Source organism: Nonomuraea sp. NPDC050540 (genome assembly GCF_044457485.1).
Lineage (GTDB): Bacteria > Actinomycetota > Actinomycetes > Streptosporangiales > Streptosporangiaceae > Nonomuraea.
Genome location: NZ_JBITHA010000015.1, coordinates 1 through 110,025 on the forward strand (window position 1 = coordinate 1; position 110,025 = coordinate 110,025).

The 110,025-nt window shown below is 70.8% G+C and carries 106 protein-coding genes and 1 riboswitch (1 of these 107 only partly in view); of the genes, 58 read left to right on the top strand and 48 right to left on the bottom strand.

Annotated features, from left to right (window positions below):
* Positions 1-294 precede the first annotated feature (294 nt).
* Positions 295-2,343 carry a S9 family peptidase gene (locus ACIBI5_RS38685; RefSeq protein ID WP_397254299.1) on the top strand — a complete coding sequence of 683 codons (2,049 nt, stop codon included), beginning with the start codon at positions 295-297 and terminating at the stop codon, positions 2,341-2,343.
* Positions 2,340-3,323, top strand: coding sequence for an L-glyceraldehyde 3-phosphate reductase (mgrA, locus tag ACIBI5_RS38690; RefSeq protein ID WP_397254301.1), 984 nt, complete (start codon positions 2,340-2,342; stop codon positions 3,321-3,323). The genes ACIBI5_RS38685 and mgrA overlap by 4 nt, the downstream gene beginning before the upstream one ends.
* Here the strand turns inward: mgrA and ACIBI5_RS38695 are convergent.
* A complete protein-coding gene (locus ACIBI5_RS38695; protein WP_397254303.1) occupies positions 3,320-5,725 on the bottom strand; it encodes a flippase-like domain-containing protein in 2,406 nt (801 codons plus the stop codon). The genes mgrA and ACIBI5_RS38695 overlap by 4 nt on opposite strands.
* Before the next feature lie 415 nt (positions 5,726-6,140).
* On the opposite strand from ACIBI5_RS38695, the gene ACIBI5_RS38700 reads away from it, so the two are divergent.
* The 3 genes from ACIBI5_RS38700 to ACIBI5_RS38710 all read left to right on the top strand — a co-directional run bounded on the left by ACIBI5_RS38700 (position 6,141) and on the right by ACIBI5_RS38710 (position 10,922).
* The gene (locus ACIBI5_RS38700) at positions 6,141-7,229 is read left to right on the top strand and encodes a M28 family peptidase (protein ID WP_397254305.1); all 1,089 of its coding nucleotides are present in this window, start codon (positions 6,141-6,143) and stop codon (positions 7,227-7,229) included.
* Between the two features lie 91 nt (positions 7,230-7,320).
* Complete coding sequence (locus ACIBI5_RS38705) at positions 7,321-8,874, top strand: M28 family peptidase (RefSeq protein ID WP_397254306.1); 1,554 nt, start codon at positions 7,321-7,323, stop codon at positions 8,872-8,874.
* Positions 8,875-8,930: 56 nt separating this feature from the next.
* Positions 8,931-10,922 (top strand): molybdopterin-dependent oxidoreductase, encoded by a 1,992-nt coding sequence (locus tag ACIBI5_RS38710; protein WP_397254307.1) that lies wholly within the window; start codon positions 8,931-8,933, stop codon positions 10,920-10,922.
* Here the strand turns inward: ACIBI5_RS38710 and ACIBI5_RS38715 are convergent.
* A complete protein-coding gene (locus ACIBI5_RS38715; protein ID WP_397254309.1) occupies positions 10,909-11,838 on the bottom strand; it encodes a GNAT family N-acetyltransferase in 930 nt (309 codons plus the stop codon). The genes ACIBI5_RS38710 and ACIBI5_RS38715 overlap by 14 nt on opposite strands.
* A 75-nt stretch (positions 11,839-11,913) precedes the next feature.
* Between ACIBI5_RS38715 and ACIBI5_RS38720 the strand changes: the two genes are divergently transcribed.
* Positions 11,914-12,354 (top strand): hypothetical protein, encoded by a 441-nt coding sequence (locus ACIBI5_RS38720; RefSeq protein ID WP_379613964.1) that lies wholly within the window; start codon positions 11,914-11,916, stop codon positions 12,352-12,354.
* Here ACIBI5_RS38720 and ACIBI5_RS38725 read toward each other — a convergent pair.
* The 5 genes from ACIBI5_RS38725 to ACIBI5_RS38745 form a co-directional block, all read right to left on the bottom strand.
* Positions 12,323-13,237: an NADPH:quinone oxidoreductase family protein gene (locus ACIBI5_RS38725; RefSeq protein WP_397254310.1), complete on the bottom strand. Its 915-nt coding sequence runs from the start codon at positions 13,235-13,237 to the stop codon at positions 12,323-12,325. The genes ACIBI5_RS38720 and ACIBI5_RS38725 overlap by 32 nt on opposite strands.
* Positions 13,234-13,701, bottom strand: coding sequence for an SRPBCC family protein (locus ACIBI5_RS38730; protein ID WP_397254312.1), 468 nt, complete (start codon positions 13,699-13,701; stop codon positions 13,234-13,236). The genes ACIBI5_RS38725 and ACIBI5_RS38730 overlap by 4 nt, the downstream gene beginning before the upstream one ends.
* A 24-nt stretch (positions 13,702-13,725) precedes the next feature.
* Complete coding sequence (locus tag ACIBI5_RS38735) at positions 13,726-14,109, bottom strand: VOC family protein (RefSeq protein WP_379613970.1); 384 nt, start codon at positions 14,107-14,109, stop codon at positions 13,726-13,728.
* Between the two features lie 95 nt (positions 14,110-14,204).
* Positions 14,205-14,531, bottom strand: coding sequence for a DMT family transporter (locus ACIBI5_RS38740; RefSeq protein WP_379613972.1), 327 nt, complete (start codon positions 14,529-14,531; stop codon positions 14,205-14,207).
* Between the two features lie 35 nt (positions 14,532-14,566).
* Positions 14,567-14,626, bottom strand: a riboswitch (guanidine-III (ykkC-III) riboswitch).
* Between the two features lie 4 nt (positions 14,627-14,630).
* Complete coding sequence (locus ACIBI5_RS38745; RefSeq protein ID WP_397254313.1) at positions 14,631-15,449, bottom strand: class I SAM-dependent methyltransferase; 819 nt, start codon at positions 15,447-15,449, stop codon at positions 14,631-14,633.
* 103 nt (positions 15,450-15,552) lie between these two features.
* Between ACIBI5_RS38745 and ACIBI5_RS38750 the strand changes: the two genes are divergently transcribed.
* Genes ACIBI5_RS38750 through ACIBI5_RS38760 form a run of 3 tightly spaced genes read left to right on the top strand, consistent with a single transcriptional unit; the run spans position 15,553 to position 18,637 of the window.
* The gene (locus ACIBI5_RS38750; RefSeq protein WP_397254314.1) at positions 15,553-17,358 is read left to right on the top strand and encodes an acyl-CoA dehydrogenase; all 1,806 of its coding nucleotides are present in this window, start codon (positions 15,553-15,555) and stop codon (positions 17,356-17,358) included.
* A gap of 55 nt (positions 17,359-17,413) precedes the next feature.
* Complete coding sequence (locus tag ACIBI5_RS38755) at positions 17,414-18,352, top strand: MBL fold metallo-hydrolase (RefSeq protein WP_397254316.1); 939 nt, start codon at positions 17,414-17,416, stop codon at positions 18,350-18,352.
* 60 nt (positions 18,353-18,412) lie between these two features.
* Complete coding sequence (locus tag ACIBI5_RS38760; protein ID WP_184970254.1) at positions 18,413-18,637, top strand: hypothetical protein; 225 nt, start codon at positions 18,413-18,415, stop codon at positions 18,635-18,637.
* Here the strand turns inward: ACIBI5_RS38760 and ACIBI5_RS38765 are convergent.
* The 5 genes from ACIBI5_RS38765 to pdhA form a co-directional block, all read right to left on the bottom strand.
* On the bottom strand, positions 18,634-18,927 hold the full coding sequence (locus ACIBI5_RS38765; RefSeq protein ID WP_397105504.1) for a Dabb family protein: 294 nt from the start codon (positions 18,925-18,927) through the stop codon (positions 18,634-18,636). The two genes, ACIBI5_RS38760 and ACIBI5_RS38765, sit on opposite strands and share 4 nt — an antisense overlap.
* 10 nt (positions 18,928-18,937) lie before the next feature.
* Complete coding sequence (locus ACIBI5_RS38770) at positions 18,938-22,477, bottom strand: glycosyl hydrolase 2 galactose-binding domain-containing protein (protein WP_397254318.1); 3,540 nt, start codon at positions 22,475-22,477, stop codon at positions 18,938-18,940.
* Between the two features lie 133 nt (positions 22,478-22,610).
* The gene (locus tag ACIBI5_RS38775) at positions 22,611-24,023 is read right to left on the bottom strand and encodes a dihydrolipoamide acetyltransferase family protein (protein ID WP_397254319.1); all 1,413 of its coding nucleotides are present in this window, start codon (positions 24,021-24,023) and stop codon (positions 22,611-22,613) included.
* Positions 24,024-24,037: 14 nt separating this feature from the next.
* Positions 24,038-25,018: an alpha-ketoacid dehydrogenase subunit beta gene (locus tag ACIBI5_RS38780; protein WP_397254320.1), complete on the bottom strand. Its 981-nt coding sequence runs from the start codon at positions 25,016-25,018 to the stop codon at positions 24,038-24,040.
* The gene (pdhA, locus tag ACIBI5_RS38785; protein ID WP_397254321.1) at positions 25,015-26,106 is read right to left on the bottom strand and encodes a pyruvate dehydrogenase (acetyl-transferring) E1 component subunit alpha; all 1,092 of its coding nucleotides are present in this window, start codon (positions 26,104-26,106) and stop codon (positions 25,015-25,017) included. Before pdhA ends, ACIBI5_RS38780 begins: the two co-directional genes overlap by 4 nt.
* 228 nt (positions 26,107-26,334) lie before the next feature.
* Here pdhA and ACIBI5_RS38790 point away from each other — a divergent pair, with 228 nt between their 5' ends.
* The 6 genes from ACIBI5_RS38790 (at position 26,335) to purL (ending at position 32,932) form a co-directional block, all read left to right on the top strand.
* Positions 26,335-27,780, top strand: coding sequence for a hypothetical protein (locus ACIBI5_RS38790; protein ID WP_397254322.1), 1,446 nt, complete (start codon positions 26,335-26,337; stop codon positions 27,778-27,780).
* Positions 27,716-29,053: a hypothetical protein gene (locus ACIBI5_RS38795; protein WP_397254813.1), complete on the top strand. Its 1,338-nt coding sequence runs from the start codon at positions 27,716-27,718 to the stop codon at positions 29,051-29,053. The genes ACIBI5_RS38790 and ACIBI5_RS38795 overlap by 65 nt, the downstream gene beginning before the upstream one ends.
* Positions 28,971-29,216, top strand: coding sequence for a phosphoribosylformylglycinamidine synthase subunit PurS (gene purS, locus ACIBI5_RS38800; RefSeq protein WP_379613994.1), 246 nt, complete (start codon positions 28,971-28,973; stop codon positions 29,214-29,216). Before ACIBI5_RS38795 ends, purS begins: the two co-directional genes overlap by 83 nt.
* 221 nt (positions 29,217-29,437) lie before the next feature.
* On the top strand, positions 29,438-29,821 hold the full coding sequence (locus tag ACIBI5_RS38805) for an ATP-binding protein (protein WP_184970239.1): 384 nt from the start codon (positions 29,438-29,440) through the stop codon (positions 29,819-29,821).
* A 178-nt stretch (positions 29,822-29,999) separates the two neighbouring features.
* Positions 30,000-30,680 carry a phosphoribosylformylglycinamidine synthase subunit PurQ gene (gene purQ / locus ACIBI5_RS38810; RefSeq protein ID WP_397254324.1) on the top strand — a complete coding sequence of 227 codons (681 nt, stop codon included), beginning with the start codon at positions 30,000-30,002 and terminating at the stop codon, positions 30,678-30,680.
* Entirely contained in the window at positions 30,677-32,932 is a 2,256-nt protein-coding gene (purL, locus tag ACIBI5_RS38815; RefSeq protein WP_397254326.1) for a phosphoribosylformylglycinamidine synthase subunit PurL, read from the top strand. The genes purQ and purL overlap by 4 nt, the downstream gene beginning before the upstream one ends.
* Before the next feature lie 50 nt (positions 32,933-32,982).
* Here the strand turns inward: purL and ACIBI5_RS38820 are convergent, their stop codons facing one another.
* Positions 32,983-33,861 (bottom strand): hypothetical protein, encoded by an 879-nt coding sequence (locus ACIBI5_RS38820; RefSeq protein ID WP_397254328.1) that lies wholly within the window; start codon positions 33,859-33,861, stop codon positions 32,983-32,985.
* A 226-nt stretch (positions 33,862-34,087) separates the two neighbouring features.
* On the opposite strand from ACIBI5_RS38820, the gene ACIBI5_RS38825 reads away from it, so the two are divergent.
* Genes ACIBI5_RS38825 through ACIBI5_RS38845 form a run of 5 tightly spaced genes read left to right on the top strand, consistent with a single transcriptional unit; the run spans position 34,088 to position 38,837 of the window.
* The gene (locus ACIBI5_RS38825; protein WP_397254330.1) at positions 34,088-36,097 is read left to right on the top strand and encodes an adenylate/guanylate cyclase domain-containing protein; all 2,010 of its coding nucleotides are present in this window, start codon (positions 34,088-34,090) and stop codon (positions 36,095-36,097) included.
* 33 nt (positions 36,098-36,130) lie between these two features.
* The gene (locus tag ACIBI5_RS38830) at positions 36,131-36,793 is read left to right on the top strand and encodes a Crp/Fnr family transcriptional regulator (RefSeq protein WP_397254332.1); all 663 of its coding nucleotides are present in this window, start codon (positions 36,131-36,133) and stop codon (positions 36,791-36,793) included.
* Positions 36,794-36,827: 34 nt separating this feature from the next.
* The gene (locus ACIBI5_RS38835) at positions 36,828-38,270 is read left to right on the top strand and encodes an MFS transporter (RefSeq protein WP_397254334.1); all 1,443 of its coding nucleotides are present in this window, start codon (positions 36,828-36,830) and stop codon (positions 38,268-38,270) included.
* A 25-nt stretch (positions 38,271-38,295) separates the two neighbouring features.
* Entirely contained in the window at positions 38,296-38,520 is a 225-nt protein-coding gene (locus tag ACIBI5_RS38840; protein WP_397254336.1) for a hypothetical protein, read from the top strand.
* Positions 38,517-38,837 carry a type II toxin-antitoxin system PemK/MazF family toxin gene (locus tag ACIBI5_RS38845; protein WP_397254337.1) on the top strand — a complete coding sequence of 107 codons (321 nt, stop codon included), beginning with the start codon at positions 38,517-38,519 and terminating at the stop codon, positions 38,835-38,837. Before ACIBI5_RS38840 ends, ACIBI5_RS38845 begins: the two co-directional genes overlap by 4 nt.
* Here ACIBI5_RS38845 and ACIBI5_RS38850 read toward each other — a convergent pair.
* Both ACIBI5_RS38850 and ACIBI5_RS38855 read right to left on the bottom strand, forming a co-directional pair.
* On the bottom strand, positions 38,830-39,579 hold the full coding sequence (locus ACIBI5_RS38850; protein WP_397254339.1) for a methylenetetrahydrofolate reductase: 750 nt from the start codon (positions 39,577-39,579) through the stop codon (positions 38,830-38,832). The two genes, ACIBI5_RS38845 and ACIBI5_RS38850, sit on opposite strands and share 8 nt — an antisense overlap.
* On the bottom strand, positions 39,576-40,232 hold the full coding sequence (locus tag ACIBI5_RS38855; protein WP_397254815.1) for a TetR/AcrR family transcriptional regulator: 657 nt from the start codon (positions 40,230-40,232) through the stop codon (positions 39,576-39,578). Before ACIBI5_RS38855 ends, ACIBI5_RS38850 begins: the two co-directional genes overlap by 4 nt.
* A 73-nt stretch (positions 40,233-40,305) precedes the next feature.
* Between ACIBI5_RS38855 and ACIBI5_RS38860 the strand changes: the two genes are divergently transcribed.
* Positions 40,306-41,715, top strand: a complete 1,410-nt coding sequence (locus ACIBI5_RS38860) for an MFS transporter (protein ID WP_397254341.1) — start codon at positions 40,306-40,308, stop codon at positions 41,713-41,715.
* Here the strand turns inward: ACIBI5_RS38860 and ACIBI5_RS38865 are convergent.
* Together ACIBI5_RS38865 and ACIBI5_RS38870 are read right to left on the bottom strand one after the other, a co-directional pair.
* Positions 41,679-43,559 carry an ABC transporter ATP-binding protein gene (locus tag ACIBI5_RS38865; RefSeq protein WP_397254343.1) on the bottom strand — a complete coding sequence of 627 codons (1,881 nt, stop codon included), beginning with the start codon at positions 43,557-43,559 and terminating at the stop codon, positions 41,679-41,681. The genes ACIBI5_RS38860 and ACIBI5_RS38865 overlap by 37 nt on opposite strands.
* Before the next feature lie 45 nt (positions 43,560-43,604).
* On the bottom strand, positions 43,605-45,563 hold the full coding sequence (locus ACIBI5_RS38870; protein WP_397254817.1) for a PhoX family protein: 1,959 nt from the start codon (positions 45,561-45,563) through the stop codon (positions 43,605-43,607).
* 193 nt (positions 45,564-45,756) lie between these two features.
* Here ACIBI5_RS38870 and ACIBI5_RS38875 point away from each other — a divergent pair, with 193 nt between their 5' ends.
* Complete coding sequence (locus tag ACIBI5_RS38875; RefSeq protein WP_397254344.1) at positions 45,757-46,194, top strand: sterol carrier family protein; 438 nt, start codon at positions 45,757-45,759, stop codon at positions 46,192-46,194.
* 2 nt (positions 46,195-46,196) lie between these two features.
* Here the strand turns inward: ACIBI5_RS38875 and ACIBI5_RS38880 are convergent, their stop codons facing one another.
* Positions 46,197-47,783, bottom strand: coding sequence for a hypothetical protein (locus tag ACIBI5_RS38880; protein WP_397254345.1), 1,587 nt, complete (start codon positions 47,781-47,783; stop codon positions 46,197-46,199).
* A 144-nt stretch (positions 47,784-47,927) separates the two neighbouring features.
* Here ACIBI5_RS38880 and ACIBI5_RS38885 point away from each other — a divergent pair, with 144 nt between their 5' ends.
* Genes ACIBI5_RS38885 through purM form a run of 4 tightly spaced genes read left to right on the top strand, consistent with a single transcriptional unit; the run spans position 47,928 to position 51,671 of the window.
* Positions 47,928-48,377: a MarR family winged helix-turn-helix transcriptional regulator gene (locus ACIBI5_RS38885; RefSeq protein WP_397254347.1), complete on the top strand. Its 450-nt coding sequence runs from the start codon at positions 47,928-47,930 to the stop codon at positions 48,375-48,377.
* 40 nt (positions 48,378-48,417) lie between these two features.
* Positions 48,418-49,161 (top strand): SDR family NAD(P)-dependent oxidoreductase, encoded by a 744-nt coding sequence (locus ACIBI5_RS38890; RefSeq protein WP_397254348.1) that lies wholly within the window; start codon positions 48,418-48,420, stop codon positions 49,159-49,161.
* A gap of 51 nt (positions 49,162-49,212) precedes the next feature.
* Complete coding sequence (gene purF / locus ACIBI5_RS38895) at positions 49,213-50,649, top strand: amidophosphoribosyltransferase (RefSeq protein WP_379614022.1); 1,437 nt, start codon at positions 49,213-49,215, stop codon at positions 50,647-50,649.
* Positions 50,646-51,671 (top strand): phosphoribosylformylglycinamidine cyclo-ligase, encoded by a 1,026-nt coding sequence (gene purM / locus ACIBI5_RS38900; RefSeq protein WP_397254351.1) that lies wholly within the window; start codon positions 50,646-50,648, stop codon positions 51,669-51,671. Before purF ends, purM begins: the two co-directional genes overlap by 4 nt.
* Here the strand turns inward: purM and ACIBI5_RS38905 are convergent.
* Positions 51,668-52,489 carry an SAM-dependent methyltransferase gene (locus ACIBI5_RS38905; protein ID WP_397254353.1) on the bottom strand — a complete coding sequence of 274 codons (822 nt, stop codon included), beginning with the start codon at positions 52,487-52,489 and terminating at the stop codon, positions 51,668-51,670. The genes purM and ACIBI5_RS38905 overlap by 4 nt on opposite strands.
* Positions 52,490-52,622: 133 nt before the next feature.
* Between ACIBI5_RS38905 and ACIBI5_RS38910 the strand changes: the two genes are divergently transcribed.
* From ACIBI5_RS38910 to ACIBI5_RS38930, 5 genes are read left to right on the top strand one after another with little or no spacing between them, the layout of a single operon-like run.
* Positions 52,623-53,507 carry an ATP-binding cassette domain-containing protein gene (locus ACIBI5_RS38910; protein WP_397254355.1) on the top strand — a complete coding sequence of 295 codons (885 nt, stop codon included), beginning with the start codon at positions 52,623-52,625 and terminating at the stop codon, positions 53,505-53,507.
* On the top strand, positions 53,507-54,232 hold the full coding sequence (locus ACIBI5_RS38915) for an ABC transporter permease (RefSeq protein ID WP_397254357.1): 726 nt from the start codon (positions 53,507-53,509) through the stop codon (positions 54,230-54,232). The genes ACIBI5_RS38910 and ACIBI5_RS38915 overlap by 1 nt, the downstream gene beginning before the upstream one ends.
* Positions 54,229-55,443, top strand: coding sequence for a sensor histidine kinase (locus ACIBI5_RS38920; RefSeq protein ID WP_397254359.1), 1,215 nt, complete (start codon positions 54,229-54,231; stop codon positions 55,441-55,443). Before ACIBI5_RS38915 ends, ACIBI5_RS38920 begins: the two co-directional genes overlap by 4 nt.
* On the top strand, positions 55,440-56,033 hold the full coding sequence (locus tag ACIBI5_RS38925; RefSeq protein WP_397254361.1) for a DNA-binding response regulator: 594 nt from the start codon (positions 55,440-55,442) through the stop codon (positions 56,031-56,033). The genes ACIBI5_RS38920 and ACIBI5_RS38925 overlap by 4 nt, the downstream gene beginning before the upstream one ends.
* Before the next feature lie 16 nt (positions 56,034-56,049).
* Complete coding sequence (locus ACIBI5_RS38930; RefSeq protein WP_397254362.1) at positions 56,050-56,652, top strand: GNAT family N-acetyltransferase; 603 nt, start codon at positions 56,050-56,052, stop codon at positions 56,650-56,652.
* Here the strand turns inward: ACIBI5_RS38930 and ACIBI5_RS38935 are convergent.
* On the bottom strand, positions 56,649-56,999 hold the full coding sequence (locus ACIBI5_RS38935; protein WP_397254364.1) for a DoxX family protein: 351 nt from the start codon (positions 56,997-56,999) through the stop codon (positions 56,649-56,651). The genes ACIBI5_RS38930 and ACIBI5_RS38935 overlap by 4 nt on opposite strands.
* Positions 57,000-57,086: 87 nt before the next feature.
* Between ACIBI5_RS38935 and ACIBI5_RS38940 the strand changes: the two genes are divergently transcribed.
* On the top strand, positions 57,087-57,977 hold the full coding sequence (locus ACIBI5_RS38940) for a LysR family transcriptional regulator (protein WP_397254366.1): 891 nt from the start codon (positions 57,087-57,089) through the stop codon (positions 57,975-57,977).
* A 58-nt stretch (positions 57,978-58,035) separates the two neighbouring features.
* Here the strand turns inward: ACIBI5_RS38940 and ACIBI5_RS38945 are convergent, their stop codons facing one another.
* Positions 58,036-58,521 carry a MarR family transcriptional regulator gene (locus ACIBI5_RS38945; RefSeq protein ID WP_397254368.1) on the bottom strand — a complete coding sequence of 162 codons (486 nt, stop codon included), beginning with the start codon at positions 58,519-58,521 and terminating at the stop codon, positions 58,036-58,038.
* A gap of 37 nt (positions 58,522-58,558) precedes the next feature.
* Here ACIBI5_RS38945 and ACIBI5_RS38950 point away from each other — a divergent pair, with 37 nt between their 5' ends.
* Positions 58,559-59,443 (top strand): NAD(P)H-binding protein, encoded by an 885-nt coding sequence (locus ACIBI5_RS38950; protein WP_397254370.1) that lies wholly within the window; start codon positions 58,559-58,561, stop codon positions 59,441-59,443.
* Positions 59,444-59,631: 188 nt separating this feature from the next.
* Here the strand turns inward: ACIBI5_RS38950 and ACIBI5_RS38955 are convergent, their stop codons facing one another.
* Entirely contained in the window at positions 59,632-61,686 is a 2,055-nt protein-coding gene (locus ACIBI5_RS38955) for a BTAD domain-containing putative transcriptional regulator (RefSeq protein WP_397254372.1), read from the bottom strand.
* Between the two features lie 59 nt (positions 61,687-61,745).
* Here ACIBI5_RS38955 and ACIBI5_RS38960 point away from each other — a divergent pair, with 59 nt between their 5' ends.
* Complete coding sequence (locus ACIBI5_RS38960) at positions 61,746-63,224, top strand: MFS transporter (RefSeq protein WP_397254374.1); 1,479 nt, start codon at positions 61,746-61,748, stop codon at positions 63,222-63,224.
* Here the strand turns inward: ACIBI5_RS38960 and ACIBI5_RS38965 are convergent.
* Entirely contained in the window at positions 63,204-64,190 is a 987-nt protein-coding gene (locus ACIBI5_RS38965; protein WP_397254376.1) for a sigma-70 family RNA polymerase sigma factor, read from the bottom strand. The two genes, ACIBI5_RS38960 and ACIBI5_RS38965, sit on opposite strands and share 21 nt — an antisense overlap.
* 59 nt (positions 64,191-64,249) lie before the next feature.
* On the opposite strand from ACIBI5_RS38965, the gene ACIBI5_RS38970 reads away from it, so the two are divergent.
* Positions 64,250-64,870: a maleylpyruvate isomerase family mycothiol-dependent enzyme gene (locus ACIBI5_RS38970; protein ID WP_397254378.1), complete on the top strand. Its 621-nt coding sequence runs from the start codon at positions 64,250-64,252 to the stop codon at positions 64,868-64,870.
* A gap of 67 nt (positions 64,871-64,937) precedes the next feature.
* Positions 64,938-65,474: a dihydrofolate reductase family protein gene (locus ACIBI5_RS38975; RefSeq protein ID WP_397254380.1), complete on the top strand. Its 537-nt coding sequence runs from the start codon at positions 64,938-64,940 to the stop codon at positions 65,472-65,474.
* Here ACIBI5_RS38975 and ACIBI5_RS38980 read toward each other — a convergent pair whose 3' ends face one another.
* The 3 genes from ACIBI5_RS38980 to ACIBI5_RS38990 form a co-directional block, all read right to left on the bottom strand.
* Positions 65,475-65,882, bottom strand: coding sequence for a PPOX class F420-dependent oxidoreductase (locus ACIBI5_RS38980; protein ID WP_397254382.1), 408 nt, complete (start codon positions 65,880-65,882; stop codon positions 65,475-65,477).
* Positions 65,883-65,961: 79 nt separating this feature from the next.
* Positions 65,962-66,195, bottom strand: a complete 234-nt coding sequence (locus ACIBI5_RS38985; RefSeq protein ID WP_379614054.1) for a DUF3073 domain-containing protein — start codon at positions 66,193-66,195, stop codon at positions 65,962-65,964.
* A 150-nt stretch (positions 66,196-66,345) separates the two neighbouring features.
* Positions 66,346-67,425 (bottom strand): Leu/Phe/Val dehydrogenase, encoded by a 1,080-nt coding sequence (locus ACIBI5_RS38990; protein ID WP_397254384.1) that lies wholly within the window; start codon positions 67,423-67,425, stop codon positions 66,346-66,348.
* 108 nt (positions 67,426-67,533) lie between these two features.
* Between ACIBI5_RS38990 and ACIBI5_RS38995 the strand changes: the two genes are divergently transcribed.
* Both ACIBI5_RS38995 and bldC read left to right on the top strand, forming a co-directional pair.
* Positions 67,534-68,400 (top strand): hypothetical protein, encoded by an 867-nt coding sequence (locus tag ACIBI5_RS38995; protein WP_397254819.1) that lies wholly within the window; start codon positions 67,534-67,536, stop codon positions 68,398-68,400.
* Positions 68,401-68,735: 335 nt separating this feature from the next.
* Positions 68,736-68,939, top strand: coding sequence for a developmental transcriptional regulator BldC (gene bldC / locus ACIBI5_RS39000; protein ID WP_013133571.1), 204 nt, complete (start codon positions 68,736-68,738; stop codon positions 68,937-68,939).
* Between the two features lie 197 nt (positions 68,940-69,136).
* Here bldC and ACIBI5_RS39005 read toward each other — a convergent pair whose 3' ends face one another.
* A complete protein-coding gene (locus ACIBI5_RS39005; protein WP_397105581.1) occupies positions 69,137-69,808 on the bottom strand; it encodes a TetR/AcrR family transcriptional regulator in 672 nt (223 codons plus the stop codon).
* A 145-nt stretch (positions 69,809-69,953) separates the two neighbouring features.
* Here ACIBI5_RS39005 and ACIBI5_RS39010 point away from each other — a divergent pair, with 145 nt between their 5' ends.
* The 4 genes from ACIBI5_RS39010 to ACIBI5_RS39025 all read left to right on the top strand — a co-directional run bounded on the left by ACIBI5_RS39010 (position 69,954) and on the right by ACIBI5_RS39025 (position 73,773).
* Entirely contained in the window at positions 69,954-70,991 is a 1,038-nt protein-coding gene (locus ACIBI5_RS39010) for a LacI family DNA-binding transcriptional regulator (RefSeq protein ID WP_397254386.1), read from the top strand.
* A gap of 94 nt (positions 70,992-71,085) precedes the next feature.
* Positions 71,086-71,334 carry a hypothetical protein gene (locus ACIBI5_RS39015; RefSeq protein WP_379614062.1) on the top strand — a complete coding sequence of 83 codons (249 nt, stop codon included), beginning with the start codon at positions 71,086-71,088 and terminating at the stop codon, positions 71,332-71,334.
* Between the two features lie 28 nt (positions 71,335-71,362).
* Positions 71,363-72,178 carry an N-acetylmuramoyl-L-alanine amidase gene (locus ACIBI5_RS39020; protein WP_397254388.1) on the top strand — a complete coding sequence of 272 codons (816 nt, stop codon included), beginning with the start codon at positions 71,363-71,365 and terminating at the stop codon, positions 72,176-72,178.
* Positions 72,175-73,773 carry a beta-N-acetylhexosaminidase gene (locus ACIBI5_RS39025; protein ID WP_397254390.1) on the top strand — a complete coding sequence of 533 codons (1,599 nt, stop codon included), beginning with the start codon at positions 72,175-72,177 and terminating at the stop codon, positions 73,771-73,773. The genes ACIBI5_RS39020 and ACIBI5_RS39025 overlap by 4 nt, the downstream gene beginning before the upstream one ends.
* A 1-nt stretch (position 73,774) precedes the next feature.
* Here ACIBI5_RS39025 and ACIBI5_RS39030 read toward each other — a convergent pair whose 3' ends face one another.
* Both ACIBI5_RS39030 and ACIBI5_RS39035 read right to left on the bottom strand, forming a co-directional pair.
* The gene (locus tag ACIBI5_RS39030; RefSeq protein WP_397254392.1) at positions 73,775-73,969 is read right to left on the bottom strand and encodes a heavy-metal-associated domain-containing protein; all 195 of its coding nucleotides are present in this window, start codon (positions 73,967-73,969) and stop codon (positions 73,775-73,777) included.
* Positions 73,970-74,022: 53 nt separating this feature from the next.
* Positions 74,023-75,465, bottom strand: a complete 1,443-nt coding sequence (locus tag ACIBI5_RS39035) for a DHA2 family efflux MFS transporter permease subunit (RefSeq protein WP_397254394.1) — start codon at positions 75,463-75,465, stop codon at positions 74,023-74,025.
* A 112-nt stretch (positions 75,466-75,577) separates the two neighbouring features.
* Between ACIBI5_RS39035 and ACIBI5_RS39040 the strand changes: the two genes are divergently transcribed.
* Positions 75,578-76,288, top strand: coding sequence for a TetR/AcrR family transcriptional regulator (locus ACIBI5_RS39040; protein ID WP_397254396.1), 711 nt, complete (start codon positions 75,578-75,580; stop codon positions 76,286-76,288).
* A gap of 68 nt (positions 76,289-76,356) precedes the next feature.
* Positions 76,357-76,794 carry a DUF1772 domain-containing protein gene (locus ACIBI5_RS39045; protein WP_397105595.1) on the top strand — a complete coding sequence of 146 codons (438 nt, stop codon included), beginning with the start codon at positions 76,357-76,359 and terminating at the stop codon, positions 76,792-76,794.
* Between the two features lie 4 nt (positions 76,795-76,798).
* Here ACIBI5_RS39045 and lpdA read toward each other — a convergent pair whose 3' ends face one another.
* A complete protein-coding gene (gene lpdA, locus ACIBI5_RS39050) occupies positions 76,799-78,178 on the bottom strand; it encodes a dihydrolipoyl dehydrogenase (RefSeq protein ID WP_379614076.1) in 1,380 nt (459 codons plus the stop codon).
* Positions 78,179-78,245: 67 nt separating this feature from the next.
* Between lpdA and ACIBI5_RS39055 the strand changes: the two genes are divergently transcribed.
* Together ACIBI5_RS39055 and ACIBI5_RS39060 are read left to right on the top strand one after the other, a co-directional pair.
* Positions 78,246-78,896 (top strand): response regulator, encoded by a 651-nt coding sequence (locus tag ACIBI5_RS39055; RefSeq protein WP_397254398.1) that lies wholly within the window; start codon positions 78,246-78,248, stop codon positions 78,894-78,896.
* A gap of 6 nt (positions 78,897-78,902) precedes the next feature.
* Positions 78,903-79,955, top strand: coding sequence for a quinone-dependent dihydroorotate dehydrogenase (locus ACIBI5_RS39060; RefSeq protein ID WP_397254400.1), 1,053 nt, complete (start codon positions 78,903-78,905; stop codon positions 79,953-79,955).
* 81 nt (positions 79,956-80,036) lie between these two features.
* On the opposite strand, the gene ACIBI5_RS39065 is transcribed toward ACIBI5_RS39060, so the two are convergent.
* The 4 genes from ACIBI5_RS39065 to ACIBI5_RS39080 are packed head-to-tail and all read right to left on the bottom strand — an operon-like array spanning position 80,037 to position 83,417.
* Positions 80,037-81,215 (bottom strand): ABC transporter permease, encoded by a 1,179-nt coding sequence (locus tag ACIBI5_RS39065; RefSeq protein WP_397254402.1) that lies wholly within the window; start codon positions 81,213-81,215, stop codon positions 80,037-80,039.
* A complete protein-coding gene (locus tag ACIBI5_RS39070; RefSeq protein WP_397254404.1) occupies positions 81,212-81,868 on the bottom strand; it encodes an ABC transporter ATP-binding protein in 657 nt (218 codons plus the stop codon). The genes ACIBI5_RS39065 and ACIBI5_RS39070 overlap by 4 nt, the downstream gene beginning before the upstream one ends.
* On the bottom strand, positions 81,865-82,920 hold the full coding sequence (locus tag ACIBI5_RS39075; protein WP_397254406.1) for an efflux RND transporter periplasmic adaptor subunit: 1,056 nt from the start codon (positions 82,918-82,920) through the stop codon (positions 81,865-81,867). The genes ACIBI5_RS39070 and ACIBI5_RS39075 overlap by 4 nt, the downstream gene beginning before the upstream one ends.
* A complete protein-coding gene (locus tag ACIBI5_RS39080; protein ID WP_397254408.1) occupies positions 82,917-83,417 on the bottom strand; it encodes a hypothetical protein in 501 nt (166 codons plus the stop codon). Before ACIBI5_RS39080 ends, ACIBI5_RS39075 begins: the two co-directional genes overlap by 4 nt.
* Before the next feature lie 89 nt (positions 83,418-83,506).
* On the opposite strand from ACIBI5_RS39080, the gene ACIBI5_RS39085 reads away from it, so the two are divergent.
* Complete coding sequence (locus ACIBI5_RS39085) at positions 83,507-84,151, top strand: response regulator transcription factor (RefSeq protein ID WP_397254410.1); 645 nt, start codon at positions 83,507-83,509, stop codon at positions 84,149-84,151.
* Complete coding sequence (locus ACIBI5_RS39090; RefSeq protein ID WP_397254412.1) at positions 84,148-85,284, top strand: sensor histidine kinase; 1,137 nt, start codon at positions 84,148-84,150, stop codon at positions 85,282-85,284. The genes ACIBI5_RS39085 and ACIBI5_RS39090 overlap by 4 nt, the downstream gene beginning before the upstream one ends.
* 3 nt (positions 85,285-85,287) lie before the next feature.
* Here ACIBI5_RS39090 and ACIBI5_RS39095 read toward each other — a convergent pair whose 3' ends face one another.
* From ACIBI5_RS39095 to ACIBI5_RS39125, 7 genes are all read right to left on the bottom strand, one after another.
* A complete protein-coding gene (locus ACIBI5_RS39095; protein WP_397254414.1) occupies positions 85,288-86,043 on the bottom strand; it encodes a putative protein N(5)-glutamine methyltransferase in 756 nt (251 codons plus the stop codon).
* 128 nt (positions 86,044-86,171) lie between these two features.
* The gene (locus ACIBI5_RS39100; RefSeq protein WP_397254416.1) at positions 86,172-86,879 is read right to left on the bottom strand and encodes an NAD-dependent epimerase/dehydratase family protein; all 708 of its coding nucleotides are present in this window, start codon (positions 86,877-86,879) and stop codon (positions 86,172-86,174) included.
* A complete protein-coding gene (locus ACIBI5_RS39105) occupies positions 86,876-87,625 on the bottom strand; it encodes a creatininase family protein (protein ID WP_379614098.1) in 750 nt (249 codons plus the stop codon). The genes ACIBI5_RS39100 and ACIBI5_RS39105 overlap by 4 nt, the downstream gene beginning before the upstream one ends.
* The gene (locus ACIBI5_RS39110; RefSeq protein ID WP_397254418.1) at positions 87,622-88,626 is read right to left on the bottom strand and encodes a Gfo/Idh/MocA family protein; all 1,005 of its coding nucleotides are present in this window, start codon (positions 88,624-88,626) and stop codon (positions 87,622-87,624) included. Before ACIBI5_RS39110 ends, ACIBI5_RS39105 begins: the two co-directional genes overlap by 4 nt.
* Positions 88,623-89,384, bottom strand: coding sequence for an amidohydrolase family protein (locus tag ACIBI5_RS39115; protein WP_397254420.1), 762 nt, complete (start codon positions 89,382-89,384; stop codon positions 88,623-88,625). Before ACIBI5_RS39115 ends, ACIBI5_RS39110 begins: the two co-directional genes overlap by 4 nt.
* Complete coding sequence (locus ACIBI5_RS39120; protein WP_397254422.1) at positions 89,381-90,223, bottom strand: NAD(P)-dependent oxidoreductase; 843 nt, start codon at positions 90,221-90,223, stop codon at positions 89,381-89,383. Before ACIBI5_RS39120 ends, ACIBI5_RS39115 begins: the two co-directional genes overlap by 4 nt.
* Before the next feature lie 51 nt (positions 90,224-90,274).
* Positions 90,275-91,453, bottom strand: a complete 1,179-nt coding sequence (locus ACIBI5_RS39125; RefSeq protein ID WP_397254423.1) for an enolase C-terminal domain-like protein — start codon at positions 91,451-91,453, stop codon at positions 90,275-90,277.
* A gap of 36 nt (positions 91,454-91,489) precedes the next feature.
* Between ACIBI5_RS39125 and ACIBI5_RS39130 the strand changes: the two genes are divergently transcribed.
* The gene (locus tag ACIBI5_RS39130; RefSeq protein WP_397254425.1) at positions 91,490-92,215 is read left to right on the top strand and encodes an alpha/beta hydrolase; all 726 of its coding nucleotides are present in this window, start codon (positions 91,490-91,492) and stop codon (positions 92,213-92,215) included.
* Here the strand turns inward: ACIBI5_RS39130 and ACIBI5_RS39135 are convergent.
* Positions 92,190-93,029, bottom strand: coding sequence for a Gfo/Idh/MocA family oxidoreductase (locus tag ACIBI5_RS39135; protein WP_397254427.1), 840 nt, complete (start codon positions 93,027-93,029; stop codon positions 92,190-92,192). The genes ACIBI5_RS39130 and ACIBI5_RS39135 overlap by 26 nt on opposite strands.
* Before the next feature lie 94 nt (positions 93,030-93,123).
* On the opposite strand from ACIBI5_RS39135, the gene ACIBI5_RS39140 reads away from it, so the two are divergent.
* Complete coding sequence (locus ACIBI5_RS39140) at positions 93,124-94,116, top strand: Gfo/Idh/MocA family protein (protein WP_397254429.1); 993 nt, start codon at positions 93,124-93,126, stop codon at positions 94,114-94,116.
* Positions 94,117-94,290: 174 nt separating this feature from the next.
* Here ACIBI5_RS39140 and ACIBI5_RS39145 read toward each other — a convergent pair whose 3' ends face one another.
* Positions 94,291-95,217, bottom strand: coding sequence for a hypothetical protein (locus tag ACIBI5_RS39145; RefSeq protein ID WP_397254431.1), 927 nt, complete (start codon positions 95,215-95,217; stop codon positions 94,291-94,293).
* The gene (locus ACIBI5_RS39150) at positions 95,217-96,719 is read right to left on the bottom strand and encodes a right-handed parallel beta-helix repeat-containing protein (RefSeq protein ID WP_397254433.1); all 1,503 of its coding nucleotides are present in this window, start codon (positions 96,717-96,719) and stop codon (positions 95,217-95,219) included. Before ACIBI5_RS39150 ends, ACIBI5_RS39145 begins: the two co-directional genes overlap by 1 nt.
* Before the next feature lie 159 nt (positions 96,720-96,878).
* Between ACIBI5_RS39150 and ACIBI5_RS39155 the strand changes: the two genes are divergently transcribed.
* The 5 genes from ACIBI5_RS39155 to ACIBI5_RS39175 are packed head-to-tail and all read left to right on the top strand — an operon-like array spanning position 96,879 to position 103,534.
* The gene (locus ACIBI5_RS39155) at positions 96,879-98,144 is read left to right on the top strand and encodes an ABC transporter substrate-binding protein (RefSeq protein WP_397254435.1); all 1,266 of its coding nucleotides are present in this window, start codon (positions 96,879-96,881) and stop codon (positions 98,142-98,144) included.
* Positions 98,141-99,091, top strand: coding sequence for a carbohydrate ABC transporter permease (locus ACIBI5_RS39160; protein ID WP_397254437.1), 951 nt, complete (start codon positions 98,141-98,143; stop codon positions 99,089-99,091). The genes ACIBI5_RS39155 and ACIBI5_RS39160 overlap by 4 nt, the downstream gene beginning before the upstream one ends.
* A gap of 14 nt (positions 99,092-99,105) precedes the next feature.
* The gene (locus ACIBI5_RS39165; protein ID WP_397254439.1) at positions 99,106-99,915 is read left to right on the top strand and encodes a carbohydrate ABC transporter permease; all 810 of its coding nucleotides are present in this window, start codon (positions 99,106-99,108) and stop codon (positions 99,913-99,915) included.
* Between the two features lie 2 nt (positions 99,916-99,917).
* Positions 99,918-102,278 (top strand): DUF4838 domain-containing protein, encoded by a 2,361-nt coding sequence (locus ACIBI5_RS39170; protein WP_397254441.1) that lies wholly within the window; start codon positions 99,918-99,920, stop codon positions 102,276-102,278.
* Positions 102,275-103,534, top strand: a complete 1,260-nt coding sequence (locus ACIBI5_RS39175) for a mandelate racemase/muconate lactonizing enzyme family protein (RefSeq protein WP_397254443.1) — start codon at positions 102,275-102,277, stop codon at positions 103,532-103,534. Before ACIBI5_RS39170 ends, ACIBI5_RS39175 begins: the two co-directional genes overlap by 4 nt.
* Before the next feature lie 80 nt (positions 103,535-103,614).
* Here the strand turns inward: ACIBI5_RS39175 and ACIBI5_RS39180 are convergent, their stop codons facing one another.
* Positions 103,615-104,331, bottom strand: a complete 717-nt coding sequence (locus ACIBI5_RS39180) for a FadR/GntR family transcriptional regulator (protein ID WP_397254445.1) — start codon at positions 104,329-104,331, stop codon at positions 103,615-103,617.
* Between the two features lie 153 nt (positions 104,332-104,484).
* Here ACIBI5_RS39180 and ACIBI5_RS39185 point away from each other — a divergent pair, with 153 nt between their 5' ends.
* Together ACIBI5_RS39185 and ACIBI5_RS39190 are read left to right on the top strand one after the other, a co-directional pair.
* Positions 104,485-105,660 carry a mandelate racemase/muconate lactonizing enzyme family protein gene (locus ACIBI5_RS39185; protein ID WP_379614131.1) on the top strand — a complete coding sequence of 392 codons (1,176 nt, stop codon included), beginning with the start codon at positions 104,485-104,487 and terminating at the stop codon, positions 105,658-105,660.
* Positions 105,657-106,529: a dihydrodipicolinate synthase family protein gene (locus ACIBI5_RS39190; RefSeq protein ID WP_397254447.1), complete on the top strand. Its 873-nt coding sequence runs from the start codon at positions 105,657-105,659 to the stop codon at positions 106,527-106,529. The genes ACIBI5_RS39185 and ACIBI5_RS39190 overlap by 4 nt, the downstream gene beginning before the upstream one ends.
* A 5-nt stretch (positions 106,530-106,534) precedes the next feature.
* Here ACIBI5_RS39190 and ACIBI5_RS39195 read toward each other — a convergent pair whose 3' ends face one another.
* The gene (locus tag ACIBI5_RS39195) at positions 106,535-107,434 is read right to left on the bottom strand and encodes an alpha/beta fold hydrolase (RefSeq protein WP_397254449.1); all 900 of its coding nucleotides are present in this window, start codon (positions 107,432-107,434) and stop codon (positions 106,535-106,537) included.
* A gap of 73 nt (positions 107,435-107,507) precedes the next feature.
* Complete coding sequence (locus ACIBI5_RS39200; protein WP_397254451.1) at positions 107,508-108,557, bottom strand: glucose 1-dehydrogenase; 1,050 nt, start codon at positions 108,555-108,557, stop codon at positions 107,508-107,510.
* 124 nt (positions 108,558-108,681) lie between these two features.
* Between ACIBI5_RS39200 and ACIBI5_RS39205 the strand changes: the two genes are divergently transcribed.
* Positions 108,682-109,266 carry a TetR/AcrR family transcriptional regulator gene (locus tag ACIBI5_RS39205; protein WP_397254453.1) on the top strand — a complete coding sequence of 195 codons (585 nt, stop codon included), beginning with the start codon at positions 108,682-108,684 and terminating at the stop codon, positions 109,264-109,266.
* A 7-nt stretch (positions 109,267-109,273) separates the two neighbouring features.
* Here the strand turns inward: ACIBI5_RS39205 and ACIBI5_RS39210 are convergent, their stop codons facing one another.
* A protein-coding gene (locus ACIBI5_RS39210) for a serine hydrolase domain-containing protein (RefSeq protein WP_397254455.1) crosses the window boundary here: on the bottom strand, positions 109,274-110,025 show its 3' portion. It continues 397 nt past the right edge of the window; 752 of the gene's 1,149 nt are visible here — the last part of the coding sequence; the start codon falls outside the window, past its right edge; it ends in the stop codon at positions 109,274-109,276.

The window sequence follows — 110,025 nt, forward strand, 5'->3', positions numbered from 1 at the left end:
TTCAGCCGGTCCGCTTGGTGTCAAATTGACACTCGCGGGCTGACCTGCGGGAATTTCGACCACCCCGTCTCCGGGGCAACCCCTCTAACTTACTCGCTCCGAGACCGACAAGCAAATCGATCATCAGAACCAGCGCGTCGCAAGGGGATACCGACTCAGCACACGCCAGAGCCACCCGAGAGAGGTGGTTGGTTGCGCCGCACTGCGTCGGCTTTAGTAGATTAGCAGCGCCCCAGACCACTCGGGACACCTTCCGCAACACAGAACGATCACAGCCGAACATAGACTCCCCCCGTGAGCAGGAACACGCCGCCGACGGCGAAGAGGATCCCGACTGAGCGTCTCCATCACGGCGACACCGTGATCGACGAATACGCGTGGCTGACCGACAAGGAAGATCCCGACACGGTCTCCTATCTGGAAGCCGAGAACGCGTATCTCAAACAGGAGACCGCTCACCTGGCCGACCTCCAGGAGCAGGTTTTCCAAGAGATCAAGGGCAGGACCCAGGAAACCGACCTGTCCGTGCCCAGTCGTAAGGGCGCGTGGTGGTATTTCACCCGTACCGAGGAGGGCAAGCAATACGCCGTCTCCTCCCGGGTCCCCGCCACCGGCGACGAACCTCCGGAGATCCAGCCGGGCAAGGTTCTCGACCACGAGCAGGTGCTGCTGGACGGCAACGCGCTGGCCGGCGACAGCCCGTTCTTCTCGGTCGGCACCAGCGCGGTCTCCCCCGACGGCACGATGCTGGCCTACTCCACCGACTACAAGGGCGCCGAGCGCTTCACCCTGCGCTTCAAGAACCTGACCACCGGCGAGACGCTCCCCGACGAGATCGAGGACATCTTCTACGGCGGCGCCTGGTCCGCCGACGGCTCGACGTTCTTCTACACCCGGGTCGACGACGCCTGGCGCCCCCACCAGGTCTACCGCCACACCCTCGGCACCCATGACGACGTCCTGGTGTACGAGGAGTCCGACGAGCGGTTCTGGGTCGGCATCGGCCTGACCCGCAGCGAGCGCTACCTGGTCCTGGGCGCCGGCAGCAAGATCACCAGCGAGGTGCGCCTCCTGGCCGCCGACGACCCTTCCGGCGAGTTCCAGCTGGTACGCCCCCGCGAGACCGGCGTCGAATACGGCGTCGAGCACGCCGGAGACTTCTTCTACGTGCTGCACAACAAGGCCGCCGAGAACTTCGAGATCGCCACCGCCCCCCTCGGCTCCCCCGGCGACTGGACGCCGCTGATCGAGCACCGCGAGGACACCCGCCTGCTGGAGATCGACGCCTTCGAGAACCACGCCGTGGTGCACTTCCGCCGCGAAGGTCTCACCGGCCTGCGGATCCTGCCCAAGGACGCGGACGCGTACGAGATCGACTTCCCCGAGCCCCTCTACGACGTCGGGCCCGCGGGCAACCCCGAGTTCTCCACCGGCAGGCTCCGGCTGGCCTACACCAGCATGATCACGCCGCCCAGCATCTACGACTACGACCTGGCCACGCACGAGCTGATCCTGCTCAAGCAGCGTCCGGTGCTCGGCGGCTACGACCCGGGCGACTACGAGCAGGTCCGGGAGTGGGCCACGGCCGAGGACGGCACCCGCGTCCCGATCTCGATCGTCAAGCGCAAGGACGCCGCCAAGCCCGCCCCCACCGTCCTGTACGGCTACGGCAGCTACGAGACCTCCATCGACCCAAGCTTCTCCGTGGCCAGGCTGTCCCTGCTCGACCGCGGGTTCGTCTTCGCCATCGCGCACGTGCGCGGCGGCGGCGAGATGGGCCGCCGCTGGTACGAAGAGGGCAAGATGACCCGCAAGAAGAACACCTTCACCGACTTCGTGGCCACCGCGAAGCACCTGAAGGCGGCGGGCTGGAGCGAGCGGGTGGTCGCCAGGGGCGGTTCGGCCGGCGGCCTGCTGATGGGCGCGGTCGCGAACCTGGCTCCGGAGGAGTTCGCGGGCGTGGTGGCCGAGGTGCCGTTCGTGGACGCGCTGAACACGATCCTCGATCCGTCGCTCCCGCTGACCGTGATTGAGTGGGACGAGTGGGGCGATCCGCTGCACAACCCCGATGTCTACGCCTACATGAAGAGCTACACGCCTTACGAGAACGTGGACGGCCGGCCGTACCCGCCGATCCTCGCGATCACGAGCCTGAACGACACGCGCGTCCTCTACCACGAGCCGGCGAAGTGGATCGCCAGGCTGCGGGCGGTCGCGAACGGCGGGCCGTTCCTGCTGAAGACGGAGATGGGCGCCGGGCACGGCGGCCGCAGCGGACGTTACGACGCGTGGCGCGAGGAGGCGTTCGCGCTCTCCTGGATCATCGAGAGGGGCATCGCATGACCTACCAGGCCGACGAGGGCCGGTATCAGGACCGCATGCCGTACAACCGGAGCGGGCGCAGCGGGCTCAAGCTGCCCGCGGTCTCGCTGGGGTTGTGGCACAACTTCGGCGACGACCGTCCGCTGGAGAACTCGCGCTCGATCCTGCGGCGGGCCTTCGACCTGGGCGTGACGCACTTCGACCTGGCCAACAATTACGGCGTGCCGTACGGCTCGGCGGAGCGCAACTTCGGGACGATCTTCGCCCAGGACTTCGCGCGATACCGGGACGAGCTGATCATCTCGACGAAGGCCGGCTACGACATGTGGCCAGGGCCGTATGGGGAGTGGGGCTCGCGCAAGTACGTGCTGGCCAGCCTCGACCAGTCGCTCACCCGCATGGGGCTTGACCATGTCGACGTCTTCTACAGCCACCGGCCCGATCCGGAGACGCCGTTCGAGGAGACGATGGGCGCGCTGGACCACGCGGTGCGGTCGGGGAAGGCGCTGTACGCGGGCATCTCCAACTACTCGGCCGAGCAGACCGCGCAGGCGGCCAGGATCATGCGCGAGCTGGGCACGCCGCTGCTGATCCACCAGCCGTCCTACTCGATGATCAACCGGTGGATCGAGGACGGGCTGCTGGACGCTCTGGAGGACGCGGGGATGGGCTGCATCGTCTACTCGCCGCTGGCCCAGGGGCTGCTGACCGACCGCTACCTGAAGGACGTGCCGGCGGACTCGCGGGCGGCGACCAGCAGGTTCCTGTCGGCCGAGCGGGCGGAGCGCGATCGCGAGCTGGCCCGTGGTCTCAACGGCATCGCCGAGCAGCGCGGCCAGACGCTCGCCCAGATGGCCCTGTCCTGGGCCATGCGCGACCCCCGGGTCACCAGCGTGCTGATCGGCGCGAGCAGCGTGAAGCAGTTGGAGGACAACGTGGCCTGCGTGAACGGCCCAGCCTTCACCGAGGACGAACTGGCCCGGATCGACAAGCTTGTTTAGAGGGCCTCGTGCTTCTGCAGCCACGTGAAGGCCGCCCAGCCGGGGAGGACGGGGAGCCAGAACGTGAGCAGGCGGTAGAGCAGGACGGCGGAGGTGGCCACGGCGCTGTCGACGCCGGCCACCGTGAGGCCGCCCGCGAGCGCGAGTTCGACCGCGCCCAGACCACCCGGTGTGGGCGCGGCCGAGCCGATCGCGTTGGCGGTCAGGAAGACCACGGCGACGGCTGTGAAGGAGATGTCGCCGCCGAACGCGGAGACGCAGGCGTCGAGGCAGGTCACGAACGCGATCGTGATCATCACGGTCCCGGCGAAGCCCTCGAACATCTTCCGAGGCGACTGCAGCACGTCCAGCAGGCGCGGCAGCACGTTCGAGAAGAGTGAGCGCAGCCGCTTGGTGAGCATCCTGCGCAGCGGCGGCACGCCGAGCACGGCCACGATCAGCACCGCGACGGCCAGCATCACCAGGACCAGCCCGCGCGTGGGCGTGAACGAGGTGGCGGTGTTGGACCCGGTGATGTAGGCGAACAGCAGCAGCAGGCTGATGTGCGCGATCAGCATGACGAGCTGCGAGGCGCCCACGCTGGCCACGGCCGAGGCGGGCGGGATGCCGCGCTTCTGCAGGTAGCGGGTGTTGATCGCGACGGCGCCCACCGCGGGCGGCGCGACCAGCTTCACGAACGACGAGGCGAACTGCACCAGCACCGTCCGCCGCAGCGGCAGCGGCTCCGGCACGAACCCGCGCAGCATGAGCGCGGCGGCGATGAAGCTGACGAACGAGGCGGCCAGCGCCAGCAGCGACCAGGCCCAGTTGGCGGTGGTGATGACGGTGACGAGGTTGACCTGGCTGAGCTGGGACAGCAGGAAGTAGGCGGCCAGCGTGCTGGCGATGATCGTGACCAGCGTGCGCGGGCGGAACCGCTCCAGCCGGATCTCCTCGATCTTGGCCTGCGGCTTGAGCGCCTCGATCTGCTCCCGGATGGCCGACAGCAGGCCCTTGTCCTTGGCCAGCGCGGACCGTGTCTGGCGGGTCAGCGCGATCTTCTGCAGCAGCGGCATCGCCCCGGCCAGCGCGTCCTCGCCCACGACCCGGGCGGCGGAGGCGACCGAGCGTTCGGCCCCGACGCGCAGCGCGAGATAGGTGAGCAGCTGGACGACGTCGAGCCGCAGCAGCAGGTCGCCGGCGGCGATCTCGCCGCTTCTGGCGTCGGTGAGCACGACCCGGCCGTCGGCGTCGACGTGGATGCTGTCGCCGGTCAGCCGCCGGTGGGCCAGTCGCTGCAGGCGCAGCAGTTCGAGCTGCTCCCAGATCTGGGCGAGCAGGTCGTCGTCGATCTCGGAGTCGGGCAGCGCGTCGAGGGGGCGGGTGCTGAGGTGCTCGTAGGCGAGGAGCGCGGCTTCGGTGCCGACCTCGCTGGTGCCGAGCAGGCGCGGGGTCGAGGCCCCCGCCGCCTGCGCGGCGTAGGCCATGAGCGCCTCGCGTTCCAGCTCCGCGCGCAGCGACCTGATCGCCCTGCGCCTGGTCTCGGAGTTGAGCCTGATGCGCCGCCACAGCCGGTACGGCAGGCCGGCCACCTGCCGGTCACGGTCGAGAACGGTGACGTCGAGGCTGCTGCCGTCGTCCAGCCCGATGGCGTAGCGGCGGCTGCCCTGGTGGTCGTCTTCGATCCGCCGGGCGCTGACCGGCTGGAAGGAGAGCTTGCGCAGGGCGGCGATCACCGCGGTGCCGGGGGGCCTGGTGTTGGGGCTGCCGACGCCGTACAGCGTGCCGTAGCCGATGGCCATGCCGGCCACGATCGTCACCATCGCGCTGGGCAGCGTGAGCTGCTTGCTGGTGAACAGCGAGAGCACGTCGAGCGCGATGACCGTCCAGATCAGCGCCCGCCAGGTGGGCCTGCGTGAGATGCGTACGGCGGTGCTGTAGGCGACCACCGAGGCGAGCAGGGTGTTGAACGGCTCCACCCCCGGCCGGTTGCCGGTGAGCAGTTGCCGCAGGTCGCCGGCGGCGTCGGAGGACATGACCCATTCGCCGATGAGGAACGAGCCGACCAGGCCGATGATCGCCGCGATGAGGCCTTCCGCCACGCGCAGGCCGTCGCGGTGGAAGACGCGCTCGACCGCGAAGGCGACCGGCACGACGAGCACCGCGCCGCCGCCGAGGAAGGCGGCGACCCGGCTGAGCAGGTTGGGGACGAGGTTGGCGCCCTCGGCCACGTCGCCGGCCAGGCCGTTCAGCGTCTGCTTGGCGACCAGTGACAGCAGGACGACCGCGGCGAGCGCGAGCAGGGCGGCGATGAAGCGCAGCAGGTCGGAGGGGCGGCGCAGGCGTTGCGGGAGGAGCGGTTCGACGACGTAGACCTCTGGGTCCCTGTCGCCGGCCTCCGTTTCATGGCGCGGCTCAGCCACGGCCGGTTCCCTCTCCGAGAGGCCCGCCGCGTTGTCGCGTTCTCTGATTTCCGCCACCGTCCGCGATTCTGCACCTTCCAGGCCAGACCGTACGATCTTTGGCCTCTAGTGTCCCCAATCGTCACCTGAGTCAACGCCCCGGGTAAGGACTCGACCAGCGACGACGCGTCTAACCCCGGTGCGCGGCCAACGTTGGCATCCTCAGGCCATGATCACTCATACGATGCTGATCCTGGCCCTAGCCGCGCCGGGCGAACCGCTCGTAGATGCGGTCAAGGTGGACAACGTACTAGGACATCTCCAGGCCTTCCAAGCCATCGCTGACGCACACGGGGGCACCCGGGCAGCCGGCACGCCCGGATACGACGCATCTGCAGCCTATGTGGCCGCGCGGCTGCGTGACGCGGGTTACACTGTGCGGCTTCAGCCGTTCGCCTTCGACTTCTACCGGGAGCTGGCGCCGGCGGTGGTGGAGGGCGGCGGGCGGCGCCTCACCGGAGTGACCACATTGAGGTACTCCGGCGGCGGCGACGTGAACGCGGCGCCGCAGGAGGCGGGCGAGGGGTGCGCGGCCCGTGACTTCAAGGGTTTTCGCGCCGGGCGGATCGCGGTGACGCGGCGCGGGACGTGCATGTTCGAGGTGAAGGCGCGCAACGCGGCGGCCGCGGGGGCCAAGGCGCTGATCGTGGTCGACCAGAAGGGTTCCTTCGCGGGGAGCGCGGGGACGCCGCAGCCGATCCCGGTCGTGGGGGTGCCGCCGGAGGCGGGCGCGCAGGTGACCAGGCTGAAGAAGGTCCGGGTCACGACGAAGACCGTGAGCGAGGAGCGCATCACGCACAACGTGCTGGCCGAGACGCGGGGCACGGGCAAGGCGGTGATGGTCGGGGCGCACCTGGACTCGACGCTGGACGGGCCGGGCATCAACGACAACGGCTCGGGCAGCGCGGCGATCCTGGAGATCGCGCTGCGGGCGGCGCGTACGCCGTTGCGGCAGCCGGTGCGGTTCGCCTGGTGGGGCGCGGAGGAGGTGGGCCTGCTCGGGTCCGGCCACTACGTGCGGAGCCTGCCGGAGACCGATCGCAAGAAGATCGAGGCCTACCTGAACCTCGACATGATCGCCTCGCCGAACCACACGTTCGCGATCTTCGACGGCGACGACTCGGAGCGCACGGGCGCGGGCGCGGGGCCGAAGGGCTCGGCCAGGGTGGAGCGGGCGTTCCAGCGGTACTTCCGCGAGCGCGGGCTGCCGTTCCGCGCCGCCGATCTGACGGGCCGTTCGGACTACGGGCCGTTCATGGCGGCCGGGATCGCCTCCGGCGGGCTGTTCACCGGCGGCGAGGAGAAGAAGACGGAGAAGGAAGCCGGTCTGTTCGGCGGTACGGCGGGCCAGCCGCTCGACAAGTGCTACCACCAGGCCTGCGACACGTTGCGCAACGTCAGCGTGAAGGTGCTGGAGGTGACGGCGGACGCGGTCGCGGCGGTCGTCAGCCGCCTGGCCGCATAACAACTCCGGGGCAACATCTTCCCCAATAACCCCCCTTCAGAATACTTTTCACGCTATCGGGGGGATCGTTTCATCTTTACCGAGGAGCCATATGCGTCGTCGCCTGTCCGCAGGCGTGCTGGGTGCGGCCGCGCTCGCACTCGTCACCCCCCTGGCCCTGTCCGCTCCCGCGTACGCCGACCACGGCCGCGATCCCGCCCGCCAGCTCGTCCAGGCCGTCAAGGGCAAGCACGTCGAACGCCACCTGCGGGTGCTCGACCTGATCGCCAAAGCCGGCGGCGGCACCCGCGTCTCCAGCAGCCGCGGCCACGAGCTGTCGCGTGACTACGTGGCCACGCTGCTGCGCGCCGTCGGGTACAAGGTGACGGTCCAGCCGTTCGAGTTCACCTTCGACGGCTACCGGACCAAGCCCGTGCTCGAACGGCTCTCGCCCAGTCCCAAGGCCTACAAGAACGGCTTCTTCAACGACTACGTCGCGATGGGCGACTCCCCCGCCGGCGGCGTCACCGGGCAGATCCAGGCCGTGGACCTGGTGCTGCCGCCGACGCCCCAGCCGTCGTCCACCTCGGGCTGCGAGCCGGCCGACTTCGCCGGCTTCGTCAAGGGCCGCGTGGCGCTGCTGCAGCGCGGCACCTGCAACTTCGGGGTCAAGGCGAAGAACGCGCAGGACGCCGGAGCCAGTGCGGTGATCGTCCTCAACGAGGGCCAGCCCGGACGCACCGACGTGGACCTCAACCCGGCGCTCAGCGACCCGTCGATCACGATCCCGTCCTTCTTCACGAGCTTCGCCGTGGGCTCAGACCTGGCCGCGACGCCCGGGGCCACCGTGAAACTGAACTGGGACCCGCTGGTCGAGCAGCGCACCACCTACAACGTGATCGCCGAGTCGCGCGGCGGCCGGGCCGACAACGTCGTGATGATGGGCGCCCATCTGGACAGCGTGCAGGAGGGGCCGGGCATCAACGACAACGGCTCGGGCTCCGCCGGAGTGCTGGAGGTGGCGCTCCAGATGGCCAGGTTCCAGCCGGTCAACAAGGTGCGGTTCGGGTTCTGGGGCGCGGAGGAGTTCGGGCTGCTGGGGTCGAAGCACTATGTCGAGTCGCTGTCGCAGGAGCAGAAGAACGCGGTCGGGCTCTACCTGAACTACGACATGATCGGCTCGCCGAACTTCGCGTACCACATCTACGACGGTGACGGCGATGCGTTCGGGGTGCCGGGTCCGGCCGGGTCGGCGCAGCTGGAGAAGGACTTCCAGGGGTTCTACGGAGCTCGCGGCCTGCCGTTCAAGCCGAGTGAGTTCGACGGGCGCTCGGACTACAAGGCCTTCATCGACGCCGGGATCGCCGGCGGCGGGTTGTTCACCGGGGCCGAGAAGAAGAAGACCGAGGAAGAGGCCAAGCTCTTCGGCGGTACGGCGGGCGAGCCGTACGACCCGTGCTACCACGGCGAGTGCGACACGATCAAGAACGTCGACGCGACCGCGCTGGACGTGAACTCCGACGCGATCGCGGCCCTGGCCGCCAAGTACACCTACAGCAAGGCGGCGCTGGACGCCATCCACGGGCCGGGGGCGCCGCACACGCCGCCCGCGGCGCGGATGGCCGCCACCGTCACCCACGACGGGGTGCCTTCGGCGACGAGCTGACGATGCGGGAGCGCCTCGGGGGAACCTCCGGGGCGCTCTTTCGTAAGCTGTGCGTTATGTCGGGAAATCTGCAGGTTTTGGGGGCGTGTCCACTGGACTGCCCCGACACGTGCTCCTGGGTCGTCACCGTCGAGGACGGCGAGGCCGTCAAGATGCGCGGGAATCCCGACCAGCCGTACACGCGGGGCGCCCTTTGCGTGAAGGTCAACCGATATCTGGAGCACACGCGGGCGGCTGACCGGATTCTCCATCCGCTGCGCCGTACCGGGCCCAAGGGGTCGGGGCAGTTCGAGCGGATCAGCTGGGACGAGGCGCTCGACGAGATCGCCACCCGGTTGCGGAGCATCGTCGACGAGCACGGCGGCGAGGCGATCTGGCCCTATAACGGCACCGGGTCGCTCGGCTACGTGCAGGGGTGCGAGGGCGTGGCGGGGCGGCGGTTCTGGAACATGCTCGGCGCCTCCCGGCACTGGCTCAACATCTGCTCCTCCGCGGGCTCCTCCGGGCTGCGGCGCGCCAACGGCACCGCGGGCGGCATGGACCCGGAGAACCTCGCGCGGTCCAAGCTGATCCTGCTCTGGGGCACCAACACGCTGACCAGCGGGCACCACCTGTGGAAGTTCATCCAGGACGCGCGGGCCGACGGCGCGCACGTGGTGGCGATCGACCCGATCAGGACCCGTACCGCCGACCAGGCCGACGAGCACATCGCGATCCGGCCCGGCACCGACGCCGCGCTGGCGCTCGGCCTGCTCAACGTGGTGCTGGCCGAGGGCACACAGGACGAGGAGTACCTGGCCGCACATACCGAGGGCTGGGACGACTTCCGCGAAGAAATCCTGAAACATCCGGTGGAACGTGTGGCCGAGATCACCGGCATTCCCGCCACGACCGTCCACAGCCTGGGGACGAGGCTCGCCCACACCCGCCCCACCGCGATCCGCGCCACGATGGGCATCCAGCGCCACGCCGGCGGCGGTACGGCCATGCGCACGATCACCGCCATCCCCGGCGTGACCGGCGACTGGCGACACCCGGGCGGCGGCGTGGCGTACTCGACCAGCGACCACGTGCACTTCACCATCGACACCCGCGAGGACCTGCTGGCCCAGCCGGTGCGCACGCTGGCCATGACCCGCCTGGCCGCGGAGCTGCCGTCGGTGAAGTGCCTGTTCGTCTACGGCGCCAACCCGCTCGCCTCGACCTCCGACACCAACAGGATCCGCGGCGAGATGCTGCGCGAGGACCTGTTCACGGTGGTCATGGAGCACTTCCCCACCGACACCGCCGACTACGCCGACATCGTGCTGCCCGCGACCATGCAGACCGAGCACATGGACCTGCACGCCGGCTACGGCCACCTCTACCTGCTGTGGAACGAGCCCGCCGTCCCGCCGCCCGGCGAGTGCCTGTCCACGACGGAGACCTTCCGCCGCCTGGCCGAGCGCATGGGCATGACCGAGCCGTCGTTGTTCGACACGGACCTGGAGCTGGCCGAGCAGCTTCTGTCGAGCGGACATCCGTCGCTGGAGGGCGTCACGCTCGACCGGTTGCGCAAGGAGGGATGGGTGCGGATGAGCTACCCCAAACCCTTCGCGCCCTTCGCCGACGGCTTCCCGACCCGGTCGGGACGGCTGCGCTTCCCGCCGCCCGGCAAGGCCTACGTGCCGCCGTACTCGGCGGGCAAGGACGGGCTGACGCTGATCACCCCGGCCGCGCACACGTTCCTCAACACGATCTTCGGCAACAATCCCGAGCTGCGGAAGAGGTCGAAGGAGCCGGTGGTCCTGGTCAACGCGGCCGACGCGGCGGCGCGCGGGCTGGCCGACGGCCAGCGGGTGCGCGTGCACAACGCCAACGGCGAGTTCCTGGCCGACGTGGAGATCAGCGACCGGGTGGCCGCCGGGGTCGTGGCCTCGCCGAAGGGCCGCTGGCCGAAGTTCTCGCCCGGCGGCTCCGGCCCGAACGCCGTGGTGGACGAGCGCGACGCCGACATGGGCAAGGGCGCCGTCTACCACGACAACATCGTCGAGCTCACGCCGGTGTGAGCGGCAGCTTGAACCCTTCGTGAGACTGGGCGTAGCCGAGGGAGCGGTAGAAGCGGTGCGCTTCCTCGCGCTGCTTGTCCGAGGTGAGCTGCACCATCACGCAGCCGCGTGCCCGGCCCTTGGCGTGGGCCCACTCCATCATCTTGCGGCCCCAGCCCTGGCCGCGCAGGTGGGCGGCGACGCGTACCGCCTCGACCTGGAGGCGGGTGGCGCCGTTGCGGGAGATGCCGGGGATGTAGGTGAGCTGCATCGTGCCGACGATCTCGCCCTTCAGCTCGGCCACGATCAGCTCGTTGTTCGGGTCTGCCTGGATGGCGGCGAAGGCGGACTCGTGGGCGGGGCCGTACGTGCCGGTGCGGCGGGCGGCGACCGCGTCGTCGGCGATGAGGGCCACCACGGCGGGGACGTCCTCGGCCCGCGCCTCGCGGAACACCAGCGACAGCACGTACTGGGAGTCCTGGAGCGACGGGTTGGACGGCAGTCCCATGACCTTGCCCGTGGGGACGAAACCCTTGCCCGCGTACAGGGCGCGGGCGGCGGTGTTCACGTCGACGGCCCAGAGCTCGACCTCCTCGGCCTGCCTGCCGCGCGCCCAGGCGATCACCTCGTCCACCAGCCGCGAGCCGACCTTGGCTCCCCTGGCCTCAGGGGCGACCCACATGGACAGCAGGTGCACGTGCTCCGGCCGCTCGGCGAGGCCGTAGACCATGCCGTGGATCGCACCGTCCGCCGTGGCGGCGAAGAACACCGAATCCGGATTCTCCAGGCGTTCGATCCATTTCTCCGCGGGGAAGGCGGCCTCGCGCTCATAGGTGGATCCGAACGCGTCGGGAGAGTCGGCGAGGGCGCGCAGCCGTACCTCGCGCAGGCGCTCGGCGTCGGCCGTGGTCAGGCGTTCAATGGTGAATTCAGGCATGTCCGCATCATGTCAGGGACGGGTCAGGGTCCATCCCCGATGTGAACAAGGGCCGTGAAAGGGCAACCTGAGGCCATGAACGAAATCAGCCGACGCGACGAGATGTCGCTTTCCGGCGCCGCCCTCCGCGGCGCCCCCTGGAAGGCCGCCGTGGTCGGTGGCGGCGCCACCGCCGCCATCGCCTGGGTGTTCTCCGGGTTCGACGACATGGCCTGGGCGCTCGGCCTGGGCATCAACCTGTTCGCGCTGATCGCCGCGATCGGCGCGGTCGCCAAGCCGGACGTGAGTGACCGGGTGACCCGGCAGGCCAGGATGTGGTCGCTCAAGCACCCGTGGAAGTTCGCGCTCCTGCCGGCCGGAATCTCGGCCGTCCTGGACTACCCGGTGCAGTTGGTGCTCGACGGCGAGGGCGTCTTCGGGGCCGCGTGGGGCGCGCTGTGGCACGGTGCGCTGGTCTACCTGATCGCGGCCGTCCTGACGTTCGTCATGCAGGGACGAGCACGATCTTCCCAGTGACCCGCCGCTCCACCAGATCCGCCATGGCCTGCCCCGCCTGCTCCAGTGGCCGCACCTGCGGCGCCACGGGATCGATGCCCGGCATGGCCAGCAGTTCCTCCAGCATCGCCCGGTTCTCCGCCGCATGGGTCATGGACCACGCGCCCCAGTCCAGGCCCATGACGGACCGGCTGCGCAGCAGCACCTGGTTGGCGGGGAGCCGCGGGATCTCCCCGGAGGCGAAGCCCACCACCAGCAGCCGCCCGCGCTCGCGCAGCGCGCGCAGGGCCTGCTCCGACAGCGCGCCGCCGACAGGGTCGACCGCCACGTCCACCCCCCAGGCGCGCGCTGTGACCTTGAGGTCGTCGTAGCCGACGGCCTCGTCCGCCCCGGCCGTGATCGCCACCTCGCGCTTGGCCGCGCTCGACGCCGCCGCCAGTACGTCCGCTCCCAGCGCCTTGGCCACCTGAACCGCCGCCAGCCCGACCCCGCCGCCCGCGCCCAGCACCAGCACGCGCTCGCCCGGCCGCAGCCCCGCCCGCTCCCGCAGCGCGAACAGCGCCGTGCAGTGGCTCTGCGCGAAGGCCGCCGCTCGCGCGGCGTCGAGATGATCAGGCAGCGGTACGGCCTGCGCCGCGTGCACCAGCACATGGCTGGCGAACCCGCCGAGACCGGTGATGGCCAGGACCCGCGTGCCGTCGGGAGTGCGCCCCGCCACCTCGTACCCGGGGGTGAACGGCAGCGGCGGCCTGATCTGGTAGCCGCCGCGCACCATGAGCCCATCGACGAAGTTCACCCCGGCCGCCTCGACCTCGATGAGCACCTGCCCGGGGCCCGGGACGGGGTCGGGGGCCTCGACGAGTTCGACGGGCTTGCCGTACTCGGTGCAGACGACCGCCTTCATCGGCGCTCCGCCACGCGCTTGAGGTTCTCCAGCGTCGTGGCCATGTTCGCGGTGTTGTGGCTGACCCGGTCGGGCACGTTGGTGGCCCAGCCGCCGACGACGCGCATGAACGCGCCGCGGGTGTCCCACGTCTTCTGTTCGACCAGGCAGCCCTCGTCGGTCGGTGTCAGGTCGAAGCGCCATACGGCCACGTCGAGCACTCCCCCGGCGCGGACGTGGTAGGCGAAGGCGCGGCCGGGTTCCGCGGCGGTGACCGTGCACCGGGTGGACCAGCGGCGGGCGCCGTTGCGGTTGCCGCCGACGAAGCGCGCGCCTCTTCTGGGCTCCTTGATCTCGCCGACCCAGCGGGCCCTGCGGCACTCGGCGTTCCAGGTGCCGAGGTTGGCGAGGTCGGTGATGAGCTCGTAGACCCGCTGTGCGGGGGCGGCGATCTCGATGCGTGCGGACGCGCTTGGCTCGCTCATGCCGCCAGTCTGGTTGACCGAACTTTATTCGGGCAAGCCTCTCTCGGCCTGGCTTCTGCAGACGTCGAACTCGTTGCCCTCGGGGTCGCGCATGACGACCCAGCCGACGCCGTCCGCGGTGCGGCGGTCGTCGAAGATCGTGGCGCCGAGGCCGAGCAGGCGCTCGACCTCCTGGTCGCGGGTGCGGCCCTCGGTGCCGTTGACGTCAAAGTGGATGCGGTTCTTGATCGTCTTGCCCTCGGGGACCTTGACGAACAGCAGGTAGGGGTCCTGTTTGGTGCGCAGCATCACTTCGTCGTCGCCGGGGACGTCGCCTTCGCCGAGCGGCAGGCCGGTGGCCTCCGACCACCAGACGGCCAGCTCGTAGGGATTGGCCGCGTCGATGGTGACGGCATGGATCTCAATCATGCGGCCCAGTCAACCGAACACCACCAAAGCCGTCAAGGAGGTTATGCGGCCGTGCGGCAGGGGAACAGACCGCACGGCCGAGCCCGTGAGGGGGGTCAGTGGGCGGCGCCGCCCGCCAGGTTGAGCCCGATGACGCCGATGACGATGAGCGCGATGCTGGCGACCCGTGCGAACGACACGTTGTCCCCCATGGCGAGCATGCCCACGATCGCGGTGCCCACGGCGCCGATGCCGGTCCAGACGGCGTAGGCGGTGCCGACTTCAAGCGATTTGAGGCTGTAGGCCAGCAGGCCGAAGCTCAGGACCGCGAAGCCCAGGAACGAGATGGTCCACCACAGATGCGACAGCCCGTTGCTCATCTTGAGCGACAGGGCCATCACCACCTCGAAGGCGCCGGCGATGATGAGCAGGATCCACGCCATGACGATGCACTCCCTTGCGAACGATTCGACAATGTCGTGCGTCGTCTTGGCGAACCGGGTACGGCGCGTCTCGTCCGGGAGCTTTGTCGCTCATTTCGTCTAACGGCGGGCGTTCTCCGATGATTCCCACCAGATCGTGACCCAGCGGTCACGCGGCACCGGCCACATGCCGAGCTCCATCGCGGTCTCCGCCACCTCGGGGGCGCGGGCGGGGTCGAGGCAGATGCGGTGGCAGGCGGAGGCGGCCAGTTCCTCCAGCGTGCCGAAGCGTTCCAGCGGCGACTCGCGCTCCTCCACCCGCACGCCGAAGCCCATGGCCGCGGCCAGCGCCACCACGTCTTCCGCGACGGGCCGCACGGGGCGGCGTACGTCGTGGAAGTGCTCCCATAGCGGAGCGAGCCAGCTCATCGGGTGGCGGTGGGTGAGCTCCAGCACGACGCGGTGGCGGGCGTGCGCGTCGAGTTCGCGCAGGAAGCCGGTGAGGTCGGGCACGTTGTAGACGACGTGCGCGGCCACGGCCACGTCGGCGACGGGCACCTCGGGCGCCACGTCGGGCCAGCGGCCCTCGACCCGGATGACCTCGACGCCGAGCTTGTCCGCCTTGGGGCCGAGTGCGGCCAGCATCTCGGGTGAGGTGTCCACGGCGATCACCGCGCTCAGGTGCTCGTGCAGCGGCAGCGAGGCGGCGCCCGCGCCCGCGCCGACGTCCAGGACGGTGCCGCCCTCTGGCAGGGCCTCGGCCAGGCGCGTCATCGTCGGGCCATGGTCGGGCTCGGCCAGCGCGCGGTCGGCGCGCGTGGCGAATCTGGCGGGATGGTGGCCCCACGGATCGGCCGTGGCCTTCTCCAGGATTTCCGGAGGAATGGCCCACGAACCCAGGCGCTCCCGCCACAGGGCGGAGAGCTCTTCGGCGTTCATGCAGACGAGCATGCCACGCATACCAGTGGTTACCCGCGGGTAGCATTTCTAGTAAGGTTACTGGCCAGTAGACTAACGCCGCGGTTCAAGGAGATCAGCAGCCATGGGCCACTACAAGAGCAACGTGCGCGACCTGGAGTTCAACCTCTTCGAGGTGTTCGGCCGCCGTGACATCCTCGGCACCGGGCCCTATGCGGAGGTCGACGAGGACGTCGCCCGGAGCATTCTCGACGAGGTCAACCGACTGTCCACGACCGTCCTTGCCGATTCGTTCGAGGAGGGCGACCGCACCCCGCCGGTCTTCGACCCCGCCACGAGCACCGTGACCGTCTCCGACGGCGTCAAGAAGTCCTACAAGGCGCTCGTGGACGGCGGCTGGGCGCATCTTGACCTGCCGGTCGATCTGGGCGGCCCCGGCATCCCGCGGACCCTCGCGTGGGCCACGGCCGAGATGGTCCTGGGCGCCAACCCGGCGCTGTACATGTACGCCGCCGGCCCCAATTTCGCCTACACCCTGTGGAAGACCGGCACCACCGACCAGAAGCGCTTCGCCGAACTGGCCATCGAGCGCAACTGGGGCGCCACCATGGTGCTCACCGAGCCCGACGCCGGCTCCGACGTCGGCGCGGGCCGCGCCAAGGCGATCCAGCAGCCCGACGGCACCTGGCACATCGAGGGCGTCAAGCGCTTCATCACCAGCGCCGAGCACGACATGTCGGAGAACATCTTCCACCTCGTGCTGGCCCGCCCCGAGGGCCACGGCCCCGGCACCAAGGGCCTGTCGATGTTCCTGGTTCCCAAGTACCACGTGAACCTGGAGACCGGCGAGCTCGGCGAGCGCAACGGCGCCTACGTCACCAACGTCGAGAAGAAGATGGGGCTCAAGGTCTCCACGACCTGCGAGCTCACCTTCGGCGACAAGCACCCGGCCATCGGCACCCTGGTCGGCGACGTGCACGAGGGCATCAAGCAGATGTTCATGGTCATCGAGCACGCCCGCATGATGGTCGGCACCAAGGCCATCGCCACCCTGTCCACCGGCTACCTGAACGCGCTGGAGTACGCCAAGTCCCGCGTCCAGGGCGCCGACCTGACCAAGATGACCGACAAGGCCGCCCCCCGCGTCACCATCACCCACCACCCCGACGTACGCCGCGAGCTCATGCTGCAGAAGGCCTACGCCGAGGGCATGCGCGCGCTGGTCATGTTCACCGCGACCTTCCAGGACGCCATCCAGATCAACCCGGACGACCAGGCCGCGCACGCCATGAACGACCTGCTCCTCCCGATCGTCAAGGGCGTCGGTTCCGAGCGCTCCTACGAGCTGCTCTCCCGCTCGCTGCAGACCCTGGGCGGCTCCGGCTACCTGCAGGACTACCCGATCGAGCAGTACATCAGGGACGCCAAGATCGACTCCCTCTACGAGGGCACCACCGCGATCCAGGGTCTCGACCTGTTCTTCCGCAAGATCCTGCGCAACCAGGGCGCCGCCGTCGGCTCCCTGCTGGCCGACATCAACGCCTTCGCCGCCTCCGAGGCGGGAAACGGCCGCCTGAAGGAGGAGCGCAAGCTCCTCGCCGAGGCCGCGGCCGAGGTCAAGGCCATGGGCGACACGATGGCCGGCTGGGCGCTGGGCTCGCTGGAGGCGCCGGGTGAGCTCTACAAGGTCGGCCTGAACTCCACCAGGTTCCTGCTGGCCCTCGGCGACCTCATCATCGGCTGGCTGCTGCTGCGCCAGTCGGAGGTTGCCCTGGCCCGCCTGTCCGAGGGCGAGGACGCCTTCTACCAGGGCAAGGTCGCCGCCGCCTCCTTCTTCGCCGGCACCGTCCTGCCGAGGATCGCCACCGAGCGGCGCATCCTCGACGCGACCGGGCTGGAGCTGATGGAGCTGCCGGAAGAGGCCTTCTGACCCAGGGGTCCGTGAAGACCGCCCGCCGCATCGGCGGGCGGTCTATTTTCGCTCCATGAGCTCATCGCGGCACGATCACCCCCTGCCCCCGGCCCGTGCGCACGAGGTCTCGGACGGCGTCCACGCCTACGTCCAGCCCGACGGCAGCTGGTGGATCAACAACACCGGCTTCCTCGTCGGCCGGCGCGGCGTGGTCAGCATCGACGCCTGCGCCACGGAACGCCGGACCAGGGCGCTGCGCGACGCGGTCGCGCGGGTGACCGACCGGCCGATCACCACGCTGGTCAACACCCACTACCACGGCGACCACACGTTCGGTAACTACCTCTTCCCCGAGGCCACGATCGTCGGGCACGAGCTGGCCAGGGCGATGATCCTGGCCGAAGGCATCCCCGACTACCGCGCGGCCTGGTCGGCCGAGGTGGAGTGGGGCGAGTTGGAGGCGGTGCCGCCGTTCCTCACCTTCACCGACCAGATCACGCTCCATGTGGATGAGCTGAGATGCGAGGTCAGGCATCCGGGGATGGCGGCGCACACGACGAACGACGTGTACGTGTGGATCCCGGAACGCCGGGTGCTGTTCTCCGGCGACCTGGTGTTCAACGGCGGCACGCCGTTCATGCTGACGGGCTCGGTGGCCGGGACGGTCGAGGTGCTCGACCAGATCAGGGAGCTCGGCGCGGAGACGATCGTCCCGGGGCACGGCGAACCGTGCGGGCCCGAGGTGATCGACCGGGTTCAGGAGTACGCGCGGTTCGTGCTGGCCACGGCCGAACAGGGGCGCGCGGCCGGGCTGACGCCGCTGGAGGCGGCCAGGGAGACCGACCTGGGGCCGTGGGCGGAGCTGCTGGATCCCGAGCGCGTCGTGGGCAACCTCCACCGCGCCTACGCCGAGCTGGACGGCCTGCCCAGAGGCGGACAGATCGACGTCGTGGCCGCCGTCATGGACATGATCACTTACAACGGCGGCCAGCCACTTACCTGCCTCGCGTGACGATCACCCATACTCGGGTATGACCGAGTGCGTACGCGCTCATTCCCTCCGGAGGTCGCCATGGGTGTCGGGGTCAGCATCTTCTTCCTCACGCTTGGCGCGATCCTGAGATTCGCGATCGATCCCAACGTGTTCGGCAGCGCCGTCCGCATGGACGTCATCGGCCTGATCTTCATGATCGTCGGCGGCGTGGGGGTGGTGCTGAGCATCGTGCTCGCGCCCAAGCGGGGCCGTACCTCCGACGACCGGCTGATGCACCGGGAGAACAACCCGCCGGAGGTCTAGAGCTCGACCTGGAGCGCCGCGCGGGCGGCGAGGATCGGCTTGATGCGCTCGGCGATGACGGCCTGGTGCACGGGGTGGTCCCGGTAGACCTCGTAGTCGGCGACCGAGTCGAACTCGGCCACGACCGCGAAGTCGGAGTTGCCCGCGCCCAGGCCGAGGTCGGTGCCGAGGTCGTAGCGGCGCAGCTGCGGGATCGCCGCGGGCAGCGCCGCCAGTCCCTCGGCCACGGCGGCCTTCTGGTCGTCGGTGGCCTCTTCTGACCAGGTCAGCAGCACGATGTGACGGATCATGCCGGTCAGCCTAGGGGCCGATCGACAACCGGTCGACGTTGGGTCCTCCGTTCGCGGTGGTGGCGGTGGCCCTGATCTTGTTGACCCCGGCCTGGAGCTGGACCGGCACCGTCTTCGTCTGCCACGTCGTCCAGGCGCCGGTGCCGGGGAAGTCGGCCGTGGTGCCGTTGACGTTCAGCGGGCGGTTGACCGTGGTGCCGTTGGCGTAGCGGATCACCGCGTTCACGGTGCCCGCGGTGGCGGCGGTGACCGTCCACTCGACGTAGGAGCCGGTGACGTTGTCGTAGTTGACGAACCCGGTTCCCGTGAATCCGGCGTGGTTCGACTCGACCACGCCCTGCGAGATCACCGCGTCCTCCGCCTGGTGGTCGGAGCCCGGCTGCCGCGGGGTCACGATGAGGCGGTCGAGGTTCGGGCCGCCGTTGGCCGTCGTCGAGGTGGCCCGGATCTTGTTGACGCCCGCCTGGAGCTGGATCGGCACCGTCTTGGTCTGCCAGGAGCTCCAGGCGCCGGTGCCGGGGAAGTCGGCCGTGGTCCCGTTGACGTTCAGCGGGCGGTTGACCGTGGTGCCGTTGGCGTAGCGGATCTCCAGGTTGGCCGGGCCCGCGGCGGCGGCGTTCACGGTCCACTCCACGTACGAACCCACCACGTTGTCCAGGTTGACGAAGCCCGTGCCGGTGAAACCGGCGTGGTTCGACTCGACCACGCCCTGCGAGATCACCGCGTCCTCCGCCTGGTGGTCGGCGGGGCCGCTGCCGGTGGTGGCCTGGACCTCGTTGGAGGGGTCGGAGACGAGACCCGCCGCGTCGCGGGCGCGGACGTCGAAGGTGTACGGCGTGCCCGGCTGGAGCCCGGAGACCGTAGCGGTGGTGCCGGTCACCGAGGGGCCGCCCCGCACGTCGTAGCCGGCGACGCCGACGTTGTCGGTCGCCGGGTCCCAGGCCAGGGAGACCGACGACGAGGTCGTGCCGGTGACGCGCAGGTTCCCCGGCGGGGTGGGCCGCTCGACGTCCGGCGGGCCGGTGGGGACCGTGACCGTGGCGGTGTTCCAGCCCGAGACCCTGGCGTTCGCGCCGGTGCCACTGGCCGTCAGCGTCTTCGACTCGCCTGGCCACAGGCTGATCGCGTTGTCGGACCAGGTGACGGGCAGGACCGGCGTGCCGGCGGCGTCGACCATCCTGACGTCCAGGTAGAGGGCGGGGGCGGCGCCGGTGTTGGTGATCGTGACCGTGTTCGTGGTAGCGGTGACGCTCAGGGAGGTCCTGGGCATCGAGTTGAGGCCGGTCAGGTTGGCGTAGCTGGAGGTCGGCACGTAGTACCAGGTGTTGCCGGACCAGTCGATGACGTCGTCGGAGGTGGACAGCCAGTAGACGTTGCGGTCGATCTCCGCGCCGCCGCGCAGGAGCGTCAGCCGTACCAGGTAGGTGGAGCTGAGGCCGGAGATGGACGGGATCGTGACCGCGCTCGCCTTGCCGCCGTCGGCGGGGACGTTCACGGTGGCGGTGCTGGAGTACTTCGCGGTGCCGTCGAGGTTGAAGACGTCGGTCTTGACCTGGAGGTTCTGGGCGGCGGTCGGCGTGGAGTTCACCACGACGACCGAGTCGTCGTCGTAGGAGTACTGGACGTGTAGCGGCTTGTTGGCCTCGCGGGCGCCCCAATAGGAGCCGCCCTGGTCGAGGTAGTAGTCGAACAACTGCCAGTGCAGCGAGGACCAGCCGCTGTTGAGCATCCAGTAGATGACGCCGGTGGAGGGGTTGGTGGAGTCGGTGAAGTTACGGCCGTAGGCCTCGAACTGGGCTCTCACCGCCTCGTACTGGGCCAGTTGCGCCTTCTTCACGTAGTCCTCGCGGCCGGAGGGCACGCCGTATCGGCCTCTGAGGGCGTTGTGGTAGATCGACAGGTTGTTGAAGGTGCTGGAGGGCGAGCGGTGGTACTGCGTCGCGCCCGGGTTCTGCCAGAGCGAGTCGATCTGCGCCGGGGTCATCATGCGCTTGAGCGAGTCGAGCGTGGGCACGTCGGGCCCGGCGCCGGTCTCGGAGTTGAAGCCGAACGCGCCGCCTTCGCGCTTGTTGTACCAGTAGTTCGGCGGCACCCAGTCGTACGGCCCCGGCATCTTCATGCCCGAGTTGCCCAGTTGCGGGCTGGACTTGTCGCTGGCCACCGGGACGATCGGCAGCTGCCACTCGGCCTGGTTCAGCGCGTCCAGGTAGCCGGTCTCCTTCTGCGCGGGCGGAGGGTTGTCCGAGCCGATGAGGAAGGAGATCACGCTGGGGTGGTTGCGCAGCCGTACGGCTTCGGCCAGCATCGACGCCTTGGCGATCGGGTAGTCGCCGCTGGAGAAGGAACCCTCCCACTTGTTGCAGCACTCCCAGCCGGGCAGGGTCAGGATGCCGTGCTTGTCGGCCAGGTCGTAGAGCTCGTCGCCCTCCAGGTGTCCCTCGACCCGGATCGTGTTGAGGCCGAGGTCCTTGACGTAGCGGAGCTTGTCCTCGAGGTAGCCGATCTTGGGCCGCAGGAAGATGTCGGGTGACCAGCCGCCGCCCCTGATGAGGAGGTTCCGGCCGTTGATCTTGTAGTAGCGGCGGCCGGAGGCGTTCTTGGCCGACTCGACCTTGCGCACGCCGAAGCGCTCGCTGACGACGTCGCTGGTGACGCCGCCGACGACCGCGGTGAGGCCGAGGTCGTAAAGCGGCTGGGCGCCCATCGCGTACGGCCACCAGACCTGCGGGTCGCCGATCGTCTGGTTGAACGTGATCCGCTTGGTCTCGCCCGCGGCCAGGGAGACGTCCTGGCCGAACGTGAGCGCGCCGATCGTGCCGCGGACCGTGGTGGTCACCGGGCTCGTGGTGTGGTTGCGTACGTCGGCCTTGATCGTCAGGTCGGCGCGGTCCAGGGCGGGCATGGCGAGGTTCGTGATCACGTGCGGGTTGTTGAGCGAGACCGCGGCGGTCCGCTTGATCAGCACGTCGCGGAAGATCCCCATGTTGTCGTCGCGCGGCAGCTGCACCCAGTCGATCCAGCCGATCGTCAGATGGCTGTTCGGGTTGTTGGGGTTGATCCGGAAGGCGATGGAGTTGACGCCCGCGCGTACCTGGGCGGTGATGTCGCGCTCGTGCCGCGTGTACGCGCCGGCCGCGCCGCTGACCACCTGGGTTCCGTTGACCCAGACGTCGGCGCCGGAGATCACCCCGCTGAAGTCGAGCAGGGTGCGCATGCCGCTCTCGGCGCCGAGCGTGAAGTCGGCCCGGTACCACCACGCCACGTCGAAGTCGGCGGTGGGGATGGACTGCATGTTCGTGGAGAAGAACGGGTCGGGGTAGACGCCGTTCTCCAGGAGGCCGGCGAGGACCGTGGAGCGCGGGCCGACCGGGTACCAGCCGGTGGCGGCGTACCCGGGAGTGGAGATGGCGGCGCCGGAATCGCTCACCTTGGCCGAGGACTGGATCTTGTAACCGGGCAGTGCGGTCACTGACGGCGCCTCGGCATGGGCGGGAAGGGAGATTCCGAAAGCGGCCATGAGCAGCGACAACACGACGAGTAATCGGGCCATGGGGCACCCCGCTGGGATGAGTCCGTTTGTTAATAAACCTTCTTAACAACCAAATCGGATCTCGTAAATCCCCTTGAAGCCACAGAACACAACAGGCCGCCACCCTTCGCGGGCGGCGGCCTGTCGCGTGGCGTCAGCTCCAGGCGAGCATCCGCAGCGGATCCTCCAGCATCGCGCCCACGTCACGCAGGAACAGCGAGCCCAGCTCGCCGTCGATGATCCGGTGGTCGAACGACAACGCCAGCGTCGTCACCTTGCGCACCGCCAGCTCGCCGTCCACCACCCACGGCATGTCGCGCACCTGGCCGAACGCCAGGATCGCCGACTCACCCGGGTTGATGATCGGCGTACCGGTGTCGACGCCGAACACGCCCACGTTGGTGATCGTGAACGTGCCGCCGGACATCTCCGCCGGCTGGGTCCTGCCCGCCCGCGCCGTCTCCGTGAGCTTGCCGAGCGCCTCGGCCAGCTCGGGCAGCGACAGCGTGTGGGCCGACTTGACGTTCGGCACCACCAGGCCGCGCGGCGTGGCCGCGGCGATCCCCAGGTTCACGTAGTGCTTGACCACGATCTCCTGGGCCAGCTCGTCCCAGGCAGAGTTGATCATGGGATAGCGGCGGGCGGCCACCAGCACCGCCTTGGCCACCAGCAGCAGCGGCGAGACCTTGACCTCGGCGAAGTCCGGCACCTCGCGCAGGCGCCGGACGGCCTCCATGGTCGCGCTCACGTCGAGCTGCAGGAACTCGGTGACGTGCGGGGCGGTGAACGCGCTGGCCACCATGGCCTGCGCGGTCATCTTGCGCACGCCCTTGATCGGAATGCGCTCTTCCTGTACGGCCGGCCGCCCGGCCACCTCCTGGGTGGCGCCTCCGGCGGCGGCGTGGATGTCCTCCCTGGTGATCGAGCCCTGGGGACCGGTGCCGCTGAGCGTGGTCAGATCGACACCAAGGTCCTTGGCCAGCTTCCGTACCGGCGGCTTGGCCAGCACCATCACGCGGCCGCTCTCCGATGCGGGCGCGCCCGCCGGAGCGGGGCCGGTGACCTCGGTGCGGGCCGGGTTGGCCACAGGCGCCACAGGTGTGGGCGCCGCGCTTGACGGAGCGGCGCTTGACGGAGCGGTGGTGGCGGGTTGCTTGCGCGGGCGGCGCTGGGCGGCGCCGGTCTTGACGCCGTAACCCACCAGGACGGCCTGGCGCTCCTCCTTGGGCGCCGGGCTCCCGTGGACGCCCGGCTCCACGGCGGCCTCCGCCGGCGGGCTGGGCACCATGTCGTCGGCCAGCGCCTCGACCCGCTCGCCGGCCTGCCCGCCGGCCGTGTCGATGGCGATGATGGGCAGGCCCACGTCGACGGTCTGGCCCTCCTCGGCCATCAGGTCGGCGACCACCCCGTCCCACGGGATCGGCAGCTCGACGATGGACTTGGCGGTCTCGATCTCGACCACGATCTGGTCGACCTTGACCGCGTCACCCGCCTTCACCTTCCACCGGACGATCTCCGCCTCGGTCAGTCCCTCGCCGACGTCGGGGAGCTTGAACTCGCGTCGCATACGGGATCCCCCTCTCAGTAGGCGTAGGCGCGGTCGACGGCGTCGAGCACCCTGTCCAGGTCGGGCAGGTAGTGCTCTTCGAGCTTCGACGGCGGGTAGGGGGTGGAGAATCCGCCGACGCGCAGCACCGGCGCCTCCAGGTGGTAGAAGCACTGCTCGGTGATCCGGGCGGCGAGCTCGGCTCCGAAACCGCTGTAGACGGGCGCCTCGTGCACGATGACGACCCGGCCGGTCCTGCGTACCGAGTCCATGAGGCGCTGGGTGTCCAGGGGGTTGAGCGAGCGCAGGTCGATGACCTCCAGGGAGCGGCCTTCCTCGGCGGCGGCGCCGGCCACCTCCAGGCAGGTCTTGACCATGGGACCGTAGGCGACGAGCGTGAGGTCGGTGCCCTGCCGTACGACGGAGGCCTGGTCGAAGGGGGTCCACCAGTCGGTGGTGCTGGTGTCGACCTCGGCCTTCTCCCAGTAGCGGCGCTTGGGCTCGAAGAAGATGACCGGGTCGTCGCTGCTGATGGCCTGCTGGATCATCGAGTAGGCGTCGAGCGGGTTGGAACAGGCGACGACGCGCAGACCGGCGGTGTGCGTGAAGTACGACTCGGGCGACTCGCTGTGGTGCTCGACCGCGCCGATGCCGCCGCCGCAGGGGATGCGGACCACGATGGGCAGCTTGATCGCCCCGAGCGAGCGCATGGGCATCTTGGCCAGCTGGGTGATGATCTGGTCGGCGGCCGGGAAGACGAAGCCGTCGAACTGGATCTCGCACACCGGGCGGAAGCCGCGCAGCGCCAGGCCGATGGCGGTGCCGATGATGCCGGACTCGGCGAGCGGGGTGTCGATGACCCGGTCGTCGCCGAAGTCCTTCTGCAGGCCGTCGGTGACGCGGAAGACGCCGCCGAGCTTGCCGACGTCCTCGCCCATGATGAGGACCTTCGGGTCGTCCTCCATGGCCTTGCGCATGCCCTCGTTGAGCGCCTTGGACAGGCTGAGCACCGTCATGCCTCGAACCCTTCCAGGTAGGCGGCGAACTGGGCGCGCTCCTCGTCGATCAGGGCGTGCGGCTCGCGGTAGACGTGGTCGAAGATGTCGAGCGGCTGGGGGTCGGGCATCTCCAGGCAGCGCCGGCGCACGTCCGCGCCGAGCTGCTCGGCCTCGGCGTCGATGGCGTCGAAGAACTCCTGGTCGGCCATCTCCTGCTTGAACAGGTACGCCTTGACCCGCTCGATGGGGTCCTTGAGCTTCCAGGCTTCGAGCTCGGAGGCGACCCGGTAGCGGGTGGGGTCGTCGGTGGTGGTGTGGGCGCCCATGCGGTAGGTGAAGGCCTCGATCAGCGTGGGGCCCTGGCCGCTGCGGGCGTCGGCCAGCGCCTTGCGGGTGACCGCGAGGCAGGCGAAGACGTCGTTGCCGTCGACCCGGAGCCCTGGGAAGCCGAAGCCGGAGGCGCGCCGGTAGAGCGGGATGCGGGACTGCTTCTCGATCGGCTCGGAGATGGCCCACTGGTTGTTCTGGCAGAAGAAGACGACCGGGGCGTTGAAGACGCTGGCCCACACGAACGACTCGTTGACGTCGCCCTGGGAGGAGGCGCCGTCGCCGAAGTAGACGATCGCGGCGCCCTCGCCGCCGTCGCGCTGGATGCCCATGGCGTAGCCGACCGCGTGGAGCGTCTGGCTGCCGATCACGATCGTGTAGAGGTGGAAGTTGTGCTCGACGGGGTCCCAGCCGCCGTGGTTGACGCCGCGGAACAGACCCAGCAGCTTGACGGGGTCGACGTCGCGGCACCAGGCCACGCCGTGCTCACGGTAGGTCGGGAAGGCCATGTCGGCGTCGGTGAGCGCCCGGCCTGAGCCGATCTGAGCGGCTTCCTGGCCGAGCAGCGATGCCCAGATGCCCAGTTCGCCCTGGCGTTGCAGCGCCACCGCTCCAAGGTCGATGCGGCGGACGAGCACGAGATCGCGGTAAAGCGACCTGACCTCTTCCGGTGTCAGGTCGATGTCGTAGTCGGGGTGCTCGACTCGCTCGCCCTCGGGGGTGAGCAACTGGACGAGCTCTGGGGGTGCTTCAGCACCACGAGAGGCGTCGACGGTCACGTGCCGCTCCTGTGCGTTCGGGGCCGGGGTGGGTGGGGTTGCCACCGGCGGCCGGCCTTCTGGGCGTCCAAACCACTTGGTGGTGATTCGTCCACATATGGGGACATGGTGGCAGAAGTCACAGCCCTCCGCGCAAGCCCCATGTCGTCCAAGTTCCCCACGTAACGGGCGTGAACCCTTTCGACAACAGACGGCAAGAAGAGGTAAACGACCGCCAAAGGAGCCGACGTGATATCGACATCACGTGTCTTTGCGCTGCCCGGAAACCACTGGTTTCTGCTCGCGGCACTGGTCCCGGCCGTGGTGTTGCGCGTTCTGACCATGGCCGGACATCCCCCGGCCCTGCTGTTCTTCGCCGACTCCTTCACCTACCTCCGCGAACCTGCCCCTGGAACGTTCCGACCTGCGGGTTACTCCATCTTCCTGCACCTGCTCCGCCCGGCGCACAGCCTGGCCCTGGTCACCGCGGCGCAGCACGTGATCGGGCTCGTCCTGGCGGTTTCGGTCTATGCATTACTACGCCGCCGCGGCCTGCCCGGGTGGGGCGCCACGCTGGCCGTCACGCCGCTGCTGTTCGATGAGTTCCTCATCCTCATGGAGCACATGGTGATGGCCGACGCGCTGTTCGCCGCGCTGCTGACGGGCGGCGTGCTCACCCTGCTCGGCGGCCGGTACGGCACGGCCGGCCTGCTGCTCGGAGCCGCCGCGCTCACCAGGACGATCGGCCTGCCGGTGCTCGTCCTCGGCGTGGCCTACCTGGCGGCGCGCAGGGCGGGCCCGCGGCCGGTGCTGCGGCTGGCGGCGGCCGGGCTGGCGCCGCTGCTCGCGTACTCCGCCTGGGCATTCGCCGAGACCGGATCACCGGCCCTGACCAGGGCGGACGGGATGTTCCTGTGGGCGCGGACCATGAGCTTCGCCGACTGCCGGGTGATCAGGCCCTCCGACACCCGGCTCTGCACCGACCAGCCCGCCGGGAAGCGGGCGGCGCCGCCGTTCTGGCTGTGGGGCGGGACGCTCGATCAGATCCCGGTCAAGGAGCGCAACGCGGTGGCCGGGCGTTTCGCCCGCGAGGCGATCGCCGCCCAGCCCGGGGCGTACCTGGTGGCCGTGGGCAAGGATCTCGGCGAGTTGCTGCGCTGGGAGCGCACCTCTTCGCGGGTGGTGCCCGGCAAGCACAATCCGTACCAGTTTCCGCGCGAGGAGCGGCGGGTGAAGGACCCCGGGCCCGCGAGCTACGAGCGGGGCCCCGCGGACACGCGCCTCGTCGAGCCGTACGCCGGGTGGATGCGCGCCTACCAGCGCTTCGGCTACCTGCCGTATCCGCTGCTCACGCTGGCCCTGCTCGGCTCGCTGGCGGTGGCGGCGATCAGGCGGCGGCCCGAGGCGCTGCTGCCCGGACTGGCGGCCGTGACGCTGGTGGCCGGCCCGCCGTTCGTGAGCGGATACGACATCCGCTACGTGCTCGCGGCCGTCCCGCTGACCTGTCTGGCGATCGGGATGGTGACATTTCCCATTAGCCTGGATCGCGGTCTCCCTAGGAAGAGAAGTTCCCGTGTCAGCACACCGCGCCCTGATCGTCACCCTGATACCCGCGATCGCGCTGCGCCTGCTGGCCGTCCTGGGCTATCCCCCTTCACTGCTGTTCTTCGGCGACTCCTTCGCCTTCCTGAGTGAGAAGCTCGCCCCCGGCACCACCCGCCCGTCGGGCTACTCCCTGCTGCTGGCGCTGCTGCGCCCCGCGCACAGCCTCACGCTGATCACCGTCGCGCAGCACCTGCTCGGCCTGGCCCTCGCGGTCGGCGTCTACCTGCTGCTACGCCGCCGCGGCCTGCCCGGCTGGGGCGCCACGCTGCTGGTCACGCCCATCCTCTTCGACGAGTTCATGGTTCTGCTCGAACACATGGTCATGGCCGACCTCGTCTTCATCGTGCTGGTCTGCGGCGCGATCATCCTCATCGTCTGGCGGGTGACCCCGGCCACCGCCGCCGTGGGCGGGCTGCTGCTCGGTCTCGCGGGCATCACCCGCACGGTCGGCCTGCCGCTGCTCATCCTCACCGCCGCCTACCTGCTCATCCGCCGGTATGGCTGGCGCCCCCTGGTGGCCCTCGTCGTGGCCGGGGCCGTCCCGCTCGGCGCGTACGCCACCTGGACCAAGGTCGAAAAGGGCAAGTTCGCCCTGACCGAGGCGGACGGCAACTTCCTGTGGTCCAGGACCATGAGCTTCGCCGACTGCGCGGTGATCAGGCCGCCGGAGCGCCTGGCCGTGCTCTGCCCGAACATGCCCGTGGAGCAGCGCCCGTACCCGCCGTACTGGCTGTGGGAGAGCTTCTCGCCCCTTCCCAAGGTGCCCGGCACCGCCAACCGCAACCGGCTGGCCGGCGAGTTCGCCAGGAAGGCGATCCTCGCCCAGCCCGGCCCCTACCTCGGCGCGGTGGCCACCGACCTCGCCAAGCTGCTGCGCTGGGAGCGCACCGCCGCGGCGGAGAAGACGCCCTACAAGTTCCCCGCCGCCGAGCGCCCGCTGAAGGGCTCGGTGAAACAGATCGCCGAGTCCTACGAGAACGGCCCGGCCGCCACCCGCGTCGTCGAGCCGTTCGCCGGATGGCTGCGCGCCTACCAGCGCTTCGGCTACCTGCCCTTCCCCGTGCTGATGCTCGGCCTGGCCGGCGCGCTGGCCGCGGCGCTGGTCCGGCGGCGCTGGGACGCGCTGCTGCCGGGGGTGGCGGCGCTCGCGCTGGTCGTCTCGCCGCCCTTCCTGGCCGCCTACGACGTGCGTTACGTCATCCCGGCGATTCCGCTGGTCTGCCTGGCACTAGGCTTGACCCTCGGTACCCGACCACCATCGCCATCGCAGGAGGACCCAAGTGGCGCGCGTCATCGTCGACGTCATGCTGAAGCCGGAGATTCTCGACCCGCAGGGGCAGGCGATCGCCCGAGCCCTGCCTAGGCTGGGCTTCGCCGGGGTCTCCGCGGTCCGTCAGGGCAAGCGCTTCGAGATCGAACTGGACGGCCCCGCCGACGAGGCGGCACTTGCGGACGTCCGAAAGATGGCCGAGACGCTCCTGGCCAACACCGTCATCGAGGACTACGTCGTGCGGGTTGAGGGGTAGAAGCGTACGTTTGGCACCAGAATTGCCCCTGGCGGCTTAAAGCCGGGTTTTGCTGTGTCACAATCCCACGGGCTTACCAATACTAAATAACAACAACGTGATTTTGCGGTTAGCCCTGATTTCTCGGGGAAACCTACTCCAGGTGACGTTCTGGCGCCGGGAGGGGTCCGGTGGATATTGAGTTCTCGTTGGCACTGCCTCGGGATGCGATCGGCATACCGATGGTCAGGCGAGTGCTCGGCGATGCTATGCGCTCACTCAGCGTAAGCGAAAGCTGCATCGCCGACATGCTGCTCGCCGTCTCCGAGGCATGTTCCAACGCGGTGCGGCACGGGGGTCCCGCCAACCGCTACGAGGTCACGGCCGCCATCGGCTACGGCCGGTGCGACGTCCGCGTCGCCGACAACGGCGGCGGACTGCCCTCGATGCCCCTGCACTTCCCGCCTCCCGAGACCGAGAACGGCCGCGGCCTGCTGATCATGCGCTCCGTCGTGGACGAGATCTCCTTCGGCGTCACGCCCGGCCAGGGCACCACGGTCCACCTGCGCAAGCAGCTGGCGTGGGACGAGGCCGACACCCGGCCGCGCGAGCTCGCCGCCGTCTGACAATCCCCCCATTCCGTACGGCAGGCCGCGGCCTCGCCGTACCAGCGGCATGTCCGCATCCGGAGGCCCTCACAGAGGCACGCCCGCGCACCCGATAGATTGTGGGCACCGCCGCAGACCGCCATCCGCCAGCAAGAGATGGTGGCGCGCGCGTGCGCATCCTCGGAGGGACGAAGTCATGAGCGCTGCCCGAGTGGGCATTGTCACGTTTCCCGGCACACTCGACGACCAGGACGCGGCGAGAGCCGTGCGCCTGGCCGGTGCCGAGGCCGTTCCGCTGTGGCACGCCGACCACGATCTCAAGGGAGTGGACGCCGTCTTCCTGCCCGGCGGCTTCTCCTACGGCGACTACCTGCGGTGCGGGGCCATCTCCCGGTTCGCGCCGCTGATGGACGAGCTGATCCCGGCGGCGAGGGCGGGCCTGCCCGTGCTCGGCACCTGCAACGGGTTCCAGATCCTGTGCGAGGCGCACCTGCTGCCCGGGGCGCTGACCCGCAACGCCTCGCTGCACTACGTCTGCCGCGACCAGCGGGTGCGCGTGGAGTCCGACCGGACCGCCTGGACCCACGACTTCGCGGCCGGCCAGGAGATCGTGCTGCCGGTCAAGCACGGTGAGGGGCGCTACGTCGCCTCCGACGAGACGCTGGCCGAGCTGGAGGCGGATGGTCGGGTGGTCTTCCGCTACCTCGGCAACCCCAACGGCTCGCTCAACGACATCGCGGGCATCACCAACGAGGCCGGCAACGTCGTCGGCCTCATGCCCCACCCCGAGCACGCGGTCGAGGACCTGGTCGGCGCCCCCTCCACCGACGGGCGCGGCTTCTTCACCTCGATCCTGAGGAAGCTGGTGAACTCATGACCGATTCGGTGAAGCGGGCCGCTGTGAGCCCCGATGAGGCGATGCCGTTCGCCGAGCTCGGGATGAAGCGGGACGAGTACGACCGGGTCAAGGAGATCCTGGGGCGCCGGCCCACCGGGTCCGAGCTGGCCATCTACTCCGTCATGTGGTCGGAGCACTGCTCGTACAAGTCCTCCAAGGTGCATCTGCGGCAGTTCGCCACCAAGGCGCCCAAGTCAGAGGCGCTGCTCGTCGGCATGGGCGAGAACGCCGGCGTCGTCGACATCGGCGACGGCTGGGCCGCCACGTTCAAGATCGAGTCGCATAACCACCCGTCCTACGTCGAGCCGCACCAGGGCGCGGCCACCGGCGTCGGCGGCATCGTGCGCGACATCATGTCGATGGGCGCGCGCCCGATCGCCGTCATGGACGCGCTGCGCTTCGGCGGCGCCCATCAGCCCGACACCAAGCGGGTGCTGCCCGGCGTCGTCGAGGGCATCTCCTCCTACGGCAACTGCCTCGGCCTGCCCAACATCGGCGGCGAGGTCGTCTTCGACCCCTGCTACATCGGCAACCCACTGGTCAACGCCCTCTGCGTCGGCCTGCTGCGCAAGGACCAGATCAAGCTGGCCACCGCGCCGGGCCCCGGCAACAAGGTCGTGCTGTTCGGCGCCTCCACCGGCCCCGACGGCATCGGCGGCGCGTCGGTGCTGGCCTCGGCGACCTTCGAGGACGAGTCGCAGGCCAAGCGGCCCGCCGTACAGGTCGGCGACCCGTTCATGGAGAAGCTGCTCATCGAGTGCTGCCTGGAGCTCTACGCGGCCGACGTGGTCGTCGGCATCCAGGACCTCGGCGCGGCGGGCGTCTCCTGCGCCACCACGGAACTGGCCGCCAAGGGCACCGGCGGCATGCACGTCGACCTCAACCTGGTCCCGCTCCGCGATCCCTCGCTCCGGCCCGAGGAGATCCTGATGAGCGAGTCCCAGGAGCGGATGATGGCGGTCGTCACGCCGTCGGACATCCCGGCCTTCATGGCCATCTGCGAGAAGTGGGACGTGCCCGCCGTCGTCATCGGCGAGGTGACCGACACCGGCCGCCTGATCATGACCTGGGACGGCGAGGTCATCGTGGACATTCCGCCGGGCACCGCGGCCGACGACGGCCCGGTGTACGAGCGGCCCTACCACGAGCCGGTCGGCCAGCCCGCGCTCAACGCCGACACCCCCGACCGCCTGGAGCGCCCGGACAACCTGCGGGCCGCGCTCCTGCAGCTCCTCGGCTCGCCGAACCTGGCCTCCAAGGAGTGGGTGACCTCCCAGTACGACCGCTACGTGCGCTCCAACACCGTGCTGGCCCAGCCGGCCGACGCGGGCATGCTGCGTATCTCCGAGGTGATGGCGGGCTCGGAGCCCACCACCCGCGGCATCGCGCTGGCCACCGACGGCAACGGCCGCTACGCCAAGCTCGACCCGTACGCGGGGGCGCAGCTGGCGCTGGCCGAGGCCTACCGGAACGTGGCCGTCACCGGCGCCAAGCCGCTGGCCGTCACCAACTGCCTCAACTTCGGCTCCCCCGAGGACCCCGAGGTGATGTGGCAGTTCGCCGAGGCGGTACGCGGCCTGGCCGATGCCTGCAAGCTCCTCGGCGTACCGGTGACCGGCGGCAACGTCTCCTTCTACAACCAGACCGGCAGCACCGCCATCCACCCGACGCCGGTCGTGGGCGTGCTCGGCGTCATCGACGACGTGGCCAAGCGGGTGCCGTCCGGGTTCCCCGCCGAGGGGCTGCGGGTGGCGCTGCTGGGTGAGACGAAGGCCGAGTTCGGCGGCTCCGAGTGGGCGCACGTGGCGCACGGCCACCTGGGCGGGCTGCCGCCTGAGGCCGACCTCGTCGCGGAGGCCGCGCTGGCCACCGTGCTGGTCGAGGCGGCGCGGCGCGGGCTGCTGCAGGGCTCGCACGACCTGTCGGACGGCGGCCTCGGGATCGCGCTGGCCGAGGCGTGCCTGGCCGCCGGGGTCGGCGCCACGGTGTCGGCTTCGCTGACCGGGGACGCGTTCACCGACCTGTTCAGCGAGTCGTCGGCGCGGGCGCTGGTGGCGGTCAGGCCGGAGGCGTTCGACGAGTTCGCGGCGCTGTGCGCGCGGCACGAGGTGCCCTGCTACGGGCTCGGTGTGACCGGCGGGCCGGCACTGGTCGTGGAGGGCGTGTTCGAGGTGCCGCTCGCGGAACTGCGCGAGACGCACGAGGGGACGCTGCCTGAGCTCCTGGGCTAGACAGCTGGGTCTGAGGGGCCGGTGGCTGTTCACCGGCCCCTCAGCGCGTGTCAGACCTTCTTCAGGCAGACCACGTAGACGGTGCCCTTGCTGCCATGGCCGCCGCTCTTGTCGTTGTCGTTGTCCAGCTTCTCGACCGAAACCGACCAGCCGGAGCCGGAGGGCATGCTGCTGGTCACGGTGTAGCGTGAGGAGACGCCGGAGAAGCCGCCGCCGGTGACCGCGTCGTTGCCGTTGCACGAGACGCTGCCGGTGCCGTAGTTGCCGATGGAAGCGGACTTCGTGTAGGTCGTGTAGGTGCCGCCACCGCCGGTGCCGGGGTCACCCTTGGGACCCTGGGGACCCACCGGACCGCGCTCGCCGTCCTTACCGTCCTTGCCGTCCCGCCCGTTCTGCCCAGGCTTGCCCGGCAGACCGTCCTTGCCGTCGGCACCCGGCTTGCCCGGCAGGCCGTCCTTGCCGTCGGCGCCCTTGGGGCCGGTCGCGCCGTCCTTGCCGTTCAGGCCGTCCTTGCCGTCGGCGCCCTTGGGGCCGGTGGCTCCGTCCTTGCCCGGGACGCCGTCGGCGCCCTTCGGGCCCTGCGGGCCGGTGGCGCCCTTCAGGCCGGGCACGCCCTTGGGGCCCTGAGGGCCGGTCGGGCCCGTGGCGCCGGTCGGGCCGGCGGGGCCCGCGGGGCCGCGCTCGCCCTGGGGTCCCTGGACGCCGGAGGTGCTGTGCCCGCCGCCGCCTCCGATGAGCACCCGGATCTCGGTCTTCCTGCAGGGCGTGGCCGGGTTGACGATGCGGGCGTACCGCGTCTTCTTGTGCACGCACGCGTGCACCTCGGCCGCCGAGGAGGTGGAGGCGGTGGCGACGCCACCGACGGTCAGCAGTGAGGCGGCCAGCGCGCCTGCGGCGGCGAGCGGGAGCACGCGAGTCTTGAGGGCCACGGTTGTCCTTCCAGGGGAATCTGATGCTCATGGTGAGCATGAGGTTCACGCTTCAACCGTTCCAACGGATGACAAGAACCACATAACGTGTTCGTAACTGACAGAGAGTGACGAACTGGGCTTACCAACTCTGACTGACGGACTGCGTAAAACGACGCACCGCTCGACGCCGGACTTAGGGATAATCAGGACTGTTCGGGGCCCACGTCACTGCGGAGGCCGCACGTTGCCTACCGACCGTCCCTACCTCCCGCCAGCCACCCAGCCGGTCAGAGCCGTCGTCTGGGCGATCCATCTAGCGCTGCCCCTGCTCGGACTCTGGCTTCTCCTCGCGCAGGAGAAGCTGAACGTCATGTGGCAGCACAATCCCAGCCACTTCTGGATGATCCTCGCGGTCGCCGGGCTCAACGTGACGCTCGGCCTGATGGTCAGCGAGGCCTCGCGCCGGAGGCAGGACGCACGGCTGTTCCTCGTGTCCATGGTGTTCCTGACCAGCGCCGGGTTCTTCTTCCTGCACGGCCTGGCCACCCCGCAGGTGATCCTGCCGGTCGGCTCGCTCGGGTTCGACATCGGACAGCAGGTCGGGCTCACCCTCGCGGCCGGGTTCGCGTTCGCCTCCGCGCTGCCGCTGGGTGAGCGGGCGGCGGCGCGCGTCCTGGAGGCGCAGCACGTCATCCGCGGCGCGCTGATCGGCTTCATGATCCTGTGGGGTCTCGCCTCGCTGCTGCCCGGCCTCACCCCGCTCAGCGACCCGCCGCTCGGCGAGCACGCCGGCTGGCTGGTCTGGGGCTCCGTTCCGGGCGTCCTGCTGTACGGCGCCGCCACCGTCATGATGTTCCTGATCCACCGCAGACGCCCCGCGGCCATGCTGATCAGCCTGATCACCGCCTACGCGCTCCTGGGCGAGGCGATGCTGGCCGGGATGTCGCAGCTCAACTGGCACCTGACCTGGTGGCTCTGGCACATCCTGCTGACGCTGGCCTTCGTCTTCGTCGGCTACAGCTCCTACCTGAAGTTCCGCCGCGAGGGGTCCAGCGCGGGCCTGTTCGACGCCGTCGCCCTGTCGGCGACGGTGGCGCGCATCAAGGCCGACTACGACCGCGCCCTGGAAGAGGTCGTCGAGCACGTACGGCGCGGCGAACCCCTGGCCGCCACCCGCCTGGCCGGCAAGTTCGACCTGACCGAGAGCCAGGCGGCCGTCCTGGACCGGGCAGGCGAGGCCCTGGCCAACGAGCGGCGCCTGTCGGAGCGCCTGGCCGCACTCGTGGACGTCAGCGCCCAGACCCGGGTCGGCCTGCCGGAGACGGAACTGCTGGCCACCGCGCTGGAACGGGTCCGGCAGGCGTACGGGGACGTCAGGATAGGCCTGGTCTCCGACGGGCAGGTGGACATCGGCTCACGCGAGTACGTCTTCGAGGGGCACGCCCCGGTTCACCGCGACCAGCTCGTCGCCTACCCGCTGACCGTGAAGGGGCATCTGGCCGGGGCGCTGGAGGTGCCGCTGGGCCGTACCGCGCAGGATGAGGCGCTCGCGGCCACGCTGGCGGGACAGCTGTCGATCTCGCTGGAGAACGCCCGCCTCTACCACGAGCTCAACACGTTGTTCCGGCAGTACATGTCGCCCGACGTGGCCAACGCGCTGCTCGCCGATCCGGACCAGGCGGCGCTCGGCGGGCAGCTGAAGCAGCTCACGGCGTTGTTCGCCGACCTCAAGGGGTTCACGACGTTCTCCGAGCGGGTCACGCCCGGCGAGATCGTGGAGATGCTCAACCGCTACCACACCGCCGCGGTGCCGTGCATTCTCGACAACGGCGGCACGATCGTGCAGTTCGTCGGGGATGCGCTGCTGGCGTTGTTCAACGCGCCGGCCACTCAGCTCGACCACGCGGCGGCGGCCTGCCGGGCGGCGCTGGCGATGCAGGAGGCGGCGGAGGTGATCGCGGCGGAGAGCCGGGGCGCCGATGTGGAGTGGCCGACGTTCCGCGTCGGAGTCAACACCGGTCCCGCGCTCGTGGGCAACATCGGCAGCCCGGAGCTGCGCGGCTTCAACGCGATGGGCGACTGCGTGAACGTGGCCGCGCGGCTGCAGGGCGTCGCGGAGCCGGGCTCGGTGGTCATCGGCGCGACCACGCTGGCCCAACTGGGCGCCGGCGCGGCGACCCGGCCTCTGGGAAGGCTGGAGCTCAAGGGCAAGGATGAGCGGGTGGAGGCCCACGTTCTGCTGACAATGCCATAGAAGGGGCGGCGGCCGTACAGTCATAATCGCGGCATGAACCCAGAGCCTGGCGAGTTCACCTCCTTGCTCACCCCGGAAGAGATCGCCGCGCTGCGCGCGGCGGGCCGGCCGCGCCGGTGGGAACGCGGCACGACCGTCATGACCGAAGGCGACACCTCCGACTGGGTGCTGGTGCTGACCGAGGGCCGGGTCAAGTGCTCATCGCACACCAGCAGCGGCACCGAGGTCGTGCTGGCCATCCGCGGGCCGGGCGCGCTGATCGGCGAGATGTCGTCGATCGACGGCTGGCCGCGCTCGGCCACGGTGACGGCGCTGGAGCCGATCGAGGGCATCGTGGTGCGGGACTTCCCCGCCTACCTGCGCGAGCACGGGCGGGTGGCGGTGCTGCTCATGCAGTCGGTCACCGAGAAGCTGCGCGACGCCGACCGCAAGCGCATCGAGTACGGCGCGTTCGACACGACGGGGCGGGTGGCGACCCGGCTGATCGAGCTGGCCGAGCGCTACGGAGAGAAGACCAACAGCGGGGTACGCGTGGCGCTGCCCCTGTCCCAGGACGAACTGGCCGGCTGGACCGGCGCCTCGCGGGAGGCGGTCAGCAAGGCGCTGCGTTCGCTGCGTGACCGCGGGCTGATCGAGACCGGGCGGCGGCGGGTGATCATCCACGACCTGGAGGGGCTGCGCAAGCGGGCCAGGTGAAAGCGGACGTACGTCGTACGTCATAGTGGGGGGCATGGTCGCGGTCTCCCCCGATTACGCCAGCCGCCTCCGGTATGCCTGGAAGGTGGTGTCGGTCACCAGTCTCGGGCTTGTCCTGATCGGCATCGCCGGGAGCACGCTCAACGTGGCGCTGCCCGCGGTCGTCCGGCACTTCCGGGCGGGACCGTTCGAGTCGGGCTGGATCCTGCTGGCGTTCCTGCTGGTCAACACCGCCAGCCTGGTCTTCTTCGGCCGGGTCGCCGACCTGCTCGGGCGACGGGAGATCTATCTGGCCGGGTTCGCGCTGTTCACGGTGGCCTCGCTGCTGGCCGGGTTCTCGCCGAACGTGTGGTTCCTGGTGGCGATGCGGGTCGTCCAGGCCGTCGGCGCCGCCATGATCCTGGCCAACGGGACCGTCATCATCACCGACGCCTTCCCGCCCGACCGGCTCAGCCAGGGCATGGGCGTCTACATCGGCACCCTCTCCGTCGCCCAGCTCGCCGGCCCCACGCTGGGCGGCCTCATCGCCGACACCGCGGGCTGGCAGTGGATCTTCTGGGTGAACGTGCCCGCCGGGGTGATCGCGCTGGCGTGGGGTGCGGTGACGCTGCGCAAAATGCCGCGCGGGCCGCGCGAGCCGGTGGACGCGCTGGGCAACGTGCTGGTGTTCGCCGCTTTGTCCGCGGTACTGCTGGCGTTGTCCGAGGCCGGTTCCCGTGGCCTGTCCAGCCCCGTCGTGCTCACCGGCGCCGCCGTCTTCCTGGTGCTGGCCCCGCTGATCGTGGTCGTGGAACGGCGGGCCTCGCACCCGGTGCTCAACATGGGGTTGTTCGCCGGGCGGATGCTGGCCTGCGCGAACCTGGCCTCGTTCTGCAACGCTCTGGCCCGCTCGGCGCTGATCCTGGTGGTCGCCCTGTACTTCCAGTCCGCCAGGGGCCTGGACGCCTTCACCGCCGGTCTCAGCGTCCTGCCGGTGCCCGTGGGCATGGCGCTCGCCTCGCCCGTCGCCGGGGCGCTCGGACGCCGCCTGTCGCCGCACGCGCTATCGATCGGGGGGTCGGTGTTCAGCGCCCTGGGTCTCGGGACGCTGATGCTGACGGCGGATCCGGCGACGCCGTACTGGATCATCGGGGTGGGGCTCTTCCTGGCCGGGTGCGGGAGCGGGACGTTCCTGACCGGCAACACCACGCAGGTGATGTCCGCGCTGCCCGCCGGCAGCCTGGGGGTGGTGAACGGCTTCCGCATCATGATCATGAACGTGGGGGTGGTGCTGAGCGTGGGCATGTCGCTGAGCCTGATCACCAGCTCGGTGGGCCCGGAACTGCGCGACCAGGTGTACGCGGCCACGCTGTCCAAGCTGTCACCCGTGGCCGTGGACCAGCTCATGACCGGCTTCCAGCGCGCCTACACCGTCCTGTTCGCCGTCGCCCTCCTCGGCACCCTCCTGGCCGTCCTCGCACGCGACCCCAGGCCGTAACACAAAACGTGTTACAATCGGCGGCATGGGCACTCTCAACGTGCGGACCGACGAAGCCATGGAAACCGCGCTCCGCGCACTCGCCGGCGACCATCGCAGCCGGTCGGAGGCCGTTCGCTACGCGATCCTGCGAACGTACAGGGAACTCCTGCTCGAACAGGCCGGCGAGGATGCCGAGCGACTGCGGAACGACCCCGACGACCAGGCTGAGATGCTGGCGATCCAACGGTTCATGGGAGTCACGGAGTGATCTTCCGCGGCGCGATCCGGGAGGTAAAACCTCCCGCTGGAGCCCGCGGCCACGAGCAGCAGGGCGAGCGCTACGGGGTCGTGATCCAATCCGACAGGTTCGCGACCAGTACCGTCACCATCGCACTGACCTCGACGCGTGCCGGACCTGCCATCTACCGGCCGGAGATCGAGTTTGACGGCGTCAAGACCCGCATCCTGACCGACCAGATCTACTCGGTGGATCCGGCACGGCTCGGCGCCTTCAAAGGCGGGCTGGAGTCGCAGGAGATCGCGGACCTTGATCGCGCGATCATGCTGAAGCTCGGGCTCATCTGAGTTCGGCGGACAGGCGGGACTCGACGTCGCGGTAGCGGGCGACCGGGATGAGGTGGACGCCGTCGTACGCGCCGGAGTCGCGGATGGCCAGCACGTGTTCGCAGGCCGCCTCGACGCCGGCCATGCGGTCGGCGGCCAGGGCGGTGAACATCGACTCCGGGATCGCGATGTCGGGGATGGCGCCGGCCAGGCGGCGGGCGTGCGACTCGCTGGCCAGGACCATGACGCCGGCGTAGACGGGCACGTCGACGGGGTTGGCCTCGCGCCAGCGCAGCAGCGTGTCCAGGTCGAAGCTGACCTGGACGAACAGGAAGTCGGCCGCGCGCTTCCACGCGGGCAGCGGGCGGTGACCCGCCGCCGCGCCGACCTTGAAGTCTGGGGAGAACGCCCTGGCCTCGTCGATCATCGAGCGGACCGTCAGGTCGCTGGTGCGGTTGCCGCTCGTCGGTTTGTCGCCGAAGACGAACAGAAACTGGTCGACCCCGTACGCGGCGGCCGTCAGCAGGTCGCGGCGGAAGCCGAGCAGGTTGCGGTCGCGGGAGTTCAGGCAGGCGATGCTGCGCCCGCCCATGGCCTCCACCTCGTGCGCCACCGCGACCGAGGAGACCGTGGCGCGGCCGATGTGGTTGTCGGGGATGAGGAAGGAGTGCGCGATCTTGCTCAGCGTGCCGATCTGGTGCCTGACGTGCTTCAGGTCGGGCTTGGTGGGCGGTTCGATCTCGCAGATCAGCTCGAAGGTCATGACCGTGATCCTGCCAGGGCGGCGATGCCGCTGAGGATCAGTTCGACGCCGAAGGAGTCGTAGAAGCCGGGGTCCAGGTCGCCGACCATGGGCGCGGCCATCGCCACGATGTTCGGGTAGCGGTCGGCGGGCAGCGACTCCAGGCCCACCCGCTTGACCCTGAGCATCTCGCTCGCCTCCTCGGGGGTGCAGGCGGCGCGGAAGTGCACCGGGGCGTCGGCGATGGCGATGGCGCTCTGCAGGATGTACTTGGTGATCAGGCAGCTCTCCTCCACGCCGAACCCGCCCTCGCGGGCCAGGCCGAGCGCCAGGTCCCAGACGGCCAGGAACCGCGGCACCCGGGTCTGGTCGGTCTGCTCCAGCACGTTCTTGGCGCACGGGTGCCGGCGCAGCGTCCCGATCAGGCCCTCCACGAGGTCGCGCAGTTGGTCGAGCCAGGGCCGCCCGTCGTCGTGGCCGACGTGGAACCCGGCGATCAGGTGGTCGGCCATGCCGATGAGCAGCAGTTCCTTGTTCTTGAAGTGCCAGTAGAGCGCCATCGGCGTGACACCCAGGTCGGTGGCCAGCCGCCGGATCGTGACCGCGTCGAGTCCTTCGTCGTCGCCGATCTCCAGGGCGCGTTCGACGATCGCCTCGGCGCTCAGTTTTCCCATCACGGTTGACAACTATACGCCGTACAAGGTCTCCTGTACGTCGTACAAGTACGGCGTACAGGAAGGAAGGATCATGCGCAGATGGTGGGCCCTGGGCGCTGTGACGCTCGGGACGACGATGACCTACCTGGACAACAACATCCAGAACACGGCGCTGCCGACGATCCAGCGGGAGCTCGGTCTCACGATCTCCGGGCTGGAGTGGATCACGACCGCGTACATCCTGGTCTTCGCCGGACTCATGCTGGTCGGCGGGAGGCTGGCCGACCTGTTCGGCGCGCGGCGGATCTTCCTCGTCGGACTGTCGCTCTTCACGCTCTCGTCCCTGGCGGCGGGCCTGTCGGAGTCCGGCGGCACGCTGATCGCCGCCCGCGCCGCCCAGGGCGTCGGGGCCGCGCTGCTCACGCCGACCTCGTTGGCGCTGCTGTCGCAGATCTTCCGCGACCCCGCCGAACGCGGCAGGGCCGTCGGCATCTGGAGCTCGGCCGGCGCCCTCTCGATGGCGCTCGGCCCGGTCACCGGCGGCTTCATCAGCGAGCACCTGCACTGGGGCTGGATCTACCTGATCAACGTGCCGCTCGGCGTCGCCACGTTCTGGCTGGCCTGGTGGGCGGTGCGCCCCGCCTTCCAGCCGGTACGGCACAGCCTCGACCTGCCCGGCCTGGCCGCCTCCACGATCGCCCTGTTCGCCCTGACCTTCGCGCTCATCGAAGGTTCGTCGGCCGGCTGGACCTCGCCTCTGATCCTGGCCGCCTTCGCCGTCGCCCTGGCCGGCGCCGTGTTCTTCGTGCTCGTGGAGTCCCGCTCGGCCGAGCCGATGATCGACGTGTCGCTGTTTCGCGACCGGGTCTTCAGCGGCGGCATCCTGAGCATGGGCGTCTGGTCGTTCGGCGTGTTCGGCATCTACTTCTTCAGCGCGCTGTGGCTGCAGAACGTGCTCGGGTTCTCCCCCACCGAGGCGGGCGCGGCGTTCGTGCCGATGGCGCTGGTCATGGCCGTCGTCGCCCTCCTGTCACAGCGGCTGGCCCGGCTCATCGGCATCGGCCCCACCGTGGCGCTCGGCCTCGTGCTGATGGCGGTGGCCATCTTCATGCTCTCCGGGGTGGGGGCCGACGGCCGCTACCTCGACGTGCTGCCCTGGTTCCTGGTCTATGGGCTCGGCGGCGGCATGCTGGTTCCGCTGACCACCGCCGTCCTCGACGCGCTGCCGGAGGGACGCTCGGGCGTCGCCTCCGGCGTGCTGAACGTCTCCCGGGAGGTCTTCGGGCTGCTCGGGATCACCGTGCTCGGCGCGATCCTGACCTCCCGGCAGAGCGGCAGCGGCCTGGCCCCGCTGCCCGCCTTCCTCGACGCCTACCAGTTCACGCTGGTGATCGCGGCGGTCATCGTGCTCGTCGGGGTGCCGGTGAGCCTGTCGGCCATGCGGCGCCGGCCTCGTACGCCCGATCACGCCGCGGTGGAGATGGCCGGGTCGGCGAACTGAGTGCGGTAAAGCTCCTCGTAGCGGCCGCCCGCGGCCAGCAGTTCCTCGTGGGTTCCGCGCTCGGCCACCCGGCCGTCCTCGATCACCAGGATCTGGTCGGCGGCGCGGATCGTGGACAGGCGGTGCGCGATCACCACGGCGGTCCGGCCGTCGAGCGCCTCGGCCAGCGCCGCCTGCACGGCCGCCTCGCTCGTGGAGTCGAGCGCGGCGGTGGCCTCGTCCAGGATCACCACCTGCGGCTTGGCCAGCAGCAGGCGGGCGATGGTCAGGCGCTGGCGCTCGCCGCCGGACAGGCGGTAGCCGCGTTCGCCGACCACGGTGTCCAGCTTGTCCGGCAGCGACTCGATGAGGGTGGACAGGCGGGCCCGGCGCAGGGCGTCCCAGATCTCCTCCTCGGTGGCGTCCGGGCGGGCGAAGAGCAGGTTGCCGCGGATGGAGTCGTGGAAGAGGTGGCCGTCCTGGGTGACCATGCCGAGGGTCTCGCGGATGGAGTCGGCGCTCAGGTCGCGTACGTCGACGCCGCCGAGCCGTACCGTGCCTTCGTCGACGTCGTAGAGGCGCGGCAGGAGCTGCGCGATCGTCGACTTGCCCGCGCCCGAGGAGCCCACCAGGGCGATCATCTGGCCGGGCTCGGCGGTGAAGGAGATGCCGTGCAGCACCCGCTCGCCGCCGCGGGAGTCGAGGGTCGCGACCTCCTCCAGCGAGGCGAGGGAGACCTTGTCGGCCGAGGGGTAGGCGAAGCGCACGTCGTCGAACTCCACGGTCACCGGCCCATCAGGTACGGCCCGCGCCCCCGGCCTGTCCTTGATCAGCGGCTCCAGGTCGAGCACCTCGAAGACCCGCTCGAAGCTGACCAGGGCGCTCATGACGTCCACGCGGGCGCTGGCCAGGCTGGTCAGCGGCGCGTACAGGCGGGTCAGCAGCAGCGCCAGAGCCACCACCGAGCCGGGGTCGAGACTGCCGCTCAGGGCGTAGAAGCCGCCGAGGCCGTAGACGAGCGCCAGGGCGAGGGCGGAGACGAGGGTGAGGGCGGTGACGAAGAAGTACTGGGTCATCGCGGTGCGCACCCCGATGTCGCGCACCCGCCTGGCCCTGGCGGAGAACTCCGCCGACTCCCTGGCCGGCCGCCCGAACAACTTCACCAGCGTCGCGCCGGGCGCCGAGAACCGCTCGGTCATCTGGGTGCTCATGGCCGCGTTGTGGTCGGCGGCCTCGCGGCGCTGATCGGCGATCCTGAGGCCCATCCGGCGGGCGGGCAGCACGAAGACCGGCAGCAGGAGCAGCGCCAGCAGCGTGATCTGCCAGGAGATGCCGATCATGACCGTGAGGGTGAGCACGAGCGTGACCACGTTGCCGGCGACGCTGGAGAGCGTGTCGGTGAAGGCGCGCTGGGCGCCGATGACGTCGTTGTTCAGCCGGCTCACCAGAGCGCCGGTGCGCGTCCTGGTGAAGAAGGCGATCGGCATACGCTGGACGTGGTCGAACACCGCGGTGCGCAGGTCGAGGATCAGCCCCTCGCCCAGCCCGGAGGAAAGCCAGCGGCTGACCAGGCCGAGCGCGGCCTCGGCCAGCGCCAGGCCGGCGATGAGCACGGCCAGCCAGATCACCACGCTCAGGGGCTGCGCCTTGACGATGGCGTCCACCACCCGGCCCGCCAGGACGGGGGCCAGGACGGCCAGGCCCGCCATCACCACGCTGAGCACCAGGTACACGGCGATCCTGCGGCGGTGAGGGCGAGCGAAACCGGCGATCCGTTTCAGCGTGTCCTTGGACAGGCGTCTTCGGTCCTGCTGGTTGTTGTTCATCGAGTACAGCTGGTGCCAGGCGGTCATCTCCATGCTCATGGGTAGACCGTACGAGCTCAACCAAACTTGAGGTCAAGCCGTTTTTCAGGAGCCGATCTTGCGGCCCTGGCCGTGCCAGACGACGGCGACCGACGGGCGGGGCTGCTCGCCGTCGGGCCAGCGGCTGGCGGGGTTGTCCGGAGTGGCGCCGTCGATCTCGCCCGGGTGCTGGACCGCGACGAAGACGCTGCGCTGGTCGTCGGTGACCATCGGGCCGCAGGTCTCGGCGCCCACCGGCACCGTGAGGAACTGGCGGACGTGCCCGCGTTCACGGCCGCGCATCGGCGTGACGAACAGGCCGTCGTTGGCGCCCAGCGCGTTGCCGTCCGTGGAGATCCACAGGTTGCCGTCGCGGTCGAAGGCCAGGTTGTCCGGGCAGGAGATCGGCGAGACCTTCGTCTTGTCGTATCCGGCGAAGTAGGTCGAGGCGTCGTTCGGGTCGCCGCAGACCAGCGGAAGCGACCAGGCGAAGCCGTTGCCGCGGCCCTCGACGATCTCCAGCACGTGGCCGTGCTTGTTCGACGGGCGCGGGTTGGCCTCGTCCACCTGGGCGGGGGTACGGGCGGTGTTGTTGGTCAGCGCCACGTAGACCGCGCCGGTGACCGGATTGCGCTCCATGTCCTCAGGCCGGTCCATCTTGGTCGCGCCCACCTTGTCGGCGGCGGTACGCGTGTAGATCAGCACCTCGGCCGCGCTCATCCCCTGCACGTGCGACTCGTCGCCGGACACCAGCGCGATCCACTCGCCGGACCCGTCGAAGGCGCCGTCGGCGGGCAGCTTGCCGGAGCCGTCGATCTCCTCCTTGGGGCTGTCGCCGGTGAACTTGGCCACGTACAGCGTGCCCTCGTCGAGCAGCCCGCGGTTGTGCCGGTCGAAGCCCGGGATGTAGCGCTTCTTCGAGACGAACTTGTAGATGTACTCGAAGCGCGAGTCGTCGCCCATGTACACCACAAGCCGGCCGTCACGCGAGATCGAGGTGGTGGCGGCCTCGTGCTTGAAGCGGCCGAGCGCGGTGCGCTTGAGCGGCGTCGAGTCCGGGTCGAACGGGTCGATCTCCACGATCCACCCGAACCGGTTGGCCTCGTTCGGGTGCTTGGCCAGGTCGAAGCGCTCCTCGACCTTGTCGAAGCGGCGGTTGCTCGCCTGGATGTTCGTCGGGATCGTGTAGCGGGCGATGTTGGGGTTGTTCTTGTCGCCGTTGACGAAGTACTGGTCGAAGTTCTCCTCGGCGGTCAGCACGGTCCCCCAGGGGGTGGTGCCGCCGGCGCAGTTGTTCAGCATGCCGACCGGCTTGCGGCCGGCCGGGTCGGCCGCCGTCTTGAGCAGGTCGTGGCCCGCGGCGGGACCGGTGAAGCGCATCGGGGTCTGCGCGGTGACGCGCCGGTTGTAGCGCCGCCGGCCCCTCGTCACCAGCTTCCACTCGCCAGTGCTCCGGACGCGCTCGACCTCCACGACCGAACCGCCGTGAGCGGCCAGCGCGATCTTGATCTGCTCGGGTGTCGCCGTCGCCGCCGTGTACCCGCGGAACATCAGCGACTCGTCGGTGTACTCGTGGTTGACCCAGAGCAGCCCGCGGTTGCGCCCCATCTCGAAGAGCGTCACGAAGTCGCAGTTGTAGCCGAACTGCTTGGCCTGCGCCTCGGCCGTCTGGTTGTCGAAGTCGAAGTCGGGGGCGTCGGGCAGCACCGGGTCGCCCCAGCGGACCACGACGGAGGAGCGGTAGCCGTCCGGGATGCGCAGCGCGTCGTCCTTGTTCGGCGGCACCGGCGTGAAGCGCAGGTCACCGTGGTGCCGGCCGGCCGCGGACAGCTCTCCGTCCGGCTCCGCGGGATCCGCCATCGCGGGTACGGCTCCCGCCACACCCGCCCCGACCACCAGCGCGCCCAGGGCGCCCGCGCGCAGGGCGCCGCGACGGGACAGGGCTTCGGCGGCGATGTCGCTGAAGTAGGCGTTGCCGCTGCGGTTGGCGACGTCGTGCGCGCACGCGTTGCCGCATCGGAACATGCACGTCAGGGCCGATCGGCCGCCCTTGTGCGAGTCGTTGAGCAGGGGCAGCAACACGGGGTTCCTCCAAGGTGGTGCGCAATCGTTCCGCCGGGACGCTACGGCCGCATTCGGAACCGCCGGTGAACGACGGTCACCGCCTCGATGAACGCTGGCTGGGGGTACGTGGGAGTCGGGGCTGGAGAATGGGGGGATGGCAGCCAGGAAGATCGACCCCGACAAGCTGAGGGCCGCGCTCGACGCGCAGCTGATCGCCAACGACCAGCCGGAATACGACGGCCCGGCGGCCGGTCTCGCCGACACGTTGGTCGGGGCCGTGGTGACCGCCTACGACCGGGGCGCCGCTCCCGAGCGGGCCGCCGAGCGGCTGGCCGTGCGGTATCTGCTGGAACGGCTGGCGTCCGGGGCACCGGGGCGTACCGTCGAGGTCAGGGTGCCGCCGCACGCCGCCGTGCAGGCGATCGAAGGACCCAGGCACACCCGGGGGACCCCGCCCAACGTGGTCGAGACCGACGCGCGCACGTGGATCGACCTGGCGCTCGGCCGGATCGGGTGGGACGAGGCAATGGCGAAGGGCGCCGTCTCAGCGAGCGGCGCCCGTGCCGACCTATCCGAATTCCTCCCCCTCTGACGTCAGGGGGTGCCCCACGGGAGCTTGCTCTGCACGCAGCGCTCGCTGAGCTGCGGCGGCAGGTTGGCGCACTCCGAGAAGTAGGCGCGGATCGCGAAGAACCCGCACACCGCCAGGACCAGCGTCGCGATGCCCAGGCCGATGCCGGTCCAGGACATGCCCTTGCCGCCGCCCTTGGACAGCGCGACCGCGCCCAGCACGATCGCGATGATCGCGGTGAGCACGCCGGTGAAGCACACCAGCAGCAGGAACACGCTCGCCACACCCAGCACCAGCGACGCCACCGCCAGGCCGTTGCCGGGCTTCTTGGGCTGCCAGTCCGGCTGGTACGGCCCGGGGCCGCCGGTGGGCGGGGTGTAGGCGCCGCCTCCCGAGGGCGGGTAGGCGGGGCCGCCCGGGGCGCCGCCGTACGGGCTGGACGGGGTGGAGCCGGGGACCGACGGGTCGGCGCCGCCGTACGGGGAGGCGCCGGGGACCGGGCCTTCCGCCGGGCTCTGGGCAGCGGCCGCATAGGGATCCCGAGGCGGTCCCGCCCCATAGGGCACCTCCCCCGCACCCGCTCCTTGCCCGCCCGCACCCTGGCCACCGGTGCCTTGACCGCTGGCGCCTTGCCCCTGACCGCCCTGACCGCTTTGGCCGCCTTGACCTTGGCCGCCTTGGCCACCTTGGCCACCTTGACCGCTCTGGCCGCCTGGAGCCGCGGCGCCGAAGGCCGCGCCTGCCGCCGCACCCGCGGCGGCGGCACCCGCCGCGCCCGCCGCACCTGCCGCGCCTGGACCGCCGGGTGTTCCGCCGCCCGGGGTGCCGCCTTCGGCGGGCTCGCCGTAGGTGGCGCCGCTGCCGTACTCCTTGGGTCCGCCCTCGTAAGGGCCGGCCGGAGCGAACGTCGGGCGTTCCGGCGGCGTGGGCGGGTCGTAGCGCGACGGCTGCGGGCCCGATGACGACGAGCCGCCCGGACCCTCCCAGCTCGACGCCGGCGAGGAACTCTCCCAGCCCGGGTAGGACGGCGTGGAACCCGGGACCTGGTACGCCTGCGTCTCCCCCGCGCCCGGCTGCTCGGAACCCTGCGGCTCCGGCGCGTCCCAGGACCGGGTGGGCTCGGGCGTCCCGGCCGGAGGCGTGTCGTCGCGCGCCCACTCCGGGATCTCGTACGCGGTGGTGCGCTCGGTGTCCTGCGGCGCGGGCACGTCCGGCTCGTTCCACGGGGACGGCTCCGGCGCGGGTGGCGGCGGCGCGGTCGGCGGCACCACGGGCGGAACCGGTGTGATCGGCTCCTCCGCCGCCGCACCTCCCCACGCCTCGGGCTCCCCCGCCCCGCGCTCTTCCCGTCCGCCGTCGCCCTGCCCGGCCGCGCCGGTCTCGTCCTCGCCCGGCACCGTCTCCTCCACCCACCACGAGGCGGGCGGCTCTTCGGAGTCGGGCGGCTCGGGCAGGTCGTCGTCCGGCCCGGCCGCGCGCGGCTGCGAGGGCGGCGGCGTGGGCGGTGCGGGTGGTGGTGCGGGCGGCGGCGACGGCTGGTCTGGCGCGTCTGGTGCGGGACGGCCGTGCGCAGGTGGGCGCGGCTCGTCCGGGTCCCCAGGTGTGGTCACGTCTGCGTCTCCCGACGGGGTCGTCATAGCCGGATACCCCACCTTCGCGCGCGCCCTGTCCCCGCAACCGCGCGACACGGTAAGAGTCCGCCCACGGTTGCCTCATGTTGCGCCAAAACCGCTGGCGGCGGGCAAGATGAAGGCATGCTCGACGAGACCCTCACCTACGCGCTCATCAAGATCACCAAGGTGCACCGCTACCGGGTGGCGGCGGAACTGACCGAGCTGGGCCTGCACGTGGGCCAGGAGATGCTGCTCAACCAGTTGTGGCGCGAGGACGGGCTGTCGCAGAGCGAGCTGATCGCCCGGCTGGGCGTGGAGCCGCCCACGGTGACGAAGACGATCCAGCGCCTGGAGCGGGCGGGGTTCGTGCGCCGCACGCCGGACTCGAAGCGGCCCCGGCTGAGCCACGTCCATCTGACGGAGGCGGGCAAGGCGCTGCAGGGGCCGGTGGAGGAGATCTGGGAGCGCAACGACCGCGAGGTGCTGGCCCAGCTCGCCCCGGAGGACCGGGCGACGATGGTGCGGTTGGTCGGCCAGTTGTGGGCCTGCCCTTCCGCCGAGGGCGAAACTCCCTTGCATCCTTGCGATTAGCCGACTAATTAGTTGGCTAATAGCAAGGAATGGAGTTCACATGCATGTTCTCGTCACCGGCGGCTCTTCCGGCATCGGCGCCGCCACCGCCCGCGCGTTCGGCCGCGCCGGGCACCGTGTCACGCTGACCTACAAGTCCGGCCCCGACCGTGCCGAGCGGGTCGTGAAGGAGATCGAGCAGGCCGGCGGGACGGCCGCGGCCGTCCATCTGGATCTGGGTGAGCACGGGAGCGTCCGGGCGGCGGTCGCCGCGGCGGGGCCGTTCGACTCGGTGATCGCCAACGCGGTCATGTGGGGCGGGGACGCGCCCAGGACCGAGAGGTTCGAGGAGATTCCGATCGAGCACTGGAGCGAGATGCTCCATGCCAACGTGCTCGGCAACGTGGTGCTCGCGCAGTCCGTGGTGCCCGCGATGCGGGAGCGGGGTTTCGGACGGGTCGTTCTGGTCTCCTCCGGGATCGCCGAGGAGGGCACGCCCGGCGCCGGCCCGTACGGCACCGCCAAGATGGCCCTGCACGGCCTGGCCCGCACGCTGGCCTGGCAGGCGGGCATGGACGGCGTCCTGGTGAACGTGGCAGCTGTCGGCCTGACCAGGACGGACAGCAGTCCGATCCCCGGGCAGGTGTTCGACGCGGTGGCCGGCCGTACACCCAGCAAGAGGTTGTCCACCGCGGACGACGTGGCGGCGCTCCTGCTCTTCCTCGGTTCCGCGGCCAACCACAACCTCACCGGCGAGATCATCCGAGAAGGGTCGAACGCGGCACGATCCGCCCATATCACCTGATCTCGCACCCGGGTGTGCGAGCACGGAAGTGGCCGACCTAAACTGAGGTACGTGCTGAAGGGCGACGGCCGACTCGGCCATGACCTGGACCCCCAAGACCGTGCTCCCAAGGATGCCTGCGGTGTCTTCGGCGTGTGGGCCCCAGGCGAGGAAGTATCCAAACTCACCTACTACGGGCTGTACGCGTTGCAGCACCGCGGCCAGGAGTCCGCGGGCATCGCGGTCAGCGAGGGCAGCAGGATCCTCGTCTACAAGGACATGGGGCTCGTCGCCCAAGTCTTCGACGAGTCGGTGCTCGGAACCCTGCGCGGTCACCTGGCCATCGGCCACTGCCGCTACTCCACCACCGGTTCCAGCGTCTGGGAGAACGCTCAGCCGACGCTGAGCTCCACCGACCAGGGCGGGCTCGCACTCGCCCACAACGGCAACCTGATCAACACCCCGGTCCTGGCCCAGCGCCTGGAGCCGGGCACCACCAGGGCCACCACCGACACCGAGGTGCTCACCACCCTGCTCGCGCAGGACCGCAGCCGCTCCATCGAGGACGCCGCCGCGGAACTGCTCCCGCAGGTGCTCGGCGCCTACTCGCTGGTGTTCATGAACGAGAAGACCCTCTACGCGGCCCGCGACCCGCAGGGCATCCGCCCGCTGGTCCTGGGCCGCCTGGAGCGGGGCTGGGTCGTCGCCTCGGAGACGGCCGCGCTCGACATCGTCGGCGCCACGTTCGTGCGCGAGGTCGAGCCGGGCGAGCTGCTCACCATCGACGAGCGCGGCGTGCGCTCGCGCAGGTTCGCGGTCGCCGAGCCGAAGGGCTGCCTGTTCGAGTACGTCTACCTGGCCCGCCCCGACACCACGATCGCCGGGCGCGGCGTGCAGGTCACCCGCGTCGAGGTCGGCAGGGTGCTGGCCCGCGAGCACCCGGTCGAGGCCGACCTGGTCATCCCGACGCCCGAGTCGGGCACCCCCGCCGCCGTCGGCTACGCCGAGGAGTCCGGCATCCCCTACGGCCAGGGCCTGGTCAAGAACTCCTACGTCGGCCGCACGTTCATCGAGCCGTCGCAGACCATCCGCCAGCTCGGCATCCGGCTCAAGCTCAACCCGCTGCGCGAGGTCGTGGAGGGCAAGCGGCTGGTCGTCGTCGACGACTCGATCGTGCGCGGCAACACCCAGCGCGCGATCGTCAAGATGCTGCGCGAGGCGGGCGCGCGCGAGGTGCACGTGCGCATCTCCTCCCCGCCGGTCTCCTGGCCGTGCTTCTACGGCATCGACTTCGCCACCCGCGCCGAGCTGATCGCCGGCTCGCTGTCGGTGGAGGAGATCCGGGCCTCCCTGGGCGCCGACTCGCTCGGCTACATCTCCCTGGAAGGCCTGACCGAGGCCACGACCATCCCCGCCGACCGCCTCTGCCGAGCCTGCTTCGACGGCAGCTACCCGATCCCGATCGACCAGGACAACGTCGGGAAGTACGTGTTGGAGAGCACCAAGTGACCACCTACGAGGCCGCGGGCGTCGACATCGCGGCGGGCGAGCGCGCCGTCGAGCTGATGAAGGCCAAGGTCGCGCGCTCGCGGCGGCCCGAGGTGGTCGACGACGCCAGCGGCTTCGCCGGGTTGTTCGACGCCTCGTTCCTGCTGCGCTACAAGCGGCCGCTGCTGGCCACGTCGACCGACGGCGTCGGCACCAAGGTCATGATCGCGCAGCAGTACGGCAAGCACGACACCATCGGCATCGACCTGGTCGGCATGGTCCTCGACGACCTCGTGGTCTGCGGTGCCGAGCCGCTGTTCATGACCGACTACATCGCCTGCGGCAAGGTGGTGCCCGAGCGCGTCGCGGAGATCGTCGGCGGCGTGGCCGAGGGCTGCCGCCTGGCCGGGGCCGCGCTGGTCGGCGGCGAGACCGCCGAGCACCCCGGCGCCATGGGCGCCGACGAGTACGACCTGGCCGGCGCCGGCACGGGCGTGGTCGAGGCCGCGGACATGCTCGGCCCCGACCGGGTGCGCGCGGGCGACGTGGTGCTGGGCCTGGCCTCGTCGGGCATCCACTCCAACGGCTACTCGCTCGTGCGGCACGTGGTGAAGAACGCCGGGCTGTCGCTGGACGACGAGCTGCCCGAGCTCGCCCGCCCGCTGGGCGAGGAACTGCTGGAGCCCACCCGCATCTACTCCCTCGACTGCCTGGAGCTGGCCCGCTCGGTCGAGGTGCGCGCCTACTCCCACATCACCGGCGGCGGCATCGAGGGCAACATCGCGCGTTCCCTGCCGCCAGGGCTGGACGCGGTGCTGTCGCGGGAGTCGTGGACGGTGCCCGCCGTCTTCCAGGTCCTGGCCGGGCACGGTTCGATCGAACGGCAGGCCATGGACCGCACGTTCAACCTGGGTGTGGGCATGGCCGCGATCGTCGCCCCCGAGGCGGCCGACGCGGCACTGCGCCTGCTGGAGTCGCGCGGGCTGCCCGCGTGGATTCTGGGCGAGATTGTCCCCGGCACCGGCGCCGCCCGCTACTCCTAACCCGCCATCCGGCCCACTCCCGCGTCGATGAGCACGTGGGGTGGGCCGTCCAGCAGCGGTACGGCCGGCACCTCGTCCTCCGGCATCCGCCAGTCCTGCACGGGCACCAGTCCCGGCCCGATCAGCTCGAACCCGTCGAAGAAGCCGAGCACCTGCTCGCGCGTGCGGAACACCGACTGGATCGGCGAGCCGGCGGTGGCGACGCCGAGCTGCCGTTTCGCCTCGGGGTGGCTCTCGTCCATGGCGTGGGTGAGCACGAGATGGCTGCCCGGCGCCATCCGCTCGCGGAAGCGCTTGACGATGCCGTGGGGGTCCTCGCCGTCCAGGACGAAGTGGAGCAGCCCGACCATCAGCACCCCGACCGGCTGCTCGAAGTCGATGAGGCCGCTGACGTGCGGGTCGGCGAAGATGGCGTCGGGATCTCTGGCGTCGGCCAGGATGCCGGCCACGCCGGGGGCGCTGGCCAGCAGCACCTCGGCGTGCAGCCGTACGACGGGGTCGTAGTCGACGTAGACGACCCGGCAGGCGGGGTTGGTCCTCCTGGCGACCTCGTGCACGCTGGGCGAGGTCGGGATGCCGGTGCCGAGGTCGATGAACTGCCGTACGCCCCGCTGGGCCATGTGGTGCACGGCGCGGGCGAGGAAGGCCCTGGAGGCGCGGGCGACGAGTCTCGTGTCCGGCGCGAGCGCCAGTAACTTGTCGGCGACCGCTCGATCCACCGCGAGGTTGTCCTTGCCACCGAGCAGGTAGTCGTAGACCCGGGCGGAGCTGGGGACGGTGGGGTCGACGCCGGGCGGAACACGTTCGAGCTCGGTCACAGGAACCATCGTATGTCGCGCAGGTCCCATGATCGTGGGATGATCCCGGATATTCAGCCCATGGCCTCCGTGCCGTCAGAACACTGACATACGGCACTACCCGCGTGCATGGCCCGTCGAGCAGCCTCTTTCCATGGCAAACGCCCTGGAACTCACGGCCGTCAGCAAACGCTACGGCCCGGCCAGAGCCCTCGACGGCGTCGATCTGACCGCCGAGCAGGGCCAGACGATCGCGGTGCTCGGCCCGAACGGCGCGGGCAAGAGCACCCTGCTCTCCATCGCCCTCGGCCTGCTCCCGCCCACCTCGGGCACCGCCGCGGTGTTCGGACACCCGCCGGTCGAGGCCCTGCGCAAGGGCCTGGTCGGCGTCCTGCTGCAGGAGTCCGGCCTACTGGAGGACGTCCGCGTGAACGAGCTGGTCACGGCGACCGCCGGCATGTACCAGAAGCCGATGCCGGTCGAGCGGGCCCTGCGCGCAGCCCGCGTGGACGGCTTCGCGGCCCAGCGGATCGGCAAGCTGTCCGGCGGACAGCGGCAGCGGGTGCGCATCGCCCTCGCCCTGATCGGCGACCCGCGCCTGCTCGTGCTGGACGAGCCCACCGTCGGACTCGACGTGGACGGCCGCCGCGCCCTGTGGCGGGAGGTACGGGCGCGCACCGCCCAGGGCCGCACCGCCGTCTTCGCCACCCACTACCTCACCGAGGCCGACGACTACGCCGACCGGGTGATCCTGCTGGCCAAGGGCAAGGTCGTGGCCGACGGACCGGTCGAGAAGATCAAGGAGCTGGTCGGCGGCAGCGAGGTGCACGTCACGCTGGACGCCGCCGAGGTGGGGGTGCTCCAGGCGTTGCCCGGGGTGCGCCAGGTCCGGGTGGAGGGCGGCGCCGCCGTACTGCGGACCAATGACTCCGACGCGACGCTGCGCGCGCTGTTCGCGACGTTCGCCGACGCCAGAGACGTCCGTACGGCCGGGACCGACCTCGAAAGCGCCTTCGTGAGCCTGACGGGAGGCAACTGATGGGCTCCTACGTCAAGCTCGAACTGCTGCGGTCCGTTCGCAACACCACCAGCCTCATCATGCTGACCGTCTTCCCCCTCGTGCTCTACCTGGTGTGGACGAAGGTGCTGCGGGTCGTTCCGGCGGGGCCGCAGCAGGTCGACTTCGCCGCGTACACGATGGTCTCGATGGCCGTCTACGGCGCGATGGGCGGCGCGCTGTTCATCGGCGGCGCGATCGCCATGGAGCGCTCGAAGGGCTGGCTGCGGCAGCTCGCCGTCACGCCGCTGCCCGCCCACGGCTACATCTCGGCCAAGCTGATCGCGGGCGCGACCGGGGTTCTGCCGAGCATCTTCGCCGTGCTCGGCGGGGGCGCCCTCATCTCCGGTGTACGGCTGCCGCCCGGCACCTGGCCCGCGCTCGTGGTGCTGATCTGGGTGGGCGTGGTGCCGTTCGCCGCTCTGGGAGTCACCTTCGGCTACACGATGAACGGGCAGGCTGCGAACCTGGCCATGATCGCCGTCTTCTTCGGGCTGTCCGTCCTGGGCGGGTTGTGGCTGCCGGTTCAGCTCATGCCGGAGTTCATGCGGACCCTGGCCGAGTACAGCCCCGCCTACCAGGCCGGATCCCTCGGCTGGCGGGCCCTGGCGGGCGACTGGCCGACGGTCAAGTCGCTGGTCGTGCTGGCCGGGTGGACGTTGCTGTTTTCCGGGCTGGCCGCCTGGCGTTACCGTCGGGCCTTGTGAAGGTGGCGGCACGCGGCGAGTTCGGCAAGGGCCGTAGCCAGGTCAGGGCGGGCTCGGTGGCCTGGCTGCTGGTGACGCTCTGGCCGCTGTGGACGTTCCTGTCCACCGGTCCGGCCCTGCCGCGCGTCCTGTGGGCCGTCGCCGGGCTCGCGGTGCTGTCGGGCTGCTGGATGGCGATCATGTGGCGGATGCTCGGCGAGAACAGCGGCGTGCCCCGGCGGTGGCCCATGGCCGGGCTGGCCGCGGCCGCGATCGCGCTCCTTCCCGTGCTCGGGCCGCCCTGGGCGTTCGTCGCCTTCATCTACGTCATCACCGGACTGGCCGCGACGACCGGCGGCGCCGGGTTCGTCGCCGGGGTGCTGCTGACCATCGCCGTGACCATGGGCGTCCTGCTCGCGCACGGGCTGCGGGTGTGGTGGCTGGTGCTCGTCATCCTGGCCCAGGCCGGCGCCGTACACGGCATGAAGCGGATGGGCCACCTGCTCGCCCGGCTGGCCGCCGCCCGCGCCCAGGTGGCCCAGCTCGCCGTGGACAACGAGCGGCTGCGCTTCTCCAGGGACCTGCACGACACCCTCGGCCACACCCTGACCTCGATCACCATCAGAAGCCAGCTCGCCGCCCGGCTGGCCCGCACCGACCCCGACCGCGCCGCGCGGGAGATGGGCGACGTGGAGGCCGCCGCCCGCCAGGCCCTCGACGAGGTACGGCACGCCGTCGCCGGATACCGGGTCCCGGCGTTGTCGGAAGAACTGGAGAAGGCGGCGCGGGAGCTGGAACTGGCCGGGATCGAGGTGGAGATCTCCCCCGCCGGCGGCCCGATCCCCGGGGCCGCGGAGACACTGCTGGCGTGGGCGGTGCGCGAGGCCGCCACCAACGTCCTGCGCCACAGCGGTGCCCGGCACTGCCGGATCACGTTGCGTGTGGACACGAGCTGGGCGGATCTGGAGGTCCGCGACAACGGCCCCGCGACCGCGCCTCCCCCCACGCCCATACCTCCGGCCGCGCGTCTGAACGGATCGGCAGGGCTTCAGCACGGAGCGGACAAGCTTCTCGACGGAACGGACGGGCTTCTGGACGGAGCGGACGGGCGGGGTCACGGGTTGACCGGGCTGGCCGAGCGGGTGGCCGGGGCCGGTGGGTCGCTGGATGTGGGTGCGCTGCCGGAGGGCGGATACCGCCTGTATGCCCGCGTCCCGCTGGAGGCCGCGTGATCCGCGTGCTCATCGCCGACGACCAGGACCTCGTCAGGGGCGGGCTGGCCGCGCTGCTGGGCCTGGAGGCCGACATCGAGGTGGTGGCCCAGGTGGGCCGGGGCGACCTGGTCGAGGCCGCGACGGCGGAGCACCGGCCCGACGTCATCCTGCTCGACATAGAGATGCCCGGGATGTCCGGGCTGGAGGTGGCCGAGCGGCTGCGGGGCCGGCGGGTGGTCATCGTGACCACGTTCGGGCGCCCCGGCTATCTCAGCCGGGCTCTGGACGCCGGGGTGGCCGGGTTCGTGGTCAAGGACGCGCCGGCCGCGGAGCTGGCGGCAGCCGTACGGCGGGTGATGGCGGGTGAGCGGGTGATCGACCCCAAGCTGGCCGTGAGCGCGAGCGCCGTCGGGCCGAGCCCGCTCACGCAGCGGGAACGCGAGGTGCTGCGCACGGCCCGCGACGGCTCGACCGTGGCCGACATCGCCCGCCGCCTGTTCCTGACCGAGGGGACGGTACGCAACTACCTGTCGTCGGCGATCGGCAAGACCGGCGCTCGAAACCGTGCCGAAGCGGTGCATGTGGCCGAGTCGCGGGGCTGGCTGTAGCTGTACAGTGCCACGCATGACCGAGGGGCTCGTGCAGATCGCCGCAGAGGTGGAGACGTTCCTGGCGAGCCTGCCGCCGGGGGCCGGGCGGGTAACGCTGCGGCCGATGACCAGGCACGACGAGGACGAGTTCACCAGACTGACCAAGGCCAGCGCGGAGCTTCACCACCCCTGGATGTCCCTGCCCGCGACCGCCGAGGAGTACCAGGCCTACCTGGCCCACTTCGACCCCGCGACCACCCGCCGCCTGCTGGTGTGCCTGCGCGACAGCGGTGACATCGCCGGCCTGGTCAACATCAACAGCATCATCCGCGGCCGTTTCCAGAACGGCTCGCTCGGCTACGCGGCCTTCGCCCCCACCGCCGGCCACGGCTACATGAGCGAGGGCCTGGCCCTCGTCCTGCGCTACTCCTTCGAGCAGTTGCGGCTCCACCGCCTGGAGGCCCAGATCCAGCCGGGCAACCACGCCTCGCTCAAGCTCGTCCAGCGCCTCGGCTTCCGCCATGAGGGCTTCTCCCCCGAGATGCTGTTCATCGACGGCGCCTGGCGCGACCACGAACGCTGGGCCATCCTCAACCCCGGCCCCTGGCCGGCCCACCCCTCGCTGCCCAACCCCTAGACTGCGGCGGGCGCCAGCGCCAGGCAGGCCGCGGCCAGCACGAGGAAGGTCCCGGGAAAGGGCAGGTGCGCGTGGACGCGGGCGCGCGCGACGGTGAACACGGCGCCGGCGAAGAAGAACACCAGCCCGGCCGCCGCGGCGATGCCGATCGCGGGTACGGCCAGCCCGGCCAGCAGCCCGACCGCCCCCGCCGCCTTGGCCACGCCCAGCGAGGTGATCCACGAACGCGGCACGCCGTACTTGTCCATGTTGGCGAGGACCCACTCGGCGCGGGCGAAGTCGACGGCGGCCGCCGCGAAGTTGCATGCGGCGGCCACGACGACCACCACGACATAGACGGTGAACACCGGATGTTCCCCCTTCGCTGGATACGTGTTCCACCCTCGCCGAGCAGCGCCGAAGGCGTCCAATAGCCGTATCGATAACCTGATGGAATGGATGTGGACACGCGGCTCGTCCGCTCCTTCCTCGCCGTCGCCGAAGAGGGCAACCTGACCAGGGCCGCCGAGCGGCTCTACGTGTCCCAGCCCGCGCTGACCAAGCAGATCAAGAGCCTGGAGACGCAGCTCGGCCTGCGGCTGTTCACCCGCTCGCGGGCCGGGATGGCGCTCACCGAGGCGGGGCGGGCGTTGCGCGAGCGGGCGCCCGGCATGCTGGCCGCCTGCGACCAGGCGCTGCGCGAGACGAAGAGCGCCGCGAGCGTGGCCGCCCGCGTGCTGAGGGTCGGGTTCCTGGCCAGCGCGGCCAACGAGGCCACGCCGGACATCGTCGCCGCGTTCGGCCGGCTGCGTCCCGGCTGGCGGGTGGAGATGCGGCAGGCCGCCTGGTCCGACCCGAGCGCCGGGCTGGCGGACGGCGAGGTCGACGCGGCCCTGCTGCGCCTGCCGTTCCCCGGACAGGAGGCCATGCGGCACGAGGTGCTGCTCGAGGAGCCGCGCTGGGTCGCGCTGCCCTCCTCCCACCCGCTCGCCGCGCGCGCCGAGATCGCCTTCGCGGACCTGTGGGACGAGGCCTTCGTCGCCGCGCCGCAGGAGACCGGCCGGTGGCGCGACTACTGGCTGGCCGCCGACGAGCGCGACGGCCGCCCGCCGCGCGTCGGCGCCACCACCGACCAGCCCGACGCCTGGCTCCAGGCCATCGCCAACGGGTACGGCGTCGCCCTCGCCCCCGCCTCGTCGGCCCGCTACTACGCCCGTCCCGGCGTCACCTACCGACCCGTGACCGGCGTCAGCCCGACCCGGGTCGGTATCGCCTGGCCACCCGCCGCCGACGCCGACCCCGTCGTCCAGGACTTCGTCCGCTGCTGCCGGGACGCCTGCGGGTAGGGCTTCAGTGGCCGGGGCTCATTCAGCGGGCAGGGCTCGTTCGGCGGGCAGGGCTCGTTCAGTCGTCGGTGAACCGCTCGGCGGCGGCGCGGCCGGCGCCGGTGGTGCGCTGGAGGAACCCGGCGATGAGCGCGAGCTCGCTGTCGGTGTAGTCCTCGCAGAGCGCGTCCATCTGCGCGTTCATGCCGGAGAAGAGCCGGTAGACCTCCCGGTTGCGTTCGCGGCGGGCCCGAACGGTGATGGCGCGGCGGTCGGGGCCGTCGGGGTCGCGTTCGCGCACGATCCAGCCGCCGCGCTGGAGGCGGTCGAGGATGCCGGTCAGCGTGGCGGGGTGCAGACCGGCCTTGCGGGCCAGCGCGCTGGGGGTGAGCGGGCCGTGCCGGTTGAGCAGGTCGAGGCAGCTCCAGTCGACGTCCTTGAGGTTGACCTGCGTACCGATCTGACGGTTGAGCAGGGCCAGCTGGATGTTCAGGTCGCGCAGGGACTCCTTGACCGCCCTGACGACCCGCCTCCGCTCACGCGGATCACCTTCTACGGAACTCATATCGTATGACTCTCAAACTATATGTTACGGTTTCCATATGATACGACTTCCGAACGCGACCGTCCTGGTCACCGGAGCCACCGGCACCGTCGGCCGCCCGCTGATCGACCTCCTGCTCGCCCAAGGAGCCAAGGTGCGCGCGGTGACCCGCGACGCGCGCGCCGCCGCCCTGCCCGACGGCGTCGACGTCGTGGAAGGCGACCCGGCAGGCGCCCTGGACGGCGTCTCCAGCCTGTTTCTCAACCCGCGTGCCCTCGGCCTGAACCCCGACCCGCGCGCCGTCACGGCCGCCGCCTACCGGCTGCTGAGCCTGGCCCGCGAGCACGGGGTCGGGCGGGTGGTCACCATGTCCGCCCTGAATGTCGACCACGACCTCGACGAGCAGCCCTCCCGGCTGCGCGGCGAGTACAACAAGGAGACCGAGGCGGCCGTCACCGCCTCCGGCATGGAGTGGACGGCCCTGCGCTCCGGCTACTACGCGGTCAACACGATCGGCTCGTGGGCCGCCCAGATCCGCGCCGGTGACACCGTGCGCGGCGCGTACGCCGCCGCGGCGTGGGCGCCCCTGCACGAGCGCGACCTCGCTGCCGTGGCCGCGCACGCCCTGCTCACCGGCGACCTGGCCGGCGAACGCCCGGTCCTGACCGGCCCGCGTGCCCTCACCCAGCAGGAGATGATCGAGACCATCGGCGCGGCGATCGGCCGGCCGCTGCGCTTCGAGGAGGTCGCGCCGGAAGCCGCGCGGCAGGGCTTCCTGCGCGGCGGGGTGCCCGAGGCGCTGGCCGACGGCTTCCTGACCCTGCAGGCCCAGTCCTACCTCCAGCACGACCTGGTCACCGGCGAGGTCGAGAGAATCCTTGGCCGCCCCGGACTCACCTTCGCCGAATGGGCCACCGAACACGCCACCGACTTCCGCCCGTAGCCTCCAGGCCGTTGCCGCCCCAGAGGGCCATGGAAGCCTCAGAGAGGCCGTGAAGGCCGCGAAGGGAGGCCGCGGGACCGCAGAGACCGCGGGACCGGAGCGGCCGGAGCGGCTGAGGAAGGTGGGAGGGAGGGGAGACCGCGGAGGCCCCGGGAGGCCGTCGAAGTCGTGGGAGGCCGTGGAGGCTTTCAGAGGGTGGCGGTGGCTGGTTCGTCCAGGGGGGTGGGCAGTCGTCCGGCCTGGGTCCAGTACCAGCCGAGCGAGCCGGTCAGCCGGGTGGCCAGGCGGGTGTCGCCCAGCAGCTCGGCCGCCTCCCGCGCGCCGCGCAGGTTGGCGCTCTCCACGTCCAGCCGGCTCACCCAGCGGTGCCGGGCGGGCCCCGACCGGTACGCCTCGGCACACTCGGCGAACTGGGTGTAGTACGTGGCATACCACCGCAGGACGAGGTCGTGCTCGCCGGACTCGCGCAGCCGTTCCATGCCATAGGCGGACACGGACTCCAGCAGCCGGTACCTCCCCCCGGAGCGCACGACCAGCGACCGGTCCACCAGCCGGGCCAGCAGGTCGGCGACGCCGGCCGGGTCGAGGTGGTCGGGCCCGACCCCGGCCGCCTGCGCCTCGGCTGCCAGCTCGACGTCGCCGGGCGGTCCTCCGGGCAGCGGCATGGGCACCGCGCACACCCGTTCCGCCGCCTCCAGCGTGCACCCGCCCACCTGTACGGCCAGCCGCCGCAACACCACCCGCTCCGGCTCGCTGAGCAGGTCCCAGCTCCAGTCGATGGCCGCCTTGAGCGTGCGCTGATGAGCGGGCCCGGCTCGGCGCCCGGCCGACAGCAGCCGGAAGCGGTCGTCCAGCCGGTCGGCCAGGGCGCGCACGCCCATGGACCGCACCCGGGCCGCGGCCAGCTCCAGGGCCAGCGGGATGCCGTCCAGGCGGCGGCAGATCACCTCGACGGCTTCGGCCTCCTGGGGCGCCAGCGGCGTACCGGGGAGGGCTCGGGCGGTGAACAGGCGTGCGGCGGCGGCGGGGTCCAGCGGCGCGACCTCCCGCACGACCTCGCCCGCGACGCCCAGTGGCTCCCTGCTCGTAGCGAGGACGCGCAGGTCGGGTGCGGCGCGCAGCAGCAGGTCGGCGAGCTTGGCCACGGGCTCGACGACGTGTTCGCAGTTGTCGAGGATCAGCAGCGCCCGCCGGGTGCCCAGGGCGGCGGCGAGCTCGCCGTCGTCGCGCAGCCCGAGCGCCGCGGCCACCACCCCTGGCACCTCTGACTCCGAGGAGGCGGACAGCTCCACCAGATGCGCGCCGTCGGGGAAGCGGTCGGACAGCCGGCGGGCGGCCTCCAGGGCCAGGCGGCTCTTGCCCACCCCGCCGCTGCCGGTCAGCGTGACCAGGCGGGCCGAGGTGGCCAGGCCGAGCAGGCCGGCCAGCGCCTCCTCCCTGCCGACGAGCTCGGTCAGCGGCTCGGGCAGGCGGGCGGGCGCGGGCTCCGGGGCGGGCGCGGGCCGGTGGAGGGCGGGGCGCTGTTCGAGGATCGCCTGGTGCAGGGCGGCGAGTTCGGGGGCGGTGTCGAGGCCCAGCTCCTCGCGCTTGCGCTCACGCAGGGCGCGGTAGACCTCCAGGGCGTCGGCCTGCCGTCCCGACCGGTAGAGGGCGCGCATCAGCAGCGCGTGGAAGCGTTCCCGCAGCGGATGCTGGGCGGTGAGCTCGCTCAGCTCGCCGACCAGCTCGGCGTCCTGGCCGAGCGCGAGCCGTACGTCGGCATAGTCCTCGACGGCGGCCAGGCGCTGCTCCTCAAGCCGGACGGCGGTCCTGTGCACGAGAGGCGAGTCGGCGAAGTCGGCGAACGCGGGCCCGCGCCACCACGCCAGCGCCTCGGCGAGCACGGCGGCCCGCTCGCCGGGCCCGCCCGTGGACGGGAGGCGGTCCAGGGTCGCCTGGAAGCGGTGCGCGTCGGTGTCGGCCTCGATCAGGTAGCCGGGCGCGCGGGTGACGACGAGCAGCCTGGCCCCGGGCTCGGCCTCGTCCAGCGCCCGGCGCAGCTGCGAGACCTTGGCGCGCAGCGCGGCCAGCGGGTTGCCCGGTGGTTCAGGGCCCCAGAGGCTCTCGATCAGCCGCACCGAAGGAACGACCCGCCCGTGGTGGGCGAGCAGCCCGGCCAGAAGGGCCCGCACCTTACGCTCGGGCACCCCTACCGGGCGATCGTCGGCGATCACCTCAAGCGGCCCCAACACGGCGAAGCGCATGAAGCTCACCCTAAACACCTCCGAACATTTCCCGAACGTCCGCCCTTGAGGCTGATCACATGACTACTACTGTTCCCCGTACCGGGGCCGGGGCGTGGCTGGGACTGTCCGTGCTCGCCCTGGCCACGTTGTTGCTCGCTGTGGACAACACCGTTCTGCTGCTGGCTCTGCCCCATCTGGCCGTCGATCTGAATCCGAGCGCCACCGAGCTGCTGTGGATCACCGACGTGTACGGCTTCATGATCGCCGGATTCATCATCACCATGGGCTCGCTCGGCGACCGGATCGGCCGGCGCAGGCTGCTCCTGATCGGCTCGGTCATGTTCGGCGCCGCCTCCGCGCTGGCCGCCTACTCCACCTCGACGACCATGCTGATCGTCGCGCGGGTGCTCCTGGGCGTCGCCGGGGCGGCGATCGGGCCGTCGGCACTGGCGCTGGTGGCCGGGTTGTTCCCCGGGGCAAGGCAGCGGGCCATCGCCTTCGGTGTGTTCACCGCGTGCTTCATGGGCGGGGCAGCGGCCGGGCCGGTGATCGGCGGAATGCTGCTGGAGCACTTCTGGTGGGGGTCGGTGTTCCTGATGGGCGTGCCGATCATGGCGTTGGTCGTGCTCGGCGGGCTCGCCTATCTGCCGGAGACCGGGGGCGGCGGCTCGGCCCGGCTCGACCTGGCCAGCGTCGCCCTGTCGATGGCCGCGCTCCTGCCGCTCGTCTACGGGCTGAAGGAACTGGCCGACGACCCTGGCCAGGTGGTGGCGTACGTGGCCGTGGTGGTCGGGCTGGCGTGCGGAGCCGCGTTCGTACGGCGGCAGCGCACGCTGGCCGAGCCGCTGCTGGACATGCGTCTGTTCGCCAACCGGTCCTTCAGGACGGCGCTGCTGATCCTGGCTCTGGCCATGGTGACGCAGGGCGGCGTGTACCTGTTCGTGAGCCAGCACCTCCAGCTCGTCGAGGGCCTGTCGCCGCTGAGCGCCGGGCTGTGGATGGCGCTGCCCGCGCTCGGCCTGGTCGGCGGCTCGCTCGCGGCACCGGTGATCGCCGGGAGGTTCCGGCCAGCACTCGTGGTCGGAGTGGGGCTCGTGGTGTCGGCGGCCGGCTTCGTCGTGATGGTGGCCGGCGACGGGCTCGTCGTGCTCTTCACCGGCGTCACGATCGCGTTCCTCGGCATGGCCCCCGTGGGCGCCCTGGGCCTCGGTCTCATCGTGGGTTCGGCGCCGGAGGAGCGGGCCGGGTCCGCCTCCGCCATCGGGGAGTGCGGCGGCGAGCTGGGCATCGCGCTCGGCGTCGCGCTGCTCGGCAGCGTCGGCACCGCCGTTTATGGCGGCCTCGCCACCTCGCCGCAGGCGGGCGACTCGCTCGGCGAGGCCCTCGACACCGCCTCCGGCCTCGCGCCGGCGCAGGCCGCCGCCCTGATCGCGGAGGCGCAGGGCGCCTTCACCCAGGGGCTGGTCGTCGTCTCGGGCATCAGCGCTGTGATCGTGCTCGCCCTTGCCGTCTCCTCCCTGACCCTGCTCAGGCACCTACGCCCGATCGGGCACTGACACGGGCAGTCCGAAGGCCGGGAAGTGTTCGGCGCCGAGGAACGAGGTGATCTCGGCGATCCGGTCTCCGCGCAGCCCGAACACCGTGATCGACCAGGCCTGATGCGTCGCGTCGGCCGACTCGCCGAGGTAGAAGGCCGCGGCGGGCCGGCCGTTCGCGCCGGTGAGCAGGTGGCGGAAGCTGGGGCATCGGGCCAGCGGAACCTGGACCGCGAAGTCGGTGACCGCGGGCAGCCCGCCGTACCACTGGGCCAGGGGCGGCATCGACCAGGTGACGTCGGCGGTGAGCAGCGCGACCAGAGCGTCTGCGTCGCCGCGTTCGAGCGCGGTCGCGAACCCCGTGACGAGCTCACGGACCCGGACGTCCGCAAGAGTCCGCAAGGCCCGGCCGGGCGCGGGAACCCGGTCGGCGACGACCCTGCGCGCGCGGGCGAGCGCGGAGTTCACGGAGGTCGTGGAGGCGTCCATCATGGCGGCGATCTCCGCGGCCGAGAACCCCAGCACGTCGAACAGCAGCAGGGCGGCACGCTGGTTCCCCGGCAGATGTTGCAGCGCCGCCACGAAGGCGAGCTCGACCGCCTCACGCTGCTCATACCCCAACCCCACGTCCGGGTACGGCCCCAGCCACCGCTGCTCGGTCACCGGAGCGGCGTCGAGCACCACGTGCCCGCTCGACGGCCCGAGGTCGACCGGCAGGGCCCGCCGGTCACGATCCTTCACCAGATCCAGGCACGTACGGGTGGCCACCGTGTACAGCCAGGACCGCAGCGCCGAGCGCCCCTCGAACCGGGCCAGCCCGCGCCAGGCCCGCAGCAGCGCCTCCTGCAGGGCGTCGTCGGCGTCGTGGACGGAGCCCAGCATGCGGTAGCAGTGGGCGTGCAACTCATGCTGGAGCGGCTGGACGAGCCGGGTGAACGCCGCGTCGTCCCCCTCCCGGGCCCGCTCCAGGTCGTCGTTTTCCGTCACGGCGACGATTCTGCAGCATGACCGCAGTCCTACCTGTCAACGACAGGAGGTGCTCTGACATGACAGATACCGGACTTTGGGCGCTGATCTTCGCCGAGCGGGCGGCTCTGGCCGACGATCTCGCGGCGCTGACGGACGAGCGGTGGGCGACGCCGTCCCTGTGCGAGGGCCTGAGCGTGCGCGAGGTGCTGGCCCATCTGACCTCGGCCGCCCGGCTCACTCCTCTGCGGTGGCTGGCGGGCGTGGTGCGCTGCCGGTTCGACTTCGACCGGCAGGTGGCGATGCGGCTGCGCGAGCAACTGGGCGCGTCGCCGGACGAGACGCTGGAGCGCTTCCGCGGGGCCGTCACGAGCAGGACCAGGCCGTTGTCGGCCATCGCCATGCTGGGCGAGACGGTCGTCCACGGCGAGGACATCCGCCGCCCGCTGGGCATCCGCCGCGACCACCCGATCGGCACGCTCACCCGCCTGGCCGGGCACTACGTGGGCTCCAACCAGGTCGTCCCGGCCAAGCGGCAGGTACGCGGGCTGCGGCTGGCGGCCGTGGACGGGCCGTTCGCGAGCGGCTCAGGGCCGTTGGTGACCGGCTCGACACTGGCGCTGATCATGGCGATGGCCGGGCGCGGGGACTACCTGGACGAACTGTCGGGCGACGGCGCGGCGATCCTGCGCGAACGCTGACCCCAGTGCGTTCCCTGTCACATCTCCCGATCGACGTGGAAGCAGAACCACCGAGAAGGAGAAACCCATGAGAAAGATCGTCGCCGGCCTGTTCGTCTCCCTCGACGGAGTGGTGGAGGCCCCGGACCAGTGGCACTTCCCCTACGTCAACGACGAGATGACCGGGGCCGTCATGGCCCAGCAGGAGGGCTCCGACACCCTGCTGCTCGGCCGGGCCACCTACGAGGTGTTCGCCTCGTCCTGGCCGCACCGCAGCGACCCGATGGCCGACCACCTCAACAACGTCCGCAAGCTCGTCGTCTCGACCACGCTGGCCGGCGCGGACTGGAACAACTCCACCCTGATCAGCGGCGACGCGGTCGAGGAACTGCGCCGGATCAAGGAGGGACCCGGCGGGAACATCGGCATGACCGGCAGCGTCACGCTGACCCGCGCCCTGCTCGGCGCAGGTCTCGTCGACGACCTGCACCTCTACGTCCACCCGATCGTGCTGGGCTCGGGGACCCGCCTGTTCGACGAGTCGGCGGAACGGCTGCCGCTCAGGCTGGCCGGCTCCGCCACCTTCGCCACCGGCGTCGTCCACCTTCACTACCGGCCCGCGTGATCAGCCCGCGTTGCTGATCACCCGCTGGGGAGTCAGCCGGATCACCACGCGGACCATCTCCCCGGGCAACTCCAGGTACGCCCGGCCGGCGCCCTCGCCCTCGTACTTCTCCGCCAGCTCCACCGCCAGCCGCCGGCCCTCGTCCTCGGTGACCGTCGTCACGCCGCGGACCTCGACGTACAGGTCGGGGTCCGTGAGGTCGAACACGCTCAGGCTGGCCCGCGGGTCGCGCTCCAGGTTGGTGACCTTGCGCCGGCCCGACTGGGAGGAGATCACGACGTCGTCACCGTCCGTGCCCACCCACACGACGGAGGTCTGCGGACTGCCGTCGGGGTTGAGGGTGGCCAGAACGCCGATGTTGGGAGCGTCGAGGATCTTCCTGGCGGTGTCACTCAGAGGCGTGTTCATGAGTGGATCACATCACACAGGCACCCGGCGCGGGGATCCCGCACCGGGTGCCTGCACAAGACGTCAACCGGGAGACCGGCTACCGGCGGCCGGACGTACGGTCATCGTCGTCGTCCTCAGCGCCGTAGTCATCGGCGTAATCGGCATAGCGATCCGCCAGCTCATCGTTGAGGTCGTCGGCGTCGTCGTCGGTCTGGCCGGAGTCTCCGACCCCGAGTTCATCGCGAAGACGTTCAAGATCTGTGCCACCGCTGTTGTACTTCAGCTGGCGAGCAACCTTGACCTGCTTGGCCTTTGCTCGGCCGCGCCCCATTGGCTCGACCCCCTCGTGTGGGGTCGTCCCCGACCCCTCGTCGCTAACGCACCACTCGCTGACGCCGCTGTCTTCGGACGTCAGCCTCTCGTTCGCCTATTACCGTACCTGTTTTGTGCCCAGCTCGGTACGTCGTATGGGCGCGGGGCGTCAGGCGCCCAGCCAAATGCCCCTGATTCGCCCGACTTCCGACATTCTGCGCTCTGCCAGCCTATCGGCTGCCGCCGCCGGAGGTACGCCCTCCTCAGCGGCGATTCCGAAGATCTTCAAGGTCGTGTCGTAGATCTTGGCGGCCCTGGACCGCGCGCGCTCCATGTTGAAGCCCTCGATCTCGTCGGCGACCTGGATGACCCCGCCGGAGTTCACCACGTAGTCGGGAGCGTAGAGGATGCCCCGGTCGGCGAGCTGCTTCTCCACGCCGGGATGGGCGAGCTGGTTGTTGGCGGCGCCGCACACGATCTTGGCACGGAGCGTCTCCACCACCGAGTCGGTCAGCGCGCCGCCCAGGGCGCACGGGGCGAAGACATCGATGTCGGAGACGGCCATGGCGGCGGCGTCGGCCACCACCTCGACCTCCGGATGGCGCTGGCGCACCCGCTCGATCGCCTCCTGACTGACATCGCAGACGACCACCTCGGCGCCGTCCTCGCGCAGCAGGTCGACGAGCCGGTGGCCGACCTTGCCCACGCCCTCGACGCCGACCCGCCTGCCGTGCAGGGACGGCGTGCCGTAGACCCGCTCGGCCGAGGCGCGCATGCCCTGGAAGACGCCGAACGAGGTGAGGATCGAGGAGTCACCGGCGCCGCCGTGCTCCACGGTGCGGCCGGTGACGAAACGCGACTCCCTGGCGACGATGTCCATGTCGGGGCTGTAGGTCCCCACGTCGCAGGCGGTGATGTAGCGGCCGCCCAGCGACTGGATGAAGCGGCCGTAGGCCCGCAGCAGGGGCTCGGACTTCTGTGTCGCGGGGTCGCCGATGATGACGGCCTTGCCGCCGCCGTGGTCGAGGCCGGCGAGGGCGTTCTTGTACGCCATGCCCTTGGCCAGGTTGAGCACGTCGGCCAGCGCGGCCGCCTCGCTCTCGTAGGGGTAGAAACGTGTCCCCCCGAGTGCGGGCCCGAGCTGGGTGTTGTGGATCGCGATGATCGCGCGGAGGCCGCTCTGCTCGTCGGCGCAGAAGACGACCTGTTCGTGAACGTCCTTGTGGGACGTGCCGAAGACGTCGGTCACGGTAGTGACTCCCTGTCCGGTTCCGCCGCATCTTCGCGGCGGAGATCACCTCTCAGGGTAGTGGCAGCAACGGTGCAAGCAGGCTGTCTTCATGACACGATGCCTTCCGTGCTGCCCTACGCCGCGTACCTCCGCGTCTATGAGCCGCTGACCGCCTTCAGCGAGTCTGAGCGGAAGGTCTGGGCCGAATACGCCGAGTCGCGTGACCGCCCCCGCCGGGCCAACGCGCTGCAGGCCGAGCACGGCGAGTCCGTCCGGCGCCTGCTCGGCATGCCGCCGCACCCCGCACCGGCCCAGGAGAGCCCCAACGCCTATTTGCGCCGCGTTGAGGATCGCCTCTACGTCTGCCCCTGGCAGACGCGGCTGCGCTCGTGGCTGGCGTTCTCACGGCTGCGCGGGACGGTTCCCGTGAAGATGATGGACCGGTTGGTCCCGAAGACGATCGCCGAGCAGACGGCCGACGACTTCGACCGGTTCAAGCGCACGGGCGGCTCCTCGGTGCTGCGCACCCACATCAGGACCACGACGTGGCACGTGCCACCGGCGTGGTTCATCCCCTTCGACGGCAACGAGCGGTGGCTGGTGCTGGGCTCGACGCCGCCCAAGGGCCAGGACCTCACCACCACCACCGGCCGCAACCTCATCTACGTGACCTCCATGGCGCAGGCCAGGCGGCGCTCGGCCAAGGCGCTCCAGGTGCTGCGCAAGCATCTGGGGGACGTGGCGGCCGGGCTGGACGTGGAGGACGTGGCCCGCTGGCTGGAGGAGTTCCACCCGCACTCGCTGGTGGAGCTCGACTACGGCGGCCTCGTCCATCTGATGGACGACGACGCGCTCCAGGCGGACCAGTCTGTAGCGGAGCTTTCGGCTGCTTTGACCGGATTGGACACAGGTCAAGAAGAACTTGCGTTCGCGATGTATCAGCGGGTGATCTTGCGCTGGAAGTCAATGCAACTTCTGGAATCTGCCAACTGAACCCCATACAGGGGTCCTGACCAGCAAGAGCACGGCATGAGTGGGTCACGTGTCACGCCTGCTGGCTTCTGCGAACTGAGTAGTTTGCCGTTTTCACTGCGATACCACGAAACGTGTCGCTAGAATCACCGAGCGTGACATCGCCATGTGGGCGGGCAGTTGGGTCAAAGAAGGGCTCGCCAATCGCTCTGCGTGGCGGTATGGTCACTTCGGGTGATGCCGCATATGGCTCAGAAAAGCCGCACGCTCTGGGCTATAGGGGGACATCCGTGACACGCGCAAAGGCAGTCGCAGGGATCGCAGATGCCGGTCCACACGGAGGAGAGGCCGCACAAATGTCAGCTCGTACACCCGAGGCCGAGCCACTGCTCACGCCCGCCGAGGTCGCGACCATGTTCAGGGTCGACCCCAAGACCGTTACCCGGTGGGCCAAGGCGGGCAAGTTGACGTCGATTCGCACCCTCGGCGGTCACCGGCGATACCGGGAGACCGAGGTCCGCGCGCTGCTGGCGGGGATTCCGCAGCAGCGCTCGGAGTAACTCCGAGGTCGTCACGGACCTATAGGGGGGTTTCACGGTGGGCCAGGGTCTCCGGCCCGGTCCACCCGCGTGACGACGTCATGTCGCCCCGCGCGTCGGGGGACGCATACGGGAGTTGGCGCCGCCCGCCCGGCGCCATCCTTCCCACTCCAGGGCGGCCCGCTCTCCTGGCGCGAGAGCATGGCGCGGCCGCCCGTTCAGGCGGGGAACTGCTTGTGGGCCAGGCCCTCGAAGAGGGTCCGCACCTCGCGGTCGTAGTTCGCCGCGACGCCGAGCAACGCGATCATGTGGTCCACGAGCATCTTCTCCAGCACGGGACGCTCGATGTCGCGGTGCTCCAGCCAGTCCAGCCCGGCCGTCTCCACGGAGGCGATCCAGGACACGATCGTGGTGCGCAGCACCGGCGAGGGCTGCTCGACCCGCATCTGCTTCTGGATGAGGCGGAACAACCGCTGCCGGACCCCGTCGACGATCTCGCCGACCTCGCCGGCCCGGTTGGCCGGCCCCCCGCGCAGCAGCGCGGCGAACCCGGCCGCGTGCTCTTCCACGAAGTCGAAGTAGCGCCTGAGCCCGGCCGCCAGCTCGTCGAGCGGCCTGCCGCCCTCCTGCGGCCGAAGCCGGGACTCCAGCTGTTGTGCCGCGCTTTTCAGCGCGGCGACATAGAGCTCCTGCTTGCCGCCGAAATAGTGGTACACGAGCGCCCGTGAGGCGCCCGCGGCGCTGGCCACGTCGTCGATGGAGACGTCTTCCGCATCGCGCTTACTGAACAGCTCAAGGGCCGCGGCCATGAGCTCTTCGCGACGCCGGTCGACGCTGAGCCTGCGCCGCGCAGGGCGCGCTGCTTCGGCGGAGGACTTCCCGGGTGTCACACCTGCACAGTATCCGACTCCATGCCCAATAACGGCCGCCTGCCGTCGGGGCCGACATCAGGCTTACCTCATGAAAGCCGTACCCTGCGGCGAACTCGATCGTTCTGTGAGGCAGGTGCCCGTATCCGCATCGCGGGGGAGACACATGTCAGGACCGCCCGTCAACACGACCGTCGCCGAGGTAGACACCCTGCCCCGGCCCAGGCCAACCATCCGCAACGTCGCCGAGCGAGCAGGCGTCTCGAAATCGCTCGTCTCACTCGTGCTGCGTGGGTCCCCCCACGTGAGCGAGCATCGGCGACAGGCGGTGCTGGCCGCCGCACGCGAGCTCGGCTACCGCCCCAATGCCGTGGCGCGCAGCCTCGTCGAAGGCCGTACCCATCTCGTCGGCGCGCTCGTCGCCGACCTACACAACCCGTTCTACGCCGAGTTCCTGGACGGCCTCCAGGAAAGTCTGCACGGCGACGGGCTACGCATGCTGATCGGCAACAGCCAGTGGGACCCCGCGTTCGAGGACGAAGCGGTGGAAGCCTTCCTGGAGCTCCGCGTCGACGGCCTCGTGCTCTTAGGCATAGCCCCGACCAACGAAACCCTCATCGAGGCGACCTCGTACACGCCCACGGTCGTCGTAGGGGAACGTGACATCGAGCTCGACGGCGTCGACATCGTGGTCGACGACGATCAACTCGGCGCCCGGCTGGCCATCGACCACCTGGTCGAACACGGCCACAAACGCATCGCCCACATCGAGGGCAACCGCTCCTCGCGCTGCGAGGGGTATCTGGTCGCGATGCGGCGGCACGCGCTGGCGCCGTACATCATGGTCGAGCACGCCGAGTGCTCGGAGGAAAGCGGCAGGGAGGCGGCGACGGCGCTGCTCACCCGTGAGCCGCGGCCCACCGCGATCTTCGCGGCCAATGACATGGTCGCGCTTGGTGTCATGTCGGCGGCGGCGGATCTGGGGCTGCGCATCCCCGAGGATCTGTCGGTGATCGGCTACGACAACACGCATCTCGCGGCCTCACGCCACATCTCACTCACCTCGGTCGACCTGCCCAGACGTACGATGGGCCGCTCGGCCGCCGCTCTGCTCAGCGACCGCATCGGCGACCCCGCGAAGGCCTCCCGGCTGCGCGAGGTCACCCCCGAGCTGATCGTACGGCGGAGCACGGGACCGGCCTAAAGAGCTACCCAAGGGCTGGTCAATCCCGGATGCCATGGCGAGTCTCCCCGCTTTACTCGTCAGCGTCATGGCGTCATTTCCGGGGGGAACAGTCATGCGTGATCCAGAACTGGTGTCCTGTGCCCAGCGCGCGGCGGCCGAGCTCGAACGCGCCTGGGCACACTGGCGCGCCGGCAGGGGCAGGGGGAGCGACGTCGGCGCCGAGTCCGTGGCCAGTTACGTCGCCCACTCCCTCGACCATCCGTGGGGCCGCCCGCGCGTGGTCCTCGGCCTCGACGCGGAGGACGCGAGGGACCTCGCGGCCCTCCTCCAGCGGCAGGAAGTGGGGGAACACGTCTGGTGATACCGGATCGTGACGTACCTTGGAGCTCATGCGTGCTCTACCTGCCACCGTTCTCGCCCTGCTCGGCCTGACCGCCACCGCTTGTGGCGGCGTCGCCAACAGTGACGCCGCGGGCGGTCAGGGGCTGGCCGTGTCGGCGCAGCCACAGCAACCCGCGCAAGCCACGACCATCGAGGCCAGGAAGCCGCTCGACGGCAAGGTCATCGTCATCGACCCCGGCCACAACGGCGGCAACTTCCGCGACCCCAAGGCCGTCAACCGCAAGGTGAACGTGCTGACCAAGTGGAAGGCCTGCGACACCACCGGCACGGAGACCGCCGACCGCTACACCGAGGCGGCCTTCACCTGGGACGTGTCCAACCGCCTGGTCAAGATCCTCAAGCAGCGCGGCGCGAGCGTGAAGCTGACCAGGGCCGACAACGACAGCGTGGGCCCGTGCATCACCCAGCGCGCGGCGATCGGGAACAAGGCCAAGGCCGACGCCGCGCTCTCGGTGCACGCCGACGGCTCCTCGCCGGGCAACAAGGGCTTCCACGTGATCATGCCCGAGAAGATCAACGGGCCGGTGGACCCGGTGGTGGGCGACTCCAAGAAGCTCGGCCTGGCGGTACGGCAGGCGTTCAAGACCGGCACGGGCCTGCCGTACTCGACCTACATCGGCAAGGACGCCCTCGACTTCCGCAACGACCTCGGCGGCCTCAACCTGTCGACGGTGCCGAAGATCTTCGTCGAGTGCGGGAACATGAAGAATGCCGGCGAGGCGGCGAAGTTCCGCGACCCCGAGTTCCGGCAGCGCATCGCGTTGGCGTTGGCCAACGGGTTGCAGCAGTATCTCAAGGCATGATTCCTCGCCCCAATCTGCTCAGCCAGCTGTCCGGCTCCTACGAGCTGACCACGGGCGCCGTGGTGTCCGGCCCCGCCGACCTCGTCGAGGCGGTGCGCCTGGCGCTGCCCGTCCTCGACCTGCGGCCGGGCGACTCCGGCGCCGTCGACATCCGGCTCGACCCGGCCCTGGGGCCCGAGTCGTACCGGCTGACGGCAGGCTCGCGGGGCGTCGAGATCTCGGCCGGCGACCGGGCGGGGGCGTTCTACGCCGGTCAGTCGCTGCACCAGTTGCTGCCCAACGCCTCCTACCGGCGTACGCCGGGGGCGGAGTGGCGGGTGCCCGGTGTGCGGATCGAGGACGCGCCGCGCTACTCCTGGCGCGGCCTGCACGTGGACGTGGCCCGGCACTTCTTCCCCAAGCGGGAGCTCCTGCGCGTCGTCGACCTGATGGCCGTGCACAAGCTGAACCGGCTCCACCTCCATCTGGTCGACGACCAGGGCTGGCGGGTGGAGAGCCGGGCCTTCCCGCGCCTGCACGAGGTGGCCTCGCACCGCCCGCGCACCGCGACGCACCACTACCGGGAGCCCGAGTCGTTCGACGACCTCCCGCACGGCGGCTACTACACGCTGGACGACCTCGCGGAGATCGCCGCGTACGCGCGGGCGCGGGCGGTCACGATCGTGCCGGAGATCGACGTGCCGGGGCACGCGTCGGCGATCCTGGCCGCCTACCCCGAGTTCGGGGCCACGGGCGAGCCGGTCGAGGTGCTGGAGCGGTGGGGCATCTCCCCCGCGATCCTGTCGCCGCTGCCGCCGACGGTCGACTTCCTCACCACGATCTTCGACGAACTGCTGGGCGCGCTGGGCGAGACGCCGTACGTGCACGTCGGCGGGGACGAGGTCGTCCTCGACCAGTGGGACGCCTCCCCCGAGATCACCGCCTACGCGCGGGAGCTGGGGCTGGAGTCGGTGGCGGCGCTGCACGCGTGGTTCCTGCGGCGGCTGGCGGACGTGCTGGCCGAGCGGGGGACGCGGGCCGTGGTGTGGGACGAGGCGTTCGTCGCCGGTGACCTGCGGCCGGACACGCTCGTCATGCCGTGGCGCGGCATGCCGGTCGGCCGGCGGGCCGCGGCGGCCGGCCACGACGTGGTGGCCACGCCGGTCTTCCCGCTGTACTTCGACTACGCCGAGGCCGCCTCGTCCGACGAGCCGATGGCGATCGGCGACACGGTCACCGTCGCCGACGTGGCCGCCTTCGACCCCGCGCCGGCCACCTGGTCGCTCGCGGAGCGCAGGCACGTACTCGGGCCGCAGGCGCAGCTGTGGAGCGAGCGCATCCCCGACGCCCGCACGCTGGACTACAAGGCGTGGCCCCGGGCGTGCGCGCTGGCCGAGGTGGGCTGGTCGGGCGCCGCGGGCCCCGATTTCCCCGAACGGCTCCGCGCCCACCTGGGGCGGCTGGACGCGCTCGGGGTGGAGTACCGGCCGCTGGAGGGGCCCAAGCCGTGGCAGCGCCGCCGTCCCCACCGGCCGGGCGTGGTGTCGGTGTCCGACGTCATGGACCACGTGGAACAGATGGCGGAGAGCGCCACCTCCACCCGGCCCAGCATGTGAGTCAGGCGACCTGGTAGCCGGCTTCCTTGATGGCGGCGCGGACGAGGGAGTCGTCGGCCGCGCCGGTGACCGAGACGCGGCCGGAGGCCAGGTCGACGTCCACGGCGGTGACGCCGGGGACCTCCCCCACCTCTTCCCTCACGGAGGCGACGCAGTGGCCGCAGGTCATGCCGGTGACGGTGTACGTGGTGCTCATGAGAACAAGCGTATGCCCCCGGCCGGTATGACGAGGGCGCTTGCCGTACAACCTCAGTGTCCTTCTTCGCGGGCGAACCTGGGGAGCAGGAACGAGAGCGCGAACGTGGCGGCCAGCAGGCCGATCTCCACGGCGATCGTGATCTGGAGCGCGTCGGGGAAGGCCATCCGGCTCTTGAGCAGGTTGAAGAACAGCGTCCCGAGTACGGCGGCGCCGAGCGCGCCACCGAGCTGCTGGACGGCGGTGAGGGTGCCGGAGGCCGAGCCGGACTCGTGGGGTTCGACGCCGGCCAGGATGATGTCGAAGAACGGGGCCATGGTCAGGCCCATGCCGATGCCGACCAGGGCGAGCCCGGGGGCCAGCTCCCAGTAGCCGATCTGCGTGCCGTTCAGGTGGATGAACAGGGCGAGGACGGCCGCGCCGAGCGCCATCACGACCGAGCCGGCCTGCATGAGGCCGCGGCCGAACCTGGCCTGCAGGCCGGACATCGCGAGGCCGAAGCCGATCACGCCGCCGATGGCCTGCGGGAGGCCGGCCATGCCGGCCTGGAGCGGTCCCCAGCCGAGACCGACCTGGGTGAACAGGTTGAAGACCACGCCGAACCCGACCATGCCGGAGAAGAACGCGAGCCCGGCGACCAGGCCGGTGGTGAAGGCGCGCTTGCGGAAGAGGGCGGGCACGACGAGCGGGTCCTTGCCGTCGCGGACGCGGGCGCTCTCGTAGCGGCCGAAGAGGGCGAAGACGACGATCGAGGCGGCCATGGAGACGAAGGTCCAGGCGGGCCAGTCGTGCTCCTGTCCCTGGATGAGCGGGAAGATCAGCAGGAACGCGGCCACCGAGACCAGGAGCATGCCGACGAGGTCGAGCTTGGTGGCGTTGGAGAGCCTGTACTCCGGCAGGAACTTGATCGCGGCGAACGCGGCGGCCAGGCCGAGCGGCAGGTTGATCAGGAAGATCATGCGCCAGCCGGTGCCGAAGAGGTCGGCGTCGATGAGCCAGCCGGCCAGCACGGGGCCGCCGACGGACGAGATGGTCATGACGGGCCCGAAGGCGGCGAACGCCTTGCCGATCTCCTTCGGCGGGAACATCTCCTTGATCAGGCCGAGGCCCTGGGGGATCATCACGGCGCCGAACAACCCCTGGACGACGCGGAAGACGATCAGCATCTCGGGGGTGCCGCTGATGCCGCACAGCAGTGAGGCGGCGGTGAAGCCGAAGGCGCCGATCACGAACATGCGCTTGCGGCCGTAGAGGTCGCCGAGGCGGCCTCCGGTGATCAGGCCGACGGCCATGGCCAGCGCGTAGCCGGCGGTCAGCCACTGGACCATCGCGTTCGAGCCGCCCAGCTCACGCTGGATGGTCGGGGCGGCGATCGTGGTGATCAGCGCGTCGAGCAGGTCCATCACCTCGGCGGCGAGGATGACGAAGAGGGCGACCCAGCGCCATCTGTAGGGCTGGGTGCCGGTGGAGGTCTCCGCGGGGGCGGTGACGGTCATGCGAACTCCTTGGCAGGAACAACGTTCTTAGGACGAACAGCGTTCGTGTACGGACACTGTTCTAATGACGAACGGCGTTCGTGTCAAGTACACTGTTCCGGGAGGAGGAAACATGACGTCATTGCCCACCCCGCCGTGGCGCAAGTCACCCAGGCCGGTGAAGCAGCAGCTCAGTCAGGCGTTGATCGTGGAGACCGGGTTGCGGATCCTCGACGCGGAAGGATTCGACGCGCTGAGCATGCGCAGAGTCGCCCAGGAGCTCGACACGGGCCCGGCCTCGCTGTACGCGCACGTGTCCAGCAAGGACGAACTACTGGAGCTGATCTACGACCTGGTTCTCGGCGAGATCGAGGTAGGCGAGGCCGACCCGGCCAACTGGAAGGCGCAACTGCGTGAGTACGCGATGGAGTCGCACCGGGTCCTGGGCCGCCACGCCGACATCGCCAGGGCGGCCATGGCGACCGTGCCGACCGGGCCCAACGCGCTGCGGCTCGGCGAGTACATGATGACGCTGCTGATCTCGGCGGGGATGGATCCGCGCGACGCCTCGTTCGGGGTGGACCGGCTGTCGCTGTACATCGCCGGCGACGCCTACGAAGGCTCGCAGCACTACGCGCGGATGCGGGCCAAGGGCCTGAACGACCGGGAAGCCTACCTCAACAGCTTCGTGGGCCAGATCAAGGACTACTACAGATCGCTGCCGCCCGAGCGGTTTCCCATGCTCGTGACCTATGTGGACGAGCTGACCGACCCCGACGGGGAGGCCCGGTTCGAGTACGGGCTCGACCTGTTGATCGACGGCATGGCGGCCCGGATGAAGTAGACGCGCTCGTATGCGATCAAGCGTTCAGACCATGGACCGTCTCAGGGCGAGTACGCCACGATAGTCGCATGATGACACTCGCTCTGATCACTCTCGTCCTGCACGGCGCCATCGCCGGCCTCTTCTACACCTTCTCGATGTCGGTCATGCCCGGACTCAACGCGATCGACCCCGCCCAGGCCGAGACGGCCATGCGGAGCATCAACCGGAAGATCCTCAACCCGTGGCTCTACATCCCCTTCATGGGGGCTCCGGTCGCGGCCCTGGCGGCCGGGTTCCTCGCGGGTTCCCCGGCCGCCCTGTGGTTCTTCCTCGCCGCGGGCGTCAACTTCGTCGGCTCGTTCCTGGTCACCGTCGCCATCAACGTGCCGATGAACAACAAGCTCGACGCGGGCACGATGACCTACCCGGAGTACTCGCCCCGGTGGACGGGGTGGAACACGCTGCGAGCGGTGGCCGGCTTCGCCTCGGTCGTGCTGGTCGGCGTCGGCATCGCCTACCTGTAGGCACCTACATGTTGATCATGTGGCCGGCCAGACCGTGGACGGCCTCCTTGACGGCCTCGCCGAGCGTGGGGTGGGCGTGGATGTTACGTCCCACCTCATGCACGGTGAGGTCCCACTGCTGGGCCAGGGTCAGCTCGGGCAGCAGCTCGGTGACCTCGGGACCGATCAGGTGGGCGCCGATGATCTCGCCGTGGGTGTCGTCCGCGATGATCTTCACGAAGCCGTTGGCGTCGCCCAGGCCGTGGGCCTTGCCGTTCGCGGTGAACGGGAACTTCTGCACCTTGACGTCGTAACCCAGGTCGCGGGCCTGGGCTTCGGTGTATCCGAAGCTGGCGACCTGCGGCTGGCAGTACGTGGCCCGCGGCACCATCGCGAAGTCGATCTCCATGGTCTCCGCACCCGCGATCGTCTCGGCCGCGACGACCGCCATGGCCTCGGCGGCATGCGCCAGCATGAGCTTGGCCGTGACGTCGCCGATGGCGTAGATGTGCGGCACGTTGGTACGGCCCCGGCCGTCCACCTGGATGGCGCCCCTGTCGGTGAGCGCGACCCCGGTCTTCTCCAGGCCGTAGCCCTCGACCCGCGCCTGGAAGCCGATCGCCTGCAGGACCTTGTCCGCTTCGAGCACCTGGGTCTGCTGGTCGCGGGTGACCGTGACCTTGACCGAGGAGCCGGTGTCCTCGATGTTCTCCACGCGGGTCGAGGTGAGCACCTCGATGCCGAGCCGCTTGTAGCGCTTGGCCAGCTCCGCGGAGACCTCTTCGTCCTCAAGCGGCACGACCCGGTCGAGGAACTCCACGATCGTCACCTTGACGCCGTAGTTGTGCAGCACGTAGGCGAACTCGACGCCGATGGCGCCCGCGCCCGCGATGATGATGCTGCCCGGCAGGTCCTCGCTGAGGATCTGCTCCTCGTACGTCACGACCCGCTCCGACAGCGAGGTGCCCGGGATGAGCCGGGTGGTGGCGCCGGCCGCGATGATGCAGTGGCCGAAGGTGACCGTCTCGCCGTTCACCTGCAGGGTGTTGGCGTCGAGGAACTGGCCACGGCCGTTGTACTCCGTGATGCCGTTCTTCTTCATCAGGAAGTGCACGCCCTTGACGCGGCCGTCGGCCACCTTGCGGCTGCGCTGGAAGGCGGCGCCGTAGTCGAAGGTGACCTCGCCGCTGATGCCGAAGGTCTTGGCCTCCTTGGTGAAGATGTGGGCCAGTTCGGCATTGCGCAGCAGCGCCTTGGACGGGATACAGCCCACGTTCAGGCAGACGCCACCCCAGTACTTCTCCTCGATGACCGCAGCCTTGAGGCCAAGCTGGGCGGCGCGGACCGCAGCCGTGTATCCCCCGGGTCCAGCGCCGAGAACGACGACGTCATAGTGAGTGCTCATGCGTCGGACGATACCGCCCGCCGGACCTCCCTCTTGTACGGCACTGCCAGGGGCCAAGATAGAGACCGTGATTCGCATCCTCCTCGCCGACGACGAGGCCATGATCAGGGCGGGCATCAAGGCCATCCTCGGCACCGATCCCGAGCTTGAGGTGGTCGCCGAGGCCGCCGACGGCAAGGAGGCCGTCGACCTGGCCATCAGCCACCACCCCGACGTGGTCCTGCTCGACATCCGCATGCCCAGGATGGACGGCCTGGCCGCCGCCGCCGAGATTCGCCGGGCGGCGCCGGGCAGCGCGGTCGTCATCCTGACCACGTTCGGCGAGGACGACTACATCGCCAAGGCGCTCGACGTCGGCGCCGGCGGCTTCCTGCTCAAGTCCGGCGACCCGCGCGAACTCCTGGCCGGCATCCACGCCGTCGCCGACGGCGCCGCCTACCTCTCGCCCAAGGTGGCCCAGCGGGTCATCACCCAGCTCGCCGGCGGCCAGATGTCGCGCGGCGCCGCGGCCCGCGACCGCATCGAGCCGCTCACCGAACGCGAACGCGAGGTCCTCGCCCTCGTCGGCGCCGGACTTTCCAACGCCGAGATCGCCGCCAGGCTCTTCATCGTCGAAGGCACCGTCAAGGCGTATGTGAGCGCCATCCTGACCCGTCTCGGCGTGCGCAACAGAGTGCAGGCCGCGATCATCGCCCACGAGGCCGGATTGGTAGCCTGACCTGTGATGTACCGCCTCTTCTTCACGCTCGTCCTGCGCCGCTTCGACGCCGAGAGCGTGCACCACGCCACCGTCCGCGCGCTGGCCGTGCTGTCCGCGCTGCCGTTCGCCAAGCGCCTGCTGCACCGATGGCTCGCGCCGCACGACCCGGCGCTGCGGGTCAGCGCGTTCGGGGTGCACTTCCCCGGGCCGTTCGGGCTGGCCGCCGGGTTCGACAAGGACGCCGCCTGCGCCGAGGCGATCTCCGCGCTCGGATTCGGGCACGTCGAGGTCGGCACCATCACCGCCCACGCGCAGCCGGGCAACCCCCGGCCGAGGCTGTTCCGCCGGGCCGGGCAGGCCGCGATCATCAACCGGATGGGGTTCAACAACCACGGCGCCGCCGCGGCCGAGCGGCGGCTGCGCCGTCCGCGGGGGCTGCCGGTGGTGATCGGGGTCAACATCGGCAAGACCAAGGTGGTGCCGGAGTCCGACGCCGCCGCCGACTACGTGGCCGGCGCCAGGCGGCTCGCGCCGCTGGCCGACTACCTCGTGGTCAACGTGAGCTCGCCCAACACCCCGGGGCTGCGGAACCTGCAGGCGGTCGAGCTGCTGCGGCCCCTGCTGTCGGCCGTGAAGGAGGTGGCCGACGGGACGGCGCGCCGTACACCTTTGCTGGTGAAGATCGCGCCGGACCTCGCCGACGAGGACGTCGACGCCGTGGCGGACCTCGCCCTTGAGCTGGGGCTCGACGGCATCATCGCGACCAACACCACGATCAGGCACGACGGCGAGCAGGGCGGCCTGTCCGGCCGCCCGCTGAAGGCGCGTTCGCTGGCGGTCCTGCGCCGCCTGCGCGCCAGGGTCGGCGACCGCCTCACGCTGGTGTCCGTGGGCGGCGTCGAGGACGTGGACGACGTGTGGGAACGCCTGCTGGCCGGCGCCACCCTGGTCCAGGGCTACACGGGCTGGATCTACAACGGCCCGTTCTGGCCCTCCCGCATCAACCGCCAGCTGAGCCGCCGGCTGCGCCGCCACGGCATGAAGTCCATCACCGAGGCCATCGCCCGCACCGCCTGACCGCCTACAGTCCTGCCCGCCGCCCCGCGCGGCCCAGGGGCCGATCGGCTCCGGGCCGCGCTGGAAGAGATGCCGCCATCGCTAGACCGTCAGGGCGACGGTTGGGGACAGGCGGGCGGCGCGCATGGCCGGGTAGATGCCGGCGATGGTGCCGATGAGGAGGGTGGCGGCCACGGCGCCGCCGATCGCCCAGGGCGGGACCACGGGCGGCCAGTCGCGGGAGACGGCGTAGCCGACGGTGGCCACGGCGCCCAGGAAGGCCCCCGCGACTCCGCCCAGCGCCGACAGCAGCAGCGACTCGGCCAGGAACTGGACGCGGACCTGTCCCCTCGTGGCGCCCAGTGAGCGGCGCAGGCCGATCTCCTTGCGGCGTTCCAGGACGGAGATGACCATGGTGTTGGCCACTCCCACCCCGCCCACCAGCAGGGCCACCGCGCCCAGGCCGAGAAGCAGGTTGGTGAAGGCGCCCGCGGCGGCGGCCTTGGCGGCCAGCGCGTCGGAAGGACGGCTGACCTCCACCTCGTTCGGGTTCTCCGGGTTGACGGTGCGGGGCAGGGCCTCGCGGACCGCGCCGACCGCCGCGTCGTCGGAGCGCTCGTAGATGGTGGTCGGGTGACCGTCGAAGCCCAGATACTTCTCGGCGGCGGAGAAGCCGACCAGTGCGGAGCGCTCGATCTCCGGTGCCAGCGGCATCGGGCCGAGGATGCCGAGGACGGTGAACCAGCGGTTGCCGATCCACACCCGCACGCCGGTTCTGGTGATGCCCAGCCGTTCCGCGGCCTTGGCGCCGAGCACGACGGCCGGCTGGCGGCCGGTGGCGGCGTTGAGCCAGGCCCCCTCCACCACGCTGCCTTCCAGGGTCTTGAGCAGCGGAACCGTCGCAGCCTGTACGGCGATGCCCCCGGTGACCGCCTCAGGGATGTGGCCGGTCCTGCGCACGCTCGTCTTGATGGCGCCGGTGGCCCCGGCGGTCTGCACGTGCTCCATGCGCTCGACCATGCCCGCGGCGTCCTCGGGCAGCTGGGCCTGCTGGCCGAAGAGCGTCTGCCCGGCCGAGACCGTGAGCAGGTTGGTGCCGAGCTGGTCGAGCTGGCGCAGCAGTTGCTCCCTGGAGGACGACGAGATCCCGATGACCGCGATCATCGTGGCGATGCCGATCGCGATGCCGAGCGCGGACAGCACCACCCTGGTCGGACGGCTGCGCAGGCCGGCCGCGCCGACCCGCAGGACGTCCGACGGGCTGAGCCTGGCGGGCTTCATGACACGGCTCCGTCCCGCACCTTGACCTGGCGCGGGCACCAGGCGGCCACGTCCATGTCGTGGGTGATGATCGCGATGGTGGTGCCGGAGGCGTGCAGTTCGCCCAGGATGCGCAGGACCTCGGCACCGGAGGCGGAGTCGAGGTTGCCGGTCGGCTCGTCGGCCAGGAGCAGCGGCGGGTCGCCCGCCACCGCCCTGGCGACGGCCACCCGCTGCTGCTCGCCGCCGGACAGCTGGTTGGGCCGGTGGCCGAGCCGGTGGCCCAGGCCCACGCGTTCGAGCGCCGCGGCGGCCTTCTCGCGGCGTACGCGCCGGGGCGTGCCGGTGTAGAGCAGGCCGTCGGCCACGTTGTCCAGCGCGCTGACGCCGGGCGCCAGGTGGAACTGCTGGAAGACGAAGCCCAGGTTCTTGGCGCGCAGCGCCGACAGCTCACGGTCGCTCAGCTTGGAGATGTCGTGCCCGGCGATGCGTACCATCCCGCTGGTCGGCCGGTCGAGCGTGCCGATCAGGTTGAGCATCGTGGACTTGCCGGAGCCGGAGGGCCCGACGATCGCGACCAGCTCGCCGTAGTCGACCTTGAGGTCCACGCCGCGCAGCGCGTGCACGTCGCCGTTGTAGGTCTTGGTCACCTCGCGGAGCTCGATGACGCTCATGCCGTGGGCACCCCGACCTTCATGCCCTCCGCGAGGCCTGAGCCGGTGACCTCGACCCGGCCGCTGCCGAACGCGCCGAGCTCGACCGGCACCACACGGCTGCCGGAACCGTCGACGACCTCGACGCCGAAGCCGCCTTCGCGGGTGGCCAGCAGCGCCTCGACCGGGACGGTCAGCACGCCCTTGACCCGCTTGCTCTCCAGCTCCACGTCCACGGGCGCCTGGTCGAGCTTGGTCTTGGGCTTCTTGTTCAGCGTGATGTCCACGTCGATGGTGGTCGTCTTGTCGTCGTCGCGGCCGGAGGTCTGGGCGACGGTGCCGACCTCGGTGATCTTGCCCTTGGCCCGCTCGCCACCGGGCAGCTCGACGGTGACCTTGGCGCCCTTCCTGGCCAGATGCTGCTCGTCGGTGTCGAGGTCGACGTGGACGAGCCGCTGGGTGCCGGTGACCTTGAGCGCCTCCTGGCCGGGCATCGCCTTGCCGCCGACGGTGGCCTTGACGTCGCCGACGCGTACCTCGCCGGGCTGGAAGACGACCTGCGTGGCGTCGACCCTGCCGGTCTCCTCCAGGTCGCGGTCCTCCTGCCATTCGAGGACGGCCAGGTAGGTGGCGTAGGTGAACTCGTCGTCGACGGTCAGGTCGTCGCCGTAGCCGAGCGCCTTGAGGTTGCGCTCCAGCTGGGTCACGTCCGGGCCCTCGACGCCGCGTTCCAGGGTGCGGTAGAGGGGCAGCTTGCCGTACATGAGCGTGACGGGCTTGCGGTCCACCTTGAGCAGCGAGCGGCCGCGCTTGACCAGCGTGCCTTCCTCCGGCACCCAGGTCACGGTGCCCCGGGCGTCGGTGGTGATGGCGCGCTCGTCGTTGTAGGCGAGCGTGCCGTCCACGGTCTGGGTGTCGACGAGGTCCTGCTTGGTGATCTCCGCGGTGGCCGGCGCAGGCGGGCGGGTGGGCGCCGCCGTTCCCGTGCCACTGTCACTCAGTACGGCTGTCGCCGTCCACGCGGCGGCCGCGCCCACGAGCGCGACCGCCGCCGCTGCCAGGAGCTTTCTCACGACTGCTTCTCCGCGCCCGGCTGGAACTCCTTGCAGGCCTCCTGGGCCTTCTTCATCTTCTCTTCGTCGCCGGGACCGCCGGTCATCATGATGCCGCCGTTGGCCGTGGGGTCGGGGACGTTGATGCCGTTCTCCCGCATGCACTGGGCGAACTTCACCATCTGGTCGCGGCGCTTCGGGTCCATGGCCCCGCCCTGGTCGCCCATGACGCCCTTGAGGTGCTTCTGGCACTCCTTCTGCGCCTTCTCGACCTTGGAGCGGTCGGTGCCCTGACCGACCTTGAACTGGATACGGCCGTCCTCGGCGGGGTCGTCCATCTCGACGCCGTTCTCCCGCATGCACTGGGCGAACTTGAGCTGGGCGTCGCGGGCGTTGCCGGACGGGCTGGCGGAGGCGCCGGCGGTGGTGGCGCCGGTGCCGGTGGTGGCGCTGGTCGAGCCGCAGGCGGCGAGCGCCAGGAGCATGGCCGCTGCGGCCGGAATGAGGCGAAGGTTCATGGCACCGCACTTCATCGGAGCGGGTGCTAAACGCGGATAAGCCGCCGGACTTACTCCCCGCTAACACCGCGTCGGTGAGTCTTTGCAGCATGCGGGTGCTTGTCGTGGAAGACGAGGAACAGATGGCCGACGCCATCGCGCGGGGGCTGCGGCTGAACGCGATGGCCGTCGACGTGGCCTACGACGGGCAGGAGGCGCTCGATCTGGCCTCCTACGTCGACTACTCGGTCATCGTGCTGGACCGGGACCTGCCCGAGGTGCACGGGGACGACGTCTGCCGCGAGCTCATGGCGCGCAGCCGGATCATCATGCTCACCGCCGCCGGGCAGCTGCACGACCGGGTGGACGGGCTGACGCTCGGCGCGGACGACTACCTGGTGAAGCCGTTCGCGTTCGCCGAGCTGGTGGCCAGGGTGCGTACGCTGGCCCGCCGTACGGGCCGGGCGAGCGCGCCGGTCGTCGAGCGGGCGGGCATCCGGCTGGACCCGGCCTGCCGTACGGTCACCCGCGACGGCAGGGACGTGAGCCTGAACCGCAAGGAGTTCGACGTGCTGCACGAGCTGCTGCGCGCGGACGGCGAGCTGATCACGTCGACCGGGCTGCGCAAGAGCGTGTGGGACGAGTTCGCGGAGAGCGGCACGGGGGTGCTGCGCGTCACGCTGACCTCGCTGCGCAGGAAGCTCGGCGCGCCCGGCGTGATCACGAACGTTCCCGGCCAGGGGTATCGCCTGTGAAGCGGCTCGGGCTGCGCATGCGGCTCACCCTGATCTACGGCGGCCTGTTCTTCGTCGCCGGTTCGGCACTGTTGTGGATCACCTATCTGCTGACCGCCCGCTCGCTTGACGCGAAGTTCGTCAAGGTCATCGGCACCGGGCCGCCGCCGCCCCAGACCAATGCCCAGACCAAGGACGCCCTGTTCTTCCAGGCCCAGGTTCAGGCGCAGGCGGAGGTGGGACAGCGCGCGGACAAGGCGCTCAACGAGATCCTGCAGTGGTCGGTCAGCGCCATGGTGATGATCGGGCTGGCCGCGGTGGTCATCGGCTACCTGGTCGCCGACCGGGCGCTGAAGCCGCTGAACAGGGTGACCGAGACCGCGCAGCGCCTGTCCGAGAGCACGCTGCACGAGCGGATCGCGCTGGAGGGCCCGCAGGACGAGGTCAAGCGGCTGGCCGACACCTTCGACGCGATGCTCGGCCGACTGCACCGGGTCTTCGACGCGCAGCGCAGGTTCATCGCCAACGCCTCGCACGAGCTGCGCACCCCGCTGGCGATCAACCGGACGGTGCTGGAGGTGTCGCTGGAGGAGCCGGAAGCCTCTCCCGACCTGAAGGCGCTGGCCAGGGCGCTGCTCGGCACCAACGCGCGCTACGAGCGGCTGATCGAGGGCCTGCTGCTGCTCGCCCAGTCGGAGCAGGAGCTGACCACCCGCAAACCCGTCCAGCTGGAGCGGGTGGTACGCACCGCGCTGGAGCTCACGCCGGCCAAGCGGGGGGTGACGATCGTCGAGGACCTGCGGCCCGCCGTGGCCGAGGGCGATCCGCTGTTCCTGGAGCGCTGCGTGTTCAACCTGGTGGAGAACGCGATCAAGTACAACGTCCGCGGCGGGCAGGTGTGGATCACCCTGCGCGAGTCGTACGGCGGCGGCGGAACCGTCACCGTCGAGAACACCGGGCCGGTGGTCTCCCCGTTCGAGGTGGACGACCTGTTCGAGCCGTTCCGGCGCAACGGCGACCGGGTGCAGTCCGGGCGGGGCGCGGGCCTTGGCCTGTCGATCGTGCGGGCGATCACCGAGGCCCACGGCGGCACCGTGACCGCCAAGCCCCGCCCCGAGGGCGGGCTCTCGGTGACCCTGCGCCTGCCCGCCTGACCGTCAGGGCAGCAGGCCCGTGACCACCGTCGCGTGGAACTCCTCGGAGCGCAGCACCCGCGCCTTCAGCCCGCTGGCGGTGACCGCGTCGACGGCCTGGCCGGCCTGGCGTTCGCTGGTCTCGAACAGCAGCAGCCCGCCGGGGGCCAGCCAGCGCGGCGCGCCCTCGGTGACCCGCCGCAGCACGTCCAGGCCGTCGGGGCCGCCGTCCAGCGTGACCCGGGGCTCGTGGTCCCTGGCCTCGGTCGGCAGCAGGGCCAGGTCGGCGGTCGGGACGTAAGGGACGTTCGCCAGCAGGACGTCCACCCGGCCGCGCAGCCTCGGCGGCAGCGGGTCGAACAGATCGCCCAGGTACACGTTCTCACCCAGGTTGCGGCGCGCGCAGGCGACCGCCGCCGGGTCGACGTCGGCCGCGTGCAGTTCGCCGCCGGTCAGGACGGCCAGCGCGGCGCCCATGGCGCCGGAGCCGCAGCACAGGTCGAGGATCACTCCCGGGCCGGGGGCCAGCGCGGCGGCCCGCCGTACCAGGAACTCGGTACGGCGGCGCGGCACGAACACGCCGGGATCGATGCGGACGCGCAGACCGCAGAACTCCGCCCAGCCCACGACCTGCTCCAGGGGAAAGCCCTCGGCCCGCCTGGCCACCATGGCGGCCAGTTCGCCGGGGTCGGCGGCGGTGGAGAGGATGAGCTCCGCCTCGTCCTCGGCGAACACGCAGCCGGCGGCACGGAGCTTGGTGACGACTTCTTCGGGTGACACGGAAACGCCTCTCGGGGTTACCCGCGGGCGTCTCCGAACATCACTGGTGAGAACGCCCGCGTCTCGGTTGCGGAAATCGGTCTCACCTCCTCAAGTCGCTCACAGGATATAGGGGCGATACCGGCCGGTCACCGGCGGGCTCGGGGGCTCCAGCCGAGGTCGCGTTCCGCCGGTGTCCAGTCGAGGATCCGCCGCTCGTGGTCGCCGGTGATCGTGTACGCGGCGAAGGCGGGCCGCGGGCGGTCCAGGGCTGCCAGGAAGGCGGCGGCCACGTCGCTGCCCGCCGTCATCACCGGGGAGACGTCCGGCGCCAGCCACTCGTCGTCGCCCATTGGCCCGACCAGGCGCAACGCGGTCGCGGTCAGGCCGTGGGCGGTGACGGCGGCGGCGCACACCTGCTCGCCCAGGCGCTTGCTGAGGCCGTAGGCGTCGGTGTTGTCGGGCTCGGGGTCCGTGCTGTAGTCGCGGGACTGGTATCCGGCGAAGACGGACATGCTGCTGGCGTAGACGACGTGCCGGACGCCGGCCGCGGCGCAGGCCTCGATGGTGAGGTAGAGGCCGGTCACGCTGACGGTGAAGTGGGTACGCGCCCATTCGAGGCCGTCGCGCCAGCCCGTCTTCCTGCCCATGGCCAGGTAGAGCAGGGCGTCCTGGCCGTCGGCCGCCCGCTTCAGCGCGGCCGGGTCGGTGACGCTGCCTTCGACGAACTCCACGTATCCGACGGGCTCGGCGGGCGGGCGCAGGTCCAGGACGCGCACCGTGTGGCGGGCGGCCAGGGCGGGCAGCACCAGCGCGCCGACCGCCCCGGAGCCTCCGGCGACCAGGACGCGCATCATTCCTCCTCGGCGAAGGCGCGGGCGAACTCCAGCGCCCGGCCGTAGGCGGTGTCGACGATCTTGTGACCCATCTCGGGCGTGGCCAGCCTGGCGTCGCCCAGCGCGCCCGTGGCCGACAGGCGGTGGTAGGCGAGTGCGAGGTCCACCCTCGGCGCGGGCGGGGCGGCGTGCGGGAGGACGGGCAGCGGGTCGGCGGGCGGGCCGATCCGGTCGGCGCGTACGAGGTGCGGCGCGAGCACCATGGCCACGGAGGTCTCTCCTTCGCAGGCGTGGCCGTAGCGCTCGCTGCCCATGAGTTCGGCGATGACGTCGCCGGCCAGGCCCGCCCACATGACGTGGGCCATCGTCACCTGGTGGTCGCGGCGCAGGACGCGGGCGGCCAGCCGTACGGCGTCGACGTTGCCGCCGTGGCCGTTGACCACGAGGACCTTGCGCACACCCGCCTCGGCCAGCGACTCGGCCAGATCGCGCAGCAGGGCCAGCAACGTCTCTGGCCGCAACGTCATCGTGCCGGGGAAGCCCAGGTGGTGCTCCGACAGCCCATAGGGCACGCCAGGGCACAGCACCGCGTCGGGACCGAGGTCGGCGGCGAGCCTGCGGGCGAACGCGGCGGCGATGGCGAAGTCGGTCTCCAGCGTCAGGTGCCTGCCGTGCTGTTCGGTCGCCCCGATCGGCAGCAGCGCCAGCCTGGCCGTGCGCAGCGCCAGCGCGGCCTCCTCGGCGACCATGGCGGCCAGTTCGTTCATCGTGCTCCCCACTCGTGCAGCACCCGCGTCGCGGGCAGGATGTCGGCCGCGGAGCAGCCGGGCGGCCGTCCGAGGGTGATCGCGTCGAGGAAGTCGGCGTCCTGGCGGGCCAGGCCGTCGGCTTCCATCCGGTCGCCGCAGTCGAGCAGGACCGTGCCGTCGTGCTCGCGCAGCAGGCCGCCGGACAGGTGCAGGGTGCGGTCCTCCCCGATGACCGTCAGCTCGCGGGCGGGCAGCCGCGAGTGGTAGGACAGCGCGATCGTGGCCAGCGCGCCGCCCGGCGTTCGCAGGACCGCTCCGGCGTCCATGGGCGGGCCGCCCCGCCAGGGCTCGCCGCTGACCCCGTGCACCTCGGCCCGCCACGGCTCGCCGCGGGCCCCGTGCGCCTCGGCCCGCCAGGGCTCTTCGCCGGTGCCTCGCTCGTCGGCCCGCTGGGCGCCGAGCAGCCACAGCGCCGCGTCCACGGTGTGCGCGCCGTGGTGCCAGAGCACGTCGTCGGTCCAGTCGCGCGGCCGTCCGCCCATGCCGGTGTCGTCCTGGCGCAGCATCAGCGTGCGCGCCACCACGTGCGTGACGCTCAGCGCGCCCCGCTCGATCTCCTCCCGCACCCGCAGGTACGGCCGGCAGAAGCGCAGCGTGTGCGCCACCGCGACCAGCCTGCCGGTGGCGCGCGCCCGCTCGGCCACCGCCTCGGCGTCGGCCAGGGTCAGGGCCAGCGGGATCTCGCACAGCACGTGCAGGCCGGCGTCGAGCGCGGCCAGGGTCTGCGCGGCGTGGTGGGCGTGCGGGGTGGCGATGACGACCGCGTCGAGACCGGGATGGGCGTAGAGGTCGTGGGCGGTGCCGTACACCTGCTTGATCCCGAAGCGCGCGGCGAACGCGGCGGCCTGCCCGTGGTCGGGACCGGCGACGGCGGCCAGGTCGGCGCCGGCCGCGGCGAGCGCGGCGGCGTGCCGCTCCGCGATGGCGCCGGGACCGACGATGCCCAGGCGGGGCGTCATCCGCCCATGCCGAACAGCGCGGCCGAGGCGCCGCCGAGGATCCAGCGCTTGTCCTCGTCGGTGAGGTAGGGGCGCTCCAGCACGTGGTTGATCGCGGACTTGTAGTCGCCCGGCGCGGGGTCGGGCCGGTTCCAGTCGCCGCTCCAGGTGACGCGCCGGGCGCCGTAGGCGGCGACCGCCTCGCGCAGGAAGGGGTCGGCGTCGGGGTGCGGGTACGGCCGGCCGCTGTTGGCGTAGAAGCCCGCCCACATGGTGTGGACGAGCGGGCGTTCGGCCAGCGCCAGGAAGCTGCCGAAGTGGGCGGGGTCGGCGTCGGGGTAGGTGGTGAAGCCGAGGTGCTCCAGGCGTACGGTGAGGCCGGGCACCTCGTCGAGCAGCGTGGCGAAGGCCGGGTCCGCGATGTCGGCGAGCGGGCCGCGCACGCTGGCCACGAGCCCCGCGGCGGCGATGGCCCGCCACAGCGCGTACGGGTCGGGGCCGGGTGAACGGGTGGCCGCCCACAGCCGCACGCCCTTGACGTGGGGGGATGCGGCCAGGCGGGCGACGTGCCCGGGCGCGCCGTGCGTCTCGGTGTCGACCATGGCGACGACGGCGAACCTGCCGGGGTGGGCCTCGGCGCAGCGCAGCAGGTAGGAGTTGTCGGTGTTGCCGACGAACTGGACGAGGACGGCGGCGTCGACGTCGGCCATCTGCGGAAGGTAGGCCGATATTTCGGGGTACTTCCAGGTGCCGACGTGCACGTGCGAGTCGATGATCATTCGGCCGCCTTGATCAGCGCCTGGGTGCCCCGGTCGCCGCCGTGGACGGCTCTGACCCGCTCGGCCACCTCGATCACGTTGGCCAGCCCGGACAGTTCCAGCCCGCCCCCGGCCTCGCCGGCCAGCGTGAGGTCCTTGATGAAGTGGTCGAGCTTGAAGCCCGGCTCCAGGTCGCCCGCGCGCAGCTTGCCCCACAGGAAGTCCAGCAGAGGTGAGCCGGCCACGCCCGGCCGTACGGAGGCCAGGACCTTCTCGACGTCGAGCCCGCCGTGCCCGGCCAGCGCGTACGCCTCGCAGGCGGCCAGCGTCACCCCCGCCACCAGCGTCTGGTTGACCAGCTTGGCCAGTTGCCCGGTGCCCGGCCCGCCGTGGTGCACGACGGTGCCGGCGACGGCGGCGAGCACCGGCCCGACCCGCTTCAGGGCCGTGGCGTCACCGCCGACCATCACCGACAGGGTGCCCGCCTGGGCTCCGGCGGGGCCGCCGCTGACCGGCGCGTCCAGGACGGCGACGCCGCGCGCCGCGCCCCGCTCGGCCAGGTCCCGCGCCAGCGCCGGTGAGGAGGTGGAGCAGTCCACGGCGACCAGGTCCGCGCCCGCGTGGTCGAGGACCTCGCCGTAGACCCGCTCGACGTCGGCCGGGTAGGGCAGCATCGTGATCACCACCTCGCTGCCCGCCACGGCCGCGGCGACCGATTCGGCGACCTCGGCTCCCCTGGAGGCCAGGTCCGCTGCCCTGGCCGGTGTCCTGTTGAAGACCGTGACCCGATGGCCCGCCTCCAGCACCCTTCGTGCCATCGGCTCGCCCATCAGTCCGGTGCCTATCCATGCCACTCGCACGGCCCCGACTCTAAGCGGACATCGACCAGAAGAAAAGACCTAGGTCCTATTTCAACGGATGCCGGAATAGTGTGGCTCCAGGGTGATCTGCCCATCCTGGACCGCCATGAACGCCAGGCCGTCGTTGGCCCGCGGCGCGTACTGCCTGCTGTTGCACTCGAACGGCGGCCACGACCACGGCAGCGTCGCGGCCAGCCGGGCCGAGTGCGCGAGGGCCAGGTCCACGGCGGTGAGGTCCTGGATCATCACGGCCAGGCCGTGCTCCCTCGCGTAGGCCCAGCTGCGCAGGGCGAGGCTCTGGCCCTTGGCGGCCTTGACGACCACGCCGCTCCAGCCGCCCTCCGCGAGCCGGTCGAGGTCGGCGACGCCGGCCAGCGACTCGTCGGCCAGAACGGGGACGCGGCGGGCCAGTTCCCGCATGCCGTCAGGGTCGGGGGGCGCGTCCCTCGGTACGGGCTGTTCCAGGTAGGCCACGTCGGCCAGGACCCCGGACGGCAGGGCGTCCAGCATCGCGGCGGCGCCGGCGGCGCTCCGGCAGCCCTCGTTCGGGTCCACGGAGACGCTTCCGCCGCCGCCGAGCAGGGCGTGGATCGCGGTGATCCGGGCGGCGTCGGCCCGCGGGTCCTGGCCGGCGACCTTGACCTTGACGTGCCGGATGCCGTCGCGTTCGAGCCAGGCGCCTACCTCGTCGAGCGAGTCGCCGACGCCCACCACATGCTGGACCGGCAGGCGGGTCCTGGGCTCGCCGAGCCCCTCCTTCAGCAGGGCCGACAGGCGGGTGTCGGCCAGCGCCTCCGGGTACAGCCCGGCCACCGGGCGGCCCGCCGCGCGGGCCCAGCCGTCGTGCACCGCGTTGTCCACGGCACCGAGCACCAGCGACGCCGCCAGCCTCGGCACCCCGCGCGGCCCGGACAGGCGCGTCTCCAGCTCGGCGCAGATCTCCAGCGGGTCGCCCGACGCGGACCCGGCGTCCGCGCACAGGCCGGTGACCATGTCGCGCAACGTCTGGTCGCGCGCGTGCCAGCTCAGCGGCGAACGCGGCCAGGCCCACGGGACCGACAGCACGCTCGCGCCACTCCCCTCGGCCGACCGCCCGTCCGCGGTCTCCACCTCGGCCGTCACCACCGCGAGCGTGAACCGGTCGACCGTGGCGCCGGCCAGCCTGAGCGGGTGGTCGAGGATCACCTCCCTGAAGTCGGCACCGGCCTGTCTGATGCGCACATCCGTCATCTGCCGTTCTCCAAACTTAGGACCTAGGATCTAGCTATGAGCATTCGTGTCCTGCCGTACGACGGCCCGCCGCACCCGCGCCGCCGGCTCGACCTGCTGCACCCACCGGCCGCGCACGCACCCTACGCGCTGTGCTTCGTGCACGGCGGCGGCTGGCGCGCGGGCGAGGCCGCCCAGTGGCACAGGCAGATGCGGCGGGCCGGGGCGCGCGGCGTCATCAGCGCCTCGCTCGGTTACCGGGTGGGCGAGCGGCTGCCCGCGCTGCTCGACGACGTCGCCGACGGGTACCAGCGCCTCCTGACCCATCTGGACGAGCGCGGGCTCGGCGAGCTGCCGGTGTTCCTGGTCGGCAGCTCGGCCGGCGCCCACCTGGCCACGCTGCTGTCGCTGTCGCCCAACGGCCTGGAGCCCGCCGGGTGCGTCAGCGTCAACGGGCCGGGCGCGAGCCTGCGGCCCTGGCCGGGGATGGACCCCGAGATCCGCGCGGCCGTCGAGCATCTCGCCGGCGGCGACTACGCCGCCGCCTCACCCGCGCACCACGCCGACCCGGCGACCGCGCCGCCCATGCTGTTCATCGTCGTCGGCAAGGAGCGCTTCTTCCCGCACGAGCACGTGCGCGAACTGGCGGCGACGCTCCCCGGCGCGCGCGTGGTGCTGCTGCCGGGCGCCGAGCACGGCTTCTTCTACGAGCCGGGCAGCAAGGACAGCGCGCGGGCGCAGGCCGAGATCGACGTGTTCATCGCGGAGGTACTGCGCGGGTGAGCGTCTCCAGCAGCCGGACCGGCGCCAGCAGGGCCTCCTCGTCCAAGGGCGGCTTTCCGCTCTCCACCATCTCGGCGAACCGCCGCAGCGCGGGCAGCGTGTAGTCCTTGCCCAGCGAGGGCTGCTCGGCGAGGACCCCGCGGGTGCCCGTCACCTGGATCGCGAAGGGGACCGCGCCGTCGGCGTCGCGCTCGACCAGGTTGAGCACCGCGTGAGCGGCGCCCGCCCGCGCCACGGCCAGCACCCCGCCGGGCAGCACCGAGATCCGCGGCTCGCCCTCGGGCGGGGGCAGCAGGTGCAGGGCCATCTCCACGACGTGCACACCGTAGAAGGCCACTCCGCCGTACGGGCTCTCGCGCTGCACGGGGCCGGTGGCGACCACGGAGCGGATCGGCCCGAGCGCCTCCAGCCGATCACGCATCGCCTCCACCGCCCAGCGCAGCGCACTGGAGGAGGTCACCGGTACGCCGCCCGTCCTGGCCGCGGCCAGGATCGCCTCCGCGTCGGCCGAGGATCCGGCCAGGGGCTTGTCCACGAAGACCGGCACACCCGCCTTGAGCAGGGGTTCGGCGTGAGGCCTGTGCAGGTCGCCATCCCTGTCCATGACGATGGCCGCGTCGATCCGGCCGATCAGGTCCTCGGGCCGGTCCACGCCGAACTCGACGCCGCCCTGGCCGGAGAGCTGGGCGGTGCGCTCCGCCGTACCTCCGCAAAGAGCCACGATGCGGACGTCGCCGAGGGCGCGCTCGGTGTTGAGGTGGCGGATGGCGTGGTCGGCGTGGGTGTTGTCGAGCCCGATCAGTCCGAGCCTCATGGGGCACTCCTTCTCTCGTTATACCGGCATATTGACCTATTTCCCGGAAGACATCTAGAGTCCTAGGTCATAAGTTACGACGTGGAGGTGGTCCGTGCGGTTCGGGATCGTCGGGAGCGGAGTCATCGGCGGCTTGCACGCCAGGCTCATCGCGGACATGGCAGGAACGGCGGAGCTCGTCGCCGTCGCCGACAACGACCTGGCGCGGGCGAGGGAGCTCGCCGGAAAGCACGGCTGCGCGGCGCTCGGCTCGACGCAGGAGCTCTACGCCCGCGACGACGTGGACGCCGTGGTGATCTGCCTGCCCAGCGGCCTGCACGCGGACGTGGCGGTGCCCGCGCTGAAGGCGGGCAAGCACGTGGTGGTCGAGAAGCCGATCGACATCTCGCTGGCCGCGGCCGACCGGATCATCGCGGCCGAGCGCGAGAGCGGCAAGAGCGTGACCGTGATCAGCCAGCGCCGCTTCGAGCCGTCCTTCCGCGCGGTGAAGGCGGCCGTCGACCGCGGCGAACTGGGCCGGTTGACCTCCGGGACGGCCGAGGTCACGCTGTGGCGTCCCCAGTCGTACTACGACTCGGGCGGCTGGCGCGGCACCTGGGCGATGGACGGCGGCGGCGCGCTCATGAACCAGGGCGTGCACGTCGTGGACCTGCTGCTGGCCCTGCTCGGGCCGGTGGAGTCGGTCAGCGCCTACTCGGGGCTGCTCGCGCACGAGAACATCGAGGTCGAGGACACGGTCGTGGCCGCCGTCCGGTTCGCGAACGGCGCGCTCGGCCGCGTCTTCGCCAGCACCGCCGCGTACGGCGGGGCCAGCGTGCGCGTCTCCGTCCACGGCGACGCCGGGCACGCGATCGTGGACAACGAGGTGCCGACCAGCTTCCGCGTGGGCGAGGAGGACCGGGCTCAGAACGCCCCGGCCCGCCTGGGTCCGGAGTCGCACCGCGCCCAGCTCACCGACTTCATCGCCGCGGCCGCCGAGGGGCGCGCCCCCGAGGTCACCTCGGCCGACGGACGGGCCGCGCTCGCGCTGGTCCTGGCCGTGTACGAGTCCGCCCGCAACGGCGGCGCCCCCACCAGGCCCGCCTGAACCTCAGGCCCCGCCTGAGGTTCCTCCGATTTCCCTGCCTTCCGAGGCCGCTAAAGGCAGGGGAAACCGGGGCGGGAGGGAGAAAATACCGCATCCCCCTCCCGCCCCGGTCACCTACTCACCGGCCGTTCAGCCGGAACGGTCGTTCCGGCTGAACGGCCATTCGGGTAGCGGTCATTCCGGGTAGCGGATGCGGTAGACCGCGTCCAGCCGCCAGATGTCCCCGGGCGCCACCTGCTCGCTGCCCGGCTTGCTGACCCTGGTCGGGTAGACCTTGTTGTACTTGTCGCCGTCGTAGACCCAGACCCCGCGCCCGTCCGACTGCGCGTAGCCGTTGAAGAAGCCGGGCTCGACCTCGACCGACATCGTCGCCCCGTTGACGGTGTTGTACAGCTCCGCGCCGTAGCTGTCGGCCGGCGGCACCCGATGCCCCGGTGTGCCGATCTTGTGCTCGATCGCCTGGTCGAGGTAGCGGAACCGGGTGGTGACCCCGTCGGCCCTGACCGCCGGGAGCATGGCCCCATAGGCGTACTCGATGGCACGCGCGGCCCGCCAGCGCAGCACCCACCGGATCCGCAGCCCGGCGGCGGTGAAGATGTGGCGCACGTTCATGTCGCCGAGGACCGTCGGCGCCTCGACGGCCGGATCGAGGACCTGAGTGTCCTGGGCCAGCTCGAACTCCCCCATCTGGAGGATGCCGGACGGTACGGCGGCGCGGCCGTCCACGAGGAAGAGCAGGCTCCGCAGGAGCTCGTCGCCGTGGAGGCCGCCGAAGTGGTCGGGCGCACCGGCCGGCTTGATGGCGTACGGGTAGGCGGCGGCCGTGGCCAGCTGGATGCCCTCGGCCGTGGCCGGAGGCGGGCCCGCCTGCCGTACGGCGGTGATCTCCTGGATGCGCCAGGCGTCCATGCGCTTGGCGGTGTCGGTGAAGTGGCGCAGGTCGTAGCGGATCCACAGGTGGCCGGGCTCGCGGGTCCAGACCATGAGCTGCCGGGGGCCGAGCCGTTCCACGTAGAGGCCGGATGTGTCGCCGGGGGCGGCGAGCACGAGCCCGCTCGCGGCCAGCGCGGCTGTGCCGCCGAACAGGGCGCGGCGCTCCATCAGGCCGGTCCCGGCAGCGGCAGCCAGGTGCCGGGCTTGCCGGAGACGGTGCACACCCAGCCGAACGGCTGGCCGGCGGCGGGGTTGCGGTTCTGCACGACCATGCCCTTCTCCCACCAGCCCTCGGTGGGCGCGGCGGTGCGCGTCACGGTGAAGGAGTAGCTGATGTCCTCCTGCGTGCCGGTGCGGAACATGCCCTCCTTGTTGCCGGTGAGCGTGTTGGCGCCGATGTCCACGCCGCGGGTCCTGGCGTGGATGAAGATGCCGTAGTCCTGGGTCTTGACCTCCTGGTCGTCGAAGCTGCGGTTGCCGCTGATGACCACGTTCTCGGCCTTGAAGCCGGTGCGGGCGTAGGTCCTGATGCCGCCGCGCGGCTCGTTGCTGAGTCCGCCGCCGTAGTTCTGGTGGTTGTTGTAGACGACGTTGCCGGTGACGGTGACGTCGTTGGACTGCCAGACGTTGATGCCGACGGTGTTGCAGTGGCCGACGATGTTGTCGGAGATGACCAGCTTCCTGCAGCGGTCGGTGGACAGGCCGGCGTCGCCGCCGTAGAAGAGCGTGTTGCGCTCGAAGATGCCGTCGAAGATGTCGTAGACGGCGAGCAGGTCGGCGTTGCCGCCCTGGCCGTAGGCGAGCTTGTTGCCGATGACCAGGTTGTCCATCGCGCGCACGAAGCGGTGCTTGTGCGCGGCCGGGTTGTTGCCGCCGCAGGTGATGTAGACCGGGTAACCGACCTGGCCGGGCTTGCCGCCGATGCGTTCGAGGCGGTTGCGGCTGACCGTGAGGTACTCGGTGTGCGACTCGGTGTTGCCGAGCACGTGCAGGCCGAACTGGGTGACGTCCTGGAAGTCGCAGTCGTCGACCGTGATGTTGGTTCCGTTGCCGTTGACGTTGATCCCGACGTAGGCCTTGCTGATCCGGCAGCCGCCGACGTGGACGCGGTGGCAGTCGGTCAGGCGCAGCAGCGCGGTGGAGGCGGTGCCGGGCAGGGGTTCGTACGCGCCGGCCTTGAGTCCTTCCAGGTGCACGTTCTCGATCAGCACGTCCTTGCAGCCCGTCAGGTGTACGGCCCGCGTCAGGGAGGCCCGGTCGTCGCAGAGGATCGCCAGGTTCCGCAGGCCCACGACGGACAGCCCGCTCCCGTCGATCACGTGGCTCTGGCTGTATCCCGCCGAGAGCACGAGCGTGGCCCTGGTCCGCTCCGACCGCAGGCTCACCCCGTTCTTGAGGCGCAGAGGGGCGCCGAGCAGGTAGCGCCTGCCCGCGCCGAGGTGCACCGACCCGCCGCCGGCGGCGGAGGCGGCGTCGATCGCGCGCTGTAACGCCGCGGAGTCGTCGGTGGTGCCGTTGCCCACCGCGCCGAACGCGGAGGCGGGGTAGACGTTGAGCTCGTTCTCCTTGAACCGGGTCTGGGCCTGAGCAGGGCTCGCGGCCAGCGGAACCACCGCCGCAGCCGACACTCCCAGCAACCCCAGCACACGCCGTCGATCCGTTGAAGTCACGATAAGTCCTTTCAAGTAGGACCTAGGACGGAAGATTGAGCGGAATGTATGCCTCGGCGACATGTCCGTCAAGTGGGCTATTGACCCACCAGCATTGCGCTGTACCGTGAGCACACACGATGGTCTGTCCTATGTCTTACTTGGCGAGAGGCAAGAAACATGAGGTTAAGAATCGCTGCGAGCCTGCTCGCCCTCCCCCTGGCCGCCACCGCCTGCGGCTCCGGAGGAAGCGGCGAGAAGGCGGCGGAACTGCGCGTCTGGAGCATGTGGTCCGAAGGCGAGCCCAACCAGAAGGTGCTGGCCGAGGCGTTCAAGGACTTCGAGAAGGCCACCGGCGTCAAGGTCAGGGTGCAGTGGAAGGGCCGCACCGCGATGAAGTCGTTCCTGCCCAGCCTGAACACCGCCAACGTGCCCGCCGACCTGATCGAGGGCAACAACAGGGAGCTGACCCGCCAGTTCGCCGCCGCCAAGGGCGCGCTCGACCTGTCCGACGTGTACGCGGCCACGGTCCAGGGCGAACAGGCCACGGTCGGGCAGATCGTCGGAGACGCCTACAAGCGCATGGCCACCTCGTCGCAGGGCGTGCTGGCCCAGCTCCCGTACCAGGTGTCCACCTACGGGTGGTTCTACAACGGCAAGGACTTCCCCACCACGCCCAAGACGTGGGAGGAGTTCGTGAAGGTCCTCGACGAGCGCAAGGCCCAGGGCCGTAAGCCGCTCGGCCAGGACGGCAGCATCCCCAACTACAACATGCGCTACCTGGAGCACTTCGCCCGCGCGATCATGGGCGACGAGGGCTGGCACGCGCTGGCCCCGGACAAGAGCGGCCAGGGCTGGCTCAAGCCCGAGGTGCTCAAGGCGGCCCAGATGGTGGAGTCGCTGGCCAGGGGCGGCTATTTCCCCGACGGCTTCAACGCCGCCAAGTTCCCCGCCATGCAGCAGAAGTGGGCCAACGGCGAGTCCGACTTCCTCTACCAGGGCACCTACCTGCCCAAGGAGGTCGCGCCGTACGCCAAGCCCGGCCTGGAGTTCCGCGCGTTCCGCTTCCCGGCGGTCGAGGGCAAGGCGCCCACGATGAACGTCACCACCACCGGCTTCGGCATCCCGGTCAAGGCGGCCAACCCTGACGCGGCCAAGAAGTTCCTGGCCTTCTTCCTGCAGAAGAAGTACCAGGACAAGGTGGCCGGGGTGGCGCTGGAGATGTCGGTGCGCAAGGACGTGCCCGCCGCGCCGCAGGTGGCCGACCTGAAGACCGCCCTCGACAGCGGCGAGATCAACAAGGCCGACGTCCTGGACATGGGTGACTTCAACACCAAGGTCCTGCTGCCACTCAGCGACCAGCTCCTGTTCGGCAAGATCGGCGCCGCCGACTTCACCAAGCAGATGGCCGAGCAGTCGGCCGCCTACTGGAAGTCCAAAGGATGACCGCGGTCCTGGAGCGGCCTCCGGTCAAGGCCGCTCCCCGGTCACGGCGGGGCGGCAGCCCGTTCGAGGCCGCGCGTCGCCGGATGATCGGCCCGTTCCTGCTGCCCGCTTTGCTGGTCTACGCGCTGGTGATGATCGTACCGAGCGTGATCACGGTCTGGATCAGCTTCAACGAGTGGGCCGGGGTCGGCGCCATGGAGTGGGCGGGGCTGGCCAACTACCGTGAGATGGTCGCCGACCCCGTCTTCGGCACCTCCTTCGCCAACACCATGAAGATCCTGGTGCTGGTGGGCGCGGCCGTCTTTGTCATCGCGTTCACCCTGACCATGCTGCTGCAGGACATGGTCGGCAGGAAATTCGTGCGGGCGGTGATCTTCTTTCCGAGCCTGGTGCCCGGACTGGTGATCGCGATCCTGTGGGGCTTCCTGCTGGACCCCGACGGGCTGGCCAACTCGGTGCTGAAGTCGCTCGGGGTGGCGGAGCCGCCGCTGTGGCTGGCGCCGGAGAACATGTTCACCACGGTCATGGCCGGGATGACCTGGCTGGCCGCGGGCACGTACACGGTCATCTTCATGGCCGCGGCCGACCGCATCCCCCGCTACTTCTACGAGGCCGCCGAGCTCGACGGCGCCGGTCCGCTCACGCGCTTCTGGCACATCACGCTGCCGCTGATGTGGGACGTCATCGGCGTCTGCGCGGTGCTGTGGGCGATCGGCGCGCTGAAGACGTTCGAGTTCGTGCTGGTCTTCGCCGGCGCGACCGGCAGCCTGCCGCCGACCGGCCTGTGGACGTTCTCCGTCTACGCCTACGCCGGCGCCTTCCCCTCCGACGGCGTCCCCAGGTACGGCATCGCCTCGGCTGCCGCCGTCCTGACCATGCTGCTCACGGTCGTGCTCACCGTCCTGGTCCGGCGGGTCATGGCCCGCCGCGAGCAGGCCACCTACTGACGCAAGGAGGTCACATGAGACTCCTCGCCATGCCGCTGGCCTGGTCGCTGGCGTTGTTCGACCTGTTCGTCGTGGCCTGGATGGCCCTGTCGTCGCTGAAGACCACGCGGGAGGTGGTCCACGATCCCTGGGGTCTGCCCGCCTCCCCGCAGTGGGGCAACTACGGCGAGGCCTGGACCTCGGCCGCCTTCGGCGACGGCGTCGTCAACTCGCTGCTGCTGGTGATCGGCAGCGGGCTCGGCACGATCGTGCTGGCCGCGCCCGCCGCGTACGTGCTCGCCCGCTTCAGCTGGCGGCTGTCCGGCCCGGTCACCATCTTCTTCGCGCTGGGTCTCGGCATCCCCGCCCCGGCCATCATGATCCCGATCTACCTGGGCCTCGACCGGGTCGGGCTGATCGACTCGCTCGGCGGCCTGCTGATCGTCTACATCGCCACCAACCTGCCGTTCGCCGTCTTCTTCCTGACCGCCTTCTTCTCCTCGCTCCCCCGCGAACTGGAGGAGGCCGCCGCACTCGACGGCTCCGGCCCGTACCGCACCTACTGGCGGATCATGCTGCCGCTGACCAGGTCGGGACTGCTGGCGCTGTTCATCCTGCAGGCCATCGGCGACTGGGGCGAGACGTTCTTCGCCCTGTCGTTCCTGCAGGAGAAGAAGACGATCTCGCTGACGTTGCTGAACTTCATCCAGACCATGCAGTACACCGGCGCCCGCTGGTCGGTGCTGTTCGCCGGGATCTGCATCGTCGTCATCCCCCTTCTGCTGCTCTACCTGTGGATGAGCAGCCGCCTGATCGAGGGCATCGCCGCCGGATACGGGAAGTGACCATGAAACGCCGCCAGTTGTTCGGCCTCGCCGGGGCCGTCGCCGCCACCCCGTGGATCCGCCCCAAGGCGGGCCTGCCGATCGTGCGTTCCGGCAGGGCGATGGCCGCGGTCATCGCCCCGCCGGACGCGGAGGAGGCCGCCGCCGAGCTGGTCGCCTACGTCGAGCGCGCCACCGGCGTGCGCCTGCCCAGGACCGCGGCGCCCGGCCTGACGCCCGTCCACGTGGGCTCGCCCGGCCCCGACCCCGCCGTGCCCGGCCTGCTGGCCAAGCTGGACAGGGACGGCTTCCTGATCCGGCCCTACCAGGGCAGCCTCACCGTGGTCGGGCCGAGCCCGACCGGCACCGCCAACGGCGTGCGCGAGTTCCTGGAGCGCTACGCCGGGGTGCGCTGGCTGATGCCGGGCCCCGACGGCGACGACGTTCCGGCCCTGTCCGCCCTGGAGGTGCCCGCGGTCGCGCTCTGCCAGCAGCCCGCCTTCGCCATGCGTTCCTTCAGCCCGCTGCGTGACACCCGCTACCCGCTCCAGCAGCTGTGGGCCCGCCGCAACCGCATGCAGGGCACCACCACCGAGCCCATCGCCTTCCACCACAACCTGCACGCGCTCTTCCCCGTCGAGCGCTACGGCGTGTCGAACCCCGAGTTCTACCCGGGCGGCAAACCCCCGGCGCCCGGCAAGCTGACCGGCTGGCAGCCCGCCTTCACCGTGCCCGGCACGATAGACGCCGCCGTCACCGGAATCCTGGAGTACTTCACCGCCAACCCCGGGGCGAGCTCGTACTCGCTCGGGGTCAACGACGGGGAGGGCTTCGCCGAGGCCGATCCGGTGCCCGCCTACTACGCCTGGGTGAACGAGGTCGTACGCCGGGTTCTGCTGGAGCGTCCCGGCAAGCGGTTCGGGCTGCTGGCCTACCGCAAGCTGGAGACGCCGCCGTCGTTCAAGCTGCACCGGCAGGTGGTGCCCTTCCTCACGCAGGACCGCTACGCCTGGACCGACCCGGCCGTGGAGTCGGCCGCGCACACGCTGACCGATCGGTGGCTGGCGGTCAGCTCGCAGCTCGGGTTCTACGACTACCTGTACGGCGCGCCGTACCTGCTGCCGAGGATGTTCACCCGCCGCTACGCCAAGACCATGCGCTACGCGAAGGCACGCGGCATCGTCGCCCATTACGCCGAGCTCTACCCGAACTGGGGCGAGGGCCCCAAGCCGTGGGTGAGCGCCAAGCTGCAGTGGAACGCCGACGCCGACCCGGTGGCGCTCCAGCGGGAGTGGTGCGAGCGCGCGGTCGGCAAGGCGTCCGCCGGGGATCTGCTGGCCTATTTCGATTTATGGGAGAAGTTCTGGGCCGAGCGGGTGCCCGGTTCGGCGTGGTTCCTGCCGAACGCCACCTACCAGACCTTCAACCTGCCGCACTACCTTGAGCTGGTCCAGGACGGCGACATGACGCGCAGCCGTACCCTGCTCGACTCGGTGGTGGCGCGGGCGGCCACGGCGCCGCAGCGGGCCAGGGCGACGGTGCTGCGGCGCGCGTACGAGTTCTACGAGGCCTCGGCGCTCAGCTACCCGCGCGCGGTCACCCCGCCCGCGACGCAGGAGGCCGCGCTCGCGATGCTCCAGAGCGGCGCGGACGCGCATCAGCGGCGTCTGGACCAGGCGGCGCGGCGGCTGGCGCTGATCAAGGAGTTCGCCACCGATCCGGTGCTGGTGCTGCAGATGAACCCCGCCTCCCACGCCAACCTGGTCTGGACGGGCTGGAACGCCGGCGAGTACTGGAGCGTCGTGGCCTACATCCGCGCCCACGAGCCCACCGGCGGCCCGGTCACCGACCTGGCCAGGAGCCTGTCGGCGGCGAACCCGTACGCCGCGCTCGTGCTGCGCGGCCTGCCCGCGCCCAACCTCGTCGTCAACCCGGACCTCACCTCCGGCCTGCCCCCGTGGACGCTGCTGCCGCGCTCCAACGGCACCAGGGCCGTCGCCCGCCCGACGGACCAGGCCGTGCTGCGGGTGAGCGGCAAGGGCTGGGGCGGGCCGTGCCAGAAGATCGCCGTCACGCCCGGCCTGGCCAGGCTCACCGCCTCCTACCGGGCCCCGGCGGGCACCGCGGCGTCGGTGCAGCTCGCGCTCGACCTGTGCGACGCCGCGGGCACCCCCATCCCGAGCAGCTCCGTGCGCTCCCCCGTGATCAGCCTGCGCGCCAACGACACCTGGACCCCGCTGCGGCTCGACTGCGAGATCCCCGACAAGGCGCGCAACATCGCCGTCGGCATGGTCGAGCTCATCTTCCTGGTGGACAGCGCCGCCGAGGTCACGGTGGACTTCGACGACATCTCCCTGCTCAACATCGCCAAGGAGGCTCCGTGAGCCTGCGCGTCACCGCCGTCGAGCGCGTCACCCTGCGGGTGCCGTTCAGGGAGCGCTCGCGGCCGTGGAACGAGATCCTCGTCTCCGAGTTCGCCGTCGTGGAGGTCGTGCGGGTCCGCACGAACTCCCCCGGCCTCATCGGGTACGGCGAGAGCCTGCCCCACTACACCTGGGCCAGGACCACCGACGCCTCCGTGGCCCGGGTCCTCGACCGCCACCCCGCCGAGCTGATGGGCGACGACTCGCTGGGCGCCGGTCTCCAGATGGCCCTCTACGACGTGGCGGGCAAGGCCCTGGGCGTCCCGGTGTACCAGCTGCTCGGCCAGCCGATGGTCCGCCAGTGGTGCCCGCTGGCCTGGTGGAGCACCAAGATGCCCGCCCGGGTGCTGGCGGAGGAGGCCAAGGACGCGCTGGCCGAGGGCTACCTGGCGCACAAGCTCAAGGCCAGGCCGTGGTTCGACGTCCATGAGCAGGTGGCCGCCATCTCCGCCGTCACGCCCGCCACCTACGTCCTCGACCTCGACTGGAACGGCATGCTGCGCACGCCGGGCGAGGCGGTCGAGGTACTGCGCGAGCTCGACCGCAGCCCGCGCGTCGGGGTCTACGAGTCGCCGGTGCTCCAGTCGGACGTGGCCGGGCAGAAGGCGCTGCGCGCCCGCGTCGACCGGCCGCTGGCCGAGCACTACAACAAGGCCCTGTTCCCGATCTGGATGCGCGAGGACGCCATCGACGGCTTCGTCTCGTGCAACGCGGGCGTGGCCGGGACGATCGCGCAGGGCCTGCAGGCGGCGGCGTTCAACAAGGACCTGTTCCTGCAGATCGTCGGGCCAGGACTGACCACGGCGTGGACGCTGCACCTGGGCGCCGTGCTCACCCACGCCCGCTGGCCGGCGGTGACCTGCCTCAACGTCTACGCCGACGACCTGATCACCACGCCCGTCGAGATCAGGGGCGGCTACGCGAGGGTGCCCGAGTCGCCGGGGCTGGGCGTGGAGTTCGACGAGGAGGCGCTGGAGCGCTGGCGGGTGCCGGACGGGTTCACCCCGTCGCCGTCGCGCAAGCTGCTCGGCTTCCACCTCGGCGACGGCAGGGTGCGCCGCTACGCCGGGATCAAGCAGCTGTTCGAGGAGTGCAGGTACGTGGGCAACCTGCCGGTGCAGCCGCGCGGGGCCGATCTGGAGGTCTGGGAGGACGACGGCACGGCCGAGTTCGACCGTCGCTACCGGGAGGCGGAGGGGGCGCCGGTCTGGGAGTGACCTGCTGTGGGGGCCACGGCCCGTGGCCCCCACAGCAGGTCACGGCCTCCGGCAGGTCACGGCCTGCTCCAGGCCGTCGCCTACTCCAGGTCGTCGCCGCGGAAGGTGCGCTGCACGCGCTCCAGGTGGGCGCGCATCTGCTGCTCGGCCAGCGCCGCGTCGCGGGTGCCGAGGCCGAGCAGCAAGGCCTTGTGCTCGGCGTCGCTCTCGGCGTGCGTCTCGCCGAGGAACTCCGTCAGCTCCTTGCCCTTCTCGCGCTCGTTGGCCAGCACGTCGGACAGGGCCTCCAGCACCGCGGTGAAGAAGCGGTTGCGGGCGGCCTTGACGATGCCGAGGTGGAAGGCGAGGTCGAGCTCCACGCGCCGCTGCAGGTCGTCGCCGACCGCGTCGGCCTCCTCCAGCAGGGCGCGCAGGCCCTCCAGCTCGCGGTCGGTGATCCTGGCGGCGGCCAGCCCCGCGGCCTTGGTCTCCAGGGCCAGGCGCATCTCGACCAGCTCGTCTATGGCCGACCCGTCGGCCTCCATGGCCAGGCGGAAGTAGCTGTGGACGGCGACCGGGCGCAGCTCGCTGACCACGGCGCGCTTGCCCTGCCGGGTGCGGATGACGCCCTGCTGGCTGAGTGAGCGGAAGGCGTCGCGGACCACGCGCTGGCTCACGCCGTACTCCTCGGCCAGCCTGGCCTCCGACGGGAGCTCGTCGCCCTCCTTGAGACCCTGCTTCCTGATGTAGTCCGTGATCAGGGCGGCGACTCGGGTGCCCAGCAGCGCGCGCCCGCGCGGCAATGCCTCGGTGTCCACGTCTCGCCTCCACTCATGTCCTATGTTCCACGTCATCGTAGACCATCGGCCCAATTTTGGCCGCAAAACTTGAGACTCTTGACTTAGGTCCTTTCTATTCGGACGATGAGGACATCATCGGGAGAAGGAGTCTTAAGTGATAGGAGTCATCGAATGCGCGTGACCGCCGTCCGGCAGTGGATCGCCGAGTTCGGGTACTACAACGCGATCTACGTCAGGATCGAGACGGACGAAGGCGTGGAGGGAGTGGCCGAGGTCGCGATGCGCCGCCGGACCAAGACCGTCTCCGCGATCGTCGAGGAACTCGGCGAGTACCTCGTCGGCAAGGACCCCACCCGCATCGAGCAGCACTTCGAGCGCATGTACCGCGACTCCTTCCTCGGCGGGACGCTGCTGACGATCGGGATCTCCGCCATCGACGTGGCGCTGTGGGACCTCAACGCCAGGGCGCTCGGGGTGCCCGTGCACCGGTTACTGGGCGGGAAGTTCCGCGACTCCGTCCCCGTCTACACGCACGCCAGGGCGACCGAGACGCCCGAGCAGTTCGCCGACGAGATCGCCGACCGGCTGGCCATGGGGTTCACCGCGATCAAGACCACGCTGCCCGGCTTCTACACGAAGGTCTCCAGCGTCCACCACGAGACGCCGGCCGCCATCCCCGCCCGGCAGACCGAGACCGAGCTGCTGCCCAACTGGTTCTGGCCGCTGCTGGCCGAGTACTTCGAGGCGGCGCGGGAGGTCGCCGGGCCCGACGTGCACCTGATGCTCGACTGCCACGGGCGGCTCAACGTGGCCAACTCGATCCGGTTGTGCGAGGTGCTGGAGCCGTACCGGCTGGCGTTCGTGGAGGAGCCGGTGCCGCCGGAGCGGCCGGAGTGGCTGGCCGAGGTGACGCGCCGGTCCACGACGCCGATCGCCGCCGGGGAGCGCTGGGCCGGGCCGTACGCGGCGGCGCCGTTTCTTGAGCGGCGCGCGCTGTCGGTGGCGCAGCCGGACGTGATCTTCTGCGGCGGCATCACCGCGGCCAAGCGCATCGCGACGCTGGCCGAGGCGAACGCGGTCTCGATCGCCTTCCACAACCCCTTCGGACCCCTGGCCAGCGCGGCGACCTGGCAGCTCGGCGCCACGCTGCCCAACCTGCTCATCTCCGAGTCGATGCTCACGCCGGAGCAGATGGTGTTCTGGGAGCGCTACACCGAGGACCCGCCCCAGGTGCGCAACGGCGAGTGGGTGGTCTCCGACGCGCCCGGCCTCGGGCCCAAGCTGCGCATCGAGGAGATCGTCAAGCACCCCTTCCGTCCCGAGTACGACGCCGGCGGCACCCGGTGAACGGCGTCTACCCGGCCGCGCTGACCATGTTCGACCGGTTCGGGCGCCTCGACCTGGACGCCACCGCCGACCATCTGGACTGGCTGGTCGGCGAGGGCGCGCACGGGCTCGTCGTCGGCGGCACCAGCGGCGAGTTCGTGGCGCTGTCCGGCGAGGAGCGCAGGGCGCTGCTGGAGGCGGCCGTGGCGACGGTCGCCGGCCGGGTTCCCGTGCTGGCGGGGACCGGCGCGTACACCACCGCGGAGACCGTCGCGCTCACCGCCCACGCCGAGGCGGCGGGCGCCGCCGCGGCGCTGGTCGTGCTCCCCTACTTCCAGCGGCCCTCGCGCGAGGAGGTGCTGGGCCACTACCGCGCGGTGGCGGCGGCGAGCGGGCTGCCGATCTGGGTCTACAACATCCCGGCCAACGCCGCCGTCCCCGCGCTGGACGTCCCCGACCTGACGGCGCTGCACGCCGACGGGGTCATCCACGGGGTGAAGAGCACGCTGCCCACCGTGCACCAGCTGAGCGAGCTGTCGGCGCTGCCCGGCTTCCACGCCTTCTACGGCGGGTTCACCTCGCCGCTGGAGGCCCTGGCCGGTGGTGCGCACGGGTGGATCAGCGGGCTGCTCAACATCGTCCCCGCCGCCGCCGTGAGCGTGTGGGACGCCGTGCGCGCCGCCGATCTGTCCCTGGCACGCTCCCGGTGGGCGGAGCTGCTGCCGCTGCGCCGCATGCTCTTCCAGCCGCCGGTACGCGGGGTGGGCGACCTGGCGCTCTACCGGGGCGTCCTGCGGATCAGGGGCAGAACGGCCGGATACTGCCGCGCCCCGCTGCGCGACCTCGGCGCCGAGGAACTGCGGGTGCTGGAGAAGGCCGTCTCCGGCTGAGGCGGTCAGTGCCCCTTTTCCGCGCGCCGGACCAGGGCGGCGATCCGCGCGGCCAGGTCGGGCCACAACTGCCTCGGGAAGTTGTGGCCCATGCCCTCGACCACCACGAGCTCGGCCCCCGGCACGGCCGCCGCCGTGGCCTTCCCGCCGCTGACGTCGAACATCACGTCGTCGGCGCCGTGGATCACCAGCGTGGGCGCCACGACCTCCCGCAGCCTGTCGGTACGGTCCCCCGAGGCGATCACCGCCACAGCCTGACGCGCCATCCCGGCCGGATCCCAGCCCCGGTCGTAGACCCGCTCGGCCCGCTCCCGCGCCCCGGCCAGGTCGGGCTCGAACCCCGGCGACCCGAGCACGCTCATCGCCCTGACGGCCTGGTCGGCGTACTCCTCCCGGTTGGCAGGCGGCGCGCCGCCGCCCATCGCGCGCAGCGCCTCGGCGTTCGAGCGTCCCACGGAGGGGTCGCCGGTCGTGGACATCATGGAGGTCAGCGACCGGACCCTGCCGGGGTGCTCGATCGCCATCGTCTGCGCGATCATCCCGCCCATCGAGGCGCCGGCGACGTGGGCGCTGCCCAGCCCGAGCGCGTCCAGCAGGCCGGCGCAGTCGGCGGCCAGGTCGGACAGCGTGTAGGCGACCGCGGACAGGTCTCCGGCCATGGCCGCGGCCACATCGGGAACGGGCGCGTCGCGCAGGTGTGTCGAGTGCCCGCTGTCCCGGCCGTCGAACAGAATCACGTACAGGCCGCGGGCGACCAGTTCGGCGACGAGACCGCTCGGCCAGGACACCAGCTGGCCGCCGATGCCCATGATCATCAGCAGGGGCGGGTCGTCGGGGTCGCCGTGGCGCTCGTAGGCCACCTCAAGGCCCGCGGGCCCCACGTTCAGCGCCTTTTCCTCAGCCATCGGCTTCCCTTCAGAATGACCCGGGGAAAAGCTAGCAGCATTCCGCCTGGAGTTTTCGGCTTCGGAAAGGGCGTTACTTCTCGAAATCGAGGACCACTTTGATGTCGTCGCCGGGCTCGAAGGCCTCGTGCGCGCGCTCCAGCGGGATCCGGCGGGTGATCAGCCGTTTCAGCCAGTCGTGGTCGGCTTCGGCGAGCGCCGTGGCGGCCTGCTCGTAATGGTGGCGATTGGCGTTGACCGACCCGAAGATCAGGTCGTTCTCCAGCACGATATTGCGGTTGAGCGTACCGGCGTCGACCCGCAGCGGCCGGCCGGTCGGCGTGACTCCGGTGAGGCAGACGATGCCCGCCGGGCCGTTGGTCGTCATCACGCCGACGGCCACCTCGGAGACGCCGGTCGCCTCGACGACGATGTCCGGGGCGATCCGCTCGGCCACCTCGATCACGTCGCCGGTGTGGTACGTGCCGCCGAGGTCGCGGACCAGCTCCGGCTTGAGCCCGTCGGTGACCCGGTCGAACACGTGCACCTCCAGGTCGCGCCGCCGGCCGAACAGCGCCGCCAGCAGCCCGATCGGGCCGGCGCCGGTGACCAGGACGGTACGCGGGCCGTACCAGGCGCGTGTGCCGATGCGCTCGATCTGGTCCCACACCTTGGCCAGTACGGTGGCCGGCTCCATGAGCACGCCGACCTCCTCCAGGGACGGGGCCAGCTTGACGGCGTAGTCGATCTCGACGGTCCACAGCTCTGAGCCGAAGCCGTCGATCTCCTTGATGCCGCGCTCGGTGTAGCGGCCGTTGCGGCACATGTCGAACTCGCCGTGCGCGCAGGCGCCGCACGGCTCCGGGTCGGGGCGGCGGACGATGCCGACCACCAGGTCGCCCGCCAGGAAGCCGCTGCGCTCCGGCGCCTGGCGGACCCGGCCCAGGCTCTCGTGGCCGAGGATCAGCCGGTCGCGGCCGGGCGGGGCCCAGCCGTACTCGCCGTCCGCGATCTCGCGGTCGGTGCCGCAGACGCCGAGCGCGATGGCCTCGACCAGCAGATCGTTCGCGCCGGGGACCGGGTCGGGCACGTCCTCGACGCGCAGGGAGCCGGTGGCGTCGGGGGCGATGGTGAGTGCACGCATGAGCCTGTCCTTGTCCGTTCGCGGGGTTCGACCCGATATCTGCCCGCCATCTGCCCTTTGTGCGGTCAAGGACGCCAAGACTTGGCACAGGCCTGGGCCGGGACCTGCCGTACGATGCGGAGCTATGCCGAAGGTGGTCGATCACGACGCGCGCCGCGAGGAGCTGATCGCGGCGACCTGGCGGACCATCCGCAGGCTCGGGCTGGCCGGCACGACGACGCGGGAGATCGCCAAGGAGGCCGGGTACGCGCACGGGCTGCTCGCCTACTACTTCCCCGACAAGGACGCCATCCTCGAGGCCGCGCTTGAGCGCGCGTACGCGGTGGCCCGCGAGCGGCTCGGCGCGCGCATGGCCGGGCGCTCCGGCCGCGACGCGGTGCGCGAGGTGCTGCTGGCGGCGCTGCCGATCGGCGCGGCGAGCGTGGAGACGCAGGTGCTGGTCCTGTCGTGGGGCTCGATGGTGACCTCGCCCGCGCTTCGGGAGCGGCGCTTCGCCAGCTTCCGCGAGTGGCGCGACACGGTACGCCTGCTGGTGCGCATCGCGATCGCGGTGGGCGAGATGAGCGGGGAGCAGGAGCCGGAGGAGATCGCCGACGCCCTGGTGGCGGTGGTGGACGGGCTGACGCTGCACGGGGTCATGAACCCCGGGGAGTACCCGCCCCACCGGCTGATCGCCACGCTCGACAACGTGCTCGACCGCTACAGCTAGCCGGCTTCTATGGTGCCGAGTCGCTCAGGGCGCAGAGGATTCGCGGCGCCACCTGCTTGATCAGCACCAGCTTGTCCAGGCCGGGATGGGCGTTCACGCCGAAGGTCACGGTCGCGCCGCCGTCGTCCAGCGCGGCGGCCAGCGTGCGGTAGCCGGGGAAGCTGCCGCCGTGGCCGTACCAGGTGCGCTCGCGCGCGCAGCCCTGAGCGGCGCCGAGGGTGTCGGCGAACAGGCCGAGGCCCGCCCGCGCGCCCGGCCACATGCGGGCCGGGTCGGCGGGGACCAGCGTCTTCATCCGCGCCAGCTGGGCGGCGGGGACGACCCGGCCGGCGAGCAGTTCGCGGTAGAAGCGGTTCAGGTCGGGGGCGGTCGAGATGAGCGCGCCGGCGGCGTGGGCGGTGGTGGGGGTCCAGCGGGTGACGTCGTGCCACGTGCCGTCGTCGTTGAGGTAGCCCTTGGCGTGCGGGCCGCGGATGGTGGTGCGGGTTCCGGGCCAGTAGGTGTCGCGCAGCTTCAGCGGCCTGATGATCCGGTCGGTGACGAGGTCGCCGAACGGCCGGCCGGTGACCTTCTCGGCGATCTGGGCGGCGATGACGTAGCCCGTGGAGGAGTAGGCCCAGCCTGGCGGGCGGGGCAGCTTGAGTCCGGCGGCGACCAGTTCGGCCGGGGTGAGCTTGGTGAAACGCTGCTCCTCGGTGAGCCGCTCGGCGAAGTCGCCGAGCCTGGCCTCGTGGGACAGCAACTGGCGTACGGTCACGC

Bases quoted from the DNA above. Each gene is read 5' to 3' on its own strand.
- mgrA (WP_397254301.1), top strand. From the start codon at position 2,340: ATGACCTACCAGGCCGACGAGGGCCGGTATCAGGACCGCATGCCGTAC.
- ACIBI5_RS38705 (WP_397254306.1), top strand. From the start codon at position 7,321: ATGCGTCGTCGCCTGTCCGCAGGCGTGCTGGGTGCGGCCGCGCTCGCA.
- ACIBI5_RS38710 (WP_397254307.1), top strand. From the start codon at position 8,931: ATGTCGGGAAATCTGCAGGTTTTGGGGGCGTGTCCACTGGACTGCCCC.
- ACIBI5_RS38715 (WP_397254309.1), bottom strand. From the start codon at position 11,838: ATGCCTGAATTCACCATTGAACGCCTGACCACGGCCGACGCCGAGCGC.
- ACIBI5_RS38720 (WP_379613964.1), top strand. From the start codon at position 11,914: ATGAACGAAATCAGCCGACGCGACGAGATGTCGCTTTCCGGCGCCGCC.
- ACIBI5_RS38725 (WP_397254310.1), bottom strand. From the start codon at position 13,237: ATGAAGGCGGTCGTCTGCACCGAGTACGGCAAGCCCGTCGAACTCGTC.
- ACIBI5_RS38730 (WP_397254312.1), bottom strand. From the start codon at position 13,701: ATGAGCGAGCCAAGCGCGTCCGCACGCATCGAGATCGCCGCCCCCGCA.
- ACIBI5_RS38735 (WP_379613970.1), bottom strand. From the start codon at position 14,109: ATGATTGAGATCCATGCCGTCACCATCGACGCGGCCAATCCCTACGAG.
- ACIBI5_RS38740 (WP_379613972.1), bottom strand. From the start codon at position 14,531: ATGGCGTGGATCCTGCTCATCATCGCCGGCGCCTTCGAGGTGGTGATG.
- ACIBI5_RS38745 (WP_397254313.1), bottom strand. From the start codon at position 15,449: ATGAACGCCGAAGAGCTCTCCGCCCTGTGGCGGGAGCGCCTGGGTTCG.
- ACIBI5_RS38750 (WP_397254314.1), top strand. From the start codon at position 15,553: ATGGGCCACTACAAGAGCAACGTGCGCGACCTGGAGTTCAACCTCTTC.
- ACIBI5_RS38755 (WP_397254316.1), top strand. From the start codon at position 17,414: ATGAGCTCATCGCGGCACGATCACCCCCTGCCCCCGGCCCGTGCGCAC.
- ACIBI5_RS38760 (WP_184970254.1), top strand. From the start codon at position 18,413: ATGGGTGTCGGGGTCAGCATCTTCTTCCTCACGCTTGGCGCGATCCTG.
- ACIBI5_RS38765 (WP_397105504.1), bottom strand. From the start codon at position 18,927: ATGATCCGTCACATCGTGCTGCTGACCTGGTCAGAAGAGGCCACCGAC.
- ACIBI5_RS38770 (WP_397254318.1), bottom strand. From the start codon at position 22,477: ATGGCCCGATTACTCGTCGTGTTGTCGCTGCTCATGGCCGCTTTCGGA.
- ACIBI5_RS38775 (WP_397254319.1), bottom strand. From the start codon at position 24,023: ATGCGACGCGAGTTCAAGCTCCCCGACGTCGGCGAGGGACTGACCGAG.
- ACIBI5_RS38780 (WP_397254320.1), bottom strand. From the start codon at position 25,018: ATGACGGTGCTCAGCCTGTCCAAGGCGCTCAACGAGGGCATGCGCAAG.
- ACIBI5_RS38805 (WP_184970239.1), top strand. From the start codon at position 29,438: ATGGTCAGGCGAGTGCTCGGCGATGCTATGCGCTCACTCAGCGTAAGC.
- purQ (WP_397254324.1), top strand. From the start codon at position 30,000: ATGAGCGCTGCCCGAGTGGGCATTGTCACGTTTCCCGGCACACTCGAC.
- purL (WP_397254326.1), top strand. From the start codon at position 30,677: ATGACCGATTCGGTGAAGCGGGCCGCTGTGAGCCCCGATGAGGCGATG.
- ACIBI5_RS38830 (WP_397254332.1), top strand. From the start codon at position 36,131: ATGAACCCAGAGCCTGGCGAGTTCACCTCCTTGCTCACCCCGGAAGAG.
- ACIBI5_RS38835 (WP_397254334.1), top strand. From the start codon at position 36,828: ATGGTCGCGGTCTCCCCCGATTACGCCAGCCGCCTCCGGTATGCCTGG.
- ACIBI5_RS38840 (WP_397254336.1), top strand. From the start codon at position 38,296: ATGGGCACTCTCAACGTGCGGACCGACGAAGCCATGGAAACCGCGCTC.
- ACIBI5_RS38850 (WP_397254339.1), bottom strand. From the start codon at position 39,579: ATGACCTTCGAGCTGATCTGCGAGATCGAACCGCCCACCAAGCCCGAC.
- ACIBI5_RS38855 (WP_397254815.1), bottom strand. From the start codon at position 40,232: ATGGGAAAACTGAGCGCCGAGGCGATCGTCGAACGCGCCCTGGAGATC.
- ACIBI5_RS38860 (WP_397254341.1), top strand. From the start codon at position 40,306: ATGCGCAGATGGTGGGCCCTGGGCGCTGTGACGCTCGGGACGACGATG.
- ACIBI5_RS38865 (WP_397254343.1), bottom strand. From the start codon at position 43,559: ATGAGCATGGAGATGACCGCCTGGCACCAGCTGTACTCGATGAACAAC.
- ACIBI5_RS38870 (WP_397254817.1), bottom strand. From the start codon at position 45,563: ATGTTCCGATGCGGCAACGCGTGCGCGCACGACGTCGCCAACCGCAGC.
- ACIBI5_RS38875 (WP_397254344.1), top strand. From the start codon at position 45,757: ATGGCAGCCAGGAAGATCGACCCCGACAAGCTGAGGGCCGCGCTCGAC.
- ACIBI5_RS38885 (WP_397254347.1), top strand. From the start codon at position 47,928: ATGCTCGACGAGACCCTCACCTACGCGCTCATCAAGATCACCAAGGTG.
- ACIBI5_RS38890 (WP_397254348.1), top strand. From the start codon at position 48,418: ATGCATGTTCTCGTCACCGGCGGCTCTTCCGGCATCGGCGCCGCCACC.
- ACIBI5_RS38910 (WP_397254355.1), top strand. From the start codon at position 52,623: ATGGCAAACGCCCTGGAACTCACGGCCGTCAGCAAACGCTACGGCCCG.
- ACIBI5_RS38915 (WP_397254357.1), top strand. From the start codon at position 53,507: ATGGGCTCCTACGTCAAGCTCGAACTGCTGCGGTCCGTTCGCAACACC.
- ACIBI5_RS38930 (WP_397254362.1), top strand. From the start codon at position 56,050: ATGACCGAGGGGCTCGTGCAGATCGCCGCAGAGGTGGAGACGTTCCTG.
- ACIBI5_RS38940 (WP_397254366.1), top strand. From the start codon at position 57,087: ATGGATGTGGACACGCGGCTCGTCCGCTCCTTCCTCGCCGTCGCCGAA.
- ACIBI5_RS38945 (WP_397254368.1), bottom strand. From the start codon at position 58,521: ATGAGTTCCGTAGAAGGTGATCCGCGTGAGCGGAGGCGGGTCGTCAGG.
- ACIBI5_RS38950 (WP_397254370.1), top strand. From the start codon at position 58,559: ATGATACGACTTCCGAACGCGACCGTCCTGGTCACCGGAGCCACCGGC.
- ACIBI5_RS38955 (WP_397254372.1), bottom strand. From the start codon at position 61,686: ATGCGCTTCGCCGTGTTGGGGCCGCTTGAGGTGATCGCCGACGATCGC.
- ACIBI5_RS38960 (WP_397254374.1), top strand. From the start codon at position 61,746: ATGACTACTACTGTTCCCCGTACCGGGGCCGGGGCGTGGCTGGGACTG.
- ACIBI5_RS38970 (WP_397254378.1), top strand. From the start codon at position 64,250: ATGACAGATACCGGACTTTGGGCGCTGATCTTCGCCGAGCGGGCGGCT.
- ACIBI5_RS38975 (WP_397254380.1), top strand. From the start codon at position 64,938: ATGAGAAAGATCGTCGCCGGCCTGTTCGTCTCCCTCGACGGAGTGGTG.
- ACIBI5_RS38980 (WP_397254382.1), bottom strand. From the start codon at position 65,882: ATGAACACGCCTCTGAGTGACACCGCCAGGAAGATCCTCGACGCTCCC.
- ACIBI5_RS38985 (WP_379614054.1), bottom strand. From the start codon at position 66,195: ATGGGGCGCGGCCGAGCAAAGGCCAAGCAGGTCAAGGTTGCTCGCCAG.
- bldC (WP_013133571.1), top strand. From the start codon at position 68,736: ATGTCAGCTCGTACACCCGAGGCCGAGCCACTGCTCACGCCCGCCGAG.
- ACIBI5_RS39010 (WP_397254386.1), top strand. From the start codon at position 69,954: ATGTCAGGACCGCCCGTCAACACGACCGTCGCCGAGGTAGACACCCTG.
- ACIBI5_RS39015 (WP_379614062.1), top strand. From the start codon at position 71,086: ATGCGTGATCCAGAACTGGTGTCCTGTGCCCAGCGCGCGGCGGCCGAG.
- ACIBI5_RS39020 (WP_397254388.1), top strand. From the start codon at position 71,363: ATGCGTGCTCTACCTGCCACCGTTCTCGCCCTGCTCGGCCTGACCGCC.
- ACIBI5_RS39025 (WP_397254390.1), top strand. From the start codon at position 72,175: ATGATTCCTCGCCCCAATCTGCTCAGCCAGCTGTCCGGCTCCTACGAG.
- ACIBI5_RS39030 (WP_397254392.1), bottom strand. From the start codon at position 73,969: ATGAGCACCACGTACACCGTCACCGGCATGACCTGCGGCCACTGCGTC.
- ACIBI5_RS39035 (WP_397254394.1), bottom strand. From the start codon at position 75,465: ATGACCGTCACCGCCCCCGCGGAGACCTCCACCGGCACCCAGCCCTAC.
- ACIBI5_RS39040 (WP_397254396.1), top strand. From the start codon at position 75,578: ATGACGTCATTGCCCACCCCGCCGTGGCGCAAGTCACCCAGGCCGGTG.
- ACIBI5_RS39045 (WP_397105595.1), top strand. From the start codon at position 76,357: ATGATGACACTCGCTCTGATCACTCTCGTCCTGCACGGCGCCATCGCC.
- lpdA (WP_379614076.1), bottom strand. From the start codon at position 78,178: ATGAGCACTCACTATGACGTCGTCGTTCTCGGCGCTGGACCCGGGGGA.
- ACIBI5_RS39060 (WP_397254400.1), top strand. From the start codon at position 78,903: ATGTACCGCCTCTTCTTCACGCTCGTCCTGCGCCGCTTCGACGCCGAG.
- ACIBI5_RS39065 (WP_397254402.1), bottom strand. From the start codon at position 81,215: ATGAAGCCCGCCAGGCTCAGCCCGTCGGACGTCCTGCGGGTCGGCGCG.
- ACIBI5_RS39070 (WP_397254404.1), bottom strand. From the start codon at position 81,868: ATGAGCGTCATCGAGCTCCGCGAGGTGACCAAGACCTACAACGGCGAC.
- ACIBI5_RS39080 (WP_397254408.1), bottom strand. From the start codon at position 83,417: ATGAACCTTCGCCTCATTCCGGCCGCAGCGGCCATGCTCCTGGCGCTC.
- ACIBI5_RS39085 (WP_397254410.1), top strand. From the start codon at position 83,507: ATGCGGGTGCTTGTCGTGGAAGACGAGGAACAGATGGCCGACGCCATC.
- ACIBI5_RS39100 (WP_397254416.1), bottom strand. From the start codon at position 86,879: ATGATGCGCGTCCTGGTCGCCGGAGGCTCCGGGGCGGTCGGCGCGCTG.
- ACIBI5_RS39105 (WP_379614098.1), bottom strand. From the start codon at position 87,625: ATGAACGAACTGGCCGCCATGGTCGCCGAGGAGGCCGCGCTGGCGCTG.
- ACIBI5_RS39110 (WP_397254418.1), bottom strand. From the start codon at position 88,626: ATGACGCCCCGCCTGGGCATCGTCGGTCCCGGCGCCATCGCGGAGCGG.
- ACIBI5_RS39115 (WP_397254420.1), bottom strand. From the start codon at position 89,384: ATGATCATCGACTCGCACGTGCACGTCGGCACCTGGAAGTACCCCGAA.
- ACIBI5_RS39125 (WP_397254423.1), bottom strand. From the start codon at position 91,453: ATGACGGATGTGCGCATCAGACAGGCCGGTGCCGACTTCAGGGAGGTG.
- ACIBI5_RS39130 (WP_397254425.1), top strand. From the start codon at position 91,490: ATGAGCATTCGTGTCCTGCCGTACGACGGCCCGCCGCACCCGCGCCGC.
- ACIBI5_RS39135 (WP_397254427.1), bottom strand. From the start codon at position 93,029: ATGAGGCTCGGACTGATCGGGCTCGACAACACCCACGCCGACCACGCC.
- ACIBI5_RS39145 (WP_397254431.1), bottom strand. From the start codon at position 95,217: ATGGAGCGCCGCGCCCTGTTCGGCGGCACAGCCGCGCTGGCCGCGAGC.
- ACIBI5_RS39155 (WP_397254435.1), top strand. From the start codon at position 96,879: ATGAGGTTAAGAATCGCTGCGAGCCTGCTCGCCCTCCCCCTGGCCGCC.
- ACIBI5_RS39160 (WP_397254437.1), top strand. From the start codon at position 98,141: ATGACCGCGGTCCTGGAGCGGCCTCCGGTCAAGGCCGCTCCCCGGTCA.
- ACIBI5_RS39165 (WP_397254439.1), top strand. From the start codon at position 99,106: ATGAGACTCCTCGCCATGCCGCTGGCCTGGTCGCTGGCGTTGTTCGAC.
- ACIBI5_RS39170 (WP_397254441.1), top strand. From the start codon at position 99,918: ATGAAACGCCGCCAGTTGTTCGGCCTCGCCGGGGCCGTCGCCGCCACC.
- ACIBI5_RS39185 (WP_379614131.1), top strand. From the start codon at position 104,485: ATGCGCGTGACCGCCGTCCGGCAGTGGATCGCCGAGTTCGGGTACTAC.
- ACIBI5_RS39195 (WP_397254449.1), bottom strand. From the start codon at position 107,434: ATGGCTGAGGAAAAGGCGCTGAACGTGGGGCCCGCGGGCCTTGAGGTG.
- ACIBI5_RS39200 (WP_397254451.1), bottom strand. From the start codon at position 108,557: ATGCGTGCACTCACCATCGCCCCCGACGCCACCGGCTCCCTGCGCGTC.
- ACIBI5_RS39205 (WP_397254453.1), top strand. From the start codon at position 108,682: ATGCCGAAGGTGGTCGATCACGACGCGCGCCGCGAGGAGCTGATCGCG.